Annotated in this window: 116 protein-coding genes, 2 tRNA genes, 1 pseudogene and 1 riboswitch; of the genes and pseudogenes, 53 read left to right on the top strand and 66 right to left on the bottom strand. The window is 70.9% G+C overall.

What is annotated here, in order from left to right; all coding sequences use genetic code 11:
* Positions 1-318: 318 nt before the first annotated feature.
* The 7 genes from KIK05_RS07155 (at position 319) to KIK05_RS07125 (ending at position 7,592) form a co-directional block, all read left to right on the top strand.
* A complete protein-coding gene (locus tag KIK05_RS07155; protein ID WP_214409743.1) occupies positions 319-1,113 on the top strand; it encodes an ATP-binding protein in 795 nt (264 codons plus the stop codon).
* Between the two features lie 44 nt (positions 1,114-1,157).
* Complete coding sequence (locus tag KIK05_RS07150; protein ID WP_214409742.1) at positions 1,158-2,291, top strand: ROK family transcriptional regulator; 1,134 nt, start codon at positions 1,158-1,160, stop codon at positions 2,289-2,291.
* A 146-nt stretch (positions 2,292-2,437) separates the two neighbouring features.
* Positions 2,438-3,694 (top strand): ABC transporter substrate-binding protein, encoded by a 1,257-nt coding sequence (locus KIK05_RS07145; protein ID WP_214409741.1) that lies wholly within the window; start codon positions 2,438-2,440, stop codon positions 3,692-3,694.
* Positions 3,691-4,632, top strand: coding sequence for a carbohydrate ABC transporter permease (locus KIK05_RS07140; RefSeq protein ID WP_214409740.1), 942 nt, complete (start codon positions 3,691-3,693; stop codon positions 4,630-4,632). Before KIK05_RS07145 ends, KIK05_RS07140 begins: the two co-directional genes overlap by 4 nt.
* Positions 4,622-5,434, top strand: coding sequence for a carbohydrate ABC transporter permease (locus KIK05_RS07135; protein ID WP_214409739.1), 813 nt, complete (start codon positions 4,622-4,624; stop codon positions 5,432-5,434). Before KIK05_RS07140 ends, KIK05_RS07135 begins: the two co-directional genes overlap by 11 nt.
* A gap of 10 nt (positions 5,435-5,444) precedes the next feature.
* Positions 5,445-6,623, top strand: a complete 1,179-nt coding sequence (locus KIK05_RS07130) for a Gfo/Idh/MocA family protein (RefSeq protein ID WP_214409738.1) — start codon at positions 5,445-5,447, stop codon at positions 6,621-6,623.
* Between the two features lie 141 nt (positions 6,624-6,764).
* The gene (locus KIK05_RS07125) at positions 6,765-7,592 is read left to right on the top strand and encodes an SCO6745 family protein (protein WP_214409737.1); all 828 of its coding nucleotides are present in this window, start codon (positions 6,765-6,767) and stop codon (positions 7,590-7,592) included.
* Positions 7,593-7,684: 92 nt separating this feature from the next.
* Here the strand turns inward: KIK05_RS07125 and KIK05_RS07120 are convergent.
* Positions 7,685-7,758, bottom strand: a tRNA-Lys gene (locus KIK05_RS07120).
* Between the two features lie 220 nt (positions 7,759-7,978).
* Here KIK05_RS07120 and KIK05_RS07115 point away from each other — a divergent pair.
* The gene (locus KIK05_RS07115) at positions 7,979-8,344 is read left to right on the top strand and encodes a PRC-barrel domain containing protein (protein WP_214409736.1); all 366 of its coding nucleotides are present in this window, start codon (positions 7,979-7,981) and stop codon (positions 8,342-8,344) included.
* Positions 8,345-8,455: 111 nt separating this feature from the next.
* Here KIK05_RS07115 and KIK05_RS07110 read toward each other — a convergent pair whose 3' ends face one another.
* The gene (locus KIK05_RS07110; RefSeq protein ID WP_214409735.1) at positions 8,456-9,058 is read right to left on the bottom strand and encodes a nucleotidyltransferase family protein; all 603 of its coding nucleotides are present in this window, start codon (positions 9,056-9,058) and stop codon (positions 8,456-8,458) included.
* Between the two features lie 60 nt (positions 9,059-9,118).
* On the opposite strand from KIK05_RS07110, the gene KIK05_RS07105 reads away from it, so the two are divergent.
* From KIK05_RS07105 to KIK05_RS07090, 4 genes are all read left to right on the top strand, one after another.
* Positions 9,119-9,688, top strand: coding sequence for a DUF1360 domain-containing protein (locus KIK05_RS07105; RefSeq protein ID WP_308249790.1), 570 nt, complete (start codon positions 9,119-9,121; stop codon positions 9,686-9,688).
* Positions 9,685-9,933 (top strand): hypothetical protein, encoded by a 249-nt coding sequence (locus tag KIK05_RS07100; RefSeq protein WP_214409734.1) that lies wholly within the window; start codon positions 9,685-9,687, stop codon positions 9,931-9,933. The genes KIK05_RS07105 and KIK05_RS07100 overlap by 4 nt, the downstream gene beginning before the upstream one ends.
* 11 nt (positions 9,934-9,944) lie before the next feature.
* Positions 9,945-10,421 carry a DUF6328 family protein gene (locus tag KIK05_RS07095; RefSeq protein WP_250562319.1) on the top strand — a complete coding sequence of 159 codons (477 nt, stop codon included), beginning with the start codon at positions 9,945-9,947 and terminating at the stop codon, positions 10,419-10,421.
* A gap of 154 nt (positions 10,422-10,575) precedes the next feature.
* Complete coding sequence (locus tag KIK05_RS07090) at positions 10,576-10,725, top strand: GPGG-motif small membrane protein (protein WP_214409732.1); 150 nt, start codon at positions 10,576-10,578, stop codon at positions 10,723-10,725.
* Between the two features lie 158 nt (positions 10,726-10,883).
* On the opposite strand, the gene KIK05_RS07085 is transcribed toward KIK05_RS07090, so the two are convergent.
* Both KIK05_RS07085 and KIK05_RS07080 read right to left on the bottom strand, forming a co-directional pair.
* Complete coding sequence (locus tag KIK05_RS07085) at positions 10,884-11,615, bottom strand: metallophosphoesterase family protein (protein WP_214409731.1); 732 nt, start codon at positions 11,613-11,615, stop codon at positions 10,884-10,886.
* On the bottom strand, positions 11,612-11,902 hold the full coding sequence (locus KIK05_RS07080; RefSeq protein ID WP_214409730.1) for a BON domain-containing protein: 291 nt from the start codon (positions 11,900-11,902) through the stop codon (positions 11,612-11,614). Before KIK05_RS07080 ends, KIK05_RS07085 begins: the two co-directional genes overlap by 4 nt.
* A 216-nt stretch (positions 11,903-12,118) precedes the next feature.
* On the opposite strand from KIK05_RS07080, the gene KIK05_RS07075 reads away from it, so the two are divergent.
* The 3 genes from KIK05_RS07075 (at position 12,119) to KIK05_RS07065 (ending at position 14,454) form a co-directional block, all read left to right on the top strand.
* Complete coding sequence (locus KIK05_RS07075) at positions 12,119-13,039, top strand: glycosyltransferase family 9 protein (protein WP_214409729.1); 921 nt, start codon at positions 12,119-12,121, stop codon at positions 13,037-13,039.
* Between the two features lie 146 nt (positions 13,040-13,185).
* The gene (locus KIK05_RS07070) at positions 13,186-13,443 is read left to right on the top strand and encodes a hypothetical protein (RefSeq protein ID WP_214409728.1); all 258 of its coding nucleotides are present in this window, start codon (positions 13,186-13,188) and stop codon (positions 13,441-13,443) included.
* A gap of 12 nt (positions 13,444-13,455) precedes the next feature.
* Positions 13,456-14,454 carry an SDR family oxidoreductase gene (locus KIK05_RS07065; RefSeq protein ID WP_214409727.1) on the top strand — a complete coding sequence of 333 codons (999 nt, stop codon included), beginning with the start codon at positions 13,456-13,458 and terminating at the stop codon, positions 14,452-14,454.
* A 431-nt stretch (positions 14,455-14,885) separates the two neighbouring features.
* Here KIK05_RS07065 and KIK05_RS07060 read toward each other — a convergent pair whose 3' ends face one another.
* From KIK05_RS07060 to KIK05_RS07040, 5 genes are all read right to left on the bottom strand, one after another.
* A complete protein-coding gene (locus KIK05_RS07060) occupies positions 14,886-15,149 on the bottom strand; it encodes a DUF4235 domain-containing protein (protein ID WP_214409726.1) in 264 nt (87 codons plus the stop codon).
* A 2-nt stretch (positions 15,150-15,151) separates the two neighbouring features.
* Positions 15,152-15,559 carry a hypothetical protein gene (locus tag KIK05_RS07055; RefSeq protein WP_214409725.1) on the bottom strand — a complete coding sequence of 136 codons (408 nt, stop codon included), beginning with the start codon at positions 15,557-15,559 and terminating at the stop codon, positions 15,152-15,154.
* A gap of 235 nt (positions 15,560-15,794) precedes the next feature.
* The gene (locus KIK05_RS07050; RefSeq protein WP_214409724.1) at positions 15,795-16,187 is read right to left on the bottom strand and encodes a ChaB family protein; all 393 of its coding nucleotides are present in this window, start codon (positions 16,185-16,187) and stop codon (positions 15,795-15,797) included.
* Positions 16,188-16,352: 165 nt separating this feature from the next.
* A complete protein-coding gene (locus tag KIK05_RS07045) occupies positions 16,353-16,637 on the bottom strand; it encodes a hypothetical protein (protein ID WP_214409723.1) in 285 nt (94 codons plus the stop codon).
* Between the two features lie 77 nt (positions 16,638-16,714).
* Complete coding sequence (locus KIK05_RS07040; protein ID WP_214409722.1) at positions 16,715-17,899, bottom strand: hypothetical protein; 1,185 nt, start codon at positions 17,897-17,899, stop codon at positions 16,715-16,717.
* A 118-nt stretch (positions 17,900-18,017) separates the two neighbouring features.
* Between KIK05_RS07040 and macS the strand changes: the two genes are divergently transcribed.
* Both macS and KIK05_RS07030 read left to right on the top strand, forming a co-directional pair.
* The gene (gene macS / locus KIK05_RS07035) at positions 18,018-19,145 is read left to right on the top strand and encodes a MacS family sensor histidine kinase (RefSeq protein WP_214409721.1); all 1,128 of its coding nucleotides are present in this window, start codon (positions 18,018-18,020) and stop codon (positions 19,143-19,145) included.
* Between the two features lie 36 nt (positions 19,146-19,181).
* Positions 19,182-19,814 (top strand): response regulator, encoded by a 633-nt coding sequence (locus tag KIK05_RS07030; RefSeq protein WP_214409816.1) that lies wholly within the window; start codon positions 19,182-19,184, stop codon positions 19,812-19,814.
* Positions 19,815-19,823: 9 nt separating this feature from the next.
* Here KIK05_RS07030 and KIK05_RS07025 read toward each other — a convergent pair whose 3' ends face one another.
* A complete protein-coding gene (locus KIK05_RS07025) occupies positions 19,824-20,114 on the bottom strand; it encodes a YiaA/YiaB family inner membrane protein (RefSeq protein ID WP_214409720.1) in 291 nt (96 codons plus the stop codon).
* A 74-nt stretch (positions 20,115-20,188) separates the two neighbouring features.
* Positions 20,189-20,887, bottom strand: coding sequence for a hypothetical protein (locus KIK05_RS07020; protein ID WP_214409719.1), 699 nt, complete (start codon positions 20,885-20,887; stop codon positions 20,189-20,191).
* Positions 20,888-21,293: 406 nt separating this feature from the next.
* On the opposite strand from KIK05_RS07020, the gene KIK05_RS07015 reads away from it, so the two are divergent.
* A complete protein-coding gene (locus KIK05_RS07015) occupies positions 21,294-21,995 on the top strand; it encodes an MBL fold metallo-hydrolase (RefSeq protein WP_214409718.1) in 702 nt (233 codons plus the stop codon).
* A gap of 14 nt (positions 21,996-22,009) precedes the next feature.
* Here KIK05_RS07015 and KIK05_RS07010 read toward each other — a convergent pair whose 3' ends face one another.
* Positions 22,010-24,067, bottom strand: a complete 2,058-nt coding sequence (locus tag KIK05_RS07010; RefSeq protein WP_214409717.1) for a beta-galactosidase — start codon at positions 24,065-24,067, stop codon at positions 22,010-22,012.
* Positions 24,068-24,168: 101 nt separating this feature from the next.
* Positions 24,169-25,221, bottom strand: coding sequence for a LacI family DNA-binding transcriptional regulator (locus KIK05_RS07005; protein ID WP_308249788.1), 1,053 nt, complete (start codon positions 25,219-25,221; stop codon positions 24,169-24,171).
* 354 nt (positions 25,222-25,575) lie between these two features.
* Between KIK05_RS07005 and KIK05_RS07000 the strand changes: the two genes are divergently transcribed.
* The 4 genes from KIK05_RS07000 to KIK05_RS06985 all read left to right on the top strand — a co-directional run bounded on the left by KIK05_RS07000 (position 25,576) and on the right by KIK05_RS06985 (position 31,203).
* Entirely contained in the window at positions 25,576-26,478 is a 903-nt protein-coding gene (locus KIK05_RS07000) for a carbohydrate ABC transporter permease (protein WP_214409716.1), read from the top strand.
* Positions 26,475-27,371, top strand: coding sequence for a carbohydrate ABC transporter permease (locus KIK05_RS06995; RefSeq protein WP_308249787.1), 897 nt, complete (start codon positions 26,475-26,477; stop codon positions 27,369-27,371). The genes KIK05_RS07000 and KIK05_RS06995 overlap by 4 nt, the downstream gene beginning before the upstream one ends.
* 25 nt (positions 27,372-27,396) lie before the next feature.
* The gene (locus KIK05_RS06990) at positions 27,397-28,776 is read left to right on the top strand and encodes an ABC transporter substrate-binding protein (protein ID WP_214409715.1); all 1,380 of its coding nucleotides are present in this window, start codon (positions 27,397-27,399) and stop codon (positions 28,774-28,776) included.
* A 246-nt stretch (positions 28,777-29,022) separates the two neighbouring features.
* Positions 29,023-31,203: a glycoside hydrolase family 6 protein gene (locus tag KIK05_RS06985; RefSeq protein WP_214409714.1), complete on the top strand. Its 2,181-nt coding sequence runs from the start codon at positions 29,023-29,025 to the stop codon at positions 31,201-31,203.
* A gap of 5 nt (positions 31,204-31,208) precedes the next feature.
* Here the strand turns inward: KIK05_RS06985 and KIK05_RS06980 are convergent, their stop codons facing one another.
* Together KIK05_RS06980 and KIK05_RS06975 are read right to left on the bottom strand one after the other, a co-directional pair.
* The gene (locus KIK05_RS06980) at positions 31,209-32,198 is read right to left on the bottom strand and encodes a C40 family peptidase (RefSeq protein ID WP_308249786.1); all 990 of its coding nucleotides are present in this window, start codon (positions 32,196-32,198) and stop codon (positions 31,209-31,211) included.
* 139 nt (positions 32,199-32,337) lie between these two features.
* Positions 32,338-34,020, bottom strand: a complete 1,683-nt coding sequence (locus KIK05_RS06975; protein ID WP_214409713.1) for an ABC-F family ATP-binding cassette domain-containing protein — start codon at positions 34,018-34,020, stop codon at positions 32,338-32,340.
* A 93-nt stretch (positions 34,021-34,113) separates the two neighbouring features.
* On the opposite strand from KIK05_RS06975, the gene KIK05_RS06970 reads away from it, so the two are divergent.
* Both KIK05_RS06970 and KIK05_RS47970 read left to right on the top strand, forming a co-directional pair.
* A complete protein-coding gene (locus KIK05_RS06970; protein WP_214409712.1) occupies positions 34,114-34,965 on the top strand; it encodes a metallophosphoesterase family protein in 852 nt (283 codons plus the stop codon).
* Positions 34,962-35,639 (top strand): 4'-phosphopantetheinyl transferase family protein, encoded by a 678-nt coding sequence (locus tag KIK05_RS47970; protein ID WP_214409711.1) that lies wholly within the window; start codon positions 34,962-34,964, stop codon positions 35,637-35,639. The genes KIK05_RS06970 and KIK05_RS47970 overlap by 4 nt, the downstream gene beginning before the upstream one ends.
* Positions 35,640-35,726: 87 nt before the next feature.
* Here the strand turns inward: KIK05_RS47970 and KIK05_RS06960 are convergent, their stop codons facing one another.
* Positions 35,727-36,359, bottom strand: coding sequence for a TetR/AcrR family transcriptional regulator C-terminal domain-containing protein (locus KIK05_RS06960; protein ID WP_214409710.1), 633 nt, complete (start codon positions 36,357-36,359; stop codon positions 35,727-35,729).
* 57 nt (positions 36,360-36,416) lie between these two features.
* Complete coding sequence (locus tag KIK05_RS06955; protein ID WP_214409709.1) at positions 36,417-37,355, bottom strand: GlxA family transcriptional regulator; 939 nt, start codon at positions 37,353-37,355, stop codon at positions 36,417-36,419.
* A gap of 255 nt (positions 37,356-37,610) precedes the next feature.
* Here KIK05_RS06955 and KIK05_RS06950 point away from each other — a divergent pair, with 255 nt between their 5' ends.
* The gene (locus KIK05_RS06950; protein ID WP_214409708.1) at positions 37,611-38,027 is read left to right on the top strand and encodes a DUF6010 family protein; all 417 of its coding nucleotides are present in this window, start codon (positions 37,611-37,613) and stop codon (positions 38,025-38,027) included.
* 8 nt (positions 38,028-38,035) lie between these two features.
* Here the strand turns inward: KIK05_RS06950 and KIK05_RS06945 are convergent, their stop codons facing one another.
* From KIK05_RS06945 to KIK05_RS06930, 4 genes are all read right to left on the bottom strand, one after another.
* Complete coding sequence (locus KIK05_RS06945; protein ID WP_214409707.1) at positions 38,036-39,220, bottom strand: FAD-dependent monooxygenase; 1,185 nt, start codon at positions 39,218-39,220, stop codon at positions 38,036-38,038.
* Positions 39,221-39,306: 86 nt separating this feature from the next.
* Positions 39,307-42,192 carry an ATP-binding protein gene (locus KIK05_RS06940; protein WP_214409706.1) on the bottom strand — a complete coding sequence of 962 codons (2,886 nt, stop codon included), beginning with the start codon at positions 42,190-42,192 and terminating at the stop codon, positions 39,307-39,309.
* A 137-nt stretch (positions 42,193-42,329) separates the two neighbouring features.
* Positions 42,330-43,100: an SDR family oxidoreductase gene (locus KIK05_RS06935; protein ID WP_214409705.1), complete on the bottom strand. Its 771-nt coding sequence runs from the start codon at positions 43,098-43,100 to the stop codon at positions 42,330-42,332.
* 91 nt (positions 43,101-43,191) lie between these two features.
* Positions 43,192-44,385, bottom strand: coding sequence for an MFS transporter (locus KIK05_RS06930; protein ID WP_214409704.1), 1,194 nt, complete (start codon positions 44,383-44,385; stop codon positions 43,192-43,194).
* Positions 44,386-44,495: 110 nt separating this feature from the next.
* Between KIK05_RS06930 and KIK05_RS06925 the strand changes: the two genes are divergently transcribed.
* A complete protein-coding gene (locus tag KIK05_RS06925; RefSeq protein ID WP_214409703.1) occupies positions 44,496-44,807 on the top strand; it encodes an ArsR/SmtB family transcription factor in 312 nt (103 codons plus the stop codon).
* A gap of 132 nt (positions 44,808-44,939) precedes the next feature.
* Here KIK05_RS06925 and KIK05_RS06920 read toward each other — a convergent pair whose 3' ends face one another.
* The 4 genes from KIK05_RS06920 to KIK05_RS06905 form a co-directional block, all read right to left on the bottom strand.
* Complete coding sequence (locus KIK05_RS06920) at positions 44,940-45,389, bottom strand: PIN-like domain-containing protein (RefSeq protein WP_308249785.1); 450 nt, start codon at positions 45,387-45,389, stop codon at positions 44,940-44,942.
* Positions 45,370-46,023, bottom strand: a complete 654-nt coding sequence (locus KIK05_RS06915) for a DUF433 domain-containing protein (RefSeq protein ID WP_308249784.1) — start codon at positions 46,021-46,023, stop codon at positions 45,370-45,372. Before KIK05_RS06915 ends, KIK05_RS06920 begins: the two co-directional genes overlap by 20 nt.
* A gap of 135 nt (positions 46,024-46,158) precedes the next feature.
* Complete coding sequence (locus KIK05_RS06910; RefSeq protein WP_250562399.1) at positions 46,159-46,584, bottom strand: ATP-binding protein; 426 nt, start codon at positions 46,582-46,584, stop codon at positions 46,159-46,161.
* Between the two features lie 5 nt (positions 46,585-46,589).
* Positions 46,590-46,862: a hypothetical protein gene (locus KIK05_RS06905; protein ID WP_214409700.1), complete on the bottom strand. Its 273-nt coding sequence runs from the start codon at positions 46,860-46,862 to the stop codon at positions 46,590-46,592.
* A gap of 261 nt (positions 46,863-47,123) precedes the next feature.
* Here KIK05_RS06905 and KIK05_RS06900 point away from each other — a divergent pair, with 261 nt between their 5' ends.
* Together KIK05_RS06900 and KIK05_RS06895 are read left to right on the top strand one after the other, a co-directional pair.
* Positions 47,124-47,951, top strand: coding sequence for a helix-turn-helix domain-containing protein (locus tag KIK05_RS06900; RefSeq protein WP_214409699.1), 828 nt, complete (start codon positions 47,124-47,126; stop codon positions 47,949-47,951).
* Complete coding sequence (locus KIK05_RS06895; RefSeq protein WP_214409698.1) at positions 47,933-48,154, top strand: DUF397 domain-containing protein; 222 nt, start codon at positions 47,933-47,935, stop codon at positions 48,152-48,154. The genes KIK05_RS06900 and KIK05_RS06895 overlap by 19 nt, the downstream gene beginning before the upstream one ends.
* A 129-nt stretch (positions 48,155-48,283) precedes the next feature.
* Here KIK05_RS06895 and KIK05_RS06890 read toward each other — a convergent pair whose 3' ends face one another.
* Entirely contained in the window at positions 48,284-49,012 is a 729-nt protein-coding gene (locus tag KIK05_RS06890) for a dienelactone hydrolase family protein (protein WP_214409697.1), read from the bottom strand.
* Positions 49,013-49,223: 211 nt separating this feature from the next.
* Positions 49,224-50,066: a dienelactone hydrolase family protein gene (locus KIK05_RS06885; RefSeq protein WP_250562318.1), complete on the bottom strand. Its 843-nt coding sequence runs from the start codon at positions 50,064-50,066 to the stop codon at positions 49,224-49,226.
* Between the two features lie 96 nt (positions 50,067-50,162).
* Here KIK05_RS06885 and KIK05_RS06880 point away from each other — a divergent pair, with 96 nt between their 5' ends.
* Positions 50,163-51,131, top strand: a complete 969-nt coding sequence (locus KIK05_RS06880; protein ID WP_308249783.1) for a GlxA family transcriptional regulator — start codon at positions 50,163-50,165, stop codon at positions 51,129-51,131.
* Between the two features lie 41 nt (positions 51,132-51,172).
* Here the strand turns inward: KIK05_RS06880 and KIK05_RS06875 are convergent, their stop codons facing one another.
* Positions 51,173-52,039 carry an isocitrate lyase/PEP mutase family protein gene (locus KIK05_RS06875; protein ID WP_250562317.1) on the bottom strand — a complete coding sequence of 289 codons (867 nt, stop codon included), beginning with the start codon at positions 52,037-52,039 and terminating at the stop codon, positions 51,173-51,175.
* Between the two features lie 128 nt (positions 52,040-52,167).
* Entirely contained in the window at positions 52,168-52,608 is a 441-nt protein-coding gene (locus KIK05_RS06870) for a MarR family winged helix-turn-helix transcriptional regulator (protein WP_214409695.1), read from the bottom strand.
* A gap of 82 nt (positions 52,609-52,690) precedes the next feature.
* On the opposite strand from KIK05_RS06870, the gene KIK05_RS06865 reads away from it, so the two are divergent.
* From KIK05_RS06865 to KIK05_RS06850, 4 genes are all read left to right on the top strand, one after another.
* Entirely contained in the window at positions 52,691-53,872 is a 1,182-nt protein-coding gene (locus KIK05_RS06865) for an MFS transporter (RefSeq protein ID WP_214409694.1), read from the top strand.
* A gap of 26 nt (positions 53,873-53,898) precedes the next feature.
* Complete coding sequence (locus KIK05_RS06860; RefSeq protein ID WP_214409693.1) at positions 53,899-54,657, top strand: SDR family NAD(P)-dependent oxidoreductase; 759 nt, start codon at positions 53,899-53,901, stop codon at positions 54,655-54,657.
* Positions 54,658-54,721: 64 nt separating this feature from the next.
* Entirely contained in the window at positions 54,722-56,116 is a 1,395-nt protein-coding gene (locus KIK05_RS06855) for a helix-turn-helix domain-containing protein (RefSeq protein ID WP_214409692.1), read from the top strand.
* Between the two features lie 37 nt (positions 56,117-56,153).
* A complete protein-coding gene (locus KIK05_RS06850) occupies positions 56,154-56,492 on the top strand; it encodes an NIPSNAP family protein (RefSeq protein ID WP_214409691.1) in 339 nt (112 codons plus the stop codon).
* 43 nt (positions 56,493-56,535) lie between these two features.
* Here the strand turns inward: KIK05_RS06850 and KIK05_RS06845 are convergent, their stop codons facing one another.
* From KIK05_RS06845 to KIK05_RS06830, 4 genes are all read right to left on the bottom strand, one after another.
* Positions 56,536-57,228, bottom strand: coding sequence for an alpha/beta fold hydrolase (locus tag KIK05_RS06845; protein WP_214409809.1), 693 nt, complete (start codon positions 57,226-57,228; stop codon positions 56,536-56,538).
* 109 nt (positions 57,229-57,337) lie between these two features.
* A complete protein-coding gene (locus KIK05_RS06840) occupies positions 57,338-58,285 on the bottom strand; it encodes a DUF5829 family protein (protein ID WP_214409690.1) in 948 nt (315 codons plus the stop codon).
* A 123-nt stretch (positions 58,286-58,408) separates the two neighbouring features.
* A complete protein-coding gene (locus KIK05_RS06835; RefSeq protein WP_214409689.1) occupies positions 58,409-60,025 on the bottom strand; it encodes an amidohydrolase in 1,617 nt (538 codons plus the stop codon).
* A gap of 33 nt (positions 60,026-60,058) precedes the next feature.
* On the bottom strand, positions 60,059-61,366 hold the full coding sequence (locus tag KIK05_RS06830) for an MFS transporter (protein ID WP_214409688.1): 1,308 nt from the start codon (positions 61,364-61,366) through the stop codon (positions 60,059-60,061).
* 137 nt (positions 61,367-61,503) lie between these two features.
* Here KIK05_RS06830 and KIK05_RS06825 point away from each other — a divergent pair, with 137 nt between their 5' ends.
* Complete coding sequence (locus KIK05_RS06825) at positions 61,504-63,072, top strand: PucR family transcriptional regulator (protein WP_214409687.1); 1,569 nt, start codon at positions 61,504-61,506, stop codon at positions 63,070-63,072.
* Positions 63,073-63,175: 103 nt separating this feature from the next.
* On the opposite strand, the gene KIK05_RS06820 is transcribed toward KIK05_RS06825, so the two are convergent.
* Positions 63,176-63,928 carry an SDR family oxidoreductase gene (locus KIK05_RS06820; RefSeq protein WP_214409686.1) on the bottom strand — a complete coding sequence of 251 codons (753 nt, stop codon included), beginning with the start codon at positions 63,926-63,928 and terminating at the stop codon, positions 63,176-63,178.
* An 81-nt stretch (positions 63,929-64,009) separates the two neighbouring features.
* The gene (locus tag KIK05_RS06815; RefSeq protein WP_214409685.1) at positions 64,010-64,750 is read right to left on the bottom strand and encodes an SDR family NAD(P)-dependent oxidoreductase; all 741 of its coding nucleotides are present in this window, start codon (positions 64,748-64,750) and stop codon (positions 64,010-64,012) included.
* Between the two features lie 128 nt (positions 64,751-64,878).
* On the opposite strand from KIK05_RS06815, the gene KIK05_RS06810 reads away from it, so the two are divergent.
* Positions 64,879-65,478, top strand: coding sequence for a TetR/AcrR family transcriptional regulator (locus tag KIK05_RS06810; RefSeq protein ID WP_214409684.1), 600 nt, complete (start codon positions 64,879-64,881; stop codon positions 65,476-65,478).
* 440 nt (positions 65,479-65,918) lie between these two features.
* Positions 65,919-66,278: a hypothetical protein gene (locus tag KIK05_RS06805; protein WP_214409683.1), complete on the top strand. Its 360-nt coding sequence runs from the start codon at positions 65,919-65,921 to the stop codon at positions 66,276-66,278.
* A 19-nt stretch (positions 66,279-66,297) separates the two neighbouring features.
* On the opposite strand, the gene KIK05_RS06800 is transcribed toward KIK05_RS06805, so the two are convergent.
* Positions 66,298-66,537: a hypothetical protein gene (locus KIK05_RS06800; RefSeq protein ID WP_214409682.1), complete on the bottom strand. Its 240-nt coding sequence runs from the start codon at positions 66,535-66,537 to the stop codon at positions 66,298-66,300.
* 158 nt (positions 66,538-66,695) lie between these two features.
* On the opposite strand from KIK05_RS06800, the gene KIK05_RS06795 reads away from it, so the two are divergent.
* Positions 66,696-66,938 (top strand): hypothetical protein, encoded by a 243-nt coding sequence (locus tag KIK05_RS06795; protein WP_214409681.1) that lies wholly within the window; start codon positions 66,696-66,698, stop codon positions 66,936-66,938.
* A gap of 114 nt (positions 66,939-67,052) precedes the next feature.
* On the opposite strand, the gene KIK05_RS06790 is transcribed toward KIK05_RS06795, so the two are convergent.
* The 5 genes from KIK05_RS06790 to KIK05_RS06770 form a co-directional block, all read right to left on the bottom strand.
* The gene (locus KIK05_RS06790; protein ID WP_214409680.1) at positions 67,053-67,913 is read right to left on the bottom strand and encodes a GAF domain-containing protein; all 861 of its coding nucleotides are present in this window, start codon (positions 67,911-67,913) and stop codon (positions 67,053-67,055) included.
* A gap of 187 nt (positions 67,914-68,100) precedes the next feature.
* Positions 68,101-68,502: a hypothetical protein gene (locus tag KIK05_RS06785; protein WP_214409679.1), complete on the bottom strand. Its 402-nt coding sequence runs from the start codon at positions 68,500-68,502 to the stop codon at positions 68,101-68,103.
* 38 nt (positions 68,503-68,540) lie between these two features.
* Positions 68,541-69,590 (bottom strand): alpha/beta hydrolase, encoded by a 1,050-nt coding sequence (locus KIK05_RS06780; RefSeq protein WP_214409678.1) that lies wholly within the window; start codon positions 69,588-69,590, stop codon positions 68,541-68,543.
* A gap of 72 nt (positions 69,591-69,662) precedes the next feature.
* Positions 69,663-69,971: an AzlD domain-containing protein gene (locus KIK05_RS06775; protein ID WP_214409677.1), complete on the bottom strand. Its 309-nt coding sequence runs from the start codon at positions 69,969-69,971 to the stop codon at positions 69,663-69,665.
* Positions 69,968-70,711, bottom strand: coding sequence for an AzlC family ABC transporter permease (locus KIK05_RS06770; RefSeq protein ID WP_214409676.1), 744 nt, complete (start codon positions 70,709-70,711; stop codon positions 69,968-69,970). The genes KIK05_RS06775 and KIK05_RS06770 overlap by 4 nt, the downstream gene beginning before the upstream one ends.
* A gap of 68 nt (positions 70,712-70,779) precedes the next feature.
* Here KIK05_RS06770 and KIK05_RS06765 point away from each other — a divergent pair, with 68 nt between their 5' ends.
* Positions 70,780-71,343: a helix-turn-helix domain-containing protein gene (locus KIK05_RS06765; RefSeq protein WP_214409675.1), complete on the top strand. Its 564-nt coding sequence runs from the start codon at positions 70,780-70,782 to the stop codon at positions 71,341-71,343.
* Between the two features lie 12 nt (positions 71,344-71,355).
* Here KIK05_RS06765 and KIK05_RS06760 read toward each other — a convergent pair whose 3' ends face one another.
* Positions 71,356-72,474 carry an MBL fold metallo-hydrolase gene (locus KIK05_RS06760; protein ID WP_214409674.1) on the bottom strand — a complete coding sequence of 373 codons (1,119 nt, stop codon included), beginning with the start codon at positions 72,472-72,474 and terminating at the stop codon, positions 71,356-71,358.
* Positions 72,475-72,654: 180 nt separating this feature from the next.
* Here KIK05_RS06760 and KIK05_RS48755 point away from each other — a divergent pair, with 180 nt between their 5' ends.
* Both KIK05_RS48755 and KIK05_RS06750 read left to right on the top strand, forming a co-directional pair.
* Positions 72,655-72,855, top strand: coding sequence for a ferredoxin (locus tag KIK05_RS48755; RefSeq protein WP_214409673.1), 201 nt, complete (start codon positions 72,655-72,657; stop codon positions 72,853-72,855).
* Between the two features lies 1 nt (position 72,856).
* The gene (locus KIK05_RS06750) at positions 72,857-74,128 is read left to right on the top strand and encodes a cytochrome P450 (RefSeq protein WP_214409672.1); all 1,272 of its coding nucleotides are present in this window, start codon (positions 72,857-72,859) and stop codon (positions 74,126-74,128) included.
* A gap of 23 nt (positions 74,129-74,151) precedes the next feature.
* On the opposite strand, the gene KIK05_RS06745 is transcribed toward KIK05_RS06750, so the two are convergent.
* The 6 genes from KIK05_RS06745 to KIK05_RS06720 form a co-directional block, all read right to left on the bottom strand.
* Entirely contained in the window at positions 74,152-75,432 is a 1,281-nt protein-coding gene (locus tag KIK05_RS06745) for an MFS transporter (RefSeq protein WP_214409671.1), read from the bottom strand.
* 191 nt (positions 75,433-75,623) lie between these two features.
* Positions 75,624-75,700: transfer RNA gene (locus KIK05_RS06740), tRNA-Lys, on the bottom strand.
* A 187-nt stretch (positions 75,701-75,887) separates the two neighbouring features.
* Positions 75,888-76,493, bottom strand: a complete 606-nt coding sequence (locus tag KIK05_RS06735; protein ID WP_214409670.1) for a hypothetical protein — start codon at positions 76,491-76,493, stop codon at positions 75,888-75,890.
* 277 nt (positions 76,494-76,770) lie between these two features.
* Positions 76,771-76,913, bottom strand: a riboswitch (cyclic di-AMP (ydaO/yuaA leader).
* Between the two features lie 807 nt (positions 76,914-77,720).
* Positions 77,721-78,119, bottom strand: coding sequence for an OsmC family protein (locus KIK05_RS06730; RefSeq protein WP_214409669.1), 399 nt, complete (start codon positions 78,117-78,119; stop codon positions 77,721-77,723).
* Positions 78,120-78,149: 30 nt separating this feature from the next.
* Positions 78,150-78,425, bottom strand: coding sequence for a hypothetical protein (locus tag KIK05_RS06725; protein ID WP_214409668.1), 276 nt, complete (start codon positions 78,423-78,425; stop codon positions 78,150-78,152).
* Between the two features lie 51 nt (positions 78,426-78,476).
* Positions 78,477-78,740, bottom strand: coding sequence for a hypothetical protein (locus KIK05_RS06720; RefSeq protein WP_504740185.1), 264 nt, complete (start codon positions 78,738-78,740; stop codon positions 78,477-78,479).
* A 132-nt stretch (positions 78,741-78,872) separates the two neighbouring features.
* Between KIK05_RS06720 and KIK05_RS06715 the strand changes: the two genes are divergently transcribed.
* Entirely contained in the window at positions 78,873-79,250 is a 378-nt protein-coding gene (locus KIK05_RS06715) for a phage holin family protein (protein WP_214409666.1), read from the top strand.
* Between the two features lie 41 nt (positions 79,251-79,291).
* Here the strand turns inward: KIK05_RS06715 and KIK05_RS06710 are convergent, their stop codons facing one another.
* Positions 79,292-80,251, bottom strand: a complete 960-nt coding sequence (locus KIK05_RS06710; RefSeq protein ID WP_214409665.1) for a LacI family DNA-binding transcriptional regulator — start codon at positions 80,249-80,251, stop codon at positions 79,292-79,294.
* Between the two features lie 228 nt (positions 80,252-80,479).
* On the opposite strand from KIK05_RS06710, the gene KIK05_RS06705 reads away from it, so the two are divergent.
* Both KIK05_RS06705 and KIK05_RS06700 read left to right on the top strand, forming a co-directional pair.
* Positions 80,480-81,379, top strand: a complete 900-nt coding sequence (locus KIK05_RS06705; protein ID WP_214409664.1) for an amidohydrolase family protein — start codon at positions 80,480-80,482, stop codon at positions 81,377-81,379.
* Positions 81,376-81,885: a cysteine dioxygenase gene (locus tag KIK05_RS06700; RefSeq protein WP_214409663.1), complete on the top strand. Its 510-nt coding sequence runs from the start codon at positions 81,376-81,378 to the stop codon at positions 81,883-81,885. Before KIK05_RS06705 ends, KIK05_RS06700 begins: the two co-directional genes overlap by 4 nt.
* A 3-nt stretch (positions 81,886-81,888) precedes the next feature.
* Here KIK05_RS06700 and KIK05_RS06695 read toward each other — a convergent pair whose 3' ends face one another.
* The 5 genes and pseudogenes from KIK05_RS06695 to KIK05_RS06675 form a co-directional block, all read right to left on the bottom strand.
* Entirely contained in the window at positions 81,889-83,196 is a 1,308-nt protein-coding gene (locus KIK05_RS06695; RefSeq protein ID WP_308249782.1) for a glycerophosphodiester phosphodiesterase, read from the bottom strand.
* A gap of 74 nt (positions 83,197-83,270) precedes the next feature.
* Positions 83,271-84,500 carry a CynX/NimT family MFS transporter gene (locus tag KIK05_RS06690; protein ID WP_250562315.1) on the bottom strand — a complete coding sequence of 410 codons (1,230 nt, stop codon included), beginning with the start codon at positions 84,498-84,500 and terminating at the stop codon, positions 83,271-83,273.
* A 19-nt stretch (positions 84,501-84,519) separates the two neighbouring features.
* Positions 84,520-85,983 (bottom strand): benzaldehyde dehydrogenase, encoded by a 1,464-nt coding sequence (locus KIK05_RS06685; RefSeq protein WP_372455569.1) that lies wholly within the window; start codon positions 85,981-85,983, stop codon positions 84,520-84,522.
* A 214-nt stretch (positions 85,984-86,197) separates the two neighbouring features.
* Positions 86,198-86,842 (bottom strand): annotated as a pseudogene (locus KIK05_RS06680) (response regulator); the annotation flags it as partial.
* A 421-nt stretch (positions 86,843-87,263) separates the two neighbouring features.
* Complete coding sequence (locus KIK05_RS06675) at positions 87,264-87,833, bottom strand: hypothetical protein (RefSeq protein WP_214409661.1); 570 nt, start codon at positions 87,831-87,833, stop codon at positions 87,264-87,266.
* A gap of 478 nt (positions 87,834-88,311) precedes the next feature.
* On the opposite strand from KIK05_RS06675, the gene KIK05_RS06670 reads away from it, so the two are divergent.
* A complete protein-coding gene (locus tag KIK05_RS06670; RefSeq protein ID WP_372455568.1) occupies positions 88,312-89,349 on the top strand; it encodes a LacI family DNA-binding transcriptional regulator in 1,038 nt (345 codons plus the stop codon).
* 44 nt (positions 89,350-89,393) lie between these two features.
* On the opposite strand, the gene KIK05_RS06665 is transcribed toward KIK05_RS06670, so the two are convergent.
* Both KIK05_RS06665 and KIK05_RS06660 read right to left on the bottom strand, forming a co-directional pair.
* A complete protein-coding gene (locus KIK05_RS06665) occupies positions 89,394-89,639 on the bottom strand; it encodes a DUF6289 family protein (protein ID WP_214409660.1) in 246 nt (81 codons plus the stop codon).
* Positions 89,640-89,707: 68 nt separating this feature from the next.
* On the bottom strand, positions 89,708-89,941 hold the full coding sequence (locus KIK05_RS06660) for a DUF6289 family protein (protein ID WP_214409659.1): 234 nt from the start codon (positions 89,939-89,941) through the stop codon (positions 89,708-89,710).
* 526 nt (positions 89,942-90,467) lie between these two features.
* Here KIK05_RS06660 and KIK05_RS06655 point away from each other — a divergent pair.
* Complete coding sequence (locus KIK05_RS06655; RefSeq protein ID WP_214409658.1) at positions 90,468-91,439, top strand: zinc-binding dehydrogenase; 972 nt, start codon at positions 90,468-90,470, stop codon at positions 91,437-91,439.
* Between the two features lie 111 nt (positions 91,440-91,550).
* Here KIK05_RS06655 and KIK05_RS06650 read toward each other — a convergent pair whose 3' ends face one another.
* On the bottom strand, positions 91,551-92,000 hold the full coding sequence (locus tag KIK05_RS06650; RefSeq protein ID WP_214409657.1) for a carboxymuconolactone decarboxylase family protein: 450 nt from the start codon (positions 91,998-92,000) through the stop codon (positions 91,551-91,553).
* A gap of 83 nt (positions 92,001-92,083) precedes the next feature.
* On the opposite strand from KIK05_RS06650, the gene KIK05_RS06645 reads away from it, so the two are divergent.
* Entirely contained in the window at positions 92,084-92,968 is an 885-nt protein-coding gene (locus tag KIK05_RS06645) for a sigma-70 family RNA polymerase sigma factor (protein ID WP_214409656.1), read from the top strand.
* A gap of 1 nt (position 92,969) precedes the next feature.
* Here the strand turns inward: KIK05_RS06645 and KIK05_RS06640 are convergent, their stop codons facing one another.
* A complete protein-coding gene (locus KIK05_RS06640; RefSeq protein WP_214409655.1) occupies positions 92,970-93,773 on the bottom strand; it encodes an alpha/beta fold hydrolase in 804 nt (267 codons plus the stop codon).
* 168 nt (positions 93,774-93,941) lie between these two features.
* Here KIK05_RS06640 and KIK05_RS06635 point away from each other — a divergent pair, with 168 nt between their 5' ends.
* A complete protein-coding gene (locus KIK05_RS06635) occupies positions 93,942-94,820 on the top strand; it encodes a helix-turn-helix transcriptional regulator (protein WP_214409654.1) in 879 nt (292 codons plus the stop codon).
* Positions 94,821-94,862: 42 nt separating this feature from the next.
* On the opposite strand, the gene KIK05_RS06630 is transcribed toward KIK05_RS06635, so the two are convergent.
* Complete coding sequence (locus KIK05_RS06630) at positions 94,863-96,086, bottom strand: MFS transporter (RefSeq protein WP_214409653.1); 1,224 nt, start codon at positions 96,084-96,086, stop codon at positions 94,863-94,865.
* Between the two features lie 85 nt (positions 96,087-96,171).
* On the opposite strand from KIK05_RS06630, the gene KIK05_RS06625 reads away from it, so the two are divergent.
* Positions 96,172-97,167, top strand: a complete 996-nt coding sequence (locus KIK05_RS06625; protein WP_308249781.1) for an ArsR/SmtB family transcription factor — start codon at positions 96,172-96,174, stop codon at positions 97,165-97,167.
* 50 nt (positions 97,168-97,217) lie between these two features.
* Here the strand turns inward: KIK05_RS06625 and KIK05_RS06620 are convergent, their stop codons facing one another.
* From KIK05_RS06620 to KIK05_RS06610, 3 genes are all read right to left on the bottom strand, one after another.
* Positions 97,218-98,093, bottom strand: coding sequence for a carbohydrate ABC transporter permease (locus KIK05_RS06620; protein ID WP_214409652.1), 876 nt, complete (start codon positions 98,091-98,093; stop codon positions 97,218-97,220).
* Entirely contained in the window at positions 98,090-98,977 is an 888-nt protein-coding gene (locus KIK05_RS06615; RefSeq protein WP_214409651.1) for a carbohydrate ABC transporter permease, read from the bottom strand. Before KIK05_RS06615 ends, KIK05_RS06620 begins: the two co-directional genes overlap by 4 nt.
* 68 nt (positions 98,978-99,045) lie before the next feature.
* Positions 99,046-100,320, bottom strand: coding sequence for an ABC transporter substrate-binding protein (locus KIK05_RS06610; protein WP_308249780.1), 1,275 nt, complete (start codon positions 100,318-100,320; stop codon positions 99,046-99,048).
* A 412-nt stretch (positions 100,321-100,732) separates the two neighbouring features.
* On the opposite strand from KIK05_RS06610, the gene KIK05_RS06605 reads away from it, so the two are divergent.
* The 3 genes from KIK05_RS06605 (at position 100,733) to KIK05_RS06595 (ending at position 104,195) form a co-directional block, all read left to right on the top strand.
* Complete coding sequence (locus KIK05_RS06605) at positions 100,733-101,353, top strand: pentapeptide repeat-containing protein (RefSeq protein ID WP_308249779.1); 621 nt, start codon at positions 100,733-100,735, stop codon at positions 101,351-101,353.
* 544 nt (positions 101,354-101,897) lie between these two features.
* Complete coding sequence (locus tag KIK05_RS06600; protein WP_214409648.1) at positions 101,898-102,041, top strand: hypothetical protein; 144 nt, start codon at positions 101,898-101,900, stop codon at positions 102,039-102,041.
* 120 nt (positions 102,042-102,161) lie between these two features.
* Complete coding sequence (locus tag KIK05_RS06595) at positions 102,162-104,195, top strand: ABC transporter ATP-binding protein (protein WP_214409647.1); 2,034 nt, start codon at positions 102,162-102,164, stop codon at positions 104,193-104,195.
* A 155-nt stretch (positions 104,196-104,350) separates the two neighbouring features.
* Here KIK05_RS06595 and KIK05_RS06590 read toward each other — a convergent pair whose 3' ends face one another.
* Positions 104,351-104,764, bottom strand: a complete 414-nt coding sequence (locus tag KIK05_RS06590) for a MerR family transcriptional regulator (protein ID WP_214409646.1) — start codon at positions 104,762-104,764, stop codon at positions 104,351-104,353.
* A 123-nt stretch (positions 104,765-104,887) separates the two neighbouring features.
* On the opposite strand from KIK05_RS06590, the gene KIK05_RS06585 reads away from it, so the two are divergent.
* The gene (locus tag KIK05_RS06585) at positions 104,888-105,820 is read left to right on the top strand and encodes an aldo/keto reductase (protein ID WP_214409645.1); all 933 of its coding nucleotides are present in this window, start codon (positions 104,888-104,890) and stop codon (positions 105,818-105,820) included.
* Positions 105,821-105,852: 32 nt separating this feature from the next.
* On the opposite strand, the gene KIK05_RS06580 is transcribed toward KIK05_RS06585, so the two are convergent.
* Together KIK05_RS06580 and KIK05_RS06575 are read right to left on the bottom strand one after the other, a co-directional pair.
* Positions 105,853-106,386, bottom strand: coding sequence for a TetR/AcrR family transcriptional regulator (locus tag KIK05_RS06580; RefSeq protein WP_250562314.1), 534 nt, complete (start codon positions 106,384-106,386; stop codon positions 105,853-105,855).
* Positions 106,387-106,488: 102 nt separating this feature from the next.
* Positions 106,489-107,145, bottom strand: coding sequence for a TetR/AcrR family transcriptional regulator (locus tag KIK05_RS06575; protein WP_214409643.1), 657 nt, complete (start codon positions 107,143-107,145; stop codon positions 106,489-106,491).
* A gap of 71 nt (positions 107,146-107,216) precedes the next feature.
* On the opposite strand from KIK05_RS06575, the gene KIK05_RS06570 reads away from it, so the two are divergent.
* Complete coding sequence (locus KIK05_RS06570; RefSeq protein ID WP_214409642.1) at positions 107,217-108,539, top strand: GH1 family beta-glucosidase; 1,323 nt, start codon at positions 107,217-107,219, stop codon at positions 108,537-108,539.
* 4 nt (positions 108,540-108,543) lie between these two features.
* Here KIK05_RS06570 and KIK05_RS06565 read toward each other — a convergent pair whose 3' ends face one another.
* Positions 108,544-109,443, bottom strand: coding sequence for a coiled-coil domain-containing protein (locus KIK05_RS06565; protein WP_214409641.1), 900 nt, complete (start codon positions 109,441-109,443; stop codon positions 108,544-108,546).
* Positions 109,444-109,658 lie beyond the last annotated feature (215 nt).

Below are 109,658 nucleotides of genomic sequence, written 5' to 3'. Positions count from 1 at the left end.
GTGCGCTTTCCGGAAAGATCGACCTTTTTCGTCGACCGTGTTGTCAGCCAACTATGCACTCACTAATCTGTGTTTCACAGATATGAGAATACGAAAGCCCGGTATCACACTTCGGGAGTCCACTCCGAGCCTTTCACGGCGGAGCGCGAAAACCGGATGTGAGCACTGCGCGGGGTTTTCGCCAAGGTGTCACCGGAAGTACGGCTGGCAGCGCACGACGGTTCGCACACCGATGTCGCCTCCTTCCGTGTGGAGGTGCGATCCGCCCGGATCCGCCTTCCACGTGTTTCAGGACCATCGCGATCCGTGGGAGCTGTGATGACAACGACCTTGACGGAGGCGGCGCCGATGGCAGAGCCGGGAATTCACTGCCACGCATGGGCCCTACCCTCCGGCGACACCGGCCCCGGTGTCGCCAGAGGCCTGCTGCGTGACACGCTGAGGCAGTGGCGCCTCCCCGATGAGCTGATCGACGACGCCGTGCTGGCCGTGAGCGAGCTGACCGCCAACCTCGTGCAGCACGTGATGAGCAAGCACCACGACCTGCGCGACCGTTCCCCCGAGCTGTGGCTCTACCGCAGAGGCGCCGGCGAGCGGGACCAGATCGTCTGCAAGGCCTTCGACCCGCTGCGCGACTGGGCGCCCGACACGCCCGCGGACGAACTCGACGAGCACGGCCGGGGGCTCTCCATCGTGGACGCCGTCGTCACCGACTGGGGGTGCCATCTCACGCGGTCGATGCTCGGCGGCCCCGGACGGTCCGTCCCCGGCAAGGCGGTGTGGTTCGCGATCGACGCTCCCCTGGCCCCCGAGCCCACGGTGGCGTGGACGGCGCCGGAGGCGGCGCGCCTGCTCCAGCGGGCGCTCGTCACCCGCGACATTCCCTGCCGGCGCGACCAGGACGGCGGCCGCGCCGTCGTCTCCGTCTTCGACGGCCCCATCGTCCGGTGCGAGGAACGGACCTTCACCTGGATGCTGGGCCGCGAACTCACGCGACGTCCCTACGGCGAGCTTGTCGAGGTGACCGAGCGGCTCGTCCAGATCCACGAGCAGCGCACCGCCCGCACCGCGGGATCCTCCACCCGAGCCTCCGTTAATACGAAAGAAGGTTGATTAAGTAGGATTACCAGGCCAGACAGCCTGACATGGAGGTGACGGTGCGAGAGCAGAACGGCGACTCCTCGCTGCTGCGCAAGCTCAACTCGGCCGCCATCCTGCGCGGCCTGCGCGAGGCCGAGGTCGCGACGCTCTCCGAACTGGCGCGGGTGGCCCGCGTGTCCCGGGCGACCGTCGAGGTCATCGTCGACGACCTGGTCAGCGAGGGCTGGGCCGAAGAATGCGACGAGGAGCCCGGCGACCGCCAGCGCGGACGCCCGGCCAAGCGGTTCCGGTTCCGCGCCTCGGCCGGCCAGGTGGTCGGCGTGGGCATCGGCACGTCCTGGCTGCGGGCCATGGTCGCCGACCTCAACGGCACCGTCCTGGTCAGCAGGAAGGCACCCAACTACGAGGCGATGCCGGCGCCGGACCGGCTGACGGCCATCGCCGACCTGGTCGACGCGGCGGCCGCCGAGGCCGGGCTCACCGTGGCGCAGCTCGCCGCGGTCGGCGTCGGCACCACGGGCGTGGTCGACGGCGAGGGCCGGGTGGTGAAGAGCATCGTCCTGCCGAACTGGACCGGCGTACGGCTGCAGGCCGAGCTGGGACGGCGGATCGCGGCGCCGGTGCTGGTCGAGAACGACATGCGGCTCGCGGTGCTGGCCGAGCACTGGCGCGGGGTGGCCCAGGGCCGCAACGACGTCGTCTACCTGTTCACCAGCCCGAGGCTCGGGCTGGGGCTGCTGATCGGCGGCCGTCCGCACCGGGGCGCGCACGCGGCGTCGGGCGAGATCGGGCGGCAGGCGGGCGACCACTGGCAGGCCTTCCGGCACGTGGCCGACTACGCCATGGCGGTGGAGCCCGGCGAGATGCGCACGCCCAAGCAGGCGGCCCAGTTCGCCGTCGACCGGGCGCGGGCCGGGGACGAGCAGGCCGCGCGGGTGATCCGCGACTTCGCCCGCCACCTCGCCATGGGTCTCCTCACGCTGGTCAATCCCCTCGACCCCGAGATGGTGGTGGTCGGCGGCAGCCTGTCCCGGGCGGGCGACCTGCTGGTCGAGCCGATCCAGGAGTACTTCGACGAGTTCTGCCTCTACCCGCCGCTGGTGGTGGCCTCGGAGCTGGGCGGCGACTGCATCACGCTCGGCGCGGTCAGGTGGGCCCTGAACCACGCCGAGGCCCGGCTTTTCTCCTAGGACGTCACAAAAAATCTGTTGCGGCGCTGTCTCGAACCGGTCACTGGCGCGCATCAGGTGCTCACTTCTGCCCGATTAACCCTAGAAGGTTTCATATTTGAGCGTTAGCCTCTGCTCACTCGTCCAGCCCGACAGATGGGGATGACATGACTGGCAGGGTGATGGCGCTCCTGTGCGCCGGAGCGATGGTGGCCGGACTGGCCGCCTGCTCCTCTTCCGGTGACGGCTCCGACGGCCCGGTCACGCTGACCTACGGCTACTGGGACAACCAGAACCAGAAGCAGGCAGTGGACAAGATCATCGCGACCTTCGAGAAGTCCCACCCGAACATCAAGGTGAAACCCCAGTTCACCCCCAACAAGGAGTACTGGACCAAGCTCCAGACCGCGGCGGCCAGCGGCAGCGCCCCCGACGTCTTCTGGATGAACGGCCCCCGCATCGGCCTGTACGCCTCCCAGGGCGCCCTCATGCCGATCTCGGACCGGATCGCGAAGGACAAGCTGGACATGTCGAAGTTCCCGCAGTCCCTCAACGAGCTCTACACGCTGGAGGGCAAGCAGTACGGCATCCCCAAGGACTTCGACACCGTCGCGCTCTTCTACAACAAGGACCTGTTCGACAAGGCCGGCGTGAAGTACCCCACCGCCGACTGGACCTGGGACGACCTGCGCGCCGCCGCCGCCAAGCTGACCGACTCGGCCAAGGGCGTGTACGGCATCGGCGCCCCGGCGTGGAACCAGACCCAGTACTACGACACGATGTACCAGGCCGGCGGCTACGTGATCTCCCCGGACAAGAAGAAGTCGGGCTTCGGCGACCCCGCCTCGATCCAGGGCCTGCAGTTCTGGAAGGACTTCCTCGACAAGAAGCAGTCCCCCACCGTGCAGCAGATGACCGACACCGACCCGACCGTGATGTTCCAGAACGGCAAGCTGGCCATGTTCTACGACGGGTCGTACGACTCCAGCTTCTACTACCGCACCCAAGGCCTGAACTGGGACGTCGCGCCGATGCCGAAGGGCCCCAAGGGCAACCAGAGCATCATCCACGGCCTGGCCAACGTCATCTACGCCAAGACCAAGCACCCGGACCAGGCGTGGGAGTTCGTCAAGTTCCTCGCCTCGGAGGAGGCCAACCGCATCCAGGCCGAGACCGGCGCGGTCATCCCCGCCTACGAGGGCATGGCCGACACGTGGGTCAAGTCGATGCCGGGCCACAACATGCAGGTCTTCGTCGACGCGCGCGACGGCGCCGTCCCGTACCCGATCTCCAGGAACACCGCCGCCTGGGCGCGCCCCGAGGTCGACGCGATCACCAAGGCCTTCACCGACGGCCAGCAGGTGGCGCCGATCGCCCAGCAGTTCGCGGCCACCATGGACGCCGCCCTCGCGCAGGAAAAATGAGCACACTGGAGAAGGCGGTCGCCGTCCGGGCGGCCGCCGCCCCAGTCGCCCCTCGCAGGCTGCGCGACCGCGAGTGGGTGTGGGGCTACCTGATGATCGCGCCCCTGGTGCTCGGGCTCGGGATCTTCTACCTGTGGCCCATGGTCCAGTCGGTCTACTACAGCTTCACCGAGTGGACCCTGTTCGGCGACTCCAGCTGGGTCGGCCTGGACAACTACACCAAGCTCGTCTCCGACCCGAGCATCGGCAAGGCGCTGAAGAACACCTTCATCTACGCGGGGCTCACCCTTCTCGGCATCCCGCTCGCCGTCGTGGTCGCGGCGCTGCTCAACGCCAAGGGCCTCAAGCTGGTCGGCCTGTACCGCACCCTGTACTTCCTGCCGGTGGTCACCATGCCCGCCGCCGTCGCCATGCTGTGGGCCTGGCTGTACAACGGCGACTACGGCCTGATCAACTACCTGCTGTCCCTGGTCGGCATCCACGGCAAGGCCTGGGTGTCCGAGCCCTCCACCGCGCTGTACGCGATCATCGTCGTGGGCGTCTGGAGCAGCCTCGGGTACAACGCCGTGATCTTCATGGCGGGCCTGCAGAGCATCCCGGAGCACCTGTACGAGGCCGCGTCCATCGACGGCGCCGGCCGGATCAGGCAGTTCTTCCGGATCACCCTGCCGCTGCTGTCACCGAGCGTCTTCTTCGTCTCGGTGCTCACCGTGATCAACGGCCTGCAGGTGTTCGACATGTTCTTCCTGATCTTCCGCAAGGGCAGCCCGGCCCGCGAGGACAACCAGAGCGTCGTGTCGCTGTTCTTCTCCTACGCCTTCGAGGACGGCGCCAAGGGGTACGCCGCCGCGCTCGCGGTGGTGCTGCTGGTCATCACGCTGGTCCTCACGGTCGCGCAGTTCCGGCTGCAGAGGAGGTGGGTGCACTATGCGGGCTAGACGGCTGTGGCCGGTCCACGTGGTGCTGGCCGTGGGCGCGGCCGCGATGGTGATGCCGTTCTTCTGGGAGGCCCTCACCTCGGTCAAGACCTTCACCGAGTCCACCAGGATCCCGCCGGTGTGGATCCCGTCGTGGGAGTGGTCGAACTTCGCCAAGGTCTTCCAGGACACACCGTTCCTGCGCCAGTTCTGGAACACCGTGGTCATGACCGTGATCAGGACGCTGGGGCAGCTGCTGTTCTGCTCCATGGCGGCCTACGCCTTCGCCAGGCTCCGCTTCCCCGGCAGGAACGCCATCTTCGTCACCCTGCTGTCGGTGCTCATGGTGCCCGGCCAGCTCTTCCTCATCCCGCAGTACCAGATCGTGGAGAGCCTCGGCTGGCTGAACACCCTGCCGGGGCTGATCGCACCCGGCCTGTTCAGCGCGTTCGGCACGTTCATGCTGAGGCAGTTCTTCCTGAGCCTGCCGTCCGACGTGGAGGAGGCCGCGCGGATCGACGGCGCGCACCCGTTGCGTATCTTCTGGAGCGTGGTGCTGCCGCTCGCCAAACCCGGCCTCATGGCCCTGGGCGTGCTGACCGTGATGTGGTCGTGGAACGACCTCATGTGGCCGCTCATCGTCAACACCGATCCCGAGCAGATGCCGCTGTCGGCCGGGCTCTCCTCCCTCCAACAGGACCACGTCAACGACTTCCCGGTGCTCATGGCCGGGTCGCTTTTGGCAAGTCTGCCGATGATCGTGGTATTCGTCGTGATGCAGAGACAGATCATCCAGGGCATCGCGTTCACCGGTTCGAAGTGAAAGGACACCAGTGGAAGACCTGCGCATCGGAGTCATCGGCCTCGGCCTGCGGGCGAGCCTCGCCCTCGCGGCGCACCGGCCAGGACGGGGCACGGTCGTCACGGCGCTGTGCGACTCCGACCCCGCGGTGCTCAAGCGCCAGGCCACACGGTTCGAGGCCTCGTTCCTCACCGAGGACTACCGGGAGCTGCTCGACCGGCCGGACATCGACGCGATCATCGTCCTGACGCCCGACGACACCCACGAACAGGTCGCGATCGACTGCCTGGAGGCGGGCAAGGCGGTCTACCTGGAGAAGCCGCTCGCCATCACCGTGGAGAGCTGCGACGCCATCCTGCGCGCGGCCCGCCGTACGGGGACCCGGCTGTACGTCGGGCACAACATGCGGCACATGGGCGTGGTCCGCCTGATGCGCGAGGTGATCCAGCGGGGCGACATCGGCGAGCCCAAGACCATCTGGGTGCGCCACTTCGTGTCCTACGGCGGCGACTACTACTTCAAGGACTGGCACGCCGACCGCACCCGCACCACCGGCCTGCTCCTGCAGAAGGCCGCGCACGACCTCGACGTGATCCACTGGCTCGCCGGCGGCTACACCACCAGGGTCAACGCGTTCGGCGACCTGATGGTGTACGGCGACCTGCCGCGCCGCGCGCCCGGCACGCCCCGCCCCGAGGGCTGGCTGGAGGAGTACCAGTGGCCGCCGACGGCGCGCAGGGACCTCAACGACGTCGTCGACGTCGAGGACGTGTCGGTGATGAACATGCGCCTCGGCAACGGCGTCATCGCCGCCTACCAGCAGTGCCACTTCAGCCCCGACTACTGGCGCAACTACACCGTCATCGGCACCGAAGGCCGCCTGGAGAACTTCGGCGACGGACCGGGAGCCGTGGTCAAGGTCTGGAACTCCGGCCCCGGCGACTACCGGGAGGACTGCGACATCACCTACCGGGTCCCGGAGGCCATGGGCGGCCACGGGGGCGCCGACCCGCGGATCATCGCGGAGTTCGCCAGGTTCGTCCGGGAGGGCGGCGCCACCGACACCTCGCCGGTCGCGGCACGCATGAGCGTGGCGGCGGGCTACATGGCCACGATGTCCCTGCGCGACGGCGGGACACCGTACGACGTGCCGCCCCTGGACCCGGAGCTGATCGAGTACTTCGACCGGGGCCAGCAGCCCAGCCACTGACCCGCCCACCGCCGATCGTGACGTCGGTGAACCTCACCCCACCGACGTCACCGATCCGTTCACCGTCGCCGTCCATCCTCCATCCGGAGGCGACCCGGCAAGCTGTGGACAGCATACCTACCGGTCGGTATCTTGACCGGCATGACGCTGGAACGCCGTACCTGGCGCACCCTGGAACCGTTACACGGCATGATCTACTTCTCCCCCGAGGCGAGCGCCGCCTACGAGCGCCTCGGGCTGACCGACCGGATGGGGTACTTCGCCTCCCGGGCGGCCGCTCTCGGCCCGGTTCCGGCGGAGGTGGTGATCGCCACCTTCTACAACTTCAACCCGGCCCTTGTACGGCAGGCGATCCCGGCGGCCTGGCAGGTCGCCTCTCCGGCGGACATCATCGCCGCTCGGCTCGGCTCGGTCGACGCGACGCTGCGCCGCGTGCTCGGCGACGTGGTGGATTCTCCGGAGATGTCGCGGGCCGCCGGCCTGGCCGTCCGCGCGGCCGATGCCGTCGCCGGTGACCTCCACGGCCGGCCGCTGTACGCCGCGCACGCCGCCCTGCCCTGGCCGGACGCTCCCCACCTGGTGCTCTGGCACGCCCAGACCCTGCTGCGGGAGTACCGCGGCGACGCCCACCTCGCCACCCTGCTGGCCGCCGGGCTCAGCGGGATCGAAGCCCTCGTCACCCACGCGGCCACCGGGGCCGTCCCCGCCGAGGTGCTCCGCGTCACCAGAGGCTGGACGGAAGCGGACTGGGCGACGGCCGTCCAAGGGCTGGAAGAGCGCGGCTGGCTCCGCGACGGCGGCCTGACCGAGGAAGGCGCGAAGCGGCGCACGGAGATCGAGGACGGGACGGACCGGCTGAGCGCGACGCCCTACGCCGCGCTCGGCGCCGACGGCTGCGAAGAGCTGCGCTCCCTTGTGCGTCCGTGGAGCAAGCGACTGGTCGCCGAGCTGATGCCCTGGGCCGCCTGACGGGCTGGAGTCGCACGTTCCGCTGACCGCCCGAGGGCGCGCGGAAACGACCGTGGGCACCTTCCGTTGCCGGAAGGTGCCCACGTTGCCGGTGCGCCGCCAGGGACTCGAACCCCGGACCCGCTGATTAAGAGTCAGCTGCTCTAACCAACTGAGCTAGCGGCGCATGACCTCTTCTAGATTAGCGGCATAAAGAGGGTGCCCGTGACATCCCGGCCGCGCAACCGGGAGGGTTTTCTCCTTCCGGATCGGGCCGTTCCGGCCGTCCCAGGGCGGGGTCACCGCTCGGACAGGTCGTCCTGTCCCCGCTCGCATGTTTGCCGCACGACCGGCGGGTAGTGCGGATGGAGTCCCCCGACGAAGTCCAATCGAAGGGAGAACGAGAAATGCGACAGGATCTCTGGTCCTACAGTCCGACCGTCACGGGAGCCCACCAGAGCTTCGACGTGGTCGGATATCACGTCGAGGCGACGGACGGGAAGATCGGTTCGGTGGACGAGGCGACCTACGAGGTCGGCGAGAGCTACCTGATCGTGGACACCGGTCCGTGGATCTTCGGCAAGAAGGTCATGCTGCCGGCCAGCACGGTCACGCAGATCGACCCGCAGGAGAAGAAGGTCTACGTCAGCCGGACGAAGCAGGAGATCAAGGACGCTCCCGAGTTCGACGAGTCGACGTTCAAGGAGCCCGATTACCGCGACCAGCTCGGCGAGTACTACGGCCGGTTCCCCTACGGCCCCGGCACCATCTAGACCAGCTCACCGCAGCACGTGGAGGCCGCGCCTTTCGGGGCGCGGCCTCCTCGTTTTCCGGTCAGTACGAGGGCCGGGGATCCCGGCCCTCGTGGGTCGCCGTCCCTGCCTTCAGGGCCACTTGGTGTCGGCGTCGTCGGGCGGTGGCTTGGGGCACGCCACGCCGAGCCGGTCGAGGAGGGTCAGGAAGGTGGACGCGTACGGCGAGACCGACGCGGCGATGGCGACCCGGTCCCAGTCGACCTGCTCCCTGAGCGCTCGCACCTGGGGCAGGATCGACCCGTAGTCGCAGGCGTGCTCGGACATCGGCAGGATCCACGAGATCACCAGGTCGGTGGCGTTCAGGACCGGCAGCGTCAGCGCCGCCGTGTTGATCATGTCGGCCCTGGAGATCATCTCGGGCGTGACGGGGCGGTCCTCGATCCTGAAGATCAGGTCGACCAGCCGGTCTCCCTCGTCGAAGGCCTTGACCAGCCAGTCCTCGGGCGGCTTCTCCGTGCGGAACCCCACCTGCCTGAGCGTCTCGAGCGCGCGGGGGACGTCCTCCTCCACGAGCACGAAGTCGACATCGTGCAGTGACGGAGCCGCTCCCCTGGCATAGGCCGCGCATCCTCCGGCGAGGGCGAATCTCACCCCCTCCGCCTTCAGGACCGATCCCGCACGCTTGAGCGTGTCGATGATCGCGTCAGTGACCTCATGCGTATGACTTCCCACGCCTCACCCCCATAGAGAAGGATCTCCTCTACCCGCCCCTTTCCACGTCAAACGGAGGGCATGGTCGCGCCCTCCTCGGGTATTCGGCGCCTTATGACCAACAATTTCACGGACACACTTCGTAAGGAGGAACAGGCCTACGAGAACGGAGCCGATCGGCCTCTCGGGTCCTACCTGCGCGTCCTTGGTGTGTACGGCGGTGCGGTGGCGGGTCTGCTCGCCCTCGGCAAGCTGACCGGCACCCGGGCGCCTGAACGGATCGCCCCGATGGACCTCCTCCTCATGGGACTGACTACTCACCGGATGTCCCGGACGATAACCAAGGATCCGGTCACAAGTCCGCTTCGTGCACCCTTCACACGGTACGCCGGTGTGAGCGGCCCTGCCGAACTGAGGGAGGAGGTCCGCGGCCACGGCATCCGTCATGCCGTCGGCGAGCTGCTGACCTGCCCGTTCTGCATCGCCCAGTGGGTCGCCACGGCGTACGCCGCCGGGATGGTCTTCGCGCCCCGCTTCACCCGCCTGGCCGGGGCCACCATGACCGCGGTCGCCATGTCGGACTGGCTTCAGCTCGCCTACACGCGGCTGATGAAGACCGCCGAGGCGCCCAGGGAAGTGAAGGAAGGATGACGGAGACCCTGTTCGGCACCCCCTTGAAGGTCCTGCAGGCGAGCCGCTACGGAAAGTGGTTCGGTCTCACCGTCCTCGGCCTGGTCGTCTGCACGCTTCTCAGCGTGGTGGCGGGGCTGCTCGGGTCGGTGTGGCTGACGGTGCTGCTCGGCGTGCTGGCGTACGTGGCGCTGGCGCTCGCGCTGTTCAGCGTGCGGCGCGCGACGCGGTCCTACCGGCGCAAGAGGAGCCTGCGGCACCTATGACCGTGAGCGACATGGCCGGACCTGAGTCCGAGGAAAGCCACAAGGAACGAGTCGACCGCGAGCTGGGTGAGCTGCTGCAGGGGCTCCGGGTGGCCGCCACCGGAGTGCAGGTCCTGTTCGCCTTCCTGCTCACCCTGCCCTTCTCCACGGGCTTCGGCAAGGTGGACCAGGCCGGTCGCTGGCTGTTCTACGTGGCGATGTTGAGCGCTGCCGTCGCGTCGATCTGTTTCATCACCCCGGCGACGCAGCACCGGATCCTGTTCCGCAGCTCGCTGAAGGAGCTGATGCTGCACCGCGCGAACGAGCTCGCGGTGGTCGGCGGCATCGCGCTGGCCATCTCCATGACCTGCTCGACGGGGCTGGTGGTGGAGGCGTTCCTCGGCGTCCTGCCGGCGGCTCTGCTGGCGGGCGGCGTGGCGGGGCTGAGCGGGTGGCTGTGGTTCATTCAGCCGCTGCTTTCCAAGCACAGAGGAACAAGGGAACGCTGAGCCGAAACGACAGGACGGGCGCCCCTCCCGGGCACGGGAGGGGCGCCCGTTTTCGTTGACGGTTCGGCGGCCGTTACCAGGCCGTTAGCAGCGCAATACAAAGAGTTGATTCAAGGGGACGTTAAGAGGGGATTTGTCAGGGCAGAGCATGCGCATGGCTACACTACTTTGGCTCATCGCCGTCGTCCTCGTCATCGCCGGGATCTACGTCATCCTGGCCCGTCGCGATCTCCTCTGGGGGATCGTCCTTATCGTCCTCGGGTTCCTCATCGGCCCGGGCGGCGTCAGCATTTTTCATCCATAGCGGCACTCCGAAGAAGAATCACGCGGGACATGGAAACGGCGGGCCGGCGCATGCGGCCCGCCGACCGCATGTTTTGCCCCGGATAATCATTCCTTTTCGCCTCCAGAGCCCATAAAACGGAAACGGCCGGGCGCGAGACCCGGCCGACCGTAACGGCGTCAGCCGCCTTCCTCCTCGCCGCCCAGGCAATACACCGCGTACGCCCTGCGCAGCACGGGGAGTGCGACGTTGCGGACCCGCACACCGCCCGGCGTCAGCCCCTTCTCCACACCGGCGTGCGCGTGTCCGTGGATGAAAAGGTCGGCGCCTTCGGCGTCGACGGCCTCGGCCAGCAGATAGCTCCCGAGGAACGGGTAGATCTCCAGCGGCTCGCCCGCCAGGGTGTCCTTGACCGGCGAATAGTGGCTGAGCACCACCCTGTGCTCGGTGTCCAGGCCCTTGAGCGCCTTGTGCCAGAGCTCGGAGATCTCCCTGGTGTGCCGGATGAAGGACTTCATCTGCGGCTCGCCGAACTCGCTGGCGCACTTGCCCGCGAACCCGCCGCCGAAGCCCTTGCCACCCACGACGCCGAGCGGCGTGCCCTTGCAGTCGATGACCGTCGAGTCGTCCTGCAGGACCTGGATGCCGGCGTCGCGCAGCAGGGCCACGATCTCGGTCTCGGCGTCCGACTGGTAGTCGTGGTTGCCCAGTACCGTCACGACGGGTACGGGCAGGTCGCGCAGCTCGTCGGCCACGACCCGGCCCTCCTCCGGCGTGCCGTGACGGGTGAGGTCGCCCGCGATCAAAAGCACGTCGGCCCGCTCCTCGATGCCGTCGAGCCTCTGGCGATATCTGCCACGGATGTCCTCACCAAGGTGGATATCGCCGACAGCCGCCACTCTGATCTTCACAGGGTCTCCTCCTCACCGGGTTCCCGCACCTCGATCACCGTGACCTCGTTGTGCACCTTGAGGCCGGGCGCGTTCTCCACGGCCACGGCCTCGACAAGGCGCCGGCGCTCCGGAGCCTCCACCTGGCCGCGCAGGAAGAGCTGGTCGCCGCGGATGTCGACCCGTATCCCCATCTCGTTGGTGCGTTCGTCCTCCACGAGCGCCCTTTGCACCCGTGCGGCGACGTAGTGGGGAGCGTCATAGTGCGAGGCGGCGTGGTGCGGCGCATGCGGAGCCTCGTGGGACATGTCTACCCCCTCCGTTCGAGTACAGGTTTCGCCTTGCCCGCCTGACCGGGGGCGAAACCGGAGAGAGGTTTGGTCCTCCAGCCTCAGGATAGACGTTGGGGAAAATCCGCCTGGCAAGGAAGGCGTCGTGAACTTACGTCCCGCCGAAGCGGCGACCCACCGTCCCGCCCGAGGCGCGCAGCCCCCCGGCCCGGCCCACGCCGAGGCCCTGGACCAGTGAGCCTCGCCCTGGTGCTGCGCGCACGGGGCATCGGCGGGCTGCTGACCGCCGTACCGGCCCTGCGCGCGCTGCGGCGCGGCGGCCTGGAGGTCGTCCTCGCCGCGCCCGGGGAGCTCAGGGAACTGGCGCCGCTGACCGGCGCGGTGCGCGGCCTGCTGGCCACGCGGGGGCTTGAGGAGCTCGCCTGGAGCGGACGCCGGCCCGACCTGGCGGTGAACCTGCACGGCCCCGGCCCGAGGAGTCACCGCCTGCTGATGGCCGTACGGCCGCGGCGCCTGTGGGGATTCGCCGGTCCGGCCCTGCCGCATCTGAGGGGGCCGCGCTGGCACGAGCACGAGCACGAGGTGGAGCGCTGGTGCCGGCTCGTCAGCTGGTACGGCTCGCGCCCCGACCCGGACGATCTCGGCATCGCCGTCCCCCGCTGCCCGAATCCCGCGCCGGGCGCGGTGGTCGTCCATCCGGGCGGCGGGGAGGTGGCGGGCCGCTGGCCGGCCGAGCGGTTCGCGGAGGTGGCGCGGGCCATGGCGGCGGAGGGGCTGCCCGTCGTGGTGACCGGCAGCCGGCGGGAACGTCCGCTGGCGCTGCTGGTCGGCACCCGGGCCCGGCTGAACCCGCGCCGCGTGCTCGCCGGGCGCACTTCCCTGGCCGAGCTGTGCGCGCTGGTCGCCGGGGCCCGGCTGGTGGTCAGCGCGGAGACCGGGGTGGCCCACCTCGCCACGGCGTACGACACGCCGTCGGTGGTGATCTTCGGGCCGGAATCCCCCGCCCGCTGCGGGCCGCCCGCGGACCGGCCCTGGCACCGGGTGCTGGCCAGGGGCGCCGACCGCGGGGCGGTGAGCGTGGAGGAGGTCGTGGCCGCGGGGCGCGAGGTGCTCTCCGTCCCGGTCTGCTCCACGGCCCCGTCCGGCCGGCGGTGAGGTTTGGGGAGGCCTGTCGACGGTAGCTGCAAGGGAAGCCGCTTCACCGGCGGAAGGGGACTGCCACTTTGTCCCATCGAGCATACGGAGCGCACATGACGTCGGATTTGTCGGGTATGGGGAATGTTCACCGGAAAGGGGGGCCGATGATGTACGAGACTCCGGAACAGCGGTCCGAGACTGGCAAGCCCATGGTCCAGGCGACGCCCCGTGACGTCATCCACATCCGCCTGGCGTCGTTCGTCATCTTCTTCGCGGTGGCGGTGGGCGTCCTGACGCTGATCGTCAAGGCCTACGTGCTGACGGCGGTGCTGGCCGTGATCGCCGTGATCGCCGTGATCGACGTACTGTTCGCCGTCCGCCGGCAGCGCCGCCTCGGCCGCGGACCACGGTCCACAGGGTGAGAGGGAGCCGACATGTTGAAGGACAAGGTGGTGGTCGTCACCGGCGCCAGCGGCGGCGTGGGCCGCGCGGTCGTCCGGATCCTGGGCGAGAAGGGCGCGAAGGTCGCGCTCATCGCGCGGGGTGAGACCGGCCTCGCGACCGCGGCCACCGAGGTCGGCGCCGAGGGCGGCACCGCCAAGGTGTTCCCCGCCGACGTCGCCGACCACGAGCAGGTCGAGGCGGCGGCCGAGAGCATCGAGAAGGAACTCGGGCCCATCGACGTCTGGATCAACGTGGCGTTCTCGTCGGTGTTCGCGCCCTTCACCGAGGTCGAGCCGGAGGAGTTCGAGCGGACGACGGCGGTCACGTATCTCGGCTACGTCTGGGGCACCCGGGCGGCACTGCGCCGCATGCGCGCCAGGAACCAGGGCGTGATCGTGCAGACCGGCTCGGCCCTGGCCTACCGCGGCATCCCCCTGCAGTCGGCGTACTGCGGCGCCAAGCACGCCATCAAGGGCTTCACCGAGTCTGTGCGCACGGAGCTCCTCCACGACCACAGCGACGTGAAGATCACGATGGTGCAGCTCCCGGCGGTGAACACCCCGCAGTTCGACTGGGTGCTCTCCCGGCTGCGCCGGCACCCGCAGCCCGTACCACCGATCTTCCAGCCGGAGGTCGCCGCGCAGGCCATCGTGTACGCCGCCGAGCACCCCTCGCGACGGGAGTACTGGGTCGGCGGCAGCACCGCGGCGACGATCGTCGGCGAGCGGATCGTCCCCGGGCTGATCGACCGTTATCTCGGCCGGACCGGCGTCAAGTCGCAGCAGACCAGCGAGAAGCAGCCCACCAGGGTGGCCAACCTGTGGGAACCGGCCGACGAGAACCGCGACTACGGCGCCCACGGCAGCTTCGACCGGCGATCCAAGAACCGCAGCCTCCAGGTGTGGCTGTCGCAGAACCGGGGCCTCGTCGCCGCCGGCCTGGCCGGGGCCGCCGCGGCGACACTGGCCGTCCGCGCCGTCCGCCGCTGAGTCGCGCACGCACGCCGGTCGCCGAGGGCGGCCGGCGTCCTCATGCGGACGTCCGGCGCCGTCGAGCGTCGCCATCGTCGTCGCCGCCCAGGCCCTCCACCGTGGTGATCGCCGCGTCCTGGACGGCGACGGTTGTCGACCTCGGTCAGCGGGAAGCCGAGGCCGGCACCACGAGAACCGGAACCACCACCTGTGGTGGGCCGAGACCTACGACGGCCCGGACGAGGAGGCGTACGGCCGGTCGTCCAACGTGGAAGACGCCGACCGGCTGACGGAAGCGGGCGGGGGCGGGAGCGTGGTGGACGCTCCCGCCCCCGCCCGTCGGTCCGGGTGCGCCGTCAGCCGCCGCCGTCGTGCGCGGCCGGGGCCTACGGCGCCCGAGCGGCCCGGGGGTGGGTGCGCCGCCGCTCGGGATGGCGTGAAGGTCCGCCTCACTCCCCGGGCCAGGTCCCGGTGGCGTTCTCGATGCCCTCCGCGGTCGCCCGGTCGATCGCGGCCTTGACCACGCCGAATATCGCTCCCTGGACGGCTGCGGCCACCAGAACCTCACCCCAGCCGTACTGTTTCGATGTGGCCTCGGGGGCGTCGCCCTTGCCGGCGAGCAGTTTCCAGACCTGCTTGAAAACCAGTCCGGAAATGAGACCGCCGGCCATACCGGTAAGCGCGCCCACTCCCCTGTAGGCAAGCTTTTTCACGATTACTTCTTCCTCCGCAGTACCCGCCAGAGCACCAGGACCCCGGCGACCACCGCCGCGGTGGCCCAGGGGCGGTTCTTGGCCCGGGTGACGACCTTGTCGGCGGCGTCCTTGACCTCGGGCAGGTGCTGCCGCGCCTTCTCCGCGAGGTCACCGGCCGCGTCGCCGGTCTTCGCGGCGAGGTCGCTCGCCTTCTCGCCCGCCTTCACGGCGAGGTCCCCGGCCTTCGCACTCGCCTTGGCCGCCAGGTCGCCGGCCTTGTCACCGGTCTTCGCGGCGAGGTCGCCGGCCTTCTCTCCGGCTTTGGAGGCCAGAACTCCCGCCTTTTCCCCGGCCACGACCTTGAGGTCCCCCGCGCTCTTCTTCATTTCCGTCAGCGCGTCCTGCGCTCGATTCGCGGTATCCGCCATCGTTTCCTCCTTCGCGATGAACTCCCGCTACCCGAGGCCGCCCGGCTCTAACGGGTTTCCCGCCGAATGGCGACTCGGCGGGAATACGCATGCCGAAAGCCGGCTGCGCACGCGGCGAGCCGGCCTGGTACGAATCCTTCGCGTCTTTCGAGGGACGGCGGCCACGATGGGTCGCCGCTTCGCGGGTGACGGCCGCCGGGGCGGCCGGCCCGGCCCGGTGGGACCAGGTCGGCCGTCAGCGGGCCTTGGCGGTCGCCCTGCGGTTCGCCTTCTTGATCGCCTCGACGAGGTGGGCCTTGTCCATTCGGGACCGGCCGGCGATGCCGAGCTTGGTGGCGATCTGGTACAGGTGCTCCTTGCTGGCGTTGGCGTCGACGCCCTCGGCCGTCTTGCCGGGTTTCGGCGTGCCGCGGGCCGCCTGCGCGTCGGAGGGGCCCTTCTTGGACTTGGGCTCCCAGTGGTCGCCGACCTTCTCGAACGAGTGCTTCAGGGCGGCGAACGCGGTGCGGTGCGCCCTCTGCCCCTCGCCGTACGTCTTCACCGCCGAATCGTGCGCCTTGATCCAGGTCTCCTGCGCCTTTTTCGGCGAGCGCTCGATTGTGGACGGGAGTTCCTCTTTTCCAGGCATGCTTCTCCCTCCTCGAAAGCAGCCGATCCTGTTCGACCGACGGTTTTCCTTCCCTGGCCGGCGGCTCCATGCGCGAGCCGCCGAAACTTTGGGGCAGCCGTTCACTCCCGCAGAACATCGCATGACTTTTCATGACTTGTCCGCGAGCGCGGGGTTCCCCCGGCGTCAGATCATGCCGTCGTCGTAGCGCCGCTCCTCGTACACCTGGGTCCGCGTGGCGTCGACCGGGTGCACGGGGCTGACCGGGGTGACCGGGGTGGCGTCGGTGGTGCGGGTGACCGTACGGCGGACGCTGTTCATGCGCCAGATGCCGAACGCCAGCCCGACGATGCCGCCCAGCATGAGGATCACGCCGAGGGTGTTGATGTCGACGCCGGCGAGGTCGAACTCGAGGGCCCAGGTGAAGATGGCGCCGAGCATGATCAGGAAGATGCTTCCGGCTATCGTCATGGCACTGCCTCCTTCGCGGTTGCCCTCCCTCTTTCCCCCACACGAATCTCAAACGTCGGTGCCCGTGTTCGCCGCGTTCAGCGGGCGGGCCGGCCGCCCGCCGCGCGGCGGGTGACGACGCGGCAGAGGGCCGTACCGGCGAGCGTGAGCAGGCCGAAGACGATCCAGCCGGTGCCCGGGGCGCCCTCGCCGGGCGCCTCGCCCGTCTGCGCCGCGCCGACCGGCGTGACCCTGACCTGCACGGTCGAGGTGGCCGTGACCGTCGGCCCGGAGGTGGTGGCCGTCACCGTGGCGGTGGCGGTGGGAGTGGAAGAGGTCGCGGTCACCGTGGCGGTCACGGTGGGCGCCGGGGAGGTCTCGGTGACCGTGACGGTCGCGGCGGGGGCGGACGAGGTGTCGGTGGGGGTCGCGGTGGCGTCGGCCGAGGGGCCGACCGTGACGGCGAGGGACGCGGGTGTGGCGCCGGGGGCCGGGCTGCACGTGATGGGCGAGGGATCGAGGTTCACCGTGAACGCGCCCGCCGTCAGCGCGAGCGTGGCCTCCGCGGACGGTGTGATCGTCGCCGTCATCGAGGGCACGGCGATCGGGCTGCCACTGTCCATGGCGACGGTGTTCGCGGGGCCCTCGGCCCTGGCGATCGCCGCCGTGGAGCCGGCGACGCTCTCGTTCCCGCCCGGCGTGCTGGAAACGGTGTCACCCGGCATGTCGGTCCCGGTGTCGCCCACCGTGGGGGTCACCGCCGGCGTGTCGGTCGCGGTGGGGGTCGCCGTCGGCGTGTCGGTCCCGGTGTCGCCCACCGTGGGGGTCACCGCCGGCGTATCGGTCGCGGTGGGGGTCGCCGCCGGCGAGGCGGTCGCGGTGTCGCCCACCGTGGGCGTATCGGTCGCGGTGGGGGTCGGGGAGGCGCCGGGCACGGGGGCGGTGGACCAGGCGAGCTCACCGGTGAGGTGCGCCCCTCCGCTCGGGATGGTGGACGGCGCGGTCAGCGGGTCGCTCGCCGAGGTGCCGACCCCCCAGGCGACCGGGAACGGCACCCCCGCCGTGGCGGCGGCGGAGGGGCCGTCCAGGGTGACGGGAAACGAACGCGTGGCCCCCATGCACACGTAGGGAACGTCAGTGGAGACCGCCTGAGCGGCGGAAAGCCGCGCCGTACCCTCCGGCACGGACGCCGCGAACGCCTGCGTCACACAGGCCGTCAGCCCGACGGCGAGTCCCGCCGCGAGGGCTCCGGCCCGCAGCCGTCCCGGATCGTAGCTGCCCACGGCTTCCCTCCACAGTCGGCGATCATCGTCCGACAGTGTGGAGGGGCCACCTGAGGGGACCTGCGCCGCACGCGGCAAGTTTGCTGTGAATCCGGACGAGGCCCGCCATCATGGGCACGTGGGCATAGAGCACCAGTTCTGGAGGGCCGTCGCGGTCTACCGCATCGCCTCGGTGGCGTACGCGGCCCTGCTGCTGGCGGGTGCCGGGGGCTACCGGCGTCCGTTGCTCGGATGGCTGGTCATCGCGATGATGGCCCTGTGGACGGCGGCCACGACGGTCGCCTATCCGGCCGCCCGGGGCCGCCCCCTCCTGGTGATCGACCTGCTGGTGACCATGGGGTGCCTGCTGGCGTCGCCGTACGTCCAGGGCCCGCAGGCCGGGCCCGCGGGTGTCATGCCGGTCACGGCGACCTGGATCGGCGGGCCGGTGCTGGCCTGGGCCGTGTACGGCGGGCGGCGGGCCGGCGTCGTGGCCGCGGTCGTGCTGTCGGCCGCGGACCTGTGGCTGCGCGGCCTGCGCGGGTTCGACCTGTCGGTTCCCGTCAACGGGGCCGTGCTGCTGACCCTGGCGGGGGCGGTGGTGGGCCACGTGTCGCGGCTGACCAAGCAGGCCGAGGAGCGGCTGCAGCGCGCGGTCGAGATGGAGGCCGCCAACCGCGAACGCGAACGTCTGGCCCGGGGCATCCACGACTCGGTGCTCCAGGTGCTCGCCCTGGTGCAGCGCCGCGGGCTCGAGATCGGCGGTGAGGCGGCCGAGCTGGGACGGCTCGCGGGCGAGCAGGAGGCGGCGCTCCGCGAGATGATCCGCAGCGAACCCGCGACGGGCGGGTACGAGGACGGCCTGGCCGACCTGGGCGCGCTGCTGCGCCGGTACGGCGCGCCGGCGGTGACGGTGTCCACGCCGGCGACTCCGCTCCTGCTGCCGGCCTCACAGGCTCGGGAGGTCGCGGCGGCCGCGGGCGCGGCCCTCGACAACGTACGACGGCACTGCGGCGAGGGCGCACGGGCGTGGGTGTTCGCCGAGGAGGACGGCCGCTCGGTGACGGTGACCGTCCGCGACGACGGCCCCGGCATCCCCGAAGGGCGGCTGGCCGCGGCGGAGGCCGAAGGGAGGCTGGGGGTCGCCCGGTCGATCCGTGGCCGGCTCGCCCAGCTCGGCGGCACGGCGGGCTTCGTCTCGGTCCCCGGCCAGGGCACCGAGGTCGAACTGACCGTGCCCGCTCCGCGCCCCCGCCGCGCCCGGTGACGGCTTACAGTGGCGGGCGTGGAGGCGTTTCGGGTGATGGTGGTGGACGACCATCCGATGTGGCGCGACTCGGTCGCCCGCGACCTCGGCGAGGCGGGGTACGACGTGGTCGCGACCTGCGGTGAGGGACGGCAGGCCCTCCGCGTCGCCGCCGCCGCACGACCCGATGTGGTGATCCTCGATCTCAGGCTTCCCGACCTGCCCGGCGTCGAGGTGGCCAAGGGCCTGGCCGCCTGCGAGCCGCCTCCCCGGGTGCTCGTGCTGTCGGCGAGCGGCGAGCAGGAGGACGTGCTGGAGGCGGTGAAGGCGGGCGCCTCGGGCTACCTGGTGAAGTCGGCGAGCCGGGAGGAGTTCCTGGACGCCGTGCGGCGCACCGCCGGCGGCGAGCCGGTGTTCACGCCCGGGCTCGCGGGGCTGGTGCTCGGCGAGTACCGCCGCCTCGCCGCCCAGGAGCCCGCCGGCGACGCCGGGCCGCGCCTGACCGACCGCGAGACCGAGGTGCTCCGGCTGGTCGCCAAGGGCCTGTCGTACAAGCAGATCGCCGAGCGGCTCGTGCTGTCGCACCGCACGGTGCAGAACCACGTCCAGAACACGCTCAACAAGCTGCAGCTGCACAACCGGGTCGAGCTGGTGCGCTACGCGATCGAGCGGGGTCTCGACGGGGAGTGAGCGCGGTTCTCAGACGCTTTCGACCTTGTAGGGGTCGTGCTCGGAGAGCAGCTTGTCCAGCCGCGCCTGGTCGACGCGGCTCGTCATGTTCGCGATCTCCTGGCGGTCGCGCAAGCACTTGGCCAGCACGAAGGCCGAGGTGACGGTGTACAGGACACCGACGGCGAGGAACGCGCGCACCCATGGGTTCACCGGCAGGTAGGCGATGCCGATCGCGACGCTTCCCAGGGCCAGGGCGAAGGAGATCATGCACTGGGCGTAGTAGGCACCGGTCATGGTCGGCTGGATTGGCTTGGTCATGTCCCGATGATGTGCCCATGGCCGCGGGCCGGGCATGAGTACGCGTACCCGGCCTGGTCTGAGTACGCCCGCGCTCAGACCATGGCGAGGACCCGCCGGTCGGCCAGGCGACCGGCGACGATCGTGACGGCGGCGGCCGCGACGGCGGCCAGCAGCAGCACCTGGGAGGGGCCGGTGTCCGCGGGGGCTTCCGGGTGCTGGCCGTGGGTGTAGAGGATCGCCGCCGAACGTGCCGACACGCCCAGCAGGACGAGCCATCCGGCGGCGGAGAACACGCGCAGCCGCCGCTCGCGGTCGTCGCGCGGCAGGCCGCCGTCCAGTGGCCGGTGGTCCCCGGCCAGCAGCAGCCGGATGCCGGTGGTGACGTTGGACACCGTCAGCATGCCGGTCAGCACGGCCCACAGCCAGAACGCGCACACCACCACCGTGCCGCCGATGACCATCGCGCGGTACTCCAGGTCCTCGAAGAGGGCCACGATCACGACCCCGACGAACATGACCTGCAGCCAGGCGAAGGCGAACATGACGCGGGTCGACAGCTCCATGAGGGGACGGTCGTACAGCTCACCCGGTTCGACACGCCGTTCGAGCAGCCACGCGCGGCCCTGCGCGAGCCCCACCCCGACCAGGCAGGTCAGGTAGGCGGCCAGGACGACCAGCACGACCGGCAGCGCGGCGGGGTGGTGGTCGTCCCCGGCCGGCTGGGCGGCCTCCGCCGGGAACGTCCGCGCCCAGGGGACGAGAACCGCGAAGACCGGTCCGAACAGCAGCAAGCCAACGGCCGCGATCCTGCGGGCGTCTCTGACACGGGCAGTCTCAAGGGCTGCGGAATCCATGCTCTCTTTGACGCCGTTCGGGGATCAGTGGTTCATCTCCGCCCATCGTCACCGCAGAGTGTGGCGAGCCGCGCGGGACACGCCGCGCGGCGGCGAAGAACGCGGGGATTGCTTCCGCAGGTGAGGCGGTTTTGAGGGATATTTCGTGACCCATCCGGCCTCCCGCCTGGCACCTGATGCTCTTCACCCATCTGCCCGATTCGCCGCCGCCCCGAAACCGGTCCAGGCCCACCTGACCGCTTCCGGCCACCGGGCGAGCGCAGCGCCGCGTTGCGCTCTTGGCGGATGCGCCACAGGCGGAACGCCTCCCCCACAGGGGCGACGGCCGTCTACGGTCCGACCCATGCAGATCATCCAGCTCCGTCCGGAGCTTCACATGCTGCTGCTCGGCTTCGGGCAGGCCTACCTCTGGCGCGACTCCGACTCCCTCACACTCATCGACACCGGGACGGCCGGAAGCGGGGCCGACATAGCGGCCGCGATCGAGTCGCTCGGCCTGCGGAAGGAGGACCTCCACCGCGTGATCGTGACGCACGGCCACAACGACCACTACGGCTCGGCCGCCGAGGTCAGGGCCTGGAACGGCGCCCCCGTGATGGCGCACCGCCTGGACGCGCCCGTCATCCGCGGCGAGGACCCAGGACACCGGCCCGCCCTCGCCGACTGGGAGCGCGAGCTTTGGCGGACCCTGCGCATCGACGAGCTGCCGCCCGGCCCGCCGTGCCCGGTCGACCGGGAACTGGAGGACGGTGCTGTCCTCGACTTCGGCGGCGGGGCCAAGGTGGTCGCCATCCCGGGCCACACGGGCGGCAGCATCGCGATCCACCTGCCCGGCCCCGGAGTGCTGTTCACCGGCGACACGGTGGCCAACGTCGACAAGCGGCTGATGCCCGGCGTCTTCAACGAGGACCCCGGGCGGACGGTGGAGTCGTTCCGTGCCCTCGCCCGCCTGGACGCGAGCCTCGCCTGCGTCGGGCACGGCGAGCCGGTGACCGGGGATGTCCCGGCCGCCCTGCGCGCCGCGTCCGCCGCCCTCCCCGGCTGAGCCCCGCAGGAGGCTCAGCCGGCGCGGAGCACGGCGACCCCGGCGGGGGGCAGGGCCACCGTGCTCACCCGCGCGTCCGCCGGGTCGAGCGCGTCGGTCCACTCGCCGTCAAGGCGGACCTCGTGCTTGTCGCCGGTGTGGTTGAGCAGGATGAGGAAGGTGCCGCCGTCCCCGCTGCGGACGGCCGCCTCCACCCCCGCGGGCAGCCCCTGGAGGGCAGGCCGCACCCCCGCCTCGGCGACCGCCCGGCCGAGGACCGCGCGCATGCCGGTCTCGTCGAGCCGGGTCGAGAGGTAGCGGGCCACCCCCGCGCCGAACTCGTGCCTGGTCACCGCCGGGCGGCCCGCCCAGTCGGCCGAGTCGAAGACGAACTCCGGCTCAGCGCCGGTGAGCTGGAGATCCTCGCGCCACAGGTCGGCGACGCCTTCGGCGCCCTCGAGCGCGCCGCAGCCGCGCACCGCGAACGTCTCATGCTCGGCGGCCGGGCAGAACTCCTCGACCCGCACGCCGAGAACCTCGCGCAGCGGCGCGGGGTACCCGCCGAGGTGCACCCGGTCGTGCTGGTCCACGATGCCGCTGAAGAACGACACCACCAGCGCGCCACCGCCCGCGACGTACGACGTGAGGCGCTCGGCGTCCTCGGTGGACAGCAGGTACAGGTTCGGGGCCACGACCAGCGCGTACGCGCCGAGGTCCGCCGAGGGCGGCACGACATCGACGCCGACGCCGAGGTCGTGCAGCGGACCGTAGTGGTCGAGCAGCCGCTCCGCCTGCCGCACGCCCGCAGACGGGTGGGAGTCGAGCTCCAGGGCCCACCAGCTGTTCCAGTCGAGCAGGATCGCCACCTGGTTGCGCACCCGCGTACCGAGCAGGCCGGGCACCGAGGCGAGCTCTTGGCCGAGTGCGGCGATCTCGCGGTACACCCTGCTGTCGGCTCCGGCGTGCGGCACCATGCCCGAGTGGAACTTCTCGGCGCCGCCGCGTGACTGCCGCCACTGGAAGAACATCACCGCGTCGGCGCCGTGCGCGACGGCCTGCCAGCTCCACAACCGCATCCGCCCGGGCTGTTTGACGGCGTTCCTGGCCCGCCAGTTGACCGCGCTGGGCGCCTGCTCCATCAGGATCCACGGCTCCCCGCCCCGCGAGCCGCGGATCGTGTCGTACACCAGGCCGGGGGCGAGGTGGGGACGCTCGTCGTGCGGGTCGGCGTAGCAGTCGACGGCGGCGACGTCGAGCCCGGGCGCCCATTCGAACACGTCGACCGACTTCAGGCCGCCCAGGAAGTTCGTCGTCACGGGGACGCCGGGGGTGACGCGCCGCAGGACGCTCGCCTCGGCCTCGAAGCAGGCGCGCAGCTCCTGGTCGCTGAAGCGCATGTAGTCGAGCTGCTGGGCGGGGTTGGGGAAGGTCGGCGCGAGGGCGGGCGGCCGTACGTGGTCGAACGACGCGTAGCGCTGCGACCAGAAGTCGGTCGACCAGGCGTCGTTCAGCGCGTCGACGTCGTCGTAGCGTTCGCGCAGCCAGCGGCGGAAGGCCGCCGCCGACACCTCGCAGTAGCAGGCCGCGATGTGGCAGCCGTACTCGTTGCCGACGTGCCACAGCCCGAGCGCGGGGTGGTCGCGGAAGTGGGTGGCGAGCCGTTCGGCCAGCATCGCGGCGCGCTCGCGGTAGACGGGGCTCGACGGGCAGAAGTGCTGCCGTCCGCCGGGCCCGAGCACGGCTCCCTCGGCGGTGACGGGCAGGATCTCGGGGTGCTCGTGGACCAGCCACGGCGGCGGCGAGGCCGTCATGGTGGCGAGGTCGGCGGTGATGCCGTGCGCGTGCAGGTCGTCGAGGACCTTCTCGAAGTACGAGAAGTCGTAGGCGTCGCGGACGGGCTCGACACGGGCCCAGGCGAAGACGCCGACGGTCACGAGGTTCACCTTGGCCTCGGCCATGAGGCGGAGGTCCTCGGCCCTGGTCTCGGCGGGCCACTGCTCGGGGTTGTAGTCGCCGCCGAATGCGAGGCCGCCGAGGCCGCGCCAGAGCCGGGAGGCGGCGCCGGGCGCCGGGTTGAGATCGTTGACGTCCATTGTCGGCGCGGCCGGCCCGGCTGTCCGGGGTCCGCCGCTCCTCCCTTCGGTCAGGTGCGGGTCTGTGGGATCGGCCGGCCGGCGGCGCGGCGAAGCGTGGATCAGCGGGACGGCGGGGCGCCCGTGCTCTCACGGACGACCAGGCGGGGCGCGACCAGGGCGATCGTGGAGGGGATCTCGCCGGTCTCGATCTGGGTGAGCATCAGCGACACGATGCGCTCGGCCACGACATCGAAGTCCTGGTGGACGGTGGTGAGCGGCGGCGAGAGGTAGGCCGACTCCTCGATGTCGTCGAAGCCGGCGAGGCTGACGTCGTCGGGGATGCGCCGCCCGGCCTGGGTCATCGCCCGCATGACGCCGAGGGCCATCTGGTCGTTGGCGGCGAAGACGGCCGTGACCTCCGGCCGTTCGGCGAGGCGGAGCCCGGCCTCGTAGCCGCTGGCGGCGCTCCAGTCGCCGAACAGCACCGGAGGCACCGTCGCCCCGGCCTCCTTGAGGGTGGCGTGCCAGGATTCCGCGCGGCCGCGCGCCGAGTAGGAGTCTTCGGGGCCGGAGACGTGCCAGACGGTCCGATGGCCGAGGTCGAGCAGGTGACGGGTGACGAGGCGGGCGCCGAGGGCCTGGTCGGTGTCGACCATGGGGTGGCGGAGGTTGAGGTCGCCCTGTGCCATGACCACGGGCACGCCGGGTGGCAGGCGCAGCGCCGGGGTGTCAAGGATCTGCGCCTCGACGAGCACGATGCCGTCGACCGCCTGCATGGTGAGCTGGTCGAACGCCTGGTGCACCGCCCGCTCAGTCTGCGACTCGATGGCGACCATGTTGACGGTGTAGCCGGACCGCTGCGCGACCCTGGCGATGGCGTCGGCGGTGCGGGCGTTGCCGAAGTTGCTGAACCCGAAGCTGATCAGCCCGAGGGTGCGGAACTGGCCGGTGACCAGGGCGCGGGCGGCGGTGTTGGGGCGGTATCCGAGGACGCGCATGGCCGACAGCACGCGCCGGCGGGTCTCCTCCTCGACGTTGCTGCGGTTGTTGGCCACCCGGGAGACCGTCTGGCTCGACACGCCCGCCATGGCGGCGACGTCGGCCATGGACGCCCGCCGGCGCGGCCGCCGCGCGGCGCCTGAATCCCGCGCTTCCTGGGTGCCCCCGTCCACTGCCACCTCATGTCGTCCGATCGGCGTATCGCCTGTGGAAACTCTCGCACGATGTTTACGTAAACACGCCCGTCCGTCAATGACGCTGCGGGACAAGGAAATGAAGGTCACACATTCGCCTAAAACGGACATTGCTGGTGGCCCGATGTTCCCTATTGACACACATGGGGGGTCGGTCCAGACTACGGCTCACCTTCGTCATGTTCACGTAAACACGCCACTCACCCACACCGCCGCTACGACGCCGCGCGCGGCCCAGGTCGCAGCGGGGCCGCCCAGGCCGCCGCCGCCCGACAAGGAGAGTTCAGTGCCAGTCCTCGTGGCAACGCGAACATCGCGCGTCAGGACCACGCGATGAGCGCCCACGGCGTGCCGGGCCGGCCGTACCTGCGCCCGCGCGTCGCCGGCTACGCCTTCTTCCTGCCGTTCTTCGCGGTCTTCCTGGTCACGGTCGTCGCGCCCCTGGCGTACGCGGTCTACCTGAGCCTCTTCCAGGACCGGCTGATCGGCGGCACCGTCTTCTCCGGCCTCGCCAACTACACCAGGGCGCTCAGCGACGCGCTCTTCGGCGCCGGCCTGCTGCGGGTCGCGCTCTTCCTGGTCGTCCAGGTGCCGGTGATGCTGCTCATCTCGCTGCTGTGCGCCCTCGCCATCGACAGCGGCCGACTGCGCTGGCCGTCCCTGTTCCGCGTCACGATCTTCATGCCGTACGCCGTGCCCGCCGTCGTCGCGGCGCTGATGTGGGGCTACATGTACGGCGACCGGTTCGGCCTGGCCGGGCAGATCGGCCGCGGTCTCGGCGTCGCGCTGCCGGATCTGCTGTCGCGCTCCTGGATGCTCGCCTCGATCGGCAACATGGTGACCTGGGAGTACGTCGGCTACAACATGATCATCCTGTACGCCGCGCTGCGGGCGGTGCCCGAGGAGCTCTACGAGGCCGCCGAGATGGACGGCGCGGGCGCGATCCGCACCGCGTGGAGCATCAAGCTCCCGGCGCTGCGGCCCGCGCTGCTCGTCGCGACGATCTTCTCGATCATCGGCAGCTTCCAGCTCTTCAACGAGCCCAACATCCTCCAGACGCTCGCCCCCGCGGTCATCACCACCAGCTACACGCCCAACATGTACGCCTACAACCTGGCGTTCAACGGCCAGCAGTTCAACTACTCCGCCGCGGTCGCCGTCGTCCTCGGGCTCGTCACGATCGTCGTCGCCTACGCCGTGCAGATCTTCACGGCGAGAAGGGAGAAGACGCTGTGACGGCCGTCGCCTCGTCGTCCCACCGGGCCCTCAGGCCGAGGCGCCACCGCAGGAGCGCCACGCTGACCGTGATCATGCTGGCGATGTTCGTGTACACGGTGATGCCGCTGTTCTGGCTGTTCGCCAACGCCAGCAAGGACAGCGGCGACCTGTTCTCGACCTTCGGCCTGTGGTTCGGCGGCGACTTCCACCTGTTCGCCAACATCGGCGAGACGCTGAGCTACAACCACGGCATCTACCTGCGCTGGTTCGGCAACACCCTGCTGTACTCAGTGGTCGGCGCGGGCGGGGCAGCCGTCCTGGCCACCCTCGGCGGGTACGCCCTGGCCAAGTACGACTTCCCGGGACGCAGGCTGCTGTTCGCGATCGTCCTCGGCGCGATCTCCATCCCGGGCACGGCACTGGCGGTGCCGACGTACCTGCTGTTCAGCAAGGTGGGCATCGTCGACACTCCGTGGGCCGTGCTCATCCCCTCGCTCACCAGCCCGTTCGGCCTCTACCTGATGCGCGTCTACGCGACCGACGCCGTGCCCGACTCGATTCTGGAGTCGGCCCGCATCGACGGGGCGCGGGAGTTCCGGATCTTCCGCACCATCTCGCTGCGGCTGCTCGCCCCGGGCTTCGTCACCGTGCTGCTGTTCTCGCTGGTGGCGACCTGGAACAACTACTTCCTGCCGCTGATCGTGCTCAACACCCCCGACTGGTTCCCGCTCACCGTGGGGCTCAACCAGTGGAACGCCCAGGCCAACACCGGCTCCTCGGGTGCCGGCGAGGCCACCTACCACCTGGTCCTGACCGGCAGCCTGCTCTCCATCGTGCCGCTGATCATCGCCTTCCTGGTGCTGCAGCGGTTCTGGCAGTCGGGGCTCGCCACCGGAAGCGTGAAGCAGTAACCCCCCAACGAATGAGGAAACCGCCATGAGAACACTTCCTTCGCGGCGCGGTGTCGTGACCGCCGGCATCGGCGCGGCCCTGGCGCTCGCGCTCGCCGCCTGCGGCGGCGGCTCCGGTTCCGACGCCGGCTCCGGTTCCGGTCAGGCCCCCGTCCCGAGCGCGACGGCCGCCGTCCAGGACGCGCTGAACAAGCCCGCGGAGCTGACCTTCTGGACGTGGGTGACGGGCATCGAGAAGACCGTGGCCCGGTTCGAGGCGAAATACCCCAACATCAAGGTCAACGTGGTCAAGGCGGGGCAGTCCGCCGACGAGTACACCAAGCTGCAGACCGCCCTGAAGGCCGGCTCGGGCGCGCCCGACGTCGCGCAGATCGAGTACTTCGCCCTCCCCCAGTTCGCGCTGTCGAAGCAGGTCGTCAATCTGGCGGAGTACGGCGCCGGGTCCCTGAAGGACAAGTTCGCCGCCTCCGCCTGGGGACAGGTCGCCATCAACGGCGGCGTCTACGGCGTCCCCCAGGACACCGGGCCGATGGCGATGTTCTACCGCAAGGACGTCTTCGACAAGGTCGGCATAAAGCCGCCCACGACGTGGACCGAGTTCCTCGACGCGGCCAGGAAGATCAAGAAGGCCGACCCGGACAAGTTCATCACCTCCATCGACCCCGGCGACGCGGGCGGCGTCGACAGCCTGATCTGGCAGGCGGGCGGCGTGCCGTTCAGGACCTCCGGCACCAGCGACGTCCGCATCGGGCTCGCCTCCGACCCCGGCGTCAAGCAGTGGGTGGACACCTGGGGCACGCTGCTGAAGGAGAAGCTCGTCGACCCGCAGCCCGGCTGGACCGACGAGTGGTGGAAGAGCATGGACTCCGGCAGGTACGCCCTCTGGCTGGCCGGCGCCTGGGCGCCCTCCCCGATGGCCGGCTCCATCCCGAAGTCGGCCGGCAAGTGGGCGGTCGCCCCGATGCCGCAGTACGACCCGGCCAAGCCCATGAACGCCGAGAACGGCGGCTCGTCGGTCGCCGTCATCCCGCAGAGCAAGAACATCCCGGCCGCGGTGGCGTTCGCCGAGTGGCTGAACTCCGACCCAGAGGCCGTCAAGTCGCTGAACACCGAGGCCGGGCTGTTCCCCGCCACCAAGGTCCTGCTCGGCGACCCCGCCTTCCGTGACGCGCCGCTGGAGTTCTTCGGCGGGCAGAAGGCCAACCAGATCCTCAGCGACGCCTCCGCCGCGGTCCGCACCGACTGGCAGTACCTCCCGTTCCAGGTGTACGCCAACAGCGTCTTCAAGGACACCGTCGGCCAGGCCCTCGACGGCGGCGACCTCGCGGCGGGCCTGAAGTCCTGGCAGGACCGCATCACCACCTTCGGCGACCAGCAGGGCTTCACGATCTCGTCCGGCGACTGACCTCCACCGCCCCGGCCGGAGGCCTCGGCGCACACCGTCCCGCCGCCTCGGCGCCGAGCGGACCGGGAGAGCTCGCGGGCGAACTGAACCACCCTTCGGACATCAAGCGAAAGCCTCACATCCGACGAGGGCGTGAACCGAGGCCGCGTGGGAGCCGTATCGCCATCTGGATCGGTTTTGGGTGTTCGGAGGAGAAAGTCCAATTACGAGCAGCTATATCCCGGCAGCGGGTCGGCGGGACGGCCGATGATCCGCGGCACCAGGCACGACCACCCGGCGGGCGGGCGGCCCGTGGACGCCGATCCCTGGCAGGTGGGCGGCTACCGCGTCCTGCGCAGGCTCGGCGAAGGCGGCATGGGAGTGGTCTACCTCGCCGAGGGGCCCTCGCGGGTGCAGGTGGCCGTCAAGGTGATCCACCGGCACCTCGCCGGTGACCCCGAGTTCCGCAGGCGGTTCCGCCGCGAGGTGGCCGCGACGCTGCGCGTGGCGAGGTTCTCCACGGCGCCGGTGCTGGACGCTGACGTGGACGGCGACATCGCCTACCTCGTCACCGAGTACGTCCCCGGGCCCACGCTCTTCGAGGCCGTCCGCACGCGGGGCCCGCTCTCCGGCTCCAGCCTGGAAGGACTGGCCATGAGCATGGCGGTCGCGCTCCGGGCCATCCACGCGGCCGACGTCATCCACCGGGACCTGAAACCGTCGAACGTGCTGCTCTCCCCGGTCGGCCCCAAGGTGATCGACTTCGGGCTCGCCTACCTGCCCGACTCCTCGACCCATTCGATCGCGGTCATGGGCACGCCCGCGTACATGTCGCCCGAGCACGTGCGCGGGCTGCCGATCTCGGCGTCGTCCGACATCTTCTCGTGGGCGGGCGTGGTGGCGTTCGCGGCCTGCGGGCAGCCGCCGTTCGGCGCGGGGGCGGGGCACGAGGTGCTCTACCGGGTCGTGCACGACGCGCCGAACCTGCCTCGGCTGGACGGCGTCCTCGGTGAGCTGGTCACCCGGGCGCTGGACAAGGACCCCGCCGGCCGGCCCGCCGCCGCCGAACTGGTCGAGTCCCTGGCGGCCGGCAAGGCCGGCCGTGTGGTCGTCGCGGTCCCGCGCGGCTCGCTTCTTCCCCGCGCGAAGGCGAAGGCGGTCGCCGCCGACGCCGAGACGGAGGCCGCGTCGGGAGGGCCGTCCGGCCTCGGCCCGCCACGCCGGCGGCGCTGGAGGTGGGCCGGTGCCGGCGCGGCGGCGCTCGCGCTCGTGACGGCGGGCGTCGTCCTCACCTCGCAGGCGAAGCTGACCATCTTCCAGCCCCCTCCGTACCCGGGCCTCTCGGGCGGCGACCTTCCCGGGCAACCTCCGGCGACCGGAGGCCCGATGGGTGAGAACCCGCTGCGGGCCAAGGACGTGCGGTTCTACCAGCAGCCCGGCACCGACGCCGCCCGCCAGGCGCGCACCTGGTCCGACCAGGGACGGACGGCCGACGCGTCCCTCATGCGGGCCCTGTCGCGCGTCCCCCAGGCCATGTGGCTGGCCGGCGGCTCACCCGCCGACGTCTCCCGCACGGCTCGGACCGCCGCGAGCGAGGCCGAGCAGGGGCACACCGTCCCGGTGTTCGTCACCAACGACATCCCCGGCCGTGACTGCTGGAACGGCGGTGCCGCGAACACCGGCGCCTACCGGGACTGGATCGACGCGGTGGCCGAGGGCATCGGGAGCCGTCCGGCGGTCGTCGTCCTGGAACCCAGCAGCCTGGCGAGGATGCCCGGCAGCGCGCAGTGCCCCGAGGGCGGCGAGACGGCCGCCAGGCAGCGCTACAGCGATCTCTCCTACGCGGTGGAGACCCTCGGCGGCCTCGCCCGCACCTCGGTTTACCTCGACGGGGGCCTCGCCGGCTGGCCCTCTGTCGCCGACAGCGCCGAGCGCCTGGTGAACGCCGGGGTGAGCAAGGCGGACGGCTTCTACGTCAACATGGTCGGCTACCGGACCACGGAGGCGTCGCTGGCCTACGGCGCGAAGCTGTCCAGGTGCGTCCACCTGAAGACGTCCTCGTCACCGGCGGCCACCTGCTTGGAGAACGAGCTCGCGGCCGTACCGGACGACCTCCCGGACCTCCCGCACTTCGTGGTGGACACCAGCCGGAACGGTACCGGCGAGTGGCAGCCGCCGGCCGGGCGGTACAAGGTGCCGGACGAATGGTGCAACCCGCCCGGCCGGGGCGCCGGCGCGCGGCCGACCACCGCCACCGGGCACCCTCTCGCGGACGCGCTGCTCTGGCTGAACAGCCCCGGTTTCTCCAACGGCCAGTGCGTGCGCGGCACCGCGGGGCCCGCCGACCCGGTGTACGGCTTCGTGACCCCCGCCTCGGGGCAGTGGTGGCCCGACCTGGCGCTGGACCGGGCGAAGAACGCCGTCCCGCCGCTGACCGAGAAGGACTGACGGCGTCAGGGCCGGACGGCCCCGATGAAGCGGCTCCGGCCGTAGGAGTCGAGGGTGACGACGCGGACGACGTCACCGGTGTGCGGGGCGTGCACCATCTTGCCGTCGCCCGCGTAGATGCCCATGTGCCCGAGACCGTTGCTGAACAGCAGGTCCCCCGGCTGCAGGTCGTCCATCGAGACGCGGCGGGAGGCGCCCCAGGCCCACTGCTGGTAGGTGGTGCGCGGCAGCTTCACCCCGGCCCTGGCCCAGGACGCCTGGGCGAAGCCGGAGCAGTCGAAGGAGCCCGGCCCGGTGGCGCCCCAGCGGTACGGCTTGCCCACCTGGGCGAACGCGAACTGCAGGGCCGTTCTGGCGTTGCCGGACGCCGTGCCGGTGTACTTGATGCCGCGGCTGTCGGGGTTGCCCGGGTTGAACTGGTTGAGCCGCCTCAGCAGGCGCTCCTGCTCGCCGACGAGCTTTTCGACCTGCTTCTTCTCCTTGGCGACGTCGGCGAGGGTCTTCGCCACGTCGTCGTAGGCCGCCTTCGCCGTGCCGACCCGCTGCCTGAGGCCGCGCGTTGCCTCGTCGAACCGCGCCAGCGTCTGGGCCCGGCCCTCCGACACCTGGTTCGCCAGCGCGAGCCCGGCCAGCGTACCGGCCGGGTCGCTCTGGGTGACGATGCCGCCGATGCTCGACAGGCCGCCGTACTGGTACATGCTCGACGCCGTCGAGACGACGCTCTCCCGGAGGGAGTCGACCTTGCTCCGCTCGCCGCCCAGCTCGTGGTCGAGCCGGTCGTACTTCTTCTTGGCGGCCTTGTACTTCTCGGCGACGGTGTTGTAGCGCTCGACCGTCTTGTCGGCCTGGTCCTGGAGCTTGGCCAGCCTCGCCTTGGCCTGCGCCACGGTCGGGCGCGGTTCGGCGGCCGCGCTCCCCTGCGAGGTCAGCAGGACGGCGGCGGCCAGCCCGGCGACCGCCGGAACAACTCTCGTCCGGATGCTGCGCACGGGCACACAGACCCCTTCCCTGATCAGCCGGCACCGCGGACGGGTCTGCCTGCGGGGGCTCAGGCAGACCCGCGGTGCTTCGCGACGGTTCGCAGCAGCAGGTACGCGCCGCCGTCACGTTCGGTTCAGCCGATCGGAGAATTCCTCAGGAAAGGGCCCGGCGGCCGCTGCCGTCCCGCTCGTGGCCGCCCTGCGTCTCGGTGACCTTCCCGGCGGAGACCCGTAGGTGGCGGGAGGTGTGCACGGCGTCCAGCATGCGCCGGTCGTGGGTGACCAGCAGCAACGTGCCGGGGTAGGAGGCCAGCGCGGACTCCAGCTGTTCGATCGCGGGCAGGTCGAGGTGGTTGGTGGGCTCGTCGAGCACCAGGAGGTTCACCCCGCGGGCCTGCAGCAGCGCGAGAGCCGCCCGGGTGCGTTCGCCCGGCGAGAGGGTGGCCGCGGGACGCATCACGTGGTCGGCCCTCAGCCCGAACTTCGCCAGCAACGTGCGGACGTCGGCGGGGGCGAGATCGGGCACCGCCGCGCCGAACGCCTCCACCAGCGGCTCCTCGCCCAGGAACAGCCCGCGGGCCTGGTCGACCTCGCCGACCACGACGCCCGGCCCGAGGGCGGCGTGCCCCTCGTCGAGCGGGATCCGCCCGAGGAGCGCCGCGAGCAGCGTCGACTTGCCCGAGCCGTTGGCCCCGGTGATCGCCACGCGCTCGGCCCAGCCGATCTGCAGGTCGACGGGGCCGAGGGTGAAGCCGCCCCGCCGGACCACCGCGCCGCGCATGGTGGCGACCACGGCCCCCGCGCGCGGGGCCACGGCGATCTCCATGCGCAGCTCCCACTCCTTGCGGGGCTCCTCGACCACCTCGAGCCGCTCGATCATGCGCTCGGTCTGCCGGGCCTTCGCCGCCTGCTTCTCGGTGGCCTCGCTGCGGAAGTTCCGGCCGATCTTGTCGCCGTCGGTGGCCTTGCGGCGGGCGTTCTTGACGCCCTTCTCCATCCACGCCCGCTGCGTGCGGGCCCTGGCCTGCAAATCGGACCGCTTCTCGGCGTACTCCTCGTACTCGGCGCGGGCGTGGCGGCGGGCCACCTCGCGCTCGGCGAGGTACGACTCGTAGCCGCCGCCGTAGGAGTTCACCTGCTGCTGGGCGAGGTCGAGCTCGACGACGCGGGTGACGGTGCGGGCGAGGAACTCGCGGTCGTGGCTGACCAGCACCGTGCCCGCCCGCAGGCCGGTGACGAACCGCTCCAGGCGTTCGAGGCCGTCGAGGTCGAGGTCGTTGGTGGGCTCGTCGAGCAGGAACACGTCGTACCGGCTGAGCAGCAGCGACGCGAGCCCGGCGCGGGCGGCCTGCCCGCCGGACAGCGAGGTCATCGGCTGGTCGAGGTCGACGGCGAGGCCGAGGTCGGCGGCCACGCCTTCGGCGCGTTCGGCCAGGTCGGCGCCGCCGAGGGCGAGCCAGCGCTCCAGGCCGGCGGAGTACGCGTCGTCGGCTCCGGGACGGCCCTCCACCAGCCCTTCGGTGGCGGCGTCGAGCTCCCGCTGCGCGGCGGTGACGCCCGTGCGGCGGGCCAGGAAGTCGGTCACCGTCTCACCGGGCCTGCGCTCGGGCTCCTGCGGGAGGTACCCGACGGCGGCCGTCGGGGGCGTCACCTGCACCACCCCGTGCTCGGGTGCGAGCAGCCCCGCGAGGATGCGCAGGAGCGTGGACTTCCCGGCGCCGTTCACGCCGACCAGGCCGACGACGTCCTCGGGGCCCACGACCAGGTCGAGCCCGGAGAACAGCACCCGGTCACCGTGTCCGGCGGCGATGTCCTTGGCGACGATGGTGGCGCTCATGCCTGAAACGGTATCCGTCCCGGCGAGCACATCGACCGATTAACACCCGTGCAGGCCGTTCCCGTCCCGGGACCGCCCGGTTACGATCATTGGGTGACGAGCGGCGGCGACGGCAGGCTTCTGGCGATCAGTGATCTGCACGTCGCCTACCCCGAGAACCGCGAGATCGTCGAGAAGCTCCGGCCCGGCTCCGACGACGACTGGCTGCTGGTGGCCGGCGACGTCGGCGAGTTCGCCGCCGACATCGAGTGGGCCCTCGCCCTCCTCGCCGAGCGGTTCGCGACCGTCGTCTGGGTTCCGGGCAACCACGAGCTGTGGACGCCCAAGGACGACCCGGTGCAGTTGCGCGGCGAGGCACGCTACATGCACCTGGTGGAGATGTGCCGGCGCCTCGGCGTGCACACCCCCGAGGACCCCTACCCGGTGTGGACGGGCCACGGCGGGCCGGTGACGATCGCGCCGCTCTTCGTCCTGTACGACTACACCTTCCGGCCGCCCGACACCACCAAGGAGGAGGCGCTCGCCTGGGCGCGCAAGTCCGGGGTGGTGTGCACCGACGAGTTCATGCTGCACCCGGACCCGTACCCCAGCAGGGACGCCTGGTGCCGGGCCCGGCTGCGGGAGACCGAGCGGCGTCTGGCGGCCCGTGACCCGGAGATCCCGACCGTCCTGGTCAACCACTTCCCGCTGGTCCGTGAGCCCACCGACATTCTGCGCTATCCGCAGTTCGCGCAGTGGTGCGGCACGGTGGGGACGGCCGACTGGCACCTGCGCTACAACGCGGCGGCCGTGGTGTACGGCCACCTGCACATCCCGAGGACCACCCGCCACGACGGCGTGCGCCACGAGGAGGTGTCGCTGGGTTACCCGCGCGAGCGGAAGATGTACGGCCTGGACGGCATGCGGGCGATGAGGCACGTCTTCCCCGACGAAACCGCCTCGTGATCGAGAAGATCCTTCCTCCCGGCGTCGTGTGGGCGGACACCTTCGACGACCCGCCCGGGGTGACGCTCTTCCCCGAGGAGGAGAAGCTCATCGAACCGGCGGTCGAGAAGCGGCGCAGGGAGTTCACGACGGCGCGCATGTGCGCCCGGCAGGCCCTCGGCCTGCTGGGGCTGCCTCCCACGCCGCTGCTCCCGGGCCCGCGCGGAGAGCCTCGCTGGCCGGACGGCGTCGTCGGCAGCATCACACACTGCGTGGGGTACCGAGGGGCCGTCGTCGGCCGGTCGTCCGACGTGACCACCATCGGCATCGACGCCGAGCCTCACGACGTGCTGCCCGAGGGCACCTTGGGCATCATCACCCTGCCCGACGAGCGCGACCACCTGCGCGAGCTGGCCCGGCAGGACGGGCGGGTCCACTGGGAACGGCTGCTGTTCTGCGCCAAGGAGTCGGTCTACAAGGCGTGGTACCCGCTCGCCCGCCGCTGGCTCGACTTCGGCGAGGCCAGGGTGCGCATCGACCCCGCCACGGGCACCTTCTCGGCCCGCCTCCTCGTCCCCGGCCCGCGGACCGACGGCGTGGAGCTCACCGGCTTCTCCGGCCGCTGGCTGGTCGACGACGACCTGATCCTCACCGCCATCGTCGTCCCCACCCCGGCCTCCCGGCCCATCCCGTGACCACCGCGGCCCCTCCACCGCTCCGGCCCATCGGTCCCCTTCCCGGCGCCGGTGCGGCGGGACGTGGTGCGGCGGTTCCGGCGCCGTTCACGGCGGGTTCCCGGCCGTCTCCCTCAGCCGGGCGGTGAAGCCGTCGAGGAGGGCATCGAGGGCGTAGTCGAAGCGGGACTGGTGGTCCTCGGGGGTGCCGAGCCCATCGGCGACGGCCTCGGCGATCAGCGGGAAGCCGTCGGTGTCCAGGTCGGGCTCGTCCTGGCCGGGCGGCGGGACCTCGGCCAGGGTGTGGCCGACCACGAAGGTGATCGTCGCGGTGATGGTGTGGAAGGCCTCCCGCAGCCCGAACCCGGCCTCCTTCAGGACCGCGACCCCCGCCTCCAGCACGCGCAGCGCCTCCGGCCGGCTCACCGGGCGTACGGCCACGAGGGGCAGCACGCCGGGGTGCCGCAGCAGTTCGCGCCGGTACCCCACGGCCGCCTCGCGGAGCATGGCCCGCCACGGCGTGCCCGGGGCGGGCGGCTCGGCCACGGCGCGGCTCAGGACGCGCTCGACCAGCCCGTCGAGCAGGGCCTCCTTGTTCGGCACGTAGTAGTACAGCGTCATCGCCTCGACGCCGACCTCCGCCCCGAGCTTGCGCATCGTCAACCCGGCCACCCCGACCTTGTCGACGAGGACGAGCGCCGCGTCGAGCACGCGCTCCCGGGACAGCTTCCCGCGTTCCATGCACCACCGCCTCACAACTTGACTTACAGCATAAGAGAAACGGCGCCGAGCGCCTCTTCAGCGGAAGGCGCGGCGGTAGGCGTGGGGGCTGACGCCGGTCACGCGCTTGAAGCGGTCGCGGAAGGCGGTGGGAGAGGTGAAGCCCACCTGGGCGCCGATGCGTTCGACGGTGTGGTCGGTGGTCTCCAGCAGGTGCTGCGCCTGGCGGATGCGGGCACGGTGCAGCCATTGGAGCGGACTCGTGCCGGTCTGCTCCCGGAAGCGGCGCATCAGCGTGCGCGGGCTCATCCCGGCATGGGCGGCGATGTCGGCCACGGTCAGGTCGCGTGCCAGGGAGGACTGCAGCCAGATGAGCAGGGGTTCGAGCGCCGAGCCCCGGCTCGTGGCCGGGAACTCCTGGACGATGAACTGGGCCTGCCCGCCCTCCCGTTCCAGCGGCATGACCGACAGACGGGCGGCGTCGGCGGCCACGGCGGAGCCGTAGTCGCGGCGGATCAGGTGCAGGCACAGGTCGAGCCCGGCGGCGGCGCCCGCGGAGGTCAGGATCTGCCCGTTGTCGACGTAGAGGACGTCCGGGTCCACCTCGATGCCGGGGTACGCGGTGGCCAGCAGGTCGGCGGCGAGCCAGTGCGTGGTGGCGCGCAGGCCGTCGAGGAGTCCGGTGGCCGCCAGGGGAAAGGTGCCCGAGCAGATGGAGGCGATCCGGGTGCCGCGGGCGGCGGCGGCCCTGACCGCGTCGCGGACGGCCGGTGAGAGCGGGGCCTTGGGGTCGGCGGTGCCGGGGACGATGATCGTGTCGGCGTCCGTGAGCCCGTCCAGTCCCCAGGGGGCGTGCAGGGTGAACAGGCCCGCGTCCACTTGGGGCCGCTCGGCGCAGACGCGCACCTGGTAGGCGGGACGGCCGTCCGGCAGACGGGTACGCGTGAAGACCTCGATCGGGGTGGACAGATCGAAGGGGATCACCTGGTCGAGGGCGAGGACGGCCACGGTGTGCATGGCGGAACGCTAGCCGCCCGCCTGTTTCCCGCCAAGCGGCCGAGCCAGCACGAATCCATGGACATGCTGGTCAGAGCATCTGGCGGTATCCCGTTGGGAGGTGTCGTGAATGCCACTGGGAGGTGATTCGGCCGCCTACTACCGTCGGTGGCGATTTCCAGCATCGACGAGAGAAGGAATTGTGAACCCGTCCGTCTGCGCCGGCACCGGCCCGGATCCCGCACCCATGAGCTTCGCGCCCGCGGAGGCGGCCAAATGATCGTGCAGGTCGGCTCGGCGATTCTGGTCGGCCTGATCTACTCCCTGGTCATGTCGCTGATCCCCGAACCGCACCGCCGCCCGTTCAACGCCGTCATGGTGGCGGGGGCGGGAGCCGCCTACCTCAGCGGCGGCGGCATGGGCGGCTGGGAGTTCCCCTTCACCGTCGTCGCCACCTACTGCGCCTACCGCGGCCTGAAGTCGTGGAACTGGATCGGCATCGCGTGGCTGCTGCACACCGCGTGGGACGTCGTGCACCACCTCAAGGGCAGCCCGATCATCCCCTTCTTCCACACCTCGTCCTTCGGCTGCGCCATCTGCGACCCGGTGATCGCCCTGTGGTGCTTCGGCGGCGGCCCCTCGCTGCTGGACTTCGTCCGCTCCCGGCGGCGGCCGGTGGACGAGGCCGCCTGACACACCTCTCAGCCCCGGTAGTCGCGCAGTTCGATGTTCTCGGCGGCCCTGCGGGCCATCTTGGCCGGCAGGTTCCTGCCCGGCAGGTACGGCATCACCTTGTAGTACCGGTTGAGGAACCCGGCCAGGAGCCGGCTGCTGGGCACCATCAGCGAGGCGACGCCGTCGCCCATCTTCTGGCAGCCCTCCGCGTACGCCCGCATCTCCTCCTCGTAGCGGGCGAAGGCGACACGGTGGTCGCCGCGCGCGGCGGCGAGCTCGCCCGCCAGGACGTACGCGCCGACCAGGGCGAGCCCGGAGCCCATGCCCGACAGGGACGACGGGCAGTAGGCGGCGTCCCCGGCCAGGGCCACCCGGCCGCGGCTCCAGCGGTCCATGTGGACCTGGCTGACCGAGTCGAAGTAGAAGTCGGAGGCGTACCGCATGTCGTGCAGCAGCCGGTCGCTCTGCCAGCCGTTGCCCGCGAAGTGCTCGGTGAGGACGGCCTGCTGCCGCGCGACGTCGCCGCGGTCGAGGTCCAGTTGCGGGGAGGCGAAGTAGAAGACGGCCTTGGCCTCGGTGTTGTGCCGGGAGCTGTACATCGCGACCAGTTTGCCCGCGGTGCGATAGCCGTGCCCGGTGTGGTCGAGCCCCAGGTGGTTGGCCGTGGTGAAGATCGCGCAGTACACGCCGAGGTGCTTGACGAACTGTTCCTCCGGGCCGAAGGTCAGCCTGCGGGTGACGGAGTGCAGCCCGTCGGCACCGATCACCAGGTCGAACCTGCGGGGCGCGCCGCGCTCGAAGGTGACGTACACGCCGTCGGCGTCCTCGGTGAGCGAGCTGATCGAGTCGCCGAAGATGTACTCGGTGTGGTCTCTGGTCGCCTCGTAGAGGATCCGCGCCAGGTCGCCCCGGAGGATCTCGATGTCGCCGGCGAACAGGTCGGCGGGCATCTTGGCCTGCTCCTTTCCGGCGCTGTTCACGTACGACATGGCGCCCACGCCGGTGCGGGCGCGTTCGAGGTCGGCCAGGATCCCCATGCGGCGCAGGACGGTCAGGTGCGCCACACCCCTGAAGTCGACGGCGTACCCGCCGTCACGGAGAGCGGGGGCGCGCTCCACGATGGTCGCCTTGAAACCGTGCCGGTGGAGCCAGTAGGCGAGGGCGGGGCCGGCGACGGAGGCGCCGGAGATCAGGACGTTGGTGTTCTCCATGCCCCAGAGCCTCCACCGGACCACTCACCGCGCCCTCACCGCGCGCTCACCGCCTTCACCGCCGGCTCACCCAGCCCTTCAGCCCGCTAGCGAGTGCTCACCGCTTCGACGACGCTCTCGGGGAGGCCCATCATGCGGAGCACATCGGGTAGGGGGCCGCCCATCACCGCCGCCGACTCGGCCGCCTCCCGGTAGCGCTTCCGGGCTCCGGCGTGGTCGCCGCGCGCCTCGGCGACACGGCCCAGCCCGGCCAGGGCCCGCACCCGGTTGCCGATGCTCCTGACCCAGTGCGGGTCGAGCTTCTCGGCGGCCTCCCCGTACAGCCGCTCCGCCTCCGCCAGGTCGCCCTCCAGCAGGGCGATGTCCCCCAGCCCGCGCAGGGCCGCCGCCAGGGAGGCCGAGCTGCCGGCGCGGCGGGCGAGGGCCGCGGCCCGGCCGTAGTCGGCGCGGGCCGCCGCCACGTCGCCGCCGGCCAGGTGGTCACCCCGGTTGACCAGCAGGTCCGCACCGTCCTCCAGGGCGCCGAGCCGCTCGGTGAGGGTGAACGCCTCGTCGGTCAGCGCGACCGCCGTCCCCCGATCGCCTCTGGTGGCGGCCAGGGCGGCGAGCGAGTCCAGGGCCAGCGCGCTGCCCCACCGCTCGCCGAGCGCGCGGAACCCGTCCAGCGCCGCGCCGAAGAAGCTTTCGGCCTGGGCGGTGTCACTCTCGCCGAGGTTCCCCCATCCGAGGACGTACATGGCGGTCGCGCGCACCCACGGGTCGGGGCAGTCGCGCTGGGACGAGACGAGGGTGTAGGCGTCCAGCAGGTCGCCCTCGCCCACGTTCCGCATGACCCACAGCAACAGGACGGCCGGGTATCGGCCCGGCCGGGCGCCGGGCCAGGCGGCCGCCAGGGCCTGCCCGGCCCGTTCGCGGTGCCGCCGCCACACCGGCCGCCCGGCGGCGCCGGACGCCGCCAGCAGCACGCAGGCCACGTACTCCTCGCCCAGTCCGGCCGGAGGCTCCTCGCCGATCACCTCCAGCAGCGCGATCGCCTGCGGCGCGACCGCCGCGGCCGCGCCGCGGATCCACAGGTAGGTCGAGGCCGCGGCGAGCAGTTCGAGGCCGATCTCCACCTCCCGCGCCTCGACCGCCCAGGTCAGGGCCGCGAGGAGATCGCCGTGCTCGGCCGTGAGGACCGGCATCCACTCCAGTTGTTCGGCCCGCCGGAGATGCGGGTCGGCGGCGCGGAGCAGCTCCAGGAGATGCCGGGCGTGCGCCCGCCGTACGGTCTCGAGTTCGCCCGCCGCGTCCAGCCGTTCGGCGCCGTACGCCCGGATCGTCTCCAGCATCCGGTAGCGGCCGCCCGCGACCTCCAGGAGCGACTTGTCGGCCAGCGACTCCAGCGTCTCGCCGTCGGCGCCGCACACCCGCAGCGCGGACGCGGCCGTCGCGCCCCCGGCGAAGACCGTGAACCGCCGCGCCGCCTCCTGCTCGGACTCCGGCAGCAGGTCCCAGCTCCACGCGACCACCGCGCGCAGCGTGCGGTGCCGCTCATCGGCCGTACGGCTGCCCCGGGCCGCGACGCCGAGCCGGTCGTCCAGCCGTCCCGCGAGGTCGTCGACGTCGAGGGTGCGCAGCCGCGCAGCCGCCAGCTCGATGGCCAGCGGCAGGTCGTCCAGGGCGGCGCAGATCCGCCGTACCAGCGCGGGGTCGGCGGCGAAACCGCGCCGCACGGCGGCGGCGCGGTCGGTGAACAGCTGTACGGCCGCGTCGGCGTCGAGCGGCCGAACCTGCCGGAGGTTCTCCCCGATGATGCCGAGCGGCTCCCGGCTCGTGGCCAGCACGCGCAGCCGCGGGCAGGCGGCGAGCAGCCGGGCCGCCAGCGCGGCGACCTGGTCGACCAGGTGCTCGCAGTTGTCCAGCACGAGCAGCAGCACCCGGTCCGACAGCGCCGCGATCAGACGGTCGAGCGGCGCCTGCCCGCCGGCGGCCATCTGGAGGCCGTTCTCGCGCAGGCCGAGCGCGCCCAGCAGCGCCTGCGTGAGCCCGGCCGCGTCGCGTAGCGGCGCCAGCTCGACGAAGCACACGTCGTCGGTGACGAGCCCGGCGACCTCGACGGCCAGGCGGGTCTTGCCGACGCCGCCGGGGCCGGCCAGCGTGACCAGCCGGGCCACGCGCAGCAGGCCGGTGACCTCGGTGACGTCCTCGGCACGGCCCACGAAGGCCGTCAGCTGTGCGGGCGGCGCGGCGGGCGACGGCGACGGGTCGGCGGTCAGCAGCTCGTGGTGGAGCGCGACCAGTTCCGCCGACGGATCGGCGCCGAGCTCGTCGGCCAGGTGCCGCCGGGTCTCCTCGTACACCGCCAGCGCCGCGGCCTGCCCGCCGTCGGCGAACAGTGCCCGCATCAGCAGGGCCGCCGGCCGTTCCCGCAGTGGATGGCGGCCCACGAGCTCGCGCAGCTCGGGTACGGCCGCCCGGTGCTCGCCGAGCCGCAGCTCCCCCTCGATCCGGTCTTCCAGCGCTCCGAGGCGCTGCTCCTCCAGCCGTACGGCGGCGGCCTGGGCCGTCTCGCTCTCGGCGAGGTCGGCCAGCGCGGGCCCCCGCCACAGCCGCAGGGCCTCCCGCAGGAGCGCGACCGCCCGTCCGGCGTCGCCGTCGCGGAGCGCGGCGCGGCCGTCCCCGGCCAGCCGCTCGAAGCGGCAGGCGTCCACGTCGTCATGCGGGACCACGATGCGGTACCCCGCCCCGGCCCGCTCGATCGCGGCCTCGGGGCCGAGGGCCGCACGCAACCTGGACACCTGGGACTGCAGCGAGTGCGCCGACAGTGCCCCGGCCGGGTCGATCTCGTCGGCCAGCCGGTCGGCCGACACGACCTCGCCGGGGCGGACCAGCAGCAGGGCCAGCAGGGCCCGGCGCGCCGGCCCTCCCAACGAAAGCTCGGTCCCGTCGTCACGCCACGCCCGGGTCTCACCGAGTATTCCGAACCGCATGCGGGCGATTATCCACGGGTACGCGGCCCGGCGATCGGCCTGAGGTGCGTACGCCCAGATGACGCGGCCGTACGACTTGCGCGTACCGCCGGCACCAAGCGGCCGTACACCTCCCGCGTACCGCCGAGGCCCTGTCGTCAGGCGAAGGCGATCGGCCCGAGGTAGGTGCCGCCCGAGACGTCGACGGTCTGGCCGGTCACCCAGCGGCCCTGCGGGCCCGCCAGGAAGGCGACGACGTCGGCGATGTCCTCCGGCTCACCGAGCCGCCCGAGCGCGGTGATCGCCTCGATCCCGGCGACCACCTCGGGGATCGAGGCGTAGCCGGCGGTCATGTCCGTGCGCACCGCGCCGGGCGCGACCGTGTTCACCGTGATGCCCCGCCGGCCGAGCTCGTTGGCCAGCGACGGGGCCATCGACTCCAGCGCCGCCTTGCTGATGGTGTACGCGATCTGGGTGGACACCGCGAACCTGCTGGCGGTCGAGCCCATGTTGACGATGCGGCCGCCGTCGTTCAGCAGCGGCAACGCCCGCTGGATCACGAAGAAGGGCGTGGCGACGTTGACCGCGAGAACCCTCTCGAACTCCTCCTGGGTGACCTGGGCGATCGGCTTGCTCGAAGCGATGCCCGCGTTGTTGACCAGGATGTCGAGCCCGCGTCCCGCCAGTCCGGCGGTCACGCCCTCGAACAGCCGGTCCACCGCGCCGTCCTCACCGAACCGGGCCCGGACGGAGAAGGCCTGCCCGCCGCCCTCCTCGATCCGCGCCACGGTCTCCTTCGCCGCACCCTCGTCGCCGCCGTAGTGGACGGCGACCAGCGCGCCCTCGGCGCCCAGCCGCAGCGCGGTCGCCCGCCCGATCCCCCGCGAACCGCCCGTCACCAGCGCCGTCTTCCCGGTCAGCATGCCCATCTGTCAGCTCCTCGCTCAGTGCCCGATCCCCTTGGACCCGGCGACGAGGTCAACCTTCGCGACGCCCGCTCACCGCCCGCTCACCACCGGCTCACCGGCTCGGCGGCGGCGAAGGCGACCGCCGCGCCGTGACGGCCGTGAGCACCGCGGCGGCCAGCATCAGCAGCGCGGCCAGCCACGGCAGGCGGGCCGCGCCCTGCCATTCGAGCCCGAACGCCCCCAGGGCGCCCGACAACGACACGGCGAGATAGAGCGCCGACTGGTAGAGGGAGGTGACCATCCCGGAGCCCGGCCCCGCCATGGTGATCATCAGGTGCTGCTGTGGTGTGGTGACCGAGAACGAGAGGAAACCGGTCACCACGACGGCCACCACGGCCGCCGCGAGCGTGTCGCGTCCCAGCGGGGTGAGGACGAAGGCGGCGGCCAGGGTGAGCGTCACGATCACGATCACGCGCCGTGGGCCGTACCGATCGGCGAGGCGGCCGGCGGTGAGATTGCCCGCCGTGCCGGCCAGGCCGAAGGCCAGCAGCAGGACGGCCAGCGTCGAGCCGCCCGAGGCGGCGGGGGCGAAGATCTCGCTGATGTACGTGTACGGGATGTAGATGCCCACGAACGCCACGACGGTCGTGGCCAGCACGGCGATGATCCGCCGATCGCGCAGGGGGGCCAGGAAGGCCCGCAGTCCGCGGCTGCCGTTGCCGTGTACCGGGGGAAGGCGCCAGGCGATGGCCGGCACCGCGAGCAGCGCCAGGGCGGTGACCACCCACATCGTGATGCGCCAGTCCAGCAAGCCGCCGATCACCGTGCCCAGGGGGGCGCCCAGGACCAGCGAGGACGTCATTCCGAGCATCACGATCGAGATCGCCCGCCCGCGTTCGCGCTCGCCCGCCAGCATGGCCGCGGTGGCGCTCGCGGTGGCGGTGAACATGGCGGCGCCCGCGCCGGCGATCACCCGGGACGCCAGGATGAGGCCGAAGCCGGGCGCGAGCGCCGTGACGGCGTTGCCGACGGCGAAGAGCGTGAGGGCCGTGACCAGGACCCGGCGTCGCGGCCACGACGCCGTCAGGGCGGCGAGCACGGGCGCGAACACCGCGTACGCGATCGCGAACACGGTCACCAGCTGTCCGGCCGCCGCCACGCTGACGTGCAGGGATGTGGCGATGGGCGGCAGTAGACCGGCGACCACGAAGCCGTCGGTGCCGACGGCGAACGCCCCGAAGGCCAGGACGGCGGCATGTGGCCGCCAGCGCGTGAGAGGTGGGTCGGTGTGCAGCGTCGAGGCCATGACGCATCCTCCGATAGACGTCGTTAATTACGATCCAGATCGTAATACTATTCCGACGAGTATCGTAAAGGGGTACGGCTGTCGGGAGGAGTGACGCGGTGGAGACCTGGATGGCTCAGCCGGACCTCGACGAGATCGACGTGTCCACGGTGCTGCAGGCGTTGGCCGACCCGATGCGGCTACGCATCGTGCAGCTGCTCGACCAGACGGACGAGTCCACGTGCACCGCGCTCGACCTGCCCGTGAAGGTCTCGACGGTGTCCCACCACGTCAACGTCCTGCGTCACAGCGGCATCGTCTCCACGCGCATCGACGGCACGGCGCGCCCGAGCCGGCTGCGCAAGGAGGATCTGGAGCGCCGCTTCCCCGGCCTGCTGGCCTCGATCCTCACCGCGACCCCACCACGCCGCCCCACCCAGTGAGCCCCGAGCCGAGGCAACGGCACGGCGGGCCGGTGATCTGAGCGACCGGCAGCGGCGGAAGGCGACCTGATCCTTCCTCACGGCTCACCGAGTCGGTCGATTCCGTGATGGGGTTCGCCGGTGGGATCAGGTTCACAAGGAGCTGAACCAGAACTTGGGAGGGGAGATCTTCGGATCGACCACATGGAGTCGGTTCGACGGGGTCGGGTCTATTCCTCGTAATGCGATCAAGCGCTGACCGTCCGCTTCTTCGAGCAGCGCCAGCGCTCCTGGCAGACCTGCGGCCACCGTCGCGATCGCGATGCTCAATCCAGTCAAACCTGCGTGTCTGTGCGGGTACTCGATCCGATGCAGCCCAGAAACCCTGATGGCGGCCACTTCTCGCTCGCGCCGCATCTGCCGGCCGTCATTGGTCAAGATCACATGGAAACCCTCGGCCGCCGCACGAGCATAAAGACTCTCGTCACGGGTCCCCGACCAGCCCGGAAGCTCCAGCAGATGCGTGATCTCGTGGTTCAGGATGAAGGCATCGAGCGCCTGACGCAGTTGCTTGGGGACGTTCTCATCCAGCAACAGCCTCACGGGGCTCCCTGGAAGGTTCGTAGCTGTCGACGTAATCGGCGAAGTCCGCCGCGTCTCTCGCGGCCGATGCGGTGACATTCGGGTAGTACTCGGAGATCCGATCGGCGGGAACACCGTCCCGTAGCAGCGCCGCCACATCGTCGTATGGGATGCGGGTTCCTTCGATCACCGGGACGCCACCACGGACTCCCGGATCGAGGGTCACGTGCTCGCGTGGCTGCAGTAGATCCGGAATGTGCCGGCCATCGCGATAGAAGGGGCGGAGCACGTCGACCATGTCGTGAATGACGAGGTGCGCTTTCTGGTGTACGAGGTCGGTCGCCCGTTCGTGTTCCACCAGGTAGATCGTGCTGCCGTCGGCCACGAGCCGGTATGCCGATAGATGCTCACATTCATCTAGATCGTCCCGCAGCGTGTCCAAGGCCCGCCGGATCTTCTGCAATGACGCGTCGTTGCGCAGCCTGACGCATGTTCGTAGCGCTACGACGTCTCGGAACGAATAGAGGATGGGCCGCACATCGGAAATCTCTGGCACGAGTACCGCTCCGCGGCCCGAACCGGCCCTCCGCCAGTGAGCCAGCTGGCGAAGCGTGGCCCCCGACAACGCTGCGGCCAGCTTCGGACTGTAGGACACCCGCTTCACCTCCTCTCGCGTCGTGACCGGCGCAAGCCCGGCTACCGAGCCATCATCGCAAACATCTCACTGAGACTCATGTGTGTTCGGGCACGTCGGCGATGCAATGGCGCCGTGGAAGTCCCTTTGAAGTACTTATCCGACTGTTCCTGATCCCAGAGGAGAGGACGTCATCATCTCGAACCAGACCGTCCGGCTCGTCCCGGTCTGTGTCCAGCCCCACGCCGAGGACAGCTCCCTGACCAGCCAGAGACCACGTCCGCTCTCGCTCAACGGGTCGGCCTGCGCCGGGATCATCGGGACAGAGGTGGTCGAGCCCTCGTCGACCACCTCTATGCGGATCGTCTCGCCGTCGTCGTACACCCGAACGCTGACCATGCCGCCCGGCCGGCTGCCCGACTCCGAATACTTCACGGCGTTCGCGAACACTTCCCCGACCAGAAGCTCGACGTCGTCCGCCTCTCCTCGTCCGGTCTGTGACAGCACCATGCGCACGTACGCCCGCGCGATCGCCACCGAGCTGAGCCTGCCGAGCAGCTCGACCGAGCCGAGGAGATCCATGGTCCTCACTGCGCGACCTCCCAGACCCGCTCCGCCGCGTCCTCCGCCAGGGCCCGCACCCTCTGCCCCTCGCCCCGCCCCCACGTGAAGAACCACATCCCCTTGCGGGACACCGCCATGACCCTCAGCGCAGCCGAGGAACGCGGCACCAGAAGGACCGGCTCCTTCTTCACCTTCAGCTCCACGGCCGCTCCCAGTCCCCGCAACCGCAGCTCCCAGGCCAGCCGAACCAGGTGAATGAATTGTTGTTGGGAGTACTGCGCCGTATCGGTGCCCACGTTCACCGCCCACCTCTCCGGATCCGCGCACACGCGAGAGCCTTTCCTGTCAAACGCCCTTCGACATGTGCGCCAATTTGTCCGATTACTGTCACATCCACGCAGTGACAGCTCCCGCGACTTTCAGAGTGCCGACGAAATGGCTTGACCGGAGGTGAGATCGGTGGACAATCGGATCCCAAAGTGCCCCACCACAAGGAGAGCCTCGTCAAGTTTCGTCAAATAGGTGTCACACCGAGAGGACAGCAGCGAAGGAACGGAATGTCGAACGACCTTGATCCGCGCTTGACGCCACTTCAGCGCTTCGGAAGGGAGCTGGCTCGAGTTCGAAAGGCGGCAGGTCTTACACAGATACGGCTCGGCAAGCACCTGGACTGCTCGTCATCACTTGTCGCACACATTGAAAAAGGGGACAGAACTCCAAAACCGGAGTTTGCCGCCGGATGCGATCGCATCTTCGGGACGGGAGACCGTTTTTCCCGACTATGCCGCAATATCACCTCTCCAGCCGGTCCGGGCTGGTACCTCCGCTGGACGGATGAGATCGAACCTCGCGCGCACGTGATGCGGAGCTGGGATCCCCTATTGGTTCCCGGGCTTCTCCAGACCGAGGACTACGCGCGGGCCATCTTCCGTGGCGGCCTCGCCACCACCGAGGAGGAGATCGAACAGCAAGTCGCGGCCCGCATGCGACGGAAGGTGATTCTCGACGTCGAGAAACCCCCCACCCTTTGGGTGCTACTCGATGAGTGGATACTTCGCCGCCCTGTCGGCGGAGCCAGAGTCATGTACGAACAACTCGACCACCTCGTAACCATGGCCGCGCTTCAGAACGTAACGGTGCAGGTTGTCCCTTATGACACCACTTGCACAACGGGCTGGCAGTCGAGCTTCATCATCGCCGAACTCCCAGACGCACCAACTGCGGTATCCGTGGACTCCGCAGGAGAGGGGGAAGTGTCAACGGACCACAAGTTCGTCGCGCTCATCTGGGCGAGATATGACAAGATACGAGCAGAGGCGTACCGTCCTGGTCAATCCGTCGAAATGATCAAGGAAGCGCGAGACCAATGGAAGCACCAGACCTGACCATGGCCACGTGGAAGAAGAGTTCCCGCAGTGGCGAGAATGGCGGGAACTGCGTCGAGGTCGCCACCAACCTCCCCGGGCTCGTAGCCGTCCGCGACAGCAAGAATCCCGGCGGGCCTGTCGTCGTCTTCTCCCCTGGTGAATGGCGGTCGCTCCTCGGCGGCATCAAGAACGGCATACTCGCCTTCACGGCCGGCCACTGATCAGGCCATCCCGCCTGCCGGCGTGGCGAGCGGGGACCGGTGCCGCGTCAGGCGACGCTCGCCCTGTGACCATGTACGCGCTGGCCGGGAACGGGTTCCGGCCGGCGCGCCGGGCACTGCGATGTCGGGTCAGCTCAGATGCCGGGTGAGGAAACCCAGCGAGCTGTCCACTTCGAACGACGGCACATCCCCGTGCTTGCCGGGATTGGCATGCAGCGTCTTCTCAGCCGAGGCCAGGGCATCGAACAACGCCAGGCTCTGGTCCCGCGGCACCAACTGGTCGTCCCACTGGACCAGGAACTGCACCGGTACGGTCATCCGCGCGGCGTCTTCGGCCAGTCCGTGCACGCCGAGCAGGCCCAGCACCGCGGCGCGGATCCGGGGCTCCGCGACGATGAGCGGGATGCCGAGACCGCAGCCCATCGACATGCCGCAGTAGCCCACCGGACCGGTGCCGACGTGGTCGAGGAGCTGGACCGCGGTCAGGACCGCCTGCCAGTCCGCGACGGCCTGACCGGCCAGGTGGCCGTGCATGCCGGCGACCAGCGCGCCCGGGTTCTCACCGGCTGCCATGCCGGCCCGCATCTCGGCCACGATCCGGGCGAACTCCTCGGTCCTGGGCCGCTCCCCGTGGCCGGGTGCGTCGATCGCGACGACCGCGAAGCCTTCGACGGCGTAGCGGCGCGCGTGGGCCACGATGCCGGGGGCCATCTTGTGCTGCCCGCCGCCGTGGCCCAGCAGGATCAGGGGACGAGTGCCGCGGGCGCCTTCCGGCGTCCACAGCACACCGGGGATCTCGCCGAGGGTGAAGAACTGTTCGGTGACGCCGTCCGACGACGTCTGGGAAATGAAGCGCATCAGCGTTTCAAGCCTTTCGGGGTGCCTTGGACGGGCGCTCCCTAGGCCATGCGAAGGAGGGAGCCCCGACGTGTCACAGCGTTGATCGGTCTCACCTCCTCGGATGTGCGGTGGTGCACGGCGACGCCGAAGATATCAAAAGATCATCACTCGCGTCCCGATGGGGCGGACCGGATCTGATCGCCGATCGCGCCGGCGACCGTTGCGCCGCTCAGCCGGATGTCTCGGAGTGTCCGAGCGGGTTCAAGCGGCCGGCCAGGAAGGCGATGATCTCGTCCCTGGCCTTCAGCGTGGGATGTCCTTCCTCGTCGACGAGGTGGGCGGTGACAACGCTGTGGGGGGTCCCGACCACGTCGCGGAAGAACGGTGGCGGGCTCGTGTTCGCGGAACCGCCCGGAAGAACACGGCCGTCGAAGGCGTCACCGAGGAGTGCCCGGTAGGCGGCGAAGCGCCGGCCGGTGCACCAGCGGTCGTCGTCGAAGCGGTAGGCGAGCACCTTCAGTCCGTCGCGCGCGATGCGGTCCCGGACCGCCCGCGCGTCCTCGTCGCTGATCTCGAGTCCGGCAGGGTCGTCCAGCGGCAGCGACGGGTGGTTGACCACTGGCGCGATGACGGCCGGCTCGAGCGCCATGGTGAGAGCGAAGTTGCCGGTGAAGCACAGTCCGATCGCGCCGACTCCCGGGCCGCCGCATTCGGCATGGGCCTGGCGCGCCAGGCCGCGCAGCCATGCCGTGACCGGGCTGGTGCCGCCCCCGGCGAACGCGCGGAACTCGGCACTGACACACGCGCGGCGCACGACCTCCGTACCCTCCTCGGCCGTGGGATAGGCGCCGTCGATCCCGAAGAGTGAGGGGACGTAGACGGTGAAGCCCGCGTCCCGCACCCACCGCGCCAGTCGAAGGACGTCGGGACTGATGCCGGGCATCTCCGGCATCACCACGACGGCCGGGCCGGAACCCGCGGCGTACACGGTCTTCACCACCCCCTCCACGTCCACGAGTCGCCGGGAGAAGTCCGTGATCATGTCGTCGAGTCGTCCGTTGGCAGCGCTCATGGCGACAGCGTGGCCCGATGCCCCCGTACGAGGTGAGGGGCGGGATCGCCACATATGCAGGTAATCTCGCCATGCACGGGTGGTGAGGAGGCGAGCGTGAGCGCGCTGCGGGTCGGTGTCCTGGCCTATCCGGGCTGCTTCGCGTCCGAGGTGTTCGGCGTGCCCGATCTCCTGACGATGGCCACGCACGTTGCCGGACCGGGCGGCTCCGCGTACGAGGTGTCGATCGTCTCGCCTCGTCGTCGTGTCACCGCGTCGGGTGGCGCGGCGTTGGACATCTCACCGCTGCGCGAGGTGGATGTCCTTGTCGTGCCGGGGTTCGAGCTCGCGCCGGGCCTCGACGTGGACGCGAAGCTCGCACCCCTCGCCCCTGAGATCGCGGCGATCCGCGCACACGCCGCCGCGGGCACCGTCGTCGTCTCGATCTGTGTCGGAGCGTTCCTGCTCGCCGAGGCCGGTCTCCTCGACGGACGCCGTGCTACGACGGCCTGGCTCCTCGCGGACGAACTGGCTCGACGCTGCCCGGACGCCGACGTCCGGCCTGAGCGCCTGGTCGTCACCGACTCGGGGGTGACGACGACGGCGGCCTTCAGCGCCATGTACGACTTCGCGCTGGATCTGATCCGCCGGCACAGCGGTGCCGGCGTGGCACGGACCACCGCCCGGGTGGCGCTCGTCGACGACGCGCGATCGTCCCAGACTCCGTACGTCGACGCGCGATTTCTCCCGCAGCCCGGAAACGAGTTCTCCCACAAGGTCATGCGACGGCTCGACCAGAACCTTGCCGCTCCGTACGACCTCGCCGCGTTGTCGGACACGTTCAGGGTCAGCACCAGGACGCTGCTGCGGCGCTTCGCGGCCGATACCGGCCAGAGCCCGCTGGAGTACCTGCAGTCGTCGCGTGTCCGTCGCGCCCGCCACCTCCTGGAGACCACGGACCGAACCGTCGCCGACATCTCCGCCGCGGTCGGATACGGCGACCCCGGCACGTTCGCAGCCCTCTTCGCCAAGCACACCGGACGACGCCCGAGGGACTACCGCGCGGCCTTTCGCCGGGTCGACTGAGACCGGATGCTCAGGCCCGCTCGGCCCCGGCGGCGGGACGATCAGAGGTGGTCGGTCGCGAGGATGCGGTTGGTCTCGTCGTAGGGGATGCCGTCGGCCGTGGAGTCGTAGGTGCCCTTGCCGAGCAGCTCGGCCGTCGCGCGGGCGGCCACGGCGTAGGCCGCCTGCGCGATGGCGGCGCCGAGGCTGACGCGTACCGCGCCGGCGGCGGCGAACTCCCGCACGGACGGCGCGCCCGCCCAGGCCATCACCGCGATCGGCAAGGGTCCGGCCGCGAGTTCGGCGACCGCGTCGAGGTCGATCAGTCCGGGCATGAACAGGCTGTCGGCCCCCGCTTCGGCGTACACGGCCGCGCGCCGCAGGGTCTCCCGCACCCGCTCGCGAACGGAACCCGAGCCCGCGAGGAACACGTCGGTGCGCGCGTTGATCCACACCGGCACCCCGAGGCGGTCGGCGGCGGCGCGGGCCGCGCGGAGCCGTTCGGCCTGCTCGGCGGGATCGAACAGCGCGGCGCCGGCGCGCCCCGAGCGGTCCTCGATGTTCACACCGACGGCGCCGGCCCGCACGACGGCGGTCATGGTGGCGGCCACGGCCTCGGGCTCGTGCCCGTAGCCGGCCTCGATGTCCGCGCTGACCGGCACCGGCACCGCGGCGGCGATGCGCTCGACGACCGCCGCGGCGCGCTCGGCCCCCAGGTCCGCGCCGTCGGGCACACCGAGCGACCATGCGACGCCCGCACTGGTGGTGGCGACGGCCTTCGCTCCGGCACCCGCGATCGTGACCGCCGAGGCGACATCCCAGGCGTTGGGCAGCAGCAACGGGTCTCCGGAAGTGTGGAGGCCGGCGAAGATCTTCGCTTGACGCACCTGGTCGCGCATGGAGGTTCCTGTCATCGGGTCTGTGGTCATGGTGCTCCACGCTACCGGGGGCCACCCGGCCTGGCCGGACATATTCGGACAGGCCGGGGGTGCATCGGCCGGCGATCAGCTCCTTGGCGGTCCAGGCGCGCCCATCTGTCGCCGCGACCGCGGTTTCTTCAGGCGACGAGGGCTTTGAGCAGGTCGCGCAGGGATTCCTGTTGCGTGGGGCTGAGCGTGGCCAGCGGCGAGTGGGCGTTCAGTCGTTCCAGAACGTCGGCCCGGCGGCGTTCGCCCGCGGGTGTGAGCACGATCTGCTTGGCGCGCCGGTCGGTCGGGTGAGGCCGCCGCTCGATCAGGCCCTGCTGTTCCAGCCGGTCGAGAACGAATGTGGCGTTGGAGGCCTCGCAGACCATCCGCTTGGCCAGTTCGCGCGCGGTGATCGGGTCCGACAGCTCTCGCAGCGCGATCACCTGGGTGGGGGTCAGAGCCAGTTCGTCGGCGACGGCGCGCACGTGGGTGTCCAGCTTCTGGGTGAACCGGTGGATCAGCTTGCACACGTCCCGGTCGATCTGCCCCTCCGTCTCCGGGTCCGCCACCGCGTCACGTCGCTCCGCCATGCCGCCAGTGTAGTCGAACTGTTTCGAGTCATGATAGTTATGACTCGGAACATACGAGCTCGAATCAAATTGGGGCGATGCCATGCCGCTTCTGGTCTTCTCTCTCATGCTGGTGGTCTTCGGCCTGACCACCGGAGAGTTCGTCATCGCCGGGATCCTGCCGGACGTGGCACGCGAGTTGTCGGTGTCCGTCCCGGCGGCGGGGCTGCTGGTCAGCGCCTACGCCCTCGGCATGATCGTCGGAGGGCCGGTGGTCACCACACTGACCGCGCGGCTGCCCCGCCGGCCGCTCATCGCTGGGCTCGTCGCCACCTCCGTCGCCGGGAACGCCGCCTCGGCCCTCGCCCCCACCTACCCGGTCCTGCTGGCCGCGCGCTTCGTCGCCGGTCTGGTCGTGGCCACCTTCTTCGCCGTCGCGATCTCCACCGCCATCTCCACCGCCCCCGAGGGCAGGCAGGCCTCCACCGTGGCGCGGCTGACGCTGGGCATGAACCTGGGGATCGTCGCCGGCACTCCGCTGGGCACCTTCATCGGCCACAACTTCGGCTGGCGGGCGATCTTCGCCGCCGTGGCCGTGTTCAGCGCCGCCGCCCTGGTCCTGGTGCTGCGATCGGTCCCCGACCAGCCCGCACCGGCCGTCGGCTCGCTGGTGGGCGAGCTGCGCGTGTTCGCCGGGCGGGACGTCGTTCTGGCCATCGCCCTGACCTTGGCGGGGAACCTGGGGGTCGTCACCGTCTTCAGCTTCCTGGCACCGCTGGCCACCGATGTCAGCGGGTTCTCCGAGGGGGCGGTGCCGGTGCTGCTGCTGGTGTACGGAGCCGGCGCCGTCATCGGAAACTTCCTGGGCGGATGGCTGGCCGACAAGGCCCTCATGCCCTCGCTGGCCGGCCTGCTGACCGTCCTGGCGGGCGTGCTCGCGGCCGGCTGGGTGGCCGGTGTCCACCAGGTCTCCGCCGCGGTGCTGTGGTTCGTGCTGGGCGTCCTGGCGTTCGCGATCGTTCCGGGCATGCAGACCCGCGTGGTGGCCACCGCCCAAGCCGCCCCCACCCTGGCCATCGCCGTCAACGCCTCCGGCTTCCAACTCGCCGCCGCGTTCGCCGGATGGCTCGGCGGACGGCTCATCGACGGCCCCGGACCGCGTTCGATCTACCCGGTCGCCGCCGTCCTCACCGTCGTGGGCCTGCTCGTCGCGCTCTACTCGCTGGGACGCGACCGCCGTCCCGCCGCCGCACCCACCCCGCAGGAACCGGCCGCCCACCGCTGACGATCGCACAAGGAAACAGATCACCCATGGACACGACGCAACAGCCTCTGCACGGCAAGGTCGCCCTGGTCACCGGCGGATCGCGAGGCATCGGCGCGGCGACCGCCCGCGCGCTCGCGGCCGGCGGCGCCGCGGTGGCGATCAGCTACACCGCCTCCGGCGGCAAGGCCGACGGCGTGGTCACCGCCATCGAACGCGCGGGCGGGCGCGCCGCCGCCCACCGGGCCGACCAGAGCGACCCGCGCCAGGTCGCCGACCTGGTGCGCCGTGTGGCCGCCGATTTCGGCCGGCTCGACATCCTGGTCAACAACGCCGCGGTGTTCGTCACCGGCAGAGTCGACGACACCGAGGCCGACCTGGCCGCCCTCGACCGGCAACTGGCCGTCAACCTGGGCGGGGTCGCCGCCGCCATCCGAGCCGCCGCCGTCGTCCTGCGGGACGGCGGACGCATCATCACCGTCGGCTCCATGCAGGCCACCCGGCCCGGGTTCCCCGGCGTGGCCGATTACGTCGCCACCAAGGCCGCCATCGTCGGCTACACCAAGGGAGCCGCCCGCGACCTCGGGCCGCGCGGCATCACGGTCAACGTCGTCCAACCCGGCTCGGTGGCCACCGACATGAACCCGCCGCACAGTCCCTTCGCCGACGTCCAGCGTGCCGCCAACGCGATGGGACGCTTCGGCACCCCAGAGGAGATCGCGGCCGGCATCGCCTTCCTGGCCGGTCCGAACGCCTCCTTCGTCACCGGCGCCGTCCTCGACATCGACGGCGGCTACCTGTCATGAAATCGACGGGGGTCACGTCCGAATCCGACCGGCGTCCGCGGGGGCGATGGCGTAGTTCTGTCTCATGACCACGTACTCCGCCGTCATCACCACCGGCATCTACTGCCGTCCAGGGTGCGGGGCCAGGCCGCTGGCCAGGAACACCCGCACCTTCGAGCTGGCCGCGGCCGCGGAGGCCGCCGGCTTCCGGGCCTGCCTGCGGTGCCGGCCGTACCGCGTGGCCGGCCCCATGGCGGCGGACACGCCGGAGCTGGTGTGCCGGGCATGGCAGATGATCATCGACGGAGTACTGGACGACGGCACGGAAGCGGTGCTGGCGGAGCGGGTCGGCATGTCGCCCCGGCATCTGAGGCGGCTGTTCCTCAGACACCTGGGCGCGACACCCGACCAACTGGCCCGCTCCCGGCGGGCGCACTTCGCCCGCCGCCTGCTGGACGACACCGACCTGACCGTCCTCGACATCGCCTTCGCCTCCGGGTTCGGGAGCCTGCGGCAGTTCAACAGGACGATGCGGGAGGTGTTCCACCGTTCGCCGACCGACCTGCGCGACCGCCGGCACCGCGCCGACCGGCTCGTCACCGACGGCGGGCTCGCGCTGCGGCTGCCGGTGCTGCCCGGCTACGACTGGGAGGCGACGCGGGCCTTCCTCGCGGTCCGTGCCACGCCGCGGGTGGAGGCGGTGGACGGCGGCACCTACCGCCGCACGATCGTCGTGGACGGCGCGCCCGGGGTCCTGGAGGTCTCCCCCGGCGGCGAGGAATATCTGCTCCTGCGGGCCCACCTGCCGTACTGGGAGGGCCTGATCCATGTGGTCGACCAGGTCGGGCGGCTGCTCGGCATCGACACCGATCCGGCCGCCGGGGTGGCCGCGCTCTCCCACGACCCCCTGCTCGGCGACGTCGTCCGCGCCCGGCCCGGCCTTGCCGTACCGGGTACCTGGAGCCCGCTGGAGGTCGGCATGAGGGCCGTCCTGAGCCTCGGCCGCTCCCCGGACGCGGTGGCCCGCCGGCTCGAAACGATCGTCACCGCTATCGGCACTCCCGTGGCCGGGCTGCCGGGCGGCCTCACCCACACCTTCCCGGACGCCGGGACGCTGACGCAGGACGCCCTCGCCGCGCTCGGCCTCCCCGCCTCGGACGCGGCCGCGATCGCCGCGCTGGCGGCGGCCTTCGGCGACGGCGCCCTGAGCTACGGTGCGAGCCTGGACGAACTCGGCGATCTGCCCGGCGTCGACGAGGACTTCGGTCACCACCTGGGCTTCCGGCTCGGCCGGCGTGAGGCGTTCCCCCAGGGCGACGCCTCGCTCCGAGCGGCGCTCGCGGACCTCGGCCTGGACCCCGCACATCCCACACCGGAACGGTGGCGGCCGTGGACGGCTCTCGCGGCCGCCCACCTGATGGCGCACGGCGACGCCCTCGCCCACCGGCCCGCCGCTCACCGAGCGTGCGGCGGCGGGTGAGTGCGTCGGAGCGCCGGAGGCGGACGAGAATGACCCTATGATCACCTGTGTCGTCGAGTACGTCATCGACCCGAGGAAGATCGACGCGTTCGAGCGCTTCGGCCGTCGCTGGATCGAGCTGGTCAATCGCCACGGTGGCACACACCACGGCTACTTCCTGCCGTCCGAAGGCGCCAGCGACAAGGCCCTGGCCCTGTTCAGCTTCCCCAGCCTCGCCGCGTACGAGGAGTACCGCGGCCTGTTCGGCATTCACCCCGACTTCGTGGAAGCGGACCGCATCAGGGACGAAAGCGGGTGCGTACTCCGTTACGAACGGACTTTCATGCGTCCACTGCTTCCTGAACATCTGGGAGAGCAGCCAGGTACGAACAGCTGAGCCCTTCCCCGGTCGACGCCGAATCCCTCGAGCCGGACGGACGTCAGATCCAGCCGTCGAGGGAGGCCAGGAATCCCGGCAGGTCGTCGAGGTGGATGCAGTGGCCCGCGCCCTTGACCGTCCGCGTCTCGAAGCCGCGTTCGCGGAGCAGGGCGACCTCGGCGTCGGTGAGGGCGAGGCTGGGGTCGGCCAGCTGCACCAGCGACGGCACGCAGGGCCGCTCGGGCAGGTAGTCGGCGTCGAGAGCGGCGGCCTCGTCCAGGAAGGCGGGGTCGACGAGGGCGAGGCCGGCCAGCTCGGCCTCGATGTCGGCGTCGGTCCAGCGGGAGTTGATTCGGCGCAGGGACTCGGCGGTGGCGCCGGCGAGCAGTTGCCGCATGAAGGCCAGCGCCTGCGGTGTGACGTTACGCGGACTGAAACCGGGGTCGGAGTAGACGGCGCGCCGGGGCCGCAGCCGTTCGACGGCCAGGCTGAGTGCCAGACCGCCGAAGGAGTGGCCGATGGCCAGGTCGGCTCCAGTGGGCAGGCTGTCCACCAGGTCGCCGGCCACCAGTTCCGGGCGGCAGGGGCCGCGAGGGCTGAGGCCGTGGCCGCGCAGGTCGGGAGCCAGAACGCGGTAACCGGCGGTGGCGAGTTCGCGTTCGACGGCGTGCCACGTGCGGTGGTCCCACATGCCGCCGTGGATGAGCAGGGCCAGTCTGTCGCCGTCGCCGTGCTCGTGGACGTTGAGCTTCACGAAGGAGGCCGCCTCTCTCGCGGGGTGTGGGAGGACGACGACGTCCGGGGGCCGGAGGTCGTCGTCCATTGATATCCCGCCGGCCTCGGGAGAGACGGCGGGAGGTGTCCTACTTCCGGGCGTCGAAGGTCCACACGGCGCGGGCGCCGGGGCCGACGACGAGGGTCGAGTGGCCGATCCGCTCCACGTGCACGTACGCCACCGGCTGGTTGAGCGAGAGCTGGAGCTGCTTCAGGCCCGCCCGCTCGCGCGGCACCGAGTCGAGCTGGATCCGGGTGCCGCCGCCGAGCGCGACGACGCCGCCGTTCGGAAGGGACTGGAGGGTGAACCCGCCGGCCTTCAGCAGCGGCAGTGTGTTGCCGAGGTCGCGCGCGGGGACGCCCATGCGGACGCCCGTCACGTTCAGCATCTGGTGGTCGCGGTAGGTGTCGGGCAGGTACCGGTCCCGGCTGACGTCCCCGGGGTAGCTTTCCGGCCCGGTCTTGCTGCGCGGGTCGGCGAAGTACTCCGGCAGGTACTCCATCGCCCAGGGGTCGAAGGCGTCGTACTGCTCCCCGGTGGCGCGGATGGTGTCGAACCACGGCACGCGGACGCCGTCCCCGAAGTCACGGGTCTGGCGGTACGGGAACGGCTCGGCGATCCCCTGGTCCTTCAGCCGCTGGGTGACCGTCCCCAGGTCGCCGGCGTGCTCGGTCGAGATCCCCAGCCCGGCGGAGCCGAACTCGGCGTCCTGCCCGGGCAGGTCGCCTTCGCCGAAGAACTCGAAGTAGGTCTGGCGGCCGTAGATGTACCGCCCCTTCCAGGTCATTCCCCCACCGGAGGTGGTGCGGACCTCGAGGCCGGCGAACTTCCGCAGGTAGGCGGAGTTCTCGATGGCGTCGGCGGTCTCCTTGTCGAGCACGCTGTAGGCGTGGTTGTAGAACAGCAGCTGGCGATCGGTCTGCTGGTTCTCCTCGGCCTGCGCGGTCCCGACGCCGGTGGCGACGGCCCCGGCGAGCGCGACGGTGCAGGTCGCGGCCAGGACGGTGATCATCCGTAATGTCCGGCGAATCATCATGCGGACGATCCTAGGCCGAGGAAGATCACCTTCACCGGGGAACCGGAGACCTATGATCGAAGTCACCCCCGGCACGAAGCCGGGGGCGGCGGCAGACGTGCGGCACGGGCGCGGGCCCCTCCCTCAGCGGGCCGAGTGCGCCACCCGGCCGTCCAGGAGGGTCAGCCAGGCGTCCACGCCGGACAGCTTGTCGACCGGCAGCGCCTCGATGTCACCGTCGAGGACCACGACGTCGGCGAGCTTGCCGGGGGTGAGCGAGCCGATGCGGTCCTCCATGCGCACGGCGTAGGCGGCGTCGATCGTGTGGGCGCGCAGCGCCTCGCGCAGCGTCACCGCCTGCTCCTCGCCGATGGGGCCGCCCTCGCGGGTGCGCCGCCGCACGGCGTTGGCGACCGTCTCCATCGGGCGCAGCGACGAGACGAACGCGTCACTGGACAGCACCGGCCGCAGGCCCGCGTCGAGTTCCTCGCGCATCGGCTGCAGCCGGTGCGCCCGCTCCGGCCCGAGGCGGCGGACGAAGTCGGTGCCGCTGTCGTACAGGAAGTTCGGCTGGTTGACCGGGATGACGCCGAGGTCGGCGAACTCCTTCACCTGTGCCGCGGTGGGGTGGCCGCAGTGCTCGATGCGCGGCCGGGCGTCGTCGCCGTACGCCGCCACCGCCGCCCGGATCGCGTCCAGGCTGAAGCCCATCGCCCGGTCGCCCTGCGTGTGGATGCCGACCTGCCAGCCGGCCTGCGCCGCCCGCCGTACCAGGGCGGTGAGCTGCTCGGGGTCGTGGTAGAGGGAGCCGGTGAACTGCCCGCGCTCGCCGTACGGCTCGTCGAACATGGCCGTGCCGCCGAGCAGGGTGCCGTCGCAGTAGAACTTCATGTGCCCGAACCGCAGCCGGTCGTCGCCGAACGGCCCGGCGAGGCCCACCCTGATCAGGTCATCGAGCAGATGCGACAGAGGCATGCAGACCGTGCGGACCGGCAGGGTCCCGGCGGCGTGGGCGGCGCGGTAGATCTTCATCTCCCGGGCCGACACCTGGGGGTCGCAGACCGTCGTGACGCCCGCTGCCAGGTAGGTGTCCCCTGCCGCCGTCAGCCACGACAGCAGCTGCTCGGCGGGCAGGTCGGTGTGGAAGTTCGGCCCGTGGCAGCCGATGTCGACCGCGAGCGGCAGCAGCAGCTCCATCGCCGAGTCGATCACCATGCCGGTGAGCCGGCCGCCCTCGTCGCGCAGGAACGTGCCGCCCGCGGGGTCGGTCACCTGGTCGGTGAGACCGCGCCAGGCCAGGGCGGCGGAGTTCACCACCGCCTGGTGGCCCGACACGTGGTAGATGATCACCGGATGCTCGGTCGTGGCCTCGTCGAGCTGCCGGCGGGTCGGCCTGCCCTCGGGGAACTTCGCGTCGTCCATGCCGAAGGCCCGGATCCACTGGCCGGCGGGGGTGCGGGCGGCCTCGGCGGCGATGGCCGCGACCAGGTCGGCGACACTGCCGACCCGGGGATAGCGGGCGTCGACGGAGACCAGCGACTCGGCCGTGGACAGCAGGTGGTTGTGCGGGTCGATGAACCCCGGCAGGACCGTCCTGCCCCCGGCGTCCACGACCTCGGCACCCGGCCCCGCCGCCGCGAGCACCTCCTCGGCCCGGCCGGTCGCGAGGATCCGCCCGTCCCGTACGGCCACGGCCTCCGCGTCGGGACGGCCGGTGTCCATCGTGATGACCTTGGCGTTGCTGATGACGATCGTGGACAAAGGGGTTCTCCTTTGGGGAAAAGCGGCCGGGTGTCAGACGGCCGAGGGAAGCGGGTTCTCCGCGGCGCGGCGGGCCGGCCGTACGGCGGCCAGGCAGCCGATGCTCAGCAGGCACATGCCGATGAGCAGGGCGATCGCGGGGGCCGGCCCTCCGCCGTACGCCTGGACCAGGGCGGTGGCGGCCAGCGGCGAGAGCCCGCCGAAGACGGCGCCCGCGACCTGGTAGGCCAGCGACATGCCGGTGTAGCGGATGTCGGGGCGGAACATCCCGGCGAGCAGCGTGGCCATCGGGCCGTACGTCGCCGACATCGCGAGCCGCATCAGCCCGAGCATCCCGAAGATCAGCAAGGTGTTCTTGGTGCCCATGACGGTGAACTGCGGGGCGGCGAGGAGCGCCACGGCCACGAGGCCGGCGATCACCACGCGCCGGGCGCCGACCCGGTCGCCGAGCCACGAGATGACCAGCGTGGCGACCAGCTCGACGAACGCGGCGAAGCTCAGCGCGTCCAGAACGACCTGTTCGGCGACGCCGACACCCGGGCCGGTCGCGTACGCCAGCAGGAACGTCGTGGTGATGTAGTAACCGCCGATCGCGACGGGCAGCGCGCCGATGCCGAGCAGCACCGTACGCCAGGACGTCCGGAGCGCCTCCTTGATCGGCAGCGCGGCCGGCGCGTCCGCGAGCACCCGCTCGAAGACCGGGGACTCCTCCACCCGCAGCCGGATGAACAGGCCCACCAGGACCAGTGCCGCCGAGGCGAGGAACGGCACCCGCCACCCCCACGTGTGCAGCGCGCCGTCGCCGAGGCCGTTCATCAGGCTGAAGGCGCCCGTGGCGAGCAGCGCCCCCGCCGAGTTGCCGAGCTGGGCGAACGATCCGTAGAACGTCTTCTTCTTCTCCGGGGCGTGCTCGACGGCCATCAGCGCCGCGCCGCCCCACTCGCCGCCGACCGCGAGGCCCTGGACGATCCTCAGGACGACCAGCAGCACCGGCGCGAGCATGCCGATCGAGTCGTAGGTGGGCAGCAGGCCGACCAGGAAGGTCGCCGCGCCCATCATGAGCAGCGTCACCACCAGCGCGGACTTGCGGCCCACCCGGTCGCCGAAGTGGCCGAAGATGATGCCGCCGAGCGGCCTGGCGAAGAAACCGACCGCGTAGGTGGCGAAGGAGGCCATGACGCCGACGAGCGGGTCCTTGGTGTCCGGGAAGAACAGGTCGCCGAACAGCAGCGCGGCGGCGGTCGCGTAGACGTAGAAGTCGTACCACTCGATCGTGGTGCCGATGAACGCCGCGACGGCGGCGCGCCGAGGGCCGCCGCTCGGGGCCGAACGCTCACCCATGTGGTCCTCCGAGGATCGTGCTGGGGTTTCACAGACCATATGCGCAGCTCAGGAGGCTTTGCCGTGGGCGGTTCGCACTGTACGGGGGCGGCTATAGTGCGAACCGCACAGCCTCCGCTCCGTACGGGAGTACCCGCATGCCCCTCACCGTCGCCGACGTGCTCACCGCTCCGGGCCTGTCGATCCGGCTGCTCGCCGGCCGGGACGGCCTGGCCAATCCCGTGCGATGGGCGCACGTGACCGAGCTCCCCGATCCGGTGCCGTGGCTGCGCGGCGGCGAGCTCGTCATGACGGTCGGCCTCGGCCTGCCCGACACCCCCGACGGCCGCCGCGCGTACGTCGACCGGCTCGCCGCCGCGGGCTGCGCGGGCCTCGCGTTCGCGCTGGACGAACGGCTGGCCGCCGTACCGCCGGAGGTCCTGGAGTCGGGCACCCGGCTGCGCCTGCCCGTCCTGGAGATCACCGGGCGGACGCCGTTCATCGCCGTCGCCGAGATGGTGGCCCAGTGGCACGCCGACGAGCGGGTGCGCGGCGAACGCCGCACGGTCGGCGGGCAGGAGGCGATGGCCCGCGCCGCGCTGCGCGCCGGACCGGCGGGCATCCTGCGGGCGCTCGCCGAGCACACCGGGGGCGAGACGCTGCTGCTCGACCCGTCCGGACGTCCCCGTGCCGCCGCTCCGGACGCCCCGCGCCCCTGGCACGACGACGCGGTGCGGACAGTGGGCGATCTTCCCGCGCGGCACAGCGCGGTGGCCGTCGACCGGGGCGACCAGGTCCTGCTGATGCAGAGCCTCGGCTTCACGGGGCCGCCGCGCGGCTGGCTGGCCCTGTCCGCCCAGGGCCCGACGGACTGGCACGTCAGGGTACTGGCCAACCAGGCGGCGTGCCTGCTCGCGATCGAGCTGGACGGCGTCCGCCGCACCCGCGCCCGCGCCCACGCGCAGCGGGCCGCCGTACTCGCGGGGGTCCTCACCGGCGACCCCGCGTTCGCCCCCTCCCGGCTCGCCGAGATCTGCCCCATCGCCCCGCCGCCGTACGAGGTGGTCGTCGCCCGGCCCTTCGCCCGGAGCGCCGCCGAGGAGCCCGCGCCGGAGGTCGCCCGGCTGGCCGACCCGGCGATCGACGCCGTCGCGGACGTGCTCGGCGACCAGGCGACCGAGGAGCTCGCGTTCGTGTGCGCGCGACCGGAAGGGCTCGTCCTGGTCCTGCCGGACACCGGCCGCCGGCTCGGCGGCGAGCTGATCGACCGGCTGGCGTCGCTGTCCGGACGGGAGATCGCGGCCGGCGGCTGCCGGGCGCGGGACCTGGACGAGATCCCGGCCGCGGTCCGGCACGCCGCCCGGCTGGCGGGCCGCCGCGGGTCGGGGTACGCGCACGTGGACGACATGGAGCCGTGGGCGCTGCTGCGTGACGCGCTCGACCCGGGCGGGGTGAGCCTGTTCGCCGACACGGTGCTGCGCCCGCTGCGCGACCACGACGTGCGGCACGGCACCGACCTGGTGGTCTCGGTGCACGCGTTCCTGGAGTGCGGGGAGAACGTCGAGGCGGCGGCCCGGCGGATCGGGGTGCACCGCAACACCCTGCGCACCCGCCTGCGTACGGCCGAGCGGCTGTCCGGCGGCGCCTTCTCCGACTCCTCGCACCGGCTCAGGCTGTGGCTGGCTCTGGCACTGAGCTCGGTCGTCCCACCGGGGCGCGAGGACTGAACGCGGGGCGGGTGGCCGGCCGTACGAGTCCCGCACCGGCCGTACGGCGGACGGCCCCCTGGGCGGGCGGCTCCTCACAACCGAGAGCGGAGGCGAATCGCGGTCAGTAGGCGAGTTCTCCGATGCCGCCATCGACGCGCAGGACGGTGCCGGCGGTGTAGGCGGACTCGTCAGAGGCCAGGTAGACAGCCGCCTTCGCCAGCTCGGTGGCGGTGCCGATGCGGTGCAGGGGCACGGTCCGCCGCAGCTCGTCGTACAGGGCGGCCTGTCGCTCGGGGCCGAGTGCGGCGAACGTGTCCGTGAGGGTCGGGCCCGGGCTCAGCCCGTTGACGCGGACGCCCCGCTCCTTCAGCTCGTAGGTCAGCCCGCGCGACAGGGACAGCAGGCCGGCCTTGGCGGCGCCGTAGACCGCCGCGTTCTCGTGCCCGATGAAGGCGGAGACGGAGCCGACGAGGATGACGGACGCCTGCCGGGACAACAGCGGCAGCAGGGCCTTGATCAGGAAGAACGGCCCCTTGAGGTTGGTGGCGAGGAGCCGGTCGAACGCCTCCTCGGTCCATTCCTCGATCGGCAGGTGGGTGACGTCGGCGGCGTTGCTCATCACGATGTCGAGCCGCGGCCACTCCTGCCGCAGCCGCGCCGCGAGCGCCGCCTGGCCGGGCACGTCGCCGGCGTCGGACAGCACGGGCAGCACCCGGCCGCCGCCCAGCCGCCGGGCGGCCTCCTCCAGACGTTCGCGCGAGCGGCCGGTGATCGCGACGGCCGCTCCCTCGGCGAGGAACTCGCGGGCGGTCTCGAATCCGATGCCGCTCGTCCCTCCTGTGATCAGGGCGTACTTGCCCTCAAGACGACTCATTGACCTCGATCTCCTCACTCGCGCCCGAGCGCGTGGTTCTGGTAACGGTGGTTGTGCAGAGGGACCGGAGCGCGCCCCGGGTCAGATGGCGGTGCGGCCTCCGTCGGCGGCCACGACGGCGCCGGTCACGTAGCCGGCCTGGTCGCTGGCGAGGAAGGCGATGACCTGGGCGACCTCGGCCGGGTCGGCGGCGCGCTTCAGCGCGGTCGTCAGCCCCATGCCGCCGAGGTCCGGGCCCATGGCCGCCACCACCTTGGAGGTGGTCATCGGGCCGGGCGCCACGGCGTTGACGCGCACGCTGGAGGCGGCGAACTCGGCCGCCCAGGTGCGGGTCAGCGACTCCAGCGCCGCCTTGGTGGCGCCGTAGACCGCCATCGCCGGCATGCCCAGGGCGGCGGCGGTGGAGCTGACGTTGACGATGCTGCCGCCCCCGCCGGCGGCCATCTTCGGCGCGAGCCGGGCGACCAGGACGAACGGCGCGCGCACGTTGACCGCGAAGGCGGCCTCGTAGCCGGCGAGGTCCTGGTCGGCTGTCGCGCTGAACGGGACGACGCCCGCGTTGTTGACGAGGATGTCCACCGTCCCGGCGTCCTCGGCCAGCCGCTGCACGGCCTGCGGGTCGGCCAGGTCGGCGGGGATGAAGCGCACGGTCCCGGCCGCGCTCGCCCGCACGTCCTCCACGACCTGGGCGCCGCGGCCCGGGTCGGTACCGGTGATGATCACGTTGGCGCCGCCGGTGGCGAGGATCCTCGCTGTCGCGTGCCCGAGCCCGCCGATGGCGCCCGATCCGGTGATCAGCGCCGTCTTTCCGTTGAAGTCCATGCGGTCCTGCCTCTCGTTCGCCGGCGCACGTTCACGCGCACCGATTTCTATGTCGGCGTTCAAAAAGTCGCTCGGCCATCACCGTACGACCTTTTGTGCACGCGGTCAAAAAGTCGTAACCTGGGGGTATGGCACGGACCGGGCGCCCCCGCGCCTTCGACAAGGACCAGGCCCTGGAGCGCGCGCTGCTGCTGTTCTGGTCCCGGGGCTACGGAGCGACCTCCGTCCAGGACCTGGTCGACGCGCTGGCCCTGGAGCGGGGCAGCCTGTACGGCGCCTTCGGCGACAAGCGGCAGTTCTACCTGGCGGCGGTCCAGCTGTACTGGGACACCTACGAGCGCCAGCTGATCACGGCACTGGAGGCCGGGCCGGTGCTGCCGGCGCTGCGCGAGGTGCTCGCCAACCCGGCCCGGGCGCAGGAATACGCCTCCGACGTCGGCGTTCCGCAAGGGTGCATGATCGGCAACACCACCGCCGAACTCGTGCCCCAGGATGACGAGGCCCGCGAGATCGTCGCCCGCTCACACGCCCGCTTCACCCGGATCGTCGCCGACGCCCTGCGGCGCGCCCAGGCCGACGGCGAGGTCACCCAGGCCGCCACCCCCGAGGCTCAGGCGCAGCTCCTGCTGTTCACCGTCCAGGGCCTTTCCCTCGTCTCCCGCGCAGGACTCGACACGGCTGCCGCCCTCGCCGCCGTCGACGCCCTGATCGACGCCCTCCGCGCCTGATCCGCCGGGCACGAGGCCCGCCGCGCCGTCGGCCGGTCCGGATCGCTAGGGCTTCGACCAGGTCACCGTGCGCCCCGGGGGCCTCGCACGAGATTGTTCGAAGGCGACGCTCAGACCCGACTCGCCGCCGAGGCGGCCGGCCACGTCTCGCAGCGCCATGTGCAGCACCATCGCGTGTTCCGCCAAGCGGACGGCTCGAAGGCGTGGATCGGACGGCTCACCCGGCCGCCCTCCCGACCTTCGCCTGACCGGTCGATGACGCCTCCAGTCAAGCATTGCTTAGGAAGGTTTCCTATTAGACACTGCGTTGAGCGGCCGGAGAACGGCCCTGACGACCACCCTCCGCACCTCCTACCGCACCACCGCGCCAGGCACCCGGCCGGCGCGTCGCGTCCCAGCGGACCCCTGCACGCTGTGTCATTCGCCCCAAGGAGGCATGCATGCTTCGACGTGTTCTCGCCCTGGCCACCGGTGCGCTGATCACGGGCGCCGGAGCGCTCGCGATCGCGCCCCCGGCGCAGGCCGCCGCCGTTCAGCCCGCCAGAGCCCTGGCCACGGTCGATGTGACCTTCGGCCCCGTCAGCATCGGCGACTACTGCTACGCCAAGGTCAACACGTCATCGTTCATCGGGTTCTACGAGTCCGGCGGCGTCAACTGCTACACCCGCGGCACCGGAGGCAACCTCAGCTTCGTCGGGCGGGGCGACCCGTACCTCGCCTGCAAGTACCTGACGCCGGACGTGGTGATGAGCGCGTTCGCCGGCACCGGCGGCGCACTGGTCTGCCGGGTCGTTCGCTAGCGCACCGGCGGCGGGTGAGCTAGTCGCGTTCACGGCGGGCGAGCGAGTCGCCGATCACACCGATCAGGAGGCCGAGAACGATCATGATCACGTAGCTGTAGATCTCGTAACCATGAGGGGCGAGGAAGCGGACGAACCCCATGAAGTGGATCCAGCCGAACCACTCGTGCAGGAGGCCGCTCGCGCCGCCGACGACCAGGACGAAACAGAGCAGACCCGAGACGGCCGCAACGGGGGACTTCGGGGAACGTGAGGTCATGGCCCGACCGTAGGCGAGCGGAGGCGAGCGGCGGATCGGGCGGGAGATGGCCGAGCGGTTGACCAAAGTCGTCCGTCGCGGCCGAAACGGTGTACGGAAGTATCTGCTCACGGTACGGAGGTCCTGCGGCTGGCGCGGCCCACGTAGATTGCGGAAACATGCGCCGCCCCCACCGCACCGGACGGGATTGGGCCGCCGACATAGGGCTGCTCCTGTTCGCCGCCTGCTTCGCCGCCGTCAGCTCTCAGCCGCTGCCGGTCGTGGAGGATCTCGCTCCTGTGTGGCGTGCCGTCGATCAGGTGGCCGGCGGGCTGGGGTGCGCCGCGTTGCTGCTGCGGCGGCGCTGGCCGGTACCGCTGGCGGTGACGCTGCTGCTGGCGGGCAACAGGCGCACTACCTGACCGGTCCGGCGCTGGTGGCGGTGTTCACGGTGGCCGCGAGCCGGCCGTGGCGGGTGACGGCGTGGGTGGCGGCGGCGGCCTTCGCGCCGTTTCCAGCGCGACCCGCGTCGAGGACTAGGCGGGACGGCGACGCTTCATGTAGGCGGCCAGGCCACCCATCTCCTCCTCGGTGGCGATGAACACGCCCTTGACCAGGATCAGCGCCTCCTCGGCATGCGGGAAGCAGCCCCAGGCGGAGTCGCCCCAGGAGTCGGCGATCTTCAGCTCGGCCGGCTTGTCGCAGTGCTCCTCGGCACCGCCGAGCTGGCAGATCTTCGGGTGGTCGACGTCACGCTGCACGGCCGCGGCCTCGCGCAGCCGGGCGGCCATCTCGGTGGCGGCGGCGGCCCGCTCGTCGGCCTCCTTACGCAGCGACCGCTCGGCGCGCACGGCCTTGATGGCGTCCAGGCGCAGCTCCAGGTGGCGGGCGACCAGCGCGGCGAGCTTGCTGAGGACGGCGTGCTGGGTCTCACTGATCTGCCGGGGCGACTGGTCGATGACGTTGACCGTGCCGAGGCGGTAGCCATCGGCGGTGATAATCGGCGCCGCGGCGTAGAAACGGAGGCCGAGCTCCCCTCGGACCAGCGGATGGTCGAGGGTGCGGGGGTCGACCTCGGCGTCCTCCACGATGTAGGGCCCCTCGGCGAGGACGGCCGACGCGCACAGACCGGGCTCCGTGCCGACCTGCGTCACCCCCTCCAGCCCTTCGGCGGCGGCGAACCAGACGCGGTCCTCGTCCACGATCGTCACCGTGGCGATGGGCGTGCCGCACACCAGCGCCGCCAGCTCGGCGATCTCGTCGAAGGATCCGTCACGGGGCGCGTCGAGGATCTCGTACCGGCGCACCGCGGCCAGGCGGCCGGCGTCGCCGATTCCAGCGGTGGTCGGATCGGCGGGAACGATGGACGGGACGTCGGCAGGCACGGGAGTGGACAACGGAGCCTTCTCTTCTTCGGCAGGTGGAGGACCTATGCAACTGGCGAGGAGCTGCCCGCGAAACCGGCCGCCATGCCTGGGACCTGCGGGCGAAAGCATCGGTCCGGGGACAGAAGAACGCTACTCGACGCGCCGACCCCCGTCACATCCACCCGCCACGGGAACCCGGGGCCGGAGACACCGGGGCTCACTCAGGGAGGCCGTCTGCGGGGTGGTGGGATCGGCGGCGGTCGAGGGCCTGGATCCACTTGGTGGCCACCGCGGCCACCTGGACGAGCTCGGCGCGCAGGGCGTCGGGGTCGTCCTCGGCGAAGGCCTCCAACACCTCCTCCAGCAGGATGTGCCGCCAGGTCAGCGTGCCCCGGGAGGCGGAATCGGCGACCTCGCGCTTGGCGCGGTCGGCGTCGGCGGAGCGGTGGGGGCCGGTGCCGTCGGGATGCTCGTCGATGCCCCACATCACGTCCTGGGCGATTCGCTCGTCGGCGATGTCGGCCAAGACGCGCGACAGTGAGCCTGTAAGGCCGAAGTCACCGTCGGGGATGCTGATGGAACCGTCAGGAACGGTGATCGGGCGATCGGGAACGCTCATGGGGCCATTGCGAGCGCTGGTGGGGCCGTCGGGAATGCTCATGGGGTCGAAGGGCCCTCATCGGGCTGAAGGCGCTCGGCGAGCCAGGCGAGCGACAACGGGTAGCGGTAGTCGATGCCGCCGTGGCCGGCGTCGAACAGCTCGAACCGCATGATCTCCTCGGGGACTCCCTCGGTGAGCAGCGCCTGCCGGAACGCCTGCGCGCCGAGGTCGAGGTTGAAGTCGTCGCGGGTGCCCGCGTCGATCCAGATGGCGCGCATGGAACGCAGGGCCTCGGCGTACTTGGGCACCATGCGCACGGGGTCCCAGTCGAGCCAGCGCTGCCAGACCTCCTCCCTGAGCACACCCGTGTGCGGGTCGAACGGGAGCTCGGGCGTGCCGTCGGGAAGGGCGGAGAACGCGGCCGAGCAGCCGAGCACCCCGAGCAGCACGCCGTCGGCGGGATCGGTGAAGGCCGTGCGGGAGCGGAAGGACTCCCACCACCGGAAGATGTCGCCGTCGTAGGACCGCAGGTGGCGGACGGCCTGGGAGAACTCGGGCAGGTAGCAGTACTCGTAGAGGGTGTCGCCGGCGTGGGTGGCGAACGCGCCGAACAGGTCGGGGCGCAGCATCGGGATGATCATCGCCCCGAACCCGCCGCTGGACTTGCCGGTGATCGCCCGGTGGTCGCGGTGGGCCAGGGTGCGGTAACGGGCGTCGACCCACGCGACGACCTCGTCGCAGAGGTAGGAGTGGTAGCGCCCGGTGCCGGGCGAGTCGACGAACTGGCTGCCGCCGTACGCCGTCCACGCGTCGACGTACACGACGATGACGGGCGGCGCCTCACCCCGGGCGAACACCTGGTCGGCCGTCTCCGGGAACGGCTGCCGGAACGGCGAGCGGTTGGCCCACATCGCCAGATGCCCGGTGTATCCCTGTATGACGTAGACGACCGGGTAGCGCCGGTCCGGCGCGTCGTCGTACCCCGGAGGCACGTAGACCCACAACGGCCGCTCGTGCGGGTCGTCCAAAGGGTTCCCGCGCAGCAGCTCGCTGTCGATCACATGCTCGTCGATACGTCCGGCAAGGTCGGCCCGCCACGGCAGCATCGTTCTCCTCCTTCGGCCCTCCTCATCCGTATCACGGACCGCCGACATTCCACTGCCCCCGAGGCGAAAGCGTCAGGGCAGGCCGGCCAGGCGGAGCAGGGCCGCGGTCGCCGCGGCCGCGATCACCACCAGCGGGAACGGCGCGCGCCGCCAGGCGAGGAGGCCGCCCACCAGCACCCCCACCGGCCTCGCCACGCCGCCGAAGCCCTGTCCCTGGGTGAGCGCGGACGTCACGACGAGCGCCAGGAGCAGGACCGCGGCCGCCGCCGAGAGCAGCCGCTGCGCGCGGACCGGCAGCGACACCCTGCCCGCGAGCAGGGGCCCCGCCACGCGGAAGGCGTAGGTGCCCGCCGCCAGCGCCAGGATCGCGATGATCGTCATACCGCCCTCCCCACCGACGGCTCGCCCTCTTCACGGCGTCCGCGCTCGTCCTCCGCGGCGGCGCCGGGGTCCTTGGGACGGCCGAGCACGACCAGGCCGGCCAGGGCGAGGAGCACCGGCAGGCCCGGGGGCAGCAGCGGTGTGGCCGCGACGGCCAGCGCCGCGCCGAGCAGGGCGGCGCGCCGTGTCGCGGCGTCCTTCAGCGTGGGCAGCACGAGGGCGAGCAGCGCCGCCGGGAACGCGGCGTCCAGCCCGTAGGTGTCGGTGTCCCCGAGGACGCCGCCCGCGAGGCCCCCGGCCAGGACGCCGAGGTTCCACAACACGAACAACCCGAGGCCGCAGGCCCAGAAGACGGCCCGCCGGCGCGCGGGGTCGCGCTGGGCCAGCGTGAAGGCCACCGCCTCGTCGGTCATCACGTGGCTGCCCACCAGCGCGGACCAGCGGCGGCCGCGGCCGAGCACGTCGGCGACCGCGAAACCGAACGGAAGGTGACGCGCGTTGAGCACGAGCCCGGCCAGGACGGCCGCGACCGGCCCGCCTCCGGCGAGCACGATGCCCACCGCGCTGAACTGGGCACCGCCGGCGAACACCACCAGGGACATGACCACCGGCACCCACAGCGGCAGTCCCCCCGCCACCGCGATGGCCCCGAAGGACGCGCCCACCACGGCGGAGGCGAGGCAGACCAGCCCGATGTCGCGGAGGAGAGGAGGATCAAGTGTTCGGAGGAGCGAACGCATGTCCACTAGAATGAACAATAGCCGCACTGTTCGTCAATCCGAACGAATGGACGTCTGGAGCGAACGTCATGACGGATGCACCCCCCAGATTGCCGCTGGAACGCATCGCCGCGTCGATCACACGCGAGCGCAACCGTGCCGGGCTCTCCCTCTCGGAGCTCGCCAAGCGCGCGGGCATCGCCAAGTCCACGCTGTCCCAGCTGGAGGCCGCGACCGGCAACCCCAGCGTGGAGACGCTGTGGGCCATCGGGGTGGCGCTCGGCGTGACGTTCAGCCGGCTGGTCGATCCGCCGCGCACGTCCGTCCAGGTGGTCCGCGCCGGCGAGGGGACGGCCATCGCCTCCGAGCGCGCCCACTACGTCGCGACCCTGCTGTCGACCTGCCCGCCGCACGCCCGCCGCGACATCTACCGGCTGGACTTCGAACCCGGCACCCCGCGCGAGTCGGACGCCCACATGCCCGGCAGCGTCGAACACCTGGTCCTGGGCACCGGGCGGGCCCTGGCGGGCCCCCAGGAGGAGCCGGTGGAGCTCGGCCCGGGCGACTACCTCACCTATCCGGGCGACGTGCCGCACATCTTCAGGGCACTGGAACCCGGCACCACCGGCGTCCTGGTCATGGAGCACATCTGAGAGACGTCACTCTCAGGTCAGCATCTCCCACCAGCCGTCGAGCGAGGGCGGGGCGTCCACGTCGACCCGCTCCCCGGGCCGCGGCACCACGACGCGTACGTCACGCGCCTTGGCCTCTGCCCACAGCCGGTCGACCGGCTCGGCCCACGGGTGCAGCGCCAGCGTGAACGTCGCCCAGTGGACGGGCAGCATCAGCTCGCCGCCGAGGTCGATGTGGGCGTTGACGGCCTCCTCCGGGTCCATGTGGATGTCGGGCCAGGCGGGGCTGTAGGCGCCGATCGGCATGAGCGTCAGGTCGAACGGCCCGTGGTCGGCGCCGATGCGCGCATACCCGTCGAAGTAGCCGGAATCCCCCGCGTAGAAGACCCGGCGTCGCTCCCCCGCGACCACCCACGAGCCCCACAGTGTGTCGTTGCGGGAGAAGGCCCGCCCCGAGAAGTGCCGCGCCGCCGTCGCGACGAACCGCAGCCCGGCGACCCGCGCCTCCTCCTCCCAGTCGAGCTCGATGACGCGCTCGGCCGGCACGCCCCACTTGGCGAGGTGCGCGCCGATGCCCAGCGGCACGATGAACGGCGCCTGCTGGAAGCCCGTGAGGGCGCGCACGGTGGCGAGGTCGAGATGGTCGTAGTGGTCGTGCGAGATGGCGATCGCGTCGATCGGGGGCAGGCGGTCCAGCTCCACCGGCACCGGGTGCAGCCGCTTCGGCCCGACCAGCCGCGAGGGCGAGACGCGCCTGCTCCAGACCGGGTCGAACAGCACGCGCCGCCCCTCGATCTCGACCAGCGTCGAGGCGTGGCCGAGCCAGACGACCTGCAGCCCGTCCGGCGCGAGGTCCACCTGCGGCGGCGTCACCAGCGGTACGGGACCCGCGGGCCGCCGCACGTCGCGTCCGGTGAGCAGCTCTCGGACGAGGTTCGGCGGCGGCCCGGACGGGGCCACCGTCCGGACGGCCATCGGGTTGTAGAAGGCCCCGTCCCTGAACTGGGCCGACCGCCTGATGCGAGCGGCCCGCCCCTCCCCCGTCCTGAGCGGCCGCGCGCCCAGCTCCTCCGGCACGTCCCGCAGCATCCACGCCGCCGCGACCGCGGCCCCGCCTGCCAGCACCCGCCCCAGCATCCGACTTCCGGCCATCCGCCCGCCCTCCCGAATCAAGTTCTATCCTCCGCAACTCGTCACGCCCGGCCGGCGTTCCCTGTTTCCCGGATTTGCACGGAATCTTCGGGGGCTCCCCTCCCCGGCCCCCATCCGTCAGGATGGGAGACCGGGAGACGCGAACGGGCGCATCGCCGCGAAGAGACCGGAGTACGGGAAGTGAAGACTCGAATCGATCCGGAGCGCTGCCAGGGACACGGCCGCTGCTACGACCTCGCCCCCGAGCTGTTCAGCGAGGACGACGAGGGCTACGGGCAGGTCGTGGGCGACGGTGTCGTACCGCCGGGCAAGGGGCACGCGGCGCGCCTGGCGGCGTCCAACTGTCCGGAACGAGCGATCGAGATCGTCCAGGAGGCGTGAGATGACGGTGGACGACCGCTTCACGCAGGACTTCCGGGAGTCACGAGGAGAGGTGCCCCTCGGCATCCGCAACGAGATCGTCACGGGTCCGGTCGCGGATTGGGCCACCGACTTCTCCCACCTGGAGCCCGAGTGGGCCGCCGACCCCTATCCGATCCAGGACGACCTGCGGCGGCGCTGCCCGATCGCGCACACCGACCGGTTCGGCGGCGGGTGGCTGCCCACCCGCTACGAGGACGTCGCGGCGATCGCCTACGACACCGAGCGCTTCTCCTCTCGCTCGGTCGTGATGAGCAACTTCCGGCCGCCGCGCGAACTGGCCCCCGTGGGCGCCACGCCACCGATCTCCTCCGACCCGCCGTTCCACCACGACGCGCGCAAGCTGCTGCTCCCGGCGTTCACCAAGAGCGCCGTCGCCAGGCGGGAGCAGGCGACCAGGGCGTTATGCCACTCGCTCATCGACGCGTTCGAGGGGCGGGGCACTGTGGACGCCTCCCGTGACTACGCCCGGCACATCCCGGTGCGGGTGATCGCCGACATGCTCGGCTTCCCGCCGGAGGACGGGCCACGGTTCCGCGAGTTCATCGAGAACACCCTCGAAGGCGTCAACCTCCCGCCGGAGGAGCGTCTCCAGCGGATGGACAAGCTGTTCGACTACCTGCTGGCGCAGATCCGCGACCACGTCGACGACCCGCGCGACGACCTGACGACCTACCTCATCAACGCCGAGCTGTACGGCCGCAAGCTCGATCCGTCCCACGTGGCGGGCACGATGGCCCTGCTGCTCATCGCCGGCATCGACACCACCTGGAGCGCGATCGGCGCGTCGCTGTGGCACCTGGCGAAGGCCCCCGCCGACCGCGTGCGCCTGGTCGCCGAGCCCGCGCTGCTGCCCACCGCGATGGAGGAGTTCCTGCGGGTCTACGCCCCCGTCACGATGGCGCGGCTGGTGAAGGAGGACATGCGCTGGAACGGCGTCGACATGAAGGCCGACGACTGGGTCCTGCTGTCGTTCCCCGCCGCCAACCGGGACCCGGCGCAGTTCGACCGGGCGGGCGAGGTCGTCATCGATCGCGAGGTCAACCGGCACGTCGCGTTCGGTCTCGGCATCCACCGCTGCGTGGGCTCGCACCTGGCGCGCATGGAACTGCGGGTCGCCCTGGAGGTCTGGCTGGAACGGATCCCCGCGTTCGGTCTCGCGGACCCCAAAGCCGTCACCTGGGCCACCGGCCAGGTCCGCGGGCCGCGCACGCTCCCGATCCGCATCGGCTGACAGCGGCCGCCTGCGCGCTCAGATCACGACGCCTGCTGATAGGCCGGCTCCGGGACGACGATCTCCGCGGGCCGGCGTACGGCGGCCGTCCGCGGCAGGCCGAAGATGCGGGCGAACGCGGCGGCGGCCAGCAGCGTCCCCGTCACCGTGGCGAGGCCGCCGATCAGGAGGGCGGCGCGCGGCCCGAAGGTGTCGCTCAGGTGGCCGAGCAGCGGGCCGCCCAGCGCGCCCGAGGCCGCGGAGACCACGCCGAGCACCGCGATGACCCGGCCGCGCATGTGGTCGGGGCTGTCGAGCTGGGCCCTGGCGGCGACGATGGTGTCGAGCAGGACGGCGCTCGCGGCGATCGGCAGCATCAGGGCGGCGAAGGAGCCGAGGCCGGGCATCAGGCCGCTGACGGTCTGGGCGACGCTCGCCAGCATCGCGGCACCGAGCAGCAGGGGCACGGTGAGCCGCTCCCGGTACGCCGCCACGGCCCCGCCGATCACGGTGCCGATCGCGAAGACCGTGGACAGCAGGCCGTAGCCGGGCGCGCCCGCGTGCAGCGGTCCCGCGCTCATCGCGGCCATGGTCACCTGGTAGTTGCGTCCCAGGCTGCCCAGCACGAAGGCGAGCGCGAGCAGCACGAGAAGCCAGGGGGTGCGGAAGACGTAACGCACGCCCTCGCGCACGCCGAGCTCCCTGGGCGACTCGGCGTAGGCGAGGACGTGCAGCTCACGCCGGCGCATGCCGAGGACCGCGACGATCACCGCCAGGAAGCTCAGGGCGTTGACGACGAACAGGCCCGCCGTGCCGGTCAGCGGCAGGAGTGCGCCGGCGAGGCTCATGCCGAGGATGCGGGCGCCGGAGCTGATGACCGATCCGAGCGCCATGGCGTTGGGGAGGTCCTCCGGCGGCACGACCTCCGCGCCGAACCGGCCGAGCGCGGGCCCGGTGACCGCGTTGACCACGCCGGAGACGGCCATGATCGTGTAGATCGGGATCACCGATCCGGGCTCGCCGCCCATCGTGATCACAGCGAGGACCGCGGCGAGGACCGCCTGGGCGACCTGGGCGGTGAGCACGACGGGCCTCGAGGGGAGCCGGTCGGCCAGGGATCCGCCCCACAGGCCCAGGAACAGCGTCGGCAGCGCCTGCAGGACGAGGCTGACGCCCACGCTCGTGGCCGACCCGGTGATCGAGAGGATCAACCAGTTCACGCCGAGGACCTGGGCCCACGTGCCGGTGACGGAGACGAAGTCCGCGACGGCCCACAGCCGGTAGTTGCGATGGCGCAGAGAGCGCAGGGCCGTAGGCACTGCCACGTTCGTCCTTCCATAGGCGATTTACCGAAGGACGAACACGGCAGCCGAGCACCACGATTCCGTTTTGCCCCACTTTGTGGCGATAGTCACATGCGTATCAGGTTTAAACCGCGACAAGCGTGTGGGCCGGGCAGTGAAAGGGGCCGGACATGACGAAGGGCACCCTCGCGAGCGAGGATGCCCTTTTCGTCTGGTGCGCCGCCAGGGACTCGAACCCCGGACCCGCTGATTAAGAGTCAGCTGCTCTAACCAACTGAGCTAGCGGCGCGTTGACTACGGTGACTTTAGCAGTCCCGGCGAAGCTCCGCACATCGGCCGAGAAGACGTGGCGCGGAAGGCCGTCCACCCCGAAACGCGGCACGCCGCTCGCCCGGAAGGGGGACGTCCGGGCGAGCGGCGCCTGTGGCCGCGAAGGACCTCCGGCCAGAGCGGTCCTTCGCCGTCGCAGCTTCGCGTCAGCTGCCCGACGAGGCCGCGGGCGGCGTGGCGGGGTTGTGGTCGTAGGCGCTCCAGGCGCCGGCCGAGAACGGGACCGGGTAGTTCTTCTTGCCCGGGCCGCTGCCCCACTTGGTGATGACGTAGTCGACCTTGATGTGGCCGGCGTCGAAGCCGGAGACGGTCAAGCTGGAGTCGCTGAACGAACCGCCCGTCAGCTCCGCGAACGTCTTGCCGTCGATGTCGAGCATGACGCCGCTGCTGGACGGGATGCCCGGGCCGCGGTCGCCGATGAAGAAGGGGGCCTTCTTCCCGTTGTAGAAGACGTAACCCTCGGTGCCGAGGGGCCAGCTCGGGCTGGCGAACAGGCCCTTCTGCATGGGCTTGCCGATGGCCGGCAGGCCGGTGTCACCCTGACGCCCGGAGGCGTCGTCCCAGAAGTACGAGGCCTTGGTCGAACCCTTGAGAAGGACCCGCTCGGTCACCTGTGCGGACGCGGCCGTGGCCGGCTGGTTGTCCGCGTGGGCCGAGACAGCGGTCCCCATGAGGGCCGTGCTCCCGACGAGCGCGGCACCGGCGATGCCCGACAACAGTCGACTCTTGGGGGTGTTCGAAAAAAGAGGCATGAAGGATCTTTCATCAGAAGACAAGGGGACCCGCGTGGCCGAAGGCACGGGGGGATGGAAAGCGCTCTCAGAGCTGGGTACGACGAAAAGACGTCGTGCTGGGCGCATTCGCGCTTGGGTCGGTCAGCGGTGGCGCCTGCCACCACGTGCAGTGGGCGGGAGTCCGCCTACTGGACGGCTGCCGCGAGCAGCCGGCTGTCCGCCGCTTCTGACGGCGTAGATCCGGGTCTAGGTTCGCCCGGCAAGAGCTGTACGCGGAGTGGGGTGCTCCACTCGGGTCTCCTCTCCAAACTCGTCTACCGGGTTAGCTGACGGGTTCGGGCTTTGGAGCCGCCCTACCGCTGACGCGGATTCACCCCAAGGACCTGGGTCCCCGGTTCTTCTGGGCTGGTGAAGCCCTTCGGATTCGACGTTCGGGTGGCGGCCTTCCGGCTGAAGACCAGGTCACCACCCGCCTGGTGCCTAAGACCTTACCCACAGAGTCAGGACAAAGCCAACTAAACCATGCGAAAGCATTAGAAGATCTACCTCTAGCGCCCAAACCGGGACTATTCCGGATGTTTCGCTTGAGTTCTGGCCTCAGCGTATGCGCTGCTCAGAGCACTCCTGTGGCGCGTGTGACGAGAGGGAGAGAAATGGCAAGATGCCGGTATTGATCAATTTCCGGAAGAAGGTCGGCTTTCCTGCCTGACGCCCTCTGTCAGGGCCCGAAGAAGGGGCGCCGGGACGAGGAGCAGCCGCATTCAGGCGGCGGTGAAGAGCGCCGTCGGGGCCCGGCCGGTGGAAGGCGACGGCGGGGAAGATCGAGCTTTGCCCCTGCCTGACGTCTCCACCCGCGGTCAGGGGGAGGCGGACACGTGGCGCGAGAGGCGGCGAGGAGAGAGGAAGGCCGGCGAGCGGAAAAGAGTCCGGGCAAGAGTCGGGGCCGGGCAGTCCCCCGCCTGCCCGGCCCCGATCTATCACGGTCCAGCGCCGATGCCTTCCCCCAAACGCACCGGGCGGTCCCGCTCTGGACGCGTTCCCCCACCGCGTCCTTTTCTGAAAGCTGTGCGGCGCTCTCGCGGAGCGCAGGTCCATCCCTCTTGACCTGCCTTAACACTACATACTGGGGCCTGAGATGCTCGTCATCGCAAGGTATAGATTCGGTCTAACCCACGAGAAGGATCATGTCCGGCGCGGGAGGTCCACGCCGGACACCCCTGACACCGCGCCCCCGCCGCACGAGGGCTATTCGGGCAGTTCCACCTTCACCTCGGTGCCCTTCTGCAGCGAACGGCTCACCGTGCAGTGCCGCTCGTGCACGCGGTGCGCGACCGCCCGGAAGACCTCGTCCGCCTGCTCGTCGCCCTCGGGCAGTTCGACGTCGTAGGTGATCGTCACCGGGCCGAGCAGCGTCGGCTCGACCTTCTCCGCCTCCACCGTCATCGCCAGCCGTACGAGTCGATGACCGCGCTGGGCGGTGAGGGGCTCGACGGTCACGATGTTGCAGCCGCCCACCGCGGCGAGCAGCAGCTCGACCGGCGTGAAGACGCCCTCCTCGTCGCCGCTTCCCATGGCGACCTCCGCTCCGCGCGAGTTGCGCGCGACGAAGCCGCCGTCCGTCCGCTCCACATGTACCGATGCCATGTCCAGGAGCCTAGAGCCGTGGGCGGCGGCTCACGCGTCCGGGTGCTCGGACAGGTAGGCGACGTAGACGGGGCGCAGCGCCTCGCCCAGCTCGCCCACACCCGAGGCCATCGCGTCGCTGAGCAACGCCGACACCCGGCTGAGGTCGTTGGCGGCCTCGTCGGCGTGGCCGCTGGCGGCCTCCGCCGCCGGGATCACCTTCAGCAGTTCCCACAGGAAGCCGAAGTCGCCGTGCGCCACGGCGTAACGCACCGCCCTGTCGTGGAGCTCCTTGGGCGAGAGCGACTGCAGCTCATCCTGGTCCATTAAGTAACACCTCCTTTCACCCCTTTCCCGGCGATCAGCCAGATATGCCGCTCAGGCCAGGTGGACGATCATCTTGCCGACGGTCTCCCCGCGCATCATGGCGAGGAAGGCCTCCGGCGCGTTCTCCAGGCCCTCTCCCACGGTCTCCTCCATGGTGATCTTGCGCTCGCGGAGCCAGGCCCCCATCTCGCGGACCATGTCGGACGCGCGGTCCGCGTGATCGCCCACGAGGAACCCGCGCAGCGTGAGCCGCGGTAGGCGAAGGCGTCGTCGAAGCCGCGCATGACCTGCCCTTTCACTCGGCGAACGCGTCACCCTCCAGCGAACACCGCCCGCCTCGGCGATCACTCACCGGCTGCCGTCCGTCGCGGCGTCGCCTGTCCGGCAGGGGCCGTTCAGGTCCTGCGGCCCTACCGTTCAAGGACGACCCATGCCACCATCGGGAACGTGAAGATCATTATCAAGATCCTTATCGTGGCCGGCGCCCTCTGGGCCGCCACGAAACTCATTCCCGGGATCACCGTGTCCGGGGGCACCTCGGTGCGGACCGCCGGCACCCTCATCGCGGTGGCCTTCATCTTCGGCGTGGTGAACGCCGTCCTGAAGCCCATCATCAAGACGTTCGGCTGCGCGTTCTACGTTCTCACCCTGGGGCTGTTCGCCCTGGTCGTGAACGCCCTGCTCCTGCTGCTGACGAGCTGGATCGCCGAGAAGCTCGACCTGCCGTTCCACGTGAGCGGCTTCTGGGCCGCCTTCCTCGGCGCGATCCTCGTCGGCGTGATCACCTGGATCCTCGACATGCTCCTCGGCCTGAACGAGGACTGAGCACTTCATCAGGGGGGACGACTCGACGGGCGGGGCAACGGTCAGGCGACCGAGCCCCGCTCGCGTAGTTCCGGGGCCTGGATGATGCGGCGCCTGCGGTTCTGGCCGTCGGCCGCCGCGACCACCAGGCGGACGGCGGCCCGCACGATGCCGTCCAGATCCCAGTTCACGGTGGTCAGGCCGGGAGTGAGCAGGCCCGACATCGGGTGGTCGTCGTAGCCCATGATCGAGATCTCGCCGGGCACGCTCAGCCCGAGCTCGGCCGCCGCGGCGTACACGCCGTAGGCGATGGAGTCGGAGAAGCAGAACACCGCGCTCGGCCGCACCCCCGTGGCGAGCATCTCGCGCGCCGTCTCGGTGGTGGCGGCCAGGCCGTGCGGGGCGGTCACGACGTCGATGTCGAGCCCGAGGCGCTCGGCCTCGGCGGTGACGTGGACGTCGGCGGGACGGTCGGGCGTGCTCGGCCGCGTGGGCGTCAGGACGGCGACGTGGCGGTGTCCCCTGCGCAGGAGGTACTCCAGGGCGAGCGTGACCCCCCTGCGGTTGTCGAAGACGACCTCGCCGGCGGTCTGCGCGTCGACCAGGGCGTCGCCGATGGCGACCAGCGGCAACGTCTCGGCGAGCTGGGGCCAGAACGGCGCGGCGGGGTCGACGGGCTGCACGATCAGGCCGTCCACACGCTGGTCGCGCAGCTGCCGGGCGAGCGTGCTCTCTCGCGCGGGGTCGCCCGCCGCGTCGAGGATCAGCGCGTAGCGGTCCTTGTCGCGCAGGGCGCGGCCGATGCCGACCGCGAGCGACTGCTGCCATAGATCTTCGAGGGAGCCGCACAGCAGCCCGATCATCCCGGTACGCCCGCTGGCGAGGGCGCGCGCGATCGGGTCGGCCTCGTATCCGAGCTCGGCGGCGGCCTGGCGTACACGCTCGATGGTCTCCTCCGAGACCTGCATGCCGCGCAGCGCGTATGAGACGGCCGCCGGAGACAGCCCTGTCGCCTGCGCCACCTCTCGGATCGTCGCCCGCTTGCGTGGGTGAGAACGCGACACCAGGCCAGCTTATGCGCAATCAGCGACCGGGGCGGGGAGGCGATCGCGAACCGCTCTTGACGGCGAAGCAGGTGAAGCGTTTCACTGAAACGTATCACTGAAACGCTTCACCGCATGTCCCCAGGCATTGCCGACAAACTCGATAGGAATTATGGGGTAGTATGCGTGGCGAGAAGGAGGTGACCTTTGCGGATCGACGTTCACCAGCACATCTGGACGTCCGGATTCGTCGCCGCACTACGCGCGCGCCACATCCCGCCGTTCCTCGACGGCTGGACCCTGCACCTCGACGGCGAGGCGCCCTACCAGGTGAACCCCGCCGACCACGACCTCGGCCACCGCGTCGCGTTCAACCGCCACCACGGCATCGACCTCGCCCTGGTGTCGCTGTCCAGCCCGCTCGGCGTGGAGCACCTGCCGCCCGCCGAGGCCTGGCCGCTGCTCGACGCCTACCACGACGGCGCGCTGCGGCTGCCCGGCTCGTTCCGGGCGTGGGCGTCCACCTGCGTGTCCGACATCGACCCCGAGCGCACCGCCAAGGTGCTCGACGCCGGCTTCGCCGGGCTCCAGCTACCCGCCACCGCCCTGCTCGGCTCCGCCGATCTCGCTCGCGTCGCCCCCCTGCTCGACCTGCTGGAAGAGCGCGGACTCCCCCTGTTCGTGCACCCCGGCCCGGCCCCCGCCGCGGAGACCCCCGGCTGGTGGGCCGCCGTCGTCCCGTACGTCCAGCAGATGCACGCCGCCTGGTACGCCTTCCGGGCCTTCGGCCGTCCCCGCCACCCGCGCCTGCGCGTCTGTTTCACCGCCCTGGCCGGCCTCGCCCCGCTGCACACCGAGCGCTACATCGCCCGCGGCGGGGAGAACCGCGGCGTCGTCGACCCCGACGCCTTCCTGGAGACCTCGTCGTACGGCCACCAGGCCATCGACGCGATCACCCGCGCGGTCGGGGTCGAGGTCGTCGTCCTCGGCTCGGACGCCCCCTACGCCACACCCGCGCGCACCCTGCTCGGCGAGGCCGCCGAGCAGCAGATCTCCCACACCAATCCCCTGCGTCTGCTCGACATGGAAGGAGCCGTGCCCAGATGAGCTGGGAATCATTGCCCGACCGATTCCTCGACAAGCGTGAACTGCGCCAACTCGTCGAAGATCTCGCGGGACGGCCGGACCTGTGGTCCCACCACGTCACCTTCGGCGACAGCGGCGAGGCGCGCCACTACGCCTCGCTGTATCGCGACTCGTTCGTCGACATCTGGGTGATCTGCTGGCGCCCGGAGGACGACACCGGCTTCCACGACCACGACGTGTCCTCCGGCGCGGTGCGGGTCGTGGCGGGCACGCTGAAGGAGTCCAACCCCCGCATCGGCGGCGCCCACCTGGAGACGCTGGTGTCGGAGGGCGAGGCGCTGTCGTTCGGCCCCGAGCACATCCACCGCATCAACGGGTACTCCGAGCAGAGCGTGTCGATCCACGCCTACTCTCCCCCGCTGTGGCGTCTCGGGCAGTACACCATCAGCGACGACGGCGTCATGCGGCGCACCTCGGTCAGCTACGCCGACGAACTCCGCCCGATGGACACCGAAGCGCTGGTCTGACGGTCACTCGTCGTCGCCCTCGGTCGTCCCGCCGGTCACCACCTCGTGCGTCTCGCCGTCCGCCTCCGCGTCCGTCTCCTCGGCCTCGCCGGCCTCGTCGCCCGTGCCGGCCGTGTCGCCGGGCTCGGCGTCGCTCCCGGCGACCGCGTCGCGGACGCGGGCGGCGACACCGGGGTCATCGGCGAACACGCCGTCGACGTCCAGCCCGTACAGCCTCCGCAGCCAGCCCTCCACATCGCCGTGCGCCCGCTCGTACCCCGGCTCCCGCGGGTCCCCCACCCGGAAGTCGGCCGGAAGGTTGACGTTCTCCGGGCGCACGGTCCACACGTGGACGGTCAGGCCGGCGTCGTGGGCGTCCTCGACGAGCGAGGTGGGTTCGCGCAGCGTGCCGTGCTTGTCCTGGGGCAGGACCAGGCGGGTCGGCACGCCGATCCCGTCGGCGTACGTCGCGATCTCGCGCAGGCCCTCGGGTGTCGCCAGGTCGCGGTAGGTGCGCCGGTCGCCCGCGGCGGCGAGGTCGCGCGGCGCGCCTTTCGCCTCCAGCAGCTGCACCAGCCGAATGTGCGTCCTGGCGCGCAGCGCCCGCAGGTTGGCCGTCTCGAACGACTGGATGTAGACCGGGTCGGTCTTCTCGCGCCAGCCGTACTTGTCCAGGGTGGCCAGCATGGGCTCCTCCAGGGGAAGCCCGATGGAGGCGAAGTAGCTCGAATGCTTGGTCTCGGCGTAGACGCCCACCCCTGACCGCTTGGCGAGGGCCACCACCTCGTCGAACGTCGCGATCGGCGCGAGACGGTCGTACGCCGAGCTCTCGGGACGCAGCCGGGGCCGCCGTTCCACCGCCCGCAGGGTGAGCAGCTCCGCGAGGGTGAAGTCCTCGGTGAACCAGCCGGTCACCGTCTTCCCGTCGATCACCTTGGTGGTGCGGCGCGAGGCGAACTCCTTGTGTCGGGCGACATCGGTGGTGCGCGAGATCTCGTTCTCGTGCCGGGCGACGAGCACATGGTCCTTGGTGGACACCAGGTCCGGCTCGATGTAGTTCGCCCCCATCTCGATCGCCTTCTCGTAGGAGAGCAGGGTGTGCTCGGGACGGTACGCGCAGGCGCCCCGGTGCCCGATCACGATGGGATCCGTTCCGGGCTCGCGGCCGTGCGCCCCTCCCGTTCCCGCCCAGGTACGAAGCGCCGGGCCCTGCTCCGCGCGCAGCGCCGCCGCGGGGACCGGACGAACCTCCGTCCGTGGGTGGGAGACGGGGACCGCGCCGCCGGACATGAGGGACACGACACCGGCCACGAGCCACGGAATGATGATCACGCTCGATGTTAGGCCTGGTGGGAGGGCCTCCATCCACCCGACACGCGGAACCCTACGTCCCTGGGAAGATCGCCCTAAGCGGGGCCGCCGGCCGCCGGCCTGCCGGCGAGCACCCCGGCGGCGAGCTGCAGCCCGCAGGTCGCCAGTCCGGCGGCCAAGGGCAGCGTCCAGCCACCGGAGAGCTGGTGGAGCAGGCCGATGAGGAACGGACCGAGGGCGGCGAGCAGGTAGCCGGACGACTGGGCCACCGCCGACAGCGCGGTCACCGAGGCCGGGTCCGGGGCCCGCAGGGCGATGATCAGGAGCGCCAGCGCGATGGACGCCCCCTGGCCGAGCCCCAGCACGATCATCCACAGCCAGGGCAGCGTGGCCGGGGCGAGCAGCACGCCGAGGTACCCCGCCACGGTGAGCAGCACCGCCGCGACCACGTGCGGCACCTGCGAGCGGGTACGGCCCGCGTGCACGGGCACGGTCAGCGTCGCGGCGATCTGCGAGAGGTTGGTCAGGGCGAGCAGGTAGCCGGCGTCGTCGGCCGGGAGCCCCGCGTCGCGGAAGATCGTCGGCAGCCAGGCCAGCATGATGTAGAAGGTGAGCGACTGCAGACCCATGAAGGCCATGACGTACCAGGTCACGGGCCTGCGCAACAGCGCGGCGTACGGCCGGGGCGCGCCGCCGTTCCCCGCCCGGCCCCGGCCGGTGAAGGCCTGCCGCGCCCACAGCAGGGCCGCCGCGACCGCGAGCACGGCGGCCGACCCGGCCGCCGTCCGCCAGCCGTACCTCTCCTCGATCGGCACCATCAGCGCCGACGCCGACGCCGCGCCGGCCACCAGCCCGGAGGTGTACACGGCCGTGAAAAGGCCGACCCGGTCGGGGAAGTGCTGCTTCACCACGCCCGGCATGACGACGTTCATGATCGCGATGGCCGTGCCGGCGACCGCCGCCCCGGCGTAGAGGGCGAGCACGTCGCCCGAGCTGCGCAGGACGACCCCCGCCGCCAGGACGATCAGCCCGACCAGCAGCGTGCGGTCGAGACCGAGGCGAGTCGCCAGCGCGGGGGCCACGGGGGCGAGCAGGCCGAGGCAGACCACCATGACCGTGGTGATCGCCCCGCCCGCCGCCGGGGCCAGCCCGAGATCGCTCATGATCTCGTTCAGCAGCGGCGACACCCCCGCGAGGGCGGGCCGCAGGTTGAGGGAGGCGAGCACGAACCCCGCGACCAGCAGGACCCCGGCCCGGCCACGGGACGACAGGATCCCCGGCCGGGCCTTCTCGTCGGGCTCCGGTGCCGCGGCTGAGTCCGTCATGCCTTCCTTTCCAGGCGGGTCAGAAGGGGTACCGGGCGATGTCGCCCTGCATGGTCACCCACTGCGTCTCGGTGAACGCCTCGATGTTGGCCCGCGTGCCGCCGAACCTGGACCCCGTGCCGGAGGCACCCAGGCCACCGAACGGGGCGACCGCCTCGTCGTCCACGGTCTGATCGTTGATGTGCACGATACCGGTGGGCACGAGATCGGCGAGGGCGAGGCCCTTCATGGCGTCCCGGGTGAGGATGCCGAGCGACAGGCCGTACTCGCTGTCGGCCGCCAGTGCCGCCGCCTCCTCCAGCGACGAGAACGGCATGACCGGCGCGACCGGGCCGAAGACCTCCTCGGCGTACGCGGGCGTGGCGGTCGTCACGTCGGTGAGCACCGTCGGGCGGTAGAACAGGCCCTCGTAGGTGCCGCCGGCGGCCAGCCGGGCGCCGCCGTCGACGCTCGCGGTGACGAGCCCGTGGACCTTGTCCCGCTGGCCGGCGTCGATGAGCGGGCCGAGCGCGACCTCCTGGGTCGCCGGGTCGCCGACCGGCATGGCGTCCGCCTTGGCGGCGAGCCGCTCGACGTACTCGTCCTTGATCGAGGAGTGCACCAGGTGCCGTCCGGTGGTCATGCAGATCTGCCCCTGGTGGAAGTACGCCCCCCAGGCGCCGGCGGAGACGGCGAGGTCGAGGTCGGCGTCGTCGAGGACGACCAGCGCGGAGTTGCCGCCGAGCTCCAGGTGGGCCCGCTTGAGATGACGGGCGGCGAGTTCCCCGACCTTGCGGCCGGCGGCCGTGGAGCCGGTGAAGGAGATCACGCGGACCCTGGGGTCGGTGACCAGGGCCTGGCCGGTGCCGGGGCCGCCGGGCAGCATGTGGAGGAGCCCGGCGGGCAGGCCAGCCTCCTCGAAGACCCGGGCGATCGCGACGCCGCCGCAGACGGCGGTACGAGGGTCGGGCTTGAACACCACGGCGTTGCCGAGGGCGAGGGCCGGGGCGACCGACCTGATCGCGAGGATCAGCGGCGCGTTGAACGGCGAGATGACGCCCACCACCCCGACCGGCACGCGGCGAGCCAGGCTGAGGCGGCTCTTGGCGGTCGGCAGGATCTCGCCGGGCGGCTGGGAGGCCAGCGCCGCGGCCTCGTAGCACTCCTGGGCCGCGACGTGGGTCTCGAATCCGGCCTTGCCGGGGATGGACCCCGACTCGCGGATGAGCCACTTCTGGATGTCGGCGGCGTGGTCCTCGAACAGCCGTCCGGCTCTGCGCAGCACCCCCGCCCGGTCCTCGAAGGACGCGGCCGCCCACTCGCGCTGCGCCTTGACGGCCTCGGCCACGGCGGCGGCGACGTCGGCGGGCCCGGCGACCCCGGCCCTGCCGATCTCGGCACCGGTCGCGGGCTCGACCACGGGCGCGTCACCGGCCTGGGACGTCACCCAGCCCCTGCCCCCGAAGACCGACCCGGACCAGATCTTGGGATCGAGAAAATCCACGACGAGCTCCCTCATACGGCGCCGGGCGAACCATCCTCGACAAGCCTACCTGCGCCGTTCGCATGGTGAACTTTCGTTCTACAGAAGAACACACTGACTGCCAAGCTACGCGGGCACGACAAACCGGTCAATGTATCGGCGCCGCGCCGGCGGGACGGTGAACGGCGGAACCGGTGCCGGGATACGGGGCCGGCGCGGCGAGCGCACCGCCCTGACCGGCGTCCCGTACCAGCAGGGCGATCTGAACCCGGTTGGCCAGCCCGAGTTTGGCGAGTGAGCGGCTCACGTGGGCCTTGACGGTGGTCTCCGTCAGGTCGAGTTCACGGGCGATCTCGGCGTTGGACAGCCCCCGGGCCACGGCCTCCACGACGTCCCGCTCGCGCCCGGTCAGGACGGCCAGGCGTCGACGGGCGACCTGGGCGTCCGCGCCGTCGTCGACGGCTCCGGCGAACGCGTCGATCAGGCGCCTGGTCACCGCCGGCGCCAGGATGGCGCTCCCGTCCGCCACCGCCCGGACGGCGGCGATCAGATCGCGGGGCGCGGTGTCCTTCAGCAGGAATCCCGCGGCCTTCGCGCGAAGGGCGCCGTAGACGTACTCGTCGAGGTCGAATGTGGTCAACATGACCACCTTGGGCGGGTCCGGCGACCGGTTGATCTCCCTGAGCGCCGCCACGCCGTCCATCCGTGGCATCTGCACGTCCATCAGCACCACGTGCGGCCAGTACGCGGCGACGGCGGTGACGGCCTCCGCGCCGTTCTCCGCCTCCGCGACCACCTCGATGTCGCCGGCCGCCTCCAGGATCATGCGCAGCCCCGTCCGTACCAGGGCCTCGTCGTCGACGATGAGAACGCGGATCATGCCGGTAGTCAGCGGCGCGCCCCCGAGCGAGGAATCGACTCCCACACCGGGCTGGGGCACGATCGCGAGAAGACTCGTGACCAGCGTGAAGACCGCCAGGTGAAGGGGCCGCCGGTAGGTGGTCGCCGCGACGTAGGAGGCCACGGAGAGCAGGAACCACGGAGCCCGCACGACGGCGTCGGCCGCCGCGACCACGAAGAGCGGCCACCGCCGTCCCGGGGCCGTGCGCGCCGCCCCCGCGGCCAGGAGGCCCACCACGGCACCCTGGACGTACCAGGGGACCGAGGCGAGCGCCGGCAGGAAGGGTGAGCCGGCGTCCGGCAGGAACGCGGCGCAGAAGGCGGCGGCGGGTAACGCCCAGCGCGCCACCCGGTCACGCACCCCTGCCACCCTCACAGATCAGCCTGGACACCGCGGGCCCTCACCAGCTGAGCAGCCGCAGCGGCCCGCGCTCGGCGGCGGCCGGCGACTCGGTGCGCAGCTCGGGTACGGCATCGCGCAGCACCCGGACCCCGAGCGGCACGAGCACCAGGCACAGGCTCACATAGCAGGGGACGTCGGACAGCGGGCTCTCCTTCAGCACGCCCACCCACAGCGTTCCCGCCAGGAGGAAGAGCAGGAGACGTCCAGAGCCGAACGTCCCCGACCGGAAGGCTCCGATGCCGAGCAGCAGCATCCCGAGATACTGACAGGCCGACGCCGTCACCGGGACCCGCCACGGCCCGTAGGAGATGTCGACGTACGTGGACATCACGAACTCCGTCGCCCGCCGCAGGCCCTGCGCCTCGACCAGCTGGAAGGCCGTCTGCTCGACCCCTGTGAAGTAAAGGCGCGCGAACAGGCTCACGACGACCAGGGTGCCTCCCCAGAACGCGAGACGGGGCGAGCGGGCCGCGACGACCCGCGCGAGCGTGACGACGGCCGGGAACAGCAGGAGGGCCGCGGCGGCGAAGCAGGCGTACGCGGCGGTGACCAGTGCGGGGTTCGCCACGTAGGCGGCCAGCTGTTGCGGGGCCGCGAACTCCTGCCGAACTCCTCCAGTTGCTCCGGGGTGAAGATGCCCGAGTGCGGGGCCAGGTACCGCAGGAACAGCGCCACCGCCCATACGACGGGCCCGAGGACCAGGGCCGCGCCGCCGATGAGCCGTCCGGGGAACCAGACGTCGCCGGGCACCGGGGCCGCTGTCCGCCACCTGGCGGCTGATGTGGGTGTCATGGCCAGTGAGACTGCACCGGCCGGGGCCGGACGGCATCGTTCGATCGGCGGCGTGAGCCGTCTCTTTAGTAGGAGGGCACCGGTGACGCGTCGCTCCGCCGCAGGCCGTACCGTTGGACGGGGGCCGGCGTGAGGACGCCGCGCCAGGGTGGAGGAACAGCCGGCAAGGGCGGGCGAACCGGGCGAGGTCCGCCCGCTGGGGGACGATGGGTGACAACGTTGTCACACCCACTGAAATGCGGGATGATTCCACCGTGGCAGCAGAGACCAGACGCGGGCGGCCGACCATGAACGACGTCGCCGCCACGGCCGGGGTCGCGCTGAAGACGGTGTCCCGCGTGGTGAACGACGAGCCCGGCGTGAACGCCGCGACCGCCGCACGCGTCCGGCAGGCGATCGAGCTCCTCGGTTACCGCCGCAACGACGGCGCCCGGGTGCTACGACGGGGTCGCACGGCCAGCATCGGCCTGGTGATCGAGGACGTCGCCGACCCCTTCTACTCCGGCCTGAGCCGGGCGGTCGAGGACATCGCCCTCCGCAACGGCTGCCTCGTCCTCAGCGGTTCCTCCGGTGAGGATCCTCAGCGCGAGCGCGAGCTGGTCCTGGCCTTCTGCGCGCGCAGGGTCGACGGCCTGGTCATCGTGCCCGCCGGGTCCGACCACGCGTACCTCACACCCGAGCTGAACGCCGGCATCCGCGCGGTCTTCGCCGACCGCCCCACCGGGCCGGGGCTCGACGTCGACACCGTGCTGTGCGACAACATCGGCGGCGCCCGCACGGGGGTCGCCCATCTCATCGCCCACGGGCACCGCCGCATCGGGTACCTGGGCGACAGCGCCGCGATCTTCACGGCCGGCGAGCGCCTGCAGGGCTACCGCGAGGCGCTGGAGGACGCCGACCTGCCGTACGACGAGTCGCTGGTCACCATGGGTCCGCCCGAGCACGACCGGCTCCACGCCGACCTCCAGGCACTGCTGGCCCTGCAGGACCCGCCCACCGCGCTGTTCACCGGCAACGGACGCACCACGGTCGCCACCCTGCGTGCCCTGGCCACCCTCTCCCCCGGGTTCGCGGGCGACCAGATCGCCCTGGTGGGCTTCGACGACTTCGAACTGGCCGATCTCCTCACCCCCGCGATCACCGTGATCGCGCAGGACCCCGCGAGGCTCGGCCGTACGGCCGCTGAGCTGCTGTTCCGCCGCCTGGCCGGCGAGAGCGGCCCGGCCGAACGCGTGCAGATCCCCACCCGTCTCATCCCCCGGGGCTCCGGCGAGCTCCCGCCGCGCGGCTGACTCCGGCAGGGCCGCCGGTGTACGGCCCTGCCGGAAGATCTCTGTTATGAGCAGCGGGTGCTGGAGAAGGTGACGTAGCGGCTCCGTTCACCCCAGGTGTAGCTCGAGCCGTCGCACTCCTGGGTGATGGCGCCGATGATCGTTGTGTGGGCGGAGCTGTCCCAGAAGTAGGTGGCACACGTGTAGCCCAGCCCGCAGGCGGGAAGCGCCGGAGCGGCCTGCGCTCCGGCAGGGACGGCGACGATCGCGGCGGCGGCCAGTGCGGCGACGCCTACCAAACGACGGATCATGGCTGGTCCTTTCGGGGGGTCGACCAGGACAGGAGAGCCTTCCGGGCCTTCCTGCGGGGGACGTTCGGTCAGCAGGGGGTTTCGACGAATTCCGGGTAGCCGCTGCGGCTGCCCGACCAGGTGACGTTCCCGGCGCAGTCTTCGTACTTGGTGCCCACGATGCTGGTGTGCGAGGAGTCGGAGTAGTACGTGGTGACGCACCGGTAGTCGAGCTGGCACGCCCTGGCGGAGGCGGTGCCGGCGGGGATGACGACGAAGGCAGCGGCGGCCAGGGCCGTTGCGGCGAGTACCCGACGGATCATGGGCGGTCCTCCTGTGCACGATCAGGCGAAACGGGCCGTCCTGCTGGACGGACGACCCAGCCGATGATCGAAATGATCCGTCCCTCGAAATGGAAACACAAGGGGCACTCATCTTTATGACAAGAAGCAAGGTGGTCAGTTAATCCGATGGAATTATCACCGATTGTCGCCAATTGGTTACGCCCTTTTGTGACTACTTGTCGTGAATCAGCGTTATTACGCCGTTCTCGCAGGAAAGCCGCCGAATCGCCGGATCCGGCGAGCACTACAGGATCCGTCACCTCGCCCTGGCCGCGCCCATTTCTTAATCGCTTCCCGGAAACCCGGTAATCGCGGACGAACCATCACGCCTCATATTGCGGATGCAACAAAATGCATGATTTGGACGATCACCTTCGGATCACGGGCACCCTCTACGAGATCCCGCGGCCGCGCGGCCGGGTGACCGGATTGACCTCAACTGGACTTGAGGTTTCAGACTGCTTCACGGACATGCCGGACAGCGTGCGGAAAAGGAGGGGTCGACATGCGAGTGGCAGAAGTGACCCGGTTCGGAGGGCCTGAGGTGCTCGTCACGAAGGAGGTGCCCGACCTGCGAGCCGGGGCCGGTGAGGTGGTCGTCGGGGTGGCCGCGGCCGACACCCTCAACGTGGAGACGAAGATCCGTGCGGGCTGGGGACGCGAGTACTTCAGCCACGAACCGCCGTACGTCCCCGGCGGGGCGGTGGGCGGACGGGTCCTGTCGGTCGGCGACGGCGTGGACGCGGCCTGGGTCGGTCGTACGGTGGTCGCCCACACCGGGGCTGCCGGCGGCTACGCCGAGCAGGCTCTCGTGCCGGTGGAGGCGCTGATCCCGGTGCCGGACGGGCTGGGGGTGCCCGAGGCGACGTCCCTCATGCACGACGCCGTGACGGGCCTCGCCGTGTTCGACGCGGCCGAGGTCAAGCCGGGCGAATGGGTGCTGGTCACCGCCGCGGCCGGCGGCATGGGCGTCCTGCTGGTGCAGATGGCGCGGGCGGCGGGCGCCCACGTCGCGGCGGCGGCACGGGGCGAGCGGAAGCTCGCGCTCGCCCGCGAACTGGGCGCCGAGGTCGCGGTCGACTACACCGAGCCCGGCTGGGCCGAGCGGGTGCGCGAGGCGACCGGCGGCACGGGTCCGCAGGTCGTCTTCGAGGGTGCGGGCGGCGAGATCGGCCGGGCCGCGTTCGAGATCACCGCGCGAGGTGGCCGGATCTCCGCGCACGGCGCCTCCAGCGGCGGCTTCGCCCCCATCGACCCGGAGGAGGCGGAACGGCGCGGGATCTCGGTGCGAGGGATCCAGCACGTCCAGCTCACCCCCGCCGACCACAAGAGGCTCGCCGAGCGCGCCGTGACCGAGGCGGCGGCGGGCCGGATCCGGCCGGTGATCGGCAGGACGTTCCCCCTGGAGCAGGCGGCCGAGGCCCACGCCGCGATCGAGTCCCGCGAGATCCTCGGCAAGACCTTGCTGCTGGTCTGAGACGGGAGCAGCGGGGCGGTCCGCTCCGGGACGGGTTCACGCTCGGGACGTCTCGCCGGCGGGGCGTCATTTGGAAGGCACAGCCTCCGGGGGGATGACGCCCCGCCCGGCTCACCAGGTCTTGCCGGCCTGCTCCCGGATCGTACGGTTGATCCGGTTGAAGAAGTTGGTCAGCGCGATCTCCAGGTTGATCACGGACAGTTGCCGCTCGTCGAAGTGGGCGGCGGCGGCGTCCCAGATCTCGTCGGTCACGCCCGGCGCGCCGTCCTGGATCCGGGTGGCGGCCTCGGCCAGCGCGAGCGCCGCCCGCTCCGCCTCGGTGAAGAAGGGCGTCTCGCGCCACGCGGCCACGTTGTGCAGCCGCTCATCGGTCTCTCCCTGCTTCTTGGCCGCCGCGACCCCGGCGAAGACGCACGGGCTGCAGCCGTTGATCTGGCTGACCCGCAGGTGGATCAGCCCGAGCACGAGCGGGTCGACGCCACCGGTGTGAATCGCCTTGTAGAGGTGCTGGATCGCCGTCGTCACGTCGGCGTTCGCCCGGCTCTTGACGCGTGCTTCCATGGGTCTCGCTCCTTCATCGGTTACCTGTGCCCCTCCGGGCCCGTCATCCCCCATGACGGAGCAGATCCGAGGAAGGTAACAACATGTCCCAACCCAGCCCGACCGACCTGGTGGCCGAGGCGTTCGAGGCCCAGCGCGACCGGCTGCGCGCGGTCGCCTACCGCATGCTCGGATCGCACGCCGACGCCGAGGACGCGGTCCAGGAGGCCTGGCTGCGGCTCTCCCGCCAGGACACCGCGGCCATCCACAACCTCGCCGGCTGGCTGACCACCGTGGTCGGCCGGATCAGCCTCGACGTCCTGCGATCACGCCAGACCCACCCCGAGGCGTCCTACGACGACCGGCTGCCCGAACTCGTCGTGACGGTCGACGACGGCCCGGCGCCAGAGGACGACGCCGCGCTCGCCGACGCGGTCGGGCTCGCGCTCCTCGTCGTCCTCGAATCGCTCCGGCCGGGCGAACGGCTGGCGTTCGTGCTGCACGACCTGTTCGCCGTGCCGTTCGACGAGATCGGCCACATCCTCGGCAAATCCGCCGATGCGGCCAAGATGCTCGCCAGCCGCGCCCGGAGGAAGGTGCAGGCGGCCGAGCACCCGACGGCCGCCGGACGGGAGCAGCGCGAGGTGGTCGAGGCCTTCCTGTCGGCGGCGCGCCGCGGCGACTTCGAGGGTCTGCTGCGCGTGCTCGACCCCGGGGTGAAGCTGACCGTCGACACCCCCGCCGGTGTGGTCGTCGTCCTCGGCGCCACCGAGGTCGCCGCAGGAGCGCGACGCCGTTTGAGCGCCGGCGCACCCACACGCGGCCGAGCGGTGCTCGTCAACGGCCTCCCCGGGATCGTGTCGTGGCACGAGGACGGCACCCCGCTCTCGCTCATGGCCTTCACCATCGCCGGCGGCCGCATCACCGACATCGCGACCGTGATCGACCCGGCCAGACTCGCGTCGATGAACCTGCCGGCCCCGGAATGAGTCACCGGCGCCGAACGGCCGTGAGGAAGTCTTCGAGGGCCACCGCGACGGCGCCTGGGGCTTCCGCGGGCAGCAGGTGGCCTGCGTCGGGGACGGTCGTCAGGGTCGCGTGCCGGATGTGGGGCAGGAGGTGGTCACGCAAGACGCGCGGCGGCTCCACCACGTCGTTCTCCGCGGCGAGCACCGTCACGGGGACCTCGATGTCCCGCGCGGCGCGTGTGATGTCCCGCGCGATTCCGTGCAGGGGCCACTCGTGCCGGGCCTCGACGCCGGCGGCGAGGCTGTCGCGTACCGCGATGTCCCGCATCGTCTTGGGCAGCGGTGTGGCGGTCAGGATGTGGTCGAGGGCGTGCCGCACCGTATCGGGCGAGTCGTAAGCGTGTGACAGGCCCTGCCGATACTCCTCGGTCACCGTGGCGGGCGGCTGTGGCGGCGCGGGCGCGACGAGCACCAGGCCGGCCAGCCCGGCCGGTCGGCGGGCCGCTACGAGCTGGCTCACCTTGCCGCCCATCGAGTGGCCGACGAGGACGTACGGCCCCGGGACGCTCGTCTCGGCTACCCGGGCGAGATCGTCGGCGAGCTGGTCCAGGTGGTAGGGCCCGGGCAACGTTCGCGAGGCGCCCCAGCCGCGCTGGTCGAAGCGAACCGTCGCCTGTCCAGGCGGCAGGTGGCCGATCACACCGTTCCAGGTGTCGGCGGAGCCGCCCCAGTAGTGGACGAACACCAGTGCCGGTCCGGTGTGGCCTCCCGTTCGCACGTCGAGCGACCCGCCCGCCACGGGAAGTGTCCTTGTCGTTTCCGTCATCATCGCGCCCTTCCTGTCGGCTGCGGAAAACGGCTGCCGTCCGTCCTGCCGCAGCTCTGAACCGGTAACCTGACCTGCTTGTCAGGTTCAGCCGCGACGGTATGTGAGGAGGGTGTCCGCGCTTTGGCGGAAAGGAGCACAGTCATTGTGAAAAACGGACATGGTACTGTGCGGCAGCTGCACTATCTGCCCGCCGTCGGCTCGGCGTACGGGGTGGAGGTGCTCGGTTTCGCCGCGCTGCGCGAGATGGACGTCCATCGCCGTCGCGTACTGCCGCAACGCCCCGACTTCCACGTGTTCGCCCTGGTCGCCTCCGGAAGCGGCGCCCACGAAGCGGACTTCCACGGGTACCGGCTGGAGGAAGGCAGCGCCGTGTGGATCCGGCCCGGCATGGTGCACCGCTGGAGCGACATCGACGACTGCGACGGCCCGCTGGTCCTCTTCCGGCCCGGCTTCCTTCCCGGTTTCACGGCGTCAGAGGCGACCACGCCGGCATGCTGGCACCTGGATGAGCGACGCCTGTCCCTCGCCCTGCTCGCGGCCGAACATCTCGACCGCGAACACGACGCGGCGGTACGGACACCGCGCCTGGCGTCTCCCGCGCTGCTCTCCCACCTGCTGGCGGCGCTGATCCTGCGCGCCCTCCCCGAGACATCGGCCTCAACCGGCGCGACAAGGTCCAGCAACCGGCATATGGCTGTATTTCACACCTATCGGACCACCGTCGAGGAGCGCTTCACCGACTGGCACCACGTGGCCGACTACGCGCAGCACCTGGGCTATGACGTGCGGACGCTCACCCGGGCGACGCGTGCCGCCACCGGCACCGGCGCCAAGACCTTCCTCGACCAGCGCATCCTGCTGGAGGCCAAAAGACTGCTCGCTCACACCGACCTGCCGGTGAGCGGCTGCGCCAGACGACTCGGCTTCCGGGACGTCGGCAACTTCACCACGTTCTTCCGGCGCCAGGCCGGCATGCCTCCCGCTACCTGGCGCGCCGCTTACAGCACGGCGGCACACGAAGCACCCGTTCGGCCAGGGCCCTGAACACCGCGGGCGGTTCGGAAGCCGGTTCGCCTCTCGCCCTGATCACGCCGGCCGGGCCCTGGTCAGCATGCGCGACAGGGCGAAGGCCACGATGATGGCGGCGAGGCCGGACAGGGCTATGGCCTGGTGGGGCGGTGCCCATTCGGCGACCGCTCCGACGAGCCCGGCGCCGAGGCCCTGGCCCGTCATCGTCCCGGCGTTCTGCAGCCCGAACGCCTGCCCGCGCACGTCCGCCGGCACGGCGTCCACGAACGGCCGCTGGAGCCCGAGGGTGTACGACATGCAGGCCGAGGCCAGGGCGGCGAGCACGGCCGAGGCGACGACACCGGGGTGGAACGCGAAGCCGAGCAGGGGCACGCCGAGCGCGGCCATCAGGGGCACCACGAGCCGCTCGCGCGTCTCCGGCAGGACGAACCGTCCCACCAGGAACTCCCCGACGCCCATCCCGACGGCCGTGGCGGCGAGCACGGCACCCGCGGCGGACGGTGAGCCGAGCCCGGTGAGATAGGGCACGAACACCGCCTCGGCGCCCACCATGCACAGCAACGGCAGCCACATCGCCAGCATCAGCACCCGGACGTGCCGGTCGGCCAGCAGCATGCGGTTGACGCGCAGGGTGGTACGGACGGTGTCGCGTCCCGCCCCTTGGGCGGCCCGCGCCGGCCGGTCGGCGAGGCCGAACCGGATGAACAGGGCGCTGCCCAGGGAGAGCACTGCCGTGATCAGCAACGCCTTCTGCGGGCCGACGACGGCCAGCACCGTTCCCCCCAGGGCGAGGCCGACGACCTGCGCCGACGCGGCGCTGACGGTGAACAGCGCCCGGCCCACCACGAAGGCGTCCCCTTCGAGCAGATCGGGCAGTATGGCGTTGCGCGCCGCCGAGAAGACGGGCGTGGGCACGCCGGTGACCAGCACGACGAGCAGCATCGCCCAGATCGACAGGTCCCCGAGGGCGAGGGCGAGGCAGACGCCGATCCTGATCGCCTCGCCGACCAGCATGAGCGGGCGCGGGCGTACGCGATCGGTGATCGACAGCAGGAACGTCGCCCCGATGACCTGCGGCAGGAACCCGATCATGTACGCCGCGGCCGACAGGCCCGGCGACCCGGTGCGCTGGTAGATCAGCACCGAGAAGGCCAGACTCTTCACCGTGTCGCCGAGCACCAGCAGGGCGAAGCTCGTGAAGAGCACACGGAACTCCGCCACCTTGAGGATCTCGCCGAATCTCGCGGCCCGGCCGCCGTCCTGTCGCGTCGTGTCGGTCACCCGCCCCACCTCCGCGGACGATCGTGGGGGTAGGCGCACCGCACCGCCTACTATTTCGGAAATAGGCGAAAGGTCAGGAGGGCGCGTGCCGGGGTGGATGATCCGTATCGAGGTCAGCCCTCAGGACGTCATGGCCAGCCGCTTCGCGATCTCGCCGCTGATCGAGACCCTGCACGCCCTGTGGGCGCTGTCGGGTGCGAGGGAGGCCGGCGTGCTGCTGCCGTGGGCCGAGCGGCGGCGCGAGCCGTACCAGCGGCTCCTGCGCGAGGTGGACGGGACGGCCGCGCTGGTGGCGCTGTTCAGGCGGGGTAAGTACAACGTCGACTTCATCGCCCCGCCCCCCGCCGGCCTGAACGTCGCGATCGAGGACGAACTCAGGGTCGTCCGCGCCACGCCCCTGGCCCAGGCCCGCGAGGAGATCGCGCGCAACCTCGAAGGCAGACAGGCCCCGGCTCCCGAGATCATGGCCACCCTGCGGCGACCGGACGTCGTGCCGCTGTTCGCCGGCGTCCTCGAGGCCGCCTGGCGTGAGCTCGTCGCCCCGGAGTGGCCCCGCTTCCACGCGATCCTGGAACGCGACGTGATCCAGCGCGCCGGACGTCTCGCCGCCTACGGGTGGGGCGCGGCCCTGGACGACCTCAGCCCGCAGGTCCGCTGGCGTACCGACGGGCGGTACGGCCACATCGAGGTGCGTATGGAAAGCGAGGGGGCCGACGAGAGGCACCGGCTCGGCGGGCGAGGCCTGCTGTTCGTGCCGACCGTCTTCGGTCCTCCCGGCGTGGGCGCCTACCTGGAGGACGCCTGGCCGTACGCGCTCCTCTACCCCGCCCGGGGCACCGCCGCCGAGCACGCGCCCTCCAAGGGCCTCGCGCGGCTGATCGGCAGGACGCGGGCCGCGATCCTGCTCGAGATGCCCGCGACCACCACGCAACTGGCGGCCCTGCACGGGATGAGCCTCGGCGGCACCGGCGACCACGTGGCCGCGCTACGCGGGGCGGGCCTGGTCACCGGCACGCGGGTCGGACGCTCGGTGGTGTACCACCGGACGCCGCTCGGCGACGCGCTGGTGAACGGCGGCTGATCCGCGAGGCGCCCCTCTGCCTCGCCGCGCGCGGCGAGGCAGGCCCGGCCTCAGCCCTTCAGCGCGCCTGCCATGAGGCCTCGCATGAAGAACCGGCCGAGGAGCAGGTAGACGATCATCGTCGGGATGGAGGCGAGGATCGCCGCGGCCATCTGCTGGCTGTACGGCACGGTCTGCGCGCCGGCGATGTTGTTGAGCATGACCGTGGTCGGCCACGAGGTGGGACCGGTGAGGAAGACGGCGAACAGGAAGTCGTTCCACATCGAGGTGAACTGCCAGATGATGACGACGGCGAACGCCGGGCCGGACACCGGGATCACGATCGACCAGAAGGTCCGCAGCATGCCGGCCCCGTCGACCCGCGCCGCCTCCATGAGCTCGTCCGGAATCGTGACGTAGTAGTTGCGGAAGATCAGCGTGCAGATCGGGATGCCGTACACCACGTGGGCGAGGACGAGCCCCGGGATACCGCCGTACACGCCGAGGTCCACCATCAGCTGCACGAGCGGGATCATCACCCCCTGGTAGGGGATGAACATGCCGAACAGGAACAGCGTGAACACCACGTCCGCGCCGGGGAAGCGCCACTTCGACAGCACGAACCCGTTCATCGCGCCGAGGGCGGCCGAGATGAGGGATCCGGGGATGGCGAGCAGGAAGCTGTTGGCGATGCCGGGCTTGAGCTTGTCCCAGGCGACCTCCCAGGCCTCGGTCGTCCAGACCTTGGGCAGGGCCCAGGCCTGGCTGGGGTCGGCCTCGGTGAGCGGCTTGAAGCTGGTGACCAGCAGCACGTAGATCGGGATGAGGAAGACCAGGATGAACCCGATCAGCAGTGCGAACCGCACGTAGACCGGCCACCGTACCCGGCGCACCACGGGTGCGGCCTGGTGCCGGGCTTCGGGCGGGGCCGCGACGGCCGTGCTCATGAGCGCTTCTCCCTGCGGGCGTTCCAGACGAGGTACGGCACGACGAAGACGGCGACCGACAGCACGATGTACGCGGCGATCGTCGCGCCCTTGGCCGGGTCGTGGGCGTCGAACACCGCGACCCACATGAAGACGGCGGGCACGTCGGTGATGATCTGCTTGCCGGACACCGAAACGATCAGGTCGAAGACCTTGAGCGAGATGTGCCCGAGGATGATCAGCGCGGAGAGCGTGACCGGCCGCAGGAACGGGAAGACGACGTACCGGTAGACCTGCCACTCCTTGCAGCCGTCGACCCGCGCGGCCTCGCGCAGTTCCTCCGGCACTCCCCGGAATCCGGCCAGGAACAGCGCCATGACATATCCGGACATCTGCCAGATCGCCGGGATGGCCATGGCGGCCATGCCCCAATCCTGGCCCCGGAACCAGTCGTTCTGCAGGAACCCGAGCCCGATGCCCTGGAAGAGCCGGTTCAGCCCGACCGCCTGCGCGTCCTGCCCGCTGTTCATCAGCCAGCGCCACACCACACCGGTCGCGACGAAGGAGATCGCCATCGGGAAGAGGTAGACGGCCCGGAAACCGCCCTCGCCCTTGATCCCCTTCTCCATCAGGAAGGCGAGCAGCCAGCCCAGCGCGAGCGCGCCGCCCACGAAGACCACCGTGAAGATGACCGCGTGCTTGACCGAGATGCCCCAGCGCTCCTGGTCCCACAGGGACACGAAGTTCTCGAGACCGACGAACTTGCCGACCGAGATCTCATCGTGCCGGTCGGTCATGGCCAGCTTGAAGTTCCAGCCGAGCATGCCGTACACGAAGACCGCAATCGCGATGATCGACGGCGTGACCAGGAGCAGCCCCGGCAGCCATCTGCGAACGCGCGACACACATACCCCCAGCGAAGGCCTGCGCCCGCGCCACGAGGGCGGGCGAGCGCAGGCCGTACGAGATCAGCTCACTGATTGTTGGTCTTGGCGGCTTCGACGAGCGCCTGCTGCAGCTTGGCCACGTCCTTGCTCTGCAGGAACAGGCCGACCGCCTCGGTGATCGCCGTCTTCCAGGCGTCGTTGGCCACCACGCCGTGCTGGATCGAGCCGGCGAGCTTGTCCTTCGACCACTCCTCCAGCGACCAGGCCAGATAGTCCTGGTAGAGGCTCTTGTCGGCGTCCTTGCGTGCCGGGATGGAGCCCTTCTTGGGGTTGAAGGCGTCCTGGCCCTCCTTGCTCGCCGCGACCTTCAGCCACGCGAGGGCGCCGTCCCTGTTCGGCGCGCCCTTCGGGAGGGTGAAGCTGTCGGACAGCCACAGGAACGTCCCGTCGGTGCCCGGCGAGGGCGCCCAGTCGAAGTCCTCCTTGGATTTCTTGCCGAGGCCGCCGTCCGGGGGGTTGTGGAAGTAGCCGTAAGCCCAGTCACCCATGATGTTGAACGCCGCCGCGCCGTCCGCGACCTGCTTGGCGGCCGGCTGCCAGTCGTCCTGCGGGGCGCCGGCGTACGACAGGATCGTCTTGAAGTTGTCCAGAGCCTTGGTGACGTTGGCGTTCGACCAGTCGGCGCCCTTGGCCCACAGCGCGTTGTAGCCGTCGGTGCCGAGGGAGCCCAGCAGCACGCTCTCCAGGAGGTGGACGACGGTCCACTCCGAACCGATCGAGAGCGGGATCTTCCCGGTCTTCTTCACGGCCTCGAGGTCCGTGATGAACTCCTCGACGGTCTTCGGCGCCGCGGAGACGCCCGCCGCCTTGAGGACCTTCGGGTTGAACCAGAGGACGTTCGAGCGGTGGATGTTCACCGGCACCGAGTAGACGTTGCCCTCGTAGGTGAGCTGGTCGACCAACTGCTGGGGGAAGACGTCCTTGAGCTTGAGCTCGTCGTAGAGCGAGTTCAGCGGCTCGAGCTTGCCGGCCTTGATGTAGCCCTGCAGCTCGGCGCCCGCGTGCCCCTGGAAGGTGTCCGGCGGCTGGTCGGCCTGCAGCTTGCTCGAGAGCAGCGCCCGCGCCTTGTCACCCGAACCGCCCGCGACGGCGGCGTCGAAGAACGTCAGGTTGGGGTTCTGCTTCTGGAATATCTCGCGCATGGCCTTGAGGCCGTCCGCCTCGCCGGGGCCCGTCCACCAGGAGAAGACCTCGACCTGCTTCTTCGCCGCCTGCTCGCCGCCGGTGCTCTTCTCGCCACCGCCGCCACCACAGGCGGAGAGGGAGAGGAGGCCTGCCACGGTGACCGCGACGGCCGACATCCACCGTCGTCGCATTCCTTTGGTCCCTTCAGGGTTGAAGGAGGCTGTCCACGTGGGCCCGCCCCCGATGCCAGGCCCGCTGACAACGTTGTCAGTAAGCAATCAATTCACTTCGCGAGGCAGGGCGTCAAGGGTGCGCGAATAACGTCTCCATATAGCGTGAACCGGACCTGCCGAAAGGCAGCCGGTCCTGCGCACCGGAGACGCCGTCGCCGGCCGCCGCCCTCACGAGCGGCCCGGTTCACGATCTCCACGAGCAGATCACATGGCCCTGACCTCCACGAGACGAAAGCCCATCACATGAACAAGACCGCGACAAGAGTGCGAGCCGCTCTCATGATCTCGTTCGACGGAAGCAATGCCCGTCATGTCACGTTCGTCGCCACCGGCGGCTCTCTCGTTACGGACCACCGTGGCTGACCGCACGCACGGGCGTCGGGCGCCCGAGACGCACACGTCCATCGAGTTCGAGGACTGGGACGGCAAGGACCTCTCCGGGGAGAGCCACGCCAACGTCGCCTTCATCGACGTGGACATGACCGAGGCGTCCGGCAAGGGCGCCGTCTTCACCGACTGCACCTTCCGCGGGGTGAAGTTCAACGCCTCCACCCACACCGACGCCGCCTTCCTGAACTGCGCCTTCGTCCGGTGTTCGTTCTTCGACGCCACCTTCACGGGGTGCAAGCTCGTCGGCAGCGTGTTCGACGGCTGCAGCTTCGACCTGCTGAAGGTCGACGGGGGCGACTGGTCGTTCGTCGGCCTGCCCGGGGCGAACCTGCGCGGGGTCTCCTTCACCGACGTGCGGATGCGCGAGGCCGACCTGACCGGAGCACGCTGCGAGGGCGCCAAGCTCCGTCAGGTGGACCTGTCGGGCTCCTCGCTCACCCGGGCGGACCTGTCCCGCTGCGACCTGCGCGGCAGCGACCTGTCCTCTCTGGACCCGCTGACCACGGCGCTGACGGACGCGGTGGTCGACGTTCCCCAGGCGGTCATGATCGCCACTGCCCTCGGCCTGGACGTCCGCTCCGGCTGACCGCTCCCGACGGCGCCCGCGTCGCGGGCGCCCCCGGCGACACTGCGATGAACCCTCCATAGTTATTTCCACCGGAACCCGCAATCCGCGTCCGGGGCGGGCCAACTGAAGGTCACTGTCAAGGGATCGACCGCGCCTGAAACCTGCAAATGCGGTGATTTTTCTAGATTTTCTGCTTCCATAATTAAGATCACATTCGCTAGGCTGCTGCGATCAAGGCACGGTTCGGCACCACGCCGGGCCGGGCCGCACGGGGGCTCTGGCACGTTCCCGTGCGGAGCGCCGTCCAGCAGGACAGGGCCGGAACGATGCGGCGGTGGGAGATCACCTGTGGCGCGACAGTGGACGCACGAGCCGCCGCCGTCCCCGTACGCGGAGGGGATAGAAGACCCACCCGAAGCCGAGTTACGGGCCGCCCCTTCTGCACGAAGAGTGACAGTGGCAGGCCAAGGGTGCAGACTTCCATCACGGAAGGTAAGATTCCCCTGCACCGGCTCCCCGGGCGACCTCCGGACCGCAAGGCACCTCATGTCGGGAGACTCAGATGGACACCGTCGATCTGGAAGACCTGGGCCTCGAACTCCTGCTCATCGCCGCGCTGCACGACGAGGCGGAGCGCCTCGCCTCGCAGCTCCCGGAGCACACGCGCGACCCGAACCAATGGAAGAGAACCAGCAGGTCCCGCTAGACACGGCAGAGCCACCTCGGCGGCCGCATTAACCGGCAGACCAACTAATTGCGACTTTAAAAGTCCCACCTTTACGGCGGCGGCTTTAAACTGTCGGTGGCGCAGGTCACACTGCGAAGCATGGCCGACGTTCCCCCGGAATCCTCCACGTCTGACGGCTCCGCCGCCCATGCCCCGGCGGCGGAAGGCGGCTCCCCCAAGGGCTCCGCGCCGCGCATCCCCCTCCCGGAGACCTCCTCGCCGGAGAGCGACCACGCGGCGGACGGCGAACCGCCGGTGGAGCTCGGTGAGGTGCGGATCGGCGACTGGTACGCCCACGCCACGACCATGAGCGGAGTGGGCTTCCTCACGATCGCCCGCAGGCTGCCCTCGCTCATCGGCCAGGCCGTGCGCATGGCCTGGCGGGCGAGCCCGCGCGACGCCCTGGCGACGGTCTCCCTCAGCGTGCTGGGCGGGGTGTTCACCGCCTTCGGCCTGCTGGCCACGACCGGCGTGCTGCAGGCGCTCTTCTCCGCCGGCCCCACCCCCGACCGCGTGAAGGCCGCCCTGCCCAGCCTGCTGCTGGTCGGCGCCGCCGCCACGCTCCGCACGGGTCTGCAGGCGGGGGCCGGTTGGGCCCAGTCCCGGCTCGAGCCCCAGGTCGCCCGCATCGCCGAGAAGCAGCTCTACGACCTGACCACCCGTGTCGAACTGATCCGCTTCGACGACCCCGACTTCCACGACTCCCTCCAGCGAGCCCGCACCCGAGGGGTGTCCACGGTCGACAGCGTGGTCGACTCCGCGATCGACGTGCTGACCGGGCTCATCGGCCTCGGAGCCGCCGCCGGCGTGCTCGGGATCCTGCATCCCGTGCTGCTCCCCCTGCTCGTCCTGGCCGTCATCCCCGACGCCTGGGCCGCCGTCCGCTCGGCCCGCATGCGCTACACCACGATGTACGGGCTCATCCCGGTCCGCAGGCGCAAGTGGATCCTGTCGGAGCTGATGGCCGAGAGGGAGACCGCCGCCGAGATCCGCTCGTTCACCATGCGCCGGTTCCTGATGCGGCTGTACGACGCGGTGGCGGGCGCCGAGCAGGAGGTGGTGCTGCGCCTCGCACGGCGGCAGACCGTGGCGAAAGTCATCGGGGAGGCGCTCGGCGGCCTGGGCACCGCCATCGTCTACGTCGCGCTGGGCGTGCTGCTCGCCATCGGCGCGGTGCCGCTGGCGGTCGCCGGCACCGCCGTGCTCGCCATCCGGTCCGGCCAGGGCTCCCTGGCCAACCTCATGCACTCCACCAACCGGCTTTACGAAGAGGGGCTCTACTTCACCGACTTCCTCGACTTCTGCACGCTGGGACGCGAGGGTTTCGGCCCCGCCCGTCCCCTCCCGGCGCCCTCCGCTTTCGGGCGCATCACCGTCGACGAGGTGACCTTCCACTATCCCGGCAAGGACGACCCCGCGCTCGACCAGGTGTCCATCCACCTCGACAGGGGTGAGGTGGTGGCCCTGGTGGGAGAGAACGGCTCCGGCAAGACCACCCTCTCGAAGGTCATCGCCGGTCTCTACGACCCCGGCAGAGGTCAGGTGCGGTGGGACGACGTCGACCTCAGGCAGGTCGATCACGAGGATCTCCGCAGCCGCATCGCGGTCATCGCCCAGGACCACACCCGCTGGCCCCTGACGGCGAAGGACAACATCGCGATGGGGCTGGAGAAGGGCGAGGAGGCGTTACACGCGTCGGCGGCGGTCGCCGGGGCCGACCAGGTGATCGCCGAGCTGCCGCACGGCTATCGCACCCTGCTCGACCGCCGCTTCAAGGACGGCCACGAGCCCTCGGGCGGCCAGTGGCAGCGGATCGCGGTGGCCAGGGGCTTCTACCGGGACGCACCCCTGCTGATCTGCGACGAGCCGACGGCCGCCCTGGACGCCCGCGCCGAGCACGCCCTGTTCGAGCGGATCCGCGAGCACGCCGACGGGCGCACCGTCCTGCTCATCACCCACCGCCTGGCCAGCGTGCGCTTCGCCGATCGCATCTACGTGCTCGACCACGGCAAGGTCGTGGAGCAGGGCACCCACAACGAGCTGATGGCCTACGACGGCATCTACGCCGATCTCTACAACCTCCAGGCCAGCGCCTACGACACCACGAACCACAAGAACCCGAGCCGGGTGTGACCCGCCACCGAGCCGAGCCCCTCCCACACCGGCCCGCCCTCGGGGGCGAGGGGCCGGGGGTCTTCCTCGGCAAGGCGGGCAGGTCACCAGACGGGTCCGGCCTCGGGGCGGCCACAGGGGGGCGGGTCAGACCGGCGCGGACGCGAGAGGCCCGGTCAGACCGGTTCGGTCTCGGGGGTGTGGACGCAGGGGGACGGGGTCTCGGCCAGCGTCAGGACGTCCCGGTAGTACTGGATCTTGTGTTGGAGCGCCTCCTGCTTCTCGCGAAGCCTGGCGATCTGGTCCTCCACCTCGCGGTCGTGGGCCTCCAGAAGGTCCAGGCGCTTGGCGATGGTGTCGTCACCGCTGCGCACGAGCTGGGCGAAGCGCAGCATCTCGGCGATGGGCATGCCCGTGTCACGCAGACAGCGCAGCATGCCGAGCCAGCTGACGTCGCTCTCGCTGAACCGTCTTTGACCTGCGGCGTTCCGTTCGACCCGCTCCAGCAGGCCGATGCGCTCGTAGTAACGAAGCGTGTCCAGGCTGAAGCCGGTCTCCTCGACGGCTTGGGCAGGTGTGTAGACGCTCACGCCTCAGATCATTACACCTGGAGCCGACTCCAGGTCAACACGCCCTCAGGGTCCGCCACGACCCCACCGGAAGCAGACGACGGTCTTGACCTGGAGTTCGCTCCAGCTTCCACGATGTGAGGCATGACAGACATCGCGCTCGGCGCCATTCCGTTCGGCACGTCCATCGACGAGGCGGGCTCGTTCGCCATCCTCGACCGCTTCGTCGAGGCGGGCGGGACCATGATCGACACCTCCGACAACTACCCCTTCTGGGTCGAGGGGGCCACCGGTGACGAGAGCGAGGCCACCATCGGCAAGTGGCTCGCCGCGCGGGGCAACCGGGACAGGGTCGTCCTGAGCACCAAGTGCGGGGCACGCCCCACCGTCCCCGGCGACCGTACGCTCGACTCGGCCGAAGGCCTGTCGGCCTCCGCGATCCGGAGTGCCGTGGAGGGCAGCCTGCGCAGGCTGCGAACCGACCACATCGACGTGTACTGGGCGCACATCGAAGACCGGGCGACGCCGCTGGAGGAGCAGGTGGGCGTCTTCGGCGAGCTGGCCGCCGCGGGCATCGTGGGGGCGGTCGGCGCCTCCAACCACCCGGCGTGGAGGGTGGAGCGGGCGCGCGCGGTCGCGCGGGCGAACGGGCTGACGCCGTACACCCACATCCAGCTCAGGCACTCCTACCTGCGCCCCCGCCCGGGAGTGCGGCTGCCGGAGAGCGGCCACGTGCAGGTCAATGAGGAGATGCTCGACTACGTGCGCAGCGAGGGGATGCGGCTGTGGGTCTACACCTCGTTGCTCACCGGCGCCTACACCGGAAGGGCCGACCGGCCCGTCCCGGAGTGGTACGAGCACGGCGGAACGACGCGCCGGCTCGCCCGGCTGAACGAGGTCGCCAAGGAACTGGGGGCGACGGCGAACCAGGTCGTGCTCGCATGGCTGCTCGCGCAGGACATCGTGCCCATCGTCGGCGCCAGCTCCCTGGCACAGCTCGACGAGCTCCTCGCCGCTCGCGACCTGAAGCTGGACGAGGGCCTTCGGTCCCGCCTCGACGACCCCACCCTCGCCTGACACGGAGACGGCCGGCGCGCGGCACGGCGTCGCTACAGCAAGGCGGTTACGCGGCGGGCGACGGCGTCGATGGGGGTGCGGGAGCGTTCGGCGCGGGCCAGGAGGAGGGCGCCCTCGATCATGGCGAGGACGAAGGTGGCGAGCTCCTCCGCCTCCTGCCCGCTGTGCCCGTCGGCGGCGATGCGGGCCGCGAGGCCCGCCCGCCAGGAGGCGTAGATGTCGGCGCAGACCTTCTGGAGCTCGTCGTTGGTGGCGGCGACCTCCAGGACGACCGTCGCCACCGGGCAGCCCTTGGTCCAGCCGGACGCCTCCAGCCGGTCGCCGAGCGTGGTCAGGATGGCCGTGACCAGGCCGGCGGCGTCGGCGGCCGACCCGGCCAGCTCCTCGACGGTCGCCGCCACCTCCGCGCCGCCCCGGATCATGGCCTCCGCCACGAGCTGGTCCTTGCCCTGGGGGAAGTGGAAGTACAGCGAGCCTCGCGGGGCGCCGCTCACGGCGAGCACCTGGTTCAGGCCGGTGCCGTAGTAGCCTCCGGCCTCCACGAGGTCGCGTGTCGCGTCGAGCATCCGGCTCCTGGTCGCCTGCCCCTTGGTCCCCACTGCCCCTTCACCGCGTTCCTGTCCGCCGTCGGTTTCCTCCCCTGCATAGTAGACCGGTCGGTCCAGTCGTCACGGCTGGGGCAGGTGGTCGGCGAGGTAGCGGCGCAAAAGGTGCTTGCATTCGGCGATCAGCTCGGGGTCGCCGTCGGGGTGGGTGCGGAAGGCGAGCTTCAGGACGGCGTCCGCGGCCTCCACCGCGACGATCAGCGCCCGGTCGAGCCCGGGACCGGCCGGCGCCCCGAGGAGCTCGATGGTGAGCGCGCGGAGCCGGTCGGCGACGATGACGTTGTTCTCCAGCGCGGCGTCCAGCATGCGGTTGGTGCCGCGCAGGGCGGGGCCGCCGGGGGTGGGGAGTATCTCGCCGAAGTCGACGACGGCGAAGCCGGGGGTGCTGCGCTTCATCGCCACGAACTCGTCGACGACGAAGTCGACGCCGTCGGTCCACACGGAGATGTTCGTCGAGCTGACCCGGGCGGCGATGCGTTCGAGGAACGCGTCGAGGTTGCGCAGGGCCAGCGCGCGCACCAGGCCCTGCTTGTCGGGGAAGAACTGGTAGAACGTGCCGATCGGCACGCCGGCGCGTCGCGCGACCTCTTTCGTCGTCAGACCGTCGTACCCGACCTCGTCCAGAAGCCGGGCGCACTCGTCGAGCATGCGCTCTACTCGTTCCACGCTGCGACGCTGAGCGGGACGGCGGCGCAGCGTCCCTGCGGAGACGTTCGTCATGCCCCCATCATCCTCCCGATTCGCCCTGCCGGGGCTTAACATGAGCACTACTCATGAGACCGGAGGTCACCATGTTTCTTTGGGGCACCGCTACCGCCTCCTATCAGATCGAGGGTGCCGCGGCGGAGGACGGCCGGGGAACGTCCATCTGGGACACCTTCACCCACGAACCCGGCCGGGTCCGGGACGGCCACACCGGCGACGTCGCCTGCGACCACTACCACCGCTGGCCCGAGGACGTCGCGCTCATGGCGGGCCTCGGGGTGAATTCCTACCGCTTCTCCATTTCGTGGCCGAGAGTGCAGCCCGAGGGCCGGGGCAAGGTCAACGAGGCGGGCCTCGACTTCTACGACCGCCTGGTCGACGAGCTCTGCGCGAAGGGCATCGTGCCCGCGGCGACGATCTTCCACTGGGACCTCCCGCAGGCTCTGGAGGACGAGGGCGGCTGGCTCGAACGCGACACTGCCCGGCACTTCGCGGATTACGCCGACATCGTGGCCGAGCGCCTCGCCGACCGGATCCCGATGTGGATCACGCTCAACGAGCCGTTCGTCCACATGGTCTACGGGTACGCCCTGGGCACCCACGCCCCGGGCCGGACGCTCTTCCTGGACGCCCTCCCCGTCGCGCACCACCAGTTGCTCGGTCACGGCCTCGCCGTGCAGGCCCTACGGTCGCGCGGCGCGGAGCGGGTGCTGATCACCAACAACTGCACGCCGGTCCTGCCCGCCTCCGGCTCCCCCGAGGACGCGCGGGCCGCGGACGCGTACGACACGCTGCACAACAGGCTCTTCAACGACCCCGTGCTGATCGGCAGGTACCCGGACCTGTCGGTGTACGGGATCACCGAGCCGGGCGGGGTCCGCGACGGGGACCTGGAGATCATCGCCCAGCCGCTCGACGGTCTCGGCGTCAACTACTACAACCCCACGCGCATCGCCGCCCCGCCCTCCGGACCGGCCTCCGGGTTGCCGTTCGAGGACGCCGGCCTCACCGGGTACCCGACCACCGGCTTCGGCTGGCCCGTGGTGCCCGACGGCCTGCGATGGCTGCTGACCGGCCTCAAGGAGCGGTACGGCGAGGCGCTCCCGCCGCTGTACGTCACCGAGAACGGCTGCTCGTACCCCGACGTCCCCGGCCCCGACGGAGTGGTGGACGACCAGGAGCGGGTCGCCTTCCTCGACGCGCACATCGGCGCCGTGGGCGCCGCGATGGAGCAGGGCGTGGACGTGCGCGGCTACTACGTCTGGTCCCTGCTGGACAACTTCGAGTGGGCCGAGGGGTACAATCAGCGGTTCGGCCTGGTCCACGTCGACTTCGCCACCCAGAAGCGCACGCCGAAGGCGTCCTACCACTGGTTCAAGGAGCGCGTCGCCACCCGTCCCCGGCCCTGAGCCCTCAGAAGACCGACACGTGGACGTGGTCGTAGTGGTTCTGGGTGATGCCGCCCCGGTCGGACATCTGCCGCCAGCCCGCGCCCGTGCGGATGTCGTAGTAGCGCTGCCGCCAGATGATGTACATGATGCCGATCTGGCGGCCGTTCTCGATGCACCACTGCGCGAGGGCGTCGCCGCGCGCCTGGGAGGCGGCGTCGGGCATGCGGCCGCCCGTGCTCATCATGAAGTCGCAGGCCCGGCCCTTGCCGTGCTCGCCAGGGTCGCCCGGGCGGAGGCAGCCGACGCTGAACGGCATCGGGAAGTTCTGCATGATGATGTTGCGGACGCTGATCATGCGCGGGGTGAGGCCACTGCCGGCGTCGGGCTTCTGGAAGCCGAACTTCTTGAGGAGCTTCTCGACGTCGGCCTTCTTGTCGAGAAGGTTCTTGATCTCCTTCTTCAGGTCGTCGATCTTGCCGTCGGCCTGCGTCTTGGCGTCCCTGGACTCCTTGAGCAGGTCGTTGAGCCGGTTGAGCCGCTGGTTCTTCTCTTCGGCGAGGTAGGTGACGGTGGCGACCTGGCCGAGGATGGTGTCGGCGTCGCCGCTGTAGGTGAAGACCTTCGGACCGTCGATGCTGCCTGACATGTACGAGTTGCTGTAGAACCGGGCGATCTCCACCTTGGCCCGGGCGAGGTCGGAGCCGAGCTTCTTCGTGCGGTCGCCGGCCTTCTTGGCGGCCCTCTTGGCGTCCTCCAGGCTCTCGATCTCGCCGCGGTAGGCCTTCTGCAGGGCGGCCGCCTGCTTGGTGAGCCGGTTCAGCTCCGTCTGGGGATTCGGCTTGGCTTCGGCCGCGGGGGCGGTCAGCGAGGAGAAAAGCCCTATGAGGACGGCGGCCAGCCAGACGACGCGGCCTGATCGCATCAGCCCTCCCCAGATAGGACGCCCCGAAACTATAGAAGCGGATCTTCGGAACCGTCACACGATCGGAAGAACCTATACCGGTTGGCGAACTATCTACCACCTCGGGGGTACGGCCGTGGCCGGTTTCCGGAGGATTGGGCCGGCCTCGGTTCTCCGAGTCTTGCCAACAGAGATAGAACATGGTTCTGTCACAGCGTTCGAGGGGTACGGCCCTT

Source organism: Sphaerisporangium fuscum (genome assembly GCF_018531465.1).
Taxonomy (GTDB): Bacteria; Actinomycetota; Actinomycetes; order Streptosporangiales; family Streptosporangiaceae; genus Sphaerisporangium; species Sphaerisporangium fuscum.
Note: the sequence above shows the minus strand (reverse complement) of the source record. Positions and strands in the feature narration are given on the sequence as shown.

Coding starts and splice junctions, on each gene's coding strand:
- KIK05_RS07155 (WP_214409743.1), top strand. CDS start 319: ATGACAACGACCTTGACGGAGGCGGCGCCGATGGCAGAGCCGGGAATT.
- KIK05_RS07145 (WP_214409741.1), top strand. CDS start 2,438: ATGACTGGCAGGGTGATGGCGCTCCTGTGCGCCGGAGCGATGGTGGCC.
- KIK05_RS07140 (WP_214409740.1), top strand. CDS start 3,691: ATGAGCACACTGGAGAAGGCGGTCGCCGTCCGGGCGGCCGCCGCCCCA.
- KIK05_RS07135 (WP_214409739.1), top strand. CDS start 4,622: ATGCGGGCTAGACGGCTGTGGCCGGTCCACGTGGTGCTGGCCGTGGGC.
- KIK05_RS07125 (WP_214409737.1), top strand. CDS start 6,765: ATGACGCTGGAACGCCGTACCTGGCGCACCCTGGAACCGTTACACGGC.
- KIK05_RS07115 (WP_214409736.1), top strand. CDS start 7,979: ATGCGACAGGATCTCTGGTCCTACAGTCCGACCGTCACGGGAGCCCAC.
- KIK05_RS07105 (WP_308249790.1), top strand. CDS start 9,119: ATGGTCGCGCCCTCCTCGGGTATTCGGCGCCTTATGACCAACAATTTC.
- KIK05_RS07100 (WP_214409734.1), top strand. CDS start 9,685: ATGACGGAGACCCTGTTCGGCACCCCCTTGAAGGTCCTGCAGGCGAGC.
- KIK05_RS07095 (WP_250562319.1), top strand. CDS start 9,945: ATGGCCGGACCTGAGTCCGAGGAAAGCCACAAGGAACGAGTCGACCGC.
- KIK05_RS07090 (WP_214409732.1), top strand. CDS start 10,576: ATGGCTACACTACTTTGGCTCATCGCCGTCGTCCTCGTCATCGCCGGG.
- KIK05_RS07080 (WP_214409730.1), bottom strand. CDS start 11,902: ATGTCCCACGAGGCTCCGCATGCGCCGCACCACGCCGCCTCGCACTAT.
- KIK05_RS07070 (WP_214409728.1), top strand. CDS start 13,186: ATGATGTACGAGACTCCGGAACAGCGGTCCGAGACTGGCAAGCCCATG.
- KIK05_RS07065 (WP_214409727.1), top strand. CDS start 13,456: ATGTTGAAGGACAAGGTGGTGGTCGTCACCGGCGCCAGCGGCGGCGTG.
- KIK05_RS07055 (WP_214409725.1), bottom strand. CDS start 15,559: ATGGCGGATACCGCGAATCGAGCGCAGGACGCGCTGACGGAAATGAAG.
- KIK05_RS07050 (WP_214409724.1), bottom strand. CDS start 16,187: ATGCCTGGAAAAGAGGAACTCCCGTCCACAATCGAGCGCTCGCCGAAA.
- KIK05_RS07045 (WP_214409723.1), bottom strand. CDS start 16,637: ATGACGATAGCCGGAAGCATCTTCCTGATCATGCTCGGCGCCATCTTC.
- KIK05_RS07030 (WP_214409816.1), top strand. CDS start 19,182: ATGGTGGTGGACGACCATCCGATGTGGCGCGACTCGGTCGCCCGCGAC.
- KIK05_RS07025 (WP_214409720.1), bottom strand. CDS start 20,114: ATGACCAAGCCAATCCAGCCGACCATGACCGGTGCCTACTACGCCCAG.
- KIK05_RS07015 (WP_214409718.1), top strand. CDS start 21,294: ATGCAGATCATCCAGCTCCGTCCGGAGCTTCACATGCTGCTGCTCGGC.
- KIK05_RS07010 (WP_214409717.1), bottom strand. CDS start 24,067: ATGGACGTCAACGATCTCAACCCGGCGCCCGGCGCCGCCTCCCGGCTC.
- KIK05_RS07000 (WP_214409716.1), top strand. CDS start 25,576: ATGAGCGCCCACGGCGTGCCGGGCCGGCCGTACCTGCGCCCGCGCGTC.
- KIK05_RS06990 (WP_214409715.1), top strand. CDS start 27,397: ATGAGAACACTTCCTTCGCGGCGCGGTGTCGTGACCGCCGGCATCGGC.
- KIK05_RS06985 (WP_214409714.1), top strand. CDS start 29,023: ATGATCCGCGGCACCAGGCACGACCACCCGGCGGGCGGGCGGCCCGTG.
- KIK05_RS06975 (WP_214409713.1), bottom strand. CDS start 34,020: ATGAGCGCCACCATCGTCGCCAAGGACATCGCCGCCGGACACGGTGAC.
- KIK05_RS06960 (WP_214409710.1), bottom strand. CDS start 36,359: ATGGAACGCGGGAAGCTGTCCCGGGAGCGCGTGCTCGACGCGGCGCTC.
- KIK05_RS06955 (WP_214409709.1), bottom strand. CDS start 37,355: ATGCACACCGTGGCCGTCCTCGCCCTCGACCAGGTGATCCCCTTCGAT.
- KIK05_RS06950 (WP_214409708.1), top strand. CDS start 37,611: ATGATCGTGCAGGTCGGCTCGGCGATTCTGGTCGGCCTGATCTACTCC.
- KIK05_RS06945 (WP_214409707.1), bottom strand. CDS start 39,220: ATGGAGAACACCAACGTCCTGATCTCCGGCGCCTCCGTCGCCGGCCCC.
- KIK05_RS06940 (WP_214409706.1), bottom strand. CDS start 42,192: ATGCGGTTCGGAATACTCGGTGAGACCCGGGCGTGGCGTGACGACGGG.
- KIK05_RS06935 (WP_214409705.1), bottom strand. CDS start 43,100: ATGGGCATGCTGACCGGGAAGACGGCGCTGGTGACGGGCGGTTCGCGG.
- KIK05_RS06930 (WP_214409704.1), bottom strand. CDS start 44,385: ATGGCCTCGACGCTGCACACCGACCCACCTCTCACGCGCTGGCGGCCA.
- KIK05_RS06925 (WP_214409703.1), top strand. CDS start 44,496: ATGGCTCAGCCGGACCTCGACGAGATCGACGTGTCCACGGTGCTGCAG.
- KIK05_RS06910 (WP_250562399.1), bottom strand. CDS start 46,584: ATGGATCTCCTCGGCTCGGTCGAGCTGCTCGGCAGGCTCAGCTCGGTG.
- KIK05_RS06900 (WP_214409699.1), top strand. CDS start 47,124: ATGTCGAACGACCTTGATCCGCGCTTGACGCCACTTCAGCGCTTCGGA.
- KIK05_RS06895 (WP_214409698.1), top strand. CDS start 47,933: ATGGAAGCACCAGACCTGACCATGGCCACGTGGAAGAAGAGTTCCCGC.
- KIK05_RS06890 (WP_214409697.1), bottom strand. CDS start 49,012: ATGCGCTTCATTTCCCAGACGTCGTCGGACGGCGTCACCGAACAGTTC.
- KIK05_RS06885 (WP_250562318.1), bottom strand. CDS start 50,066: ATGAGCGCTGCCAACGGACGACTCGACGACATGATCACGGACTTCTCC.
- KIK05_RS06875 (WP_250562317.1), bottom strand. CDS start 52,039: ATGACCACAGACCCGATGACAGGAACCTCCATGCGCGACCAGGTGCGT.
- KIK05_RS06870 (WP_214409695.1), bottom strand. CDS start 52,608: ATGGCGGAGCGACGTGACGCGGTGGCGGACCCGGAGACGGAGGGGCAG.
- KIK05_RS06865 (WP_214409694.1), top strand. CDS start 52,691: ATGCCGCTTCTGGTCTTCTCTCTCATGCTGGTGGTCTTCGGCCTGACC.
- KIK05_RS06860 (WP_214409693.1), top strand. CDS start 53,899: ATGGACACGACGCAACAGCCTCTGCACGGCAAGGTCGCCCTGGTCACC.
- KIK05_RS06855 (WP_214409692.1), top strand. CDS start 54,722: ATGACCACGTACTCCGCCGTCATCACCACCGGCATCTACTGCCGTCCA.
- KIK05_RS06850 (WP_214409691.1), top strand. CDS start 56,154: ATGATCACCTGTGTCGTCGAGTACGTCATCGACCCGAGGAAGATCGAC.
- KIK05_RS06840 (WP_214409690.1), bottom strand. CDS start 58,285: ATGATGATTCGCCGGACATTACGGATGATCACCGTCCTGGCCGCGACC.
- KIK05_RS06830 (WP_214409688.1), bottom strand. CDS start 61,366: ATGGGTGAGCGTTCGGCCCCGAGCGGCGGCCCTCGGCGCGCCGCCGTC.
- KIK05_RS06825 (WP_214409687.1), top strand. CDS start 61,504: ATGCCCCTCACCGTCGCCGACGTGCTCACCGCTCCGGGCCTGTCGATC.
- KIK05_RS06820 (WP_214409686.1), bottom strand. CDS start 63,928: ATGAGTCGTCTTGAGGGCAAGTACGCCCTGATCACAGGAGGGACGAGC.
- KIK05_RS06815 (WP_214409685.1), bottom strand. CDS start 64,750: ATGGACTTCAACGGAAAGACGGCGCTGATCACCGGATCGGGCGCCATC.
- KIK05_RS06810 (WP_214409684.1), top strand. CDS start 64,879: ATGGCACGGACCGGGCGCCCCCGCGCCTTCGACAAGGACCAGGCCCTG.
- KIK05_RS06805 (WP_214409683.1), top strand. CDS start 65,919: ATGCTTCGACGTGTTCTCGCCCTGGCCACCGGTGCGCTGATCACGGGC.
- KIK05_RS06800 (WP_214409682.1), bottom strand. CDS start 66,537: ATGACCTCACGTTCCCCGAAGTCCCCCGTTGCGGCCGTCTCGGGTCTG.
- KIK05_RS06795 (WP_214409681.1), top strand. CDS start 66,696: ATGCGCCGCCCCCACCGCACCGGACGGGATTGGGCCGCCGACATAGGG.
- KIK05_RS06785 (WP_214409679.1), bottom strand. CDS start 68,502: ATGAGCGTTCCCGATCGCCCGATCACCGTTCCTGACGGTTCCATCAGC.
- KIK05_RS06780 (WP_214409678.1), bottom strand. CDS start 69,590: ATGCTGCCGTGGCGGGCCGACCTTGCCGGACGTATCGACGAGCATGTG.
- KIK05_RS06775 (WP_214409677.1), bottom strand. CDS start 69,971: ATGACGATCATCGCGATCCTGGCGCTGGCGGCGGGCACCTACGCCTTC.
- KIK05_RS06770 (WP_214409676.1), bottom strand. CDS start 70,711: ATGCGTTCGCTCCTCCGAACACTTGATCCTCCTCTCCTCCGCGACATC.
- KIK05_RS06765 (WP_214409675.1), top strand. CDS start 70,780: ATGACGGATGCACCCCCCAGATTGCCGCTGGAACGCATCGCCGCGTCG.
- KIK05_RS06760 (WP_214409674.1), bottom strand. CDS start 72,474: ATGGCCGGAAGTCGGATGCTGGGGCGGGTGCTGGCAGGCGGGGCCGCG.
- KIK05_RS06750 (WP_214409672.1), top strand. CDS start 72,857: ATGACGGTGGACGACCGCTTCACGCAGGACTTCCGGGAGTCACGAGGA.
- KIK05_RS06735 (WP_214409670.1), bottom strand. CDS start 76,493: ATGCCTCTTTTTTCGAACACCCCCAAGAGTCGACTGTTGTCGGGCATC.
- KIK05_RS06730 (WP_214409669.1), bottom strand. CDS start 78,119: ATGGCATCGGTACATGTGGAGCGGACGGACGGCGGCTTCGTCGCGCGC.
- KIK05_RS06725 (WP_214409668.1), bottom strand. CDS start 78,425: ATGGACCAGGATGAGCTGCAGTCGCTCTCGCCCAAGGAGCTCCACGAC.
- KIK05_RS06700 (WP_214409663.1), top strand. CDS start 81,376: ATGAGCTGGGAATCATTGCCCGACCGATTCCTCGACAAGCGTGAACTG.
- KIK05_RS06690 (WP_250562315.1), bottom strand. CDS start 84,500: ATGACGGACTCAGCCGCGGCACCGGAGCCCGACGAGAAGGCCCGGCCG.
- KIK05_RS06665 (WP_214409660.1), bottom strand. CDS start 89,639: ATGATCCGTCGTTTGGTAGGCGTCGCCGCACTGGCCGCCGCCGCGATC.
- KIK05_RS06660 (WP_214409659.1), bottom strand. CDS start 89,941: ATGATCCGTCGGGTACTCGCCGCAACGGCCCTGGCCGCCGCTGCCTTC.
- KIK05_RS06655 (WP_214409658.1), top strand. CDS start 90,468: ATGCGAGTGGCAGAAGTGACCCGGTTCGGAGGGCCTGAGGTGCTCGTC.
- KIK05_RS06650 (WP_214409657.1), bottom strand. CDS start 92,000: ATGGAAGCACGCGTCAAGAGCCGGGCGAACGCCGACGTGACGACGGCG.
- KIK05_RS06645 (WP_214409656.1), top strand. CDS start 92,084: ATGTCCCAACCCAGCCCGACCGACCTGGTGGCCGAGGCGTTCGAGGCC.
- KIK05_RS06640 (WP_214409655.1), bottom strand. CDS start 93,773: ATGACGGAAACGACAAGGACACTTCCCGTGGCGGGCGGGTCGCTCGAC.
- KIK05_RS06620 (WP_214409652.1), bottom strand. CDS start 98,093: ATGAGCACGGCCGTCGCGGCCCCGCCCGAAGCCCGGCACCAGGCCGCA.
- KIK05_RS06610 (WP_308249780.1), bottom strand. CDS start 100,320: ATGTCGGCCGTCGCGGTCACCGTGGCAGGCCTCCTCTCCCTCTCCGCC.
- KIK05_RS06600 (WP_214409648.1), top strand. CDS start 101,898: ATGGACACCGTCGATCTGGAAGACCTGGGCCTCGAACTCCTGCTCATC.
- KIK05_RS06595 (WP_214409647.1), top strand. CDS start 102,162: ATGGCCGACGTTCCCCCGGAATCCTCCACGTCTGACGGCTCCGCCGCC.
- KIK05_RS06585 (WP_214409645.1), top strand. CDS start 104,888: ATGACAGACATCGCGCTCGGCGCCATTCCGTTCGGCACGTCCATCGAC.
- KIK05_RS06580 (WP_250562314.1), bottom strand. CDS start 106,386: ATGCTCGACGCGACACGCGACCTCGTGGAGGCCGGAGGCTACTACGGC.
- KIK05_RS06575 (WP_214409643.1), bottom strand. CDS start 107,145: ATGACGAACGTCTCCGCAGGGACGCTGCGCCGCCGTCCCGCTCAGCGT.
- KIK05_RS06570 (WP_214409642.1), top strand. CDS start 107,217: ATGTTTCTTTGGGGCACCGCTACCGCCTCCTATCAGATCGAGGGTGCC.
- KIK05_RS06565 (WP_214409641.1), bottom strand. CDS start 109,443: ATGCGATCAGGCCGCGTCGTCTGGCTGGCCGCCGTCCTCATAGGGCTT.